We start from the raw sequence: 114,669 nt of genomic DNA on the forward strand, positions 1-114,669 counted from the left end.
CAAGCGCTGCAACAGGCGCACCGCTACGGAGTGGCGGATGGCCTTGCCCTCGCGCAGCTTCACCCACGTGTTGAGCCCGATACCGAAATGGTTCTGGATCACTTCCGGCTTCTGGCTCTTAAGGACGGACGCCATCTTGTGGACGACAGCGGGCTCGACTTGGGTGAGACGCGGCGTTGGCATGTTCCCTCACGGACTATGGTTTCTGCCGACACCATATTTTTTGCAGTGGCGAACAGGCATACGTCATTTGCCGCATCCCATTACTTGACATGTGTCATATTTTGACAAGCCCCTACGCAGTAGAGCCTGCGACAATCGGATACGTGACGAGCGAAGATCTGCGCACTATCCTGGAGCCAGTTCAAGTCGAGGGGAATGGTCATGGCCACGATATCTGGCACGCACGATTTCATCCGGTACAATGCAATTGCGCGCCTGTTTCATGCCGGCATTGCAGCATTGGTTCTGTTCAATATCCTGACCGGAATCTTGGGCGAGGCCATCGAAGATATCTGGCAGCCCTTCCCCGCACACAAGGCCACCGGCATCCTGATTCTGTTTCTGTCGCTCGCCCGCCTCGGCTGGCGCTTTACCTGGACCATGCCGGCATGGCCCGCAACGATGGGCAAGCTCCAACAGAACGTGGCGCGCCTGACGCACGGTGCACTTTACGTCCTGATGATCGTCGTGCCGCTCACGGGATGGATCTTTTCCTCGGCCGGCAAATATCCCCTTTCGATCTATGGCCTGTTTGATTGGCCGAAGCTTCCGGTTGCCAAGGGTTCTGCCCTCGCCGAAGCTGCGCATGAAGGGCACGAAGTTCTTGGGTTCCTGATGGCAGGCCTTGTGATTCTGCATATTGCGGCGGCGCTTCATCATCATTTTGTCATCAAGGACAATGTCTTGCGCCGCATGCTCTGAAGCGCAGACGTATTCTGACCGACAAAGCGAGGCAGAACACGTACTAGCCCCATCGAAACGTGCATGGGGGGCGACGGATTTCTGCCATGACTGACTTGGCTCACACTCCACGCTTGCCCTTGCGCCCAAGCCTCGCCTACCGTCCTGCTCGAGAGTGTGATGCAAGGCGATGCGACAGTCATCCTCCGCGGCAAGGTGGAGCGCGGCACGCTGTCCTGACAGGTCGGTACAACAGACGCTGGGCGCTCGCTGTCCTCAGCAGCGCGCATCTGGCGTCAATCAGGGTGGGACTTGTGCGATGAGCATCATGAAACAATCAGGCGCAAGCGAGATCGACGCAAAGATCATCGACGTGCTGCGCCACCGCGTCGGCAAGGATGAACGCGCTGCCAAGCCGCACGACTGGTACACCGCAACCGTCCTGACCCTTCGCGATGCCATCATCGACCAGTGGATGGATTCCACGCGCAAGACCTATGAGCAGGGCGGCAAGCGGGTCTACTACCTCAGCCTCGAATTCCTGATCGGCCGCCTGCTGCGCGATGCCCTGTCGAACATGGGCCTGACGCGGGAAATGGAAAAAGCCCTGCGCGATCACGGGTTCGACCTCTCGGCGCTCGAGAACCTCGAACCTGACGCAGCGCTCGGCAACGGCGGTCTCGGCCGTCTCGCCGCCTGCTTCATGGAGAGCCTCGCCAGCCTCGACATCCCTGCTTACGGCTACGGCATCCGCTACGTCAACGGCATGTTCCGCCAGCGGATCGACGATGGCTGGCAGGTCGAACTGCCGGAAACCTGGCTCAGCCACGGCAACCCGTGGGAATTCGACCGCCGCGAAAGCGCCTACATCATCGGCTTCGGTGGCGAAGTCGTTGCCAATGGCGATGCCGTCGAATGGCGCCCGGCTGAAAAGGTCGAAGCCAGCGCGGTCGACACGCCGGTCGTGGGCTGGCGCGGCAAGCGCGTCAACACCCTGCGCCTGTGGACCGCCCACGCGTTCGATCCGCTCCGCCTCGATGCCTTCAACGCTGGCGACCACTTCGGCGCCCTTGCCGAGCAGGTCCGCGCCGACAGCCTGGTTCGAGTGCTCTACCCGGCTGACTCCACCCCCGCCGGGCAGGAACTGCGCCTGCGCCAGGAGTACTTCTTCACCTCGGCCTCGATCCAGGACATCGTCCGCCGCCACGTGCAGTTCCACGGCGACATCCGCACCCTGCCGGAAAAGGCCGCGATCCAGCTCAACGACACGCACCCCGCAGTGGCCGTGGCCGAGCTGATGCGCCTGATGGTCGACGTCCACGGGCTCGAGTTCAGCGAAGCGTGGGAAGTTACCAAGGCCACCGTTGCCTACACCAACCACACGCTCCTGCCCGAAGCGCTCGAATCCTGGCCGCTGCCGCTGTTCGAACGCCTGCTGCCGCGCCACATGCAGATCGTCTACGCGATCAACAGCCGCGTCTTGCGGGAAGCGCGCAAGGCCGGGATGGACGATGCCGCCATCGCCGCCATCAGCCTGATCGATGAAGGCGGTGAGCGTCGCGTGCGCATGGCCAACCTCGCCTTCACCGGCGCGCACAGTGTCAATGGCGTGGCGGCGCTCCACACCGATCTGATGAAGACCACCGTCTTCTCCGATCTGCACAAGCTCTATCCCACCCGCATCAACAACAAGACCAACGGCGTCACCCCACGCCGCTGGCTGCAGCAGTGCAACCCGGGCCTCACCTCAGTCCTCAAGGACGCGATCGGCCCGGCCTTCCTTGACGATGCCGAAAAGCTTGCCGATCTCAACGCCCTGGCTGACGATGCCGCGCTTGGCGAGCGCATTGCCGAGGTCAAGCGCAGCAACAAGATTGCGCTGGCCAAGCACATCAAGGACCTGATGGGCGTCCGCCTGGATCCTGACGCCCTGTTCGACGTCCAGATCAAGCGCATCCACGAATACAAGCGCCAGCTGCTCAACCTGATCGAGACAGTCGCCCTCTACGACCAGATCCGCAGCCACCCCGAGCGCGACTGGGTGCCGCGCGTGAAGATCTTCGGCGGCAAGGCGGCTTCAAGCTATCACAACGCCAAGCTGATCATCAAACTGGCCAACGACATCGCCCGCCGTGTCAATTCCGATCCTTCGGTCGGCGGCTTGCTGAAGGTCGTGTTCGTGCCGAACTACAACGTCAGCCTCGCCGAGAAGATCATCCCGGCCGCCGATCTGTCCGAACAGATCTCCACCGCCGGCATGGAAGCGTCTGGCACCGGCAACATGAAGTTTGCGCTCAACGGTGCGCTGACCATCGGCACGCTCGATGGCGCGAACATCGAAATCAAGGACCGCGTTGGCGATCCCAACATCGAAATCTTCGGTCTCACCGCGCAGGAGGTCGAGGACCAGCGCGCCAATGGCTACAACCCGCGTGAAGTCATCGAAGCCTCGCGCGAGTTGCAGCAGGCCATCGCGGCGATCGCCACGGGCGTGTTTTCGCCCGACGATCCGCAGCGCTATGCCGGGCTGATGGGCGGCATCTACGATCACGACTGGTTCATGGTCGCCGCTGACTTCGACAGCTACCACGCCGCGCAGCGCAACATCGATCGCCGCTGGGAACAGCAGGCAGCCTGGCGCGCTTCGGCAATCCGCAACATTGCCAACGTAGGCTGGTTCTCGTCCGATCGCACGATCGGCGAATATGCCCGCGATATCTGGGGGGTCTGAAAGCCAGCATGAAGCCACCGGCGAGCGCCATCGATGCCCTGCTTGACGGGACGCACGCCGATCCTTTCTCGCTTCTCGGCATTCACGAAGGGCCTGAAGGCGCGTTCGCCCGCGCAGTCCTGCCCGGTGCCGAGGAAGCGGTGGCATGGTCGCTTGATGGCAAGAAGCTCGGCAAGCTGACGCGCGTTGACGGTCGCGGCCTGTTCGAAGGTAAGGTCAAGGGCCCGCGCCAGCCGGTGCGCTATGCCTGCAAGGCCGGCACCCACGAGTGGCTGGTGACCGATCCTTACTCGTTCGGCCCGGTCCTCGGGCCCCTCGACGACTTTCTGATTGCCGAGGGCACGCACCACCGCCTGTTCGACAAGCTTGGCGCACACCTGATCGAGCATGAGGGCGTCTCCGGCATCCACTTCGCGGTCTGGGCACCCAATGCGCAAGTCGTCAGCGTCGTCGGTGATTTCAACGATTGGGACGCGCGCCGCCACCCGATGCGCCGCCGCGTGGACATCGGCGTGTGGGAAGTGTTCATCCCAGACATCGGCGAACACCGTGCCTACAAGTACCACATCGTCGGCGCAGACGGAAAAGTCCTGCCGCTGAAAGCCGATCCTTTCGCGCAGGCCGCCGAATTTCGGCCCAGCACCGCCTCGATCACCGCACACCCGGTCAAGATGGACTGGGGCGATGCCGAACATCGCGCCCACTGGGCCAGCATCGATGCCCGCCGCCAGCCGATGTCGATCTACGAAGTCCACCCCGGCTCATGGCAGAAGCCGCATGACGAGGGCTTCTACACCTGGGACGAATTGGCCGACCGGCTGATCCCCTATGTCGCGGAAATGGGCTTCACCCACATTGAATTCCTGCCCGTCTCCGAACACCCCTACGATCCATCATGGGGGTATCAGACCACCGGCCTCTACGCTCCCAGCGCGCGCTTCGGCCCGCCCGAAGGCTTCGCGCGCTTCGTAGACGGCGCGCACCGCGCCGGCATCTCTGTCCTGATCGACTGGGTGCCCGCGCACTTCCCCACCGACGAACACGGCCTCGTCCGCTTCGACGGCACCGCGCTCTACGAACATGAAGATCCGCGCCTCGGCTTTCATCCTGACTGGAACACGCTGATCTACAACTTCGGCCGCCGCGAAGTGGTCAGCTTCCTGGTGAACAACGCGCTGTTCTGGGCCGAGCGCTACCACGTTGACGGGTTGCGCGTCGATGCCGTCGCCTCGATGCTCTACCGTGACTACTCACGCAAGGCGGGCGAATGGATCCCCAACGCCGAAGGCGGGCGCGAGAATTGGGAAGCGGTCGAATTCCTCAAGGCGATGAACCGCGCCGTCTATGCCAGCCACGCCGGCTTCCTGACGATTGCCGAGGAATCAACCTCATGGCCCGGCGTCAGCAAGCCAGCGTTCGACGAAGCCCCGCGCGAGCACCTCGGCTTCGGCTTCAAGTGGAACATGGGCTTCATGCACGATACGCTGCAGTACATGGCGCGTGACCCGATCCATCGGCAGTACCACCACAACGAGATCACCTTCGGACTGACCTACGCCTTCAGCGAGAACTTCGTCCTTCCGCTCAGCCATGACGAAGTCGTCCATGGCAAGGGTTCGCTCCTGAACAAGATGAGCGGCGACGACTGGCAGAAGTTCGCCAACCTGCGCGCCTACTATGGCATGATGTGGGGTTACCCCGGCAAGAAGCTGCTGTTCATGGGTCAGGAATTCGCCCAGCGTCGTGAATGGAGCGAGGCCCGCTCGCTTGACTGGGACCTGCTCGATGCCCCGGCCCACGAAGGCGTCCGCCGCTGGGTCCGCGATCTCAACCGGGTCTATACCACCCGCCCTGCCCTGCACGCGCGCGATTGCGAGCAGGAGGGCTTCGAATGGCTGGTCGTCGACGATGCTCAAGGGTCGGTCTTCGCCTGGTTGCGCAAGGCACCGGGAGCGAAACCGGTGGCCGTCATCAGCAACATGACGCCGCAGGTGCACGATCACTATCGCCTGCCGCTGCCGCATGACGGCGAATGGCGCGAAGTGCTCAACAGCGATGCGCAGGACTACGGTGGCAGCGGCATCGGCAATCTTGGCCAGGTAAACGCGGAAGGCGGGGCGGCTTTCGTGGTCCTGCCGCCGCTGGCCACGCTGATACTCGAATTTCAAGGATAAGAACGGAGATTAGGGGATGCGCGAAACTTACTCTCAGCCACTGGCCCGCGATGCGATGGCCTATGTCCTTGCCGGGGGCCGTGGCAGCCGCCTCAAGGAACTGACCGACAACCGCGCCAAACCCGCAGTCTACTTCGGCGGCAAGTCGCGCATCATCGACTTCGCGCTATCGAACGCGATCAACTCGGGCATCCGCCGCATCGGGGTCGCCACGCAGTACAAGGCGCATTCGCTGATCCGCCACATGCAGCGCGCGTGGAACTTCATGCGCCCGGAACGCAACGAGAGCTTCGACATTCTGCCCGCCTCGCAGCGCGTTTCGGAAGATCACTGGTACGAAGGCACCGCCGATGCGGTGTTCCAGAACATCGACATCATCGCTTCCTACGCGCCCAAATACATGGTCATCCTCGCTGGCGACCACATCTACAAGATGGACTACGAACTGATGCTCCGCCAGCACGTGGAAAGCGGTGCCGACGTCACCATCGGCTGCCTCGTCGTGCCGCGCATGGAAGCAACGGGCTTTGGCGTGATGGCGGTCGACAAGACTGACACCATCACCGATTTCATTGAAAAGCCTGCCGATCCTCCGGGCATTCCCGGCAACGAAGGCATGGCGCTGGCCTCGATGGGCATCTACGTTTTCGAGACGAAGTTCCTGTTCCAGATGCTGCAGGAAGACGCTGACGACCCGAATTCGAGCCGCGATTTCGGTAACGACATCATCCCCAAGATCGTGAAGAACGGCAAGGCCGTCGCCCACCGCTTTACCAATTCCTGCATCCGCGCGGCCGAGGAAATCGAGGAATACTGGCGCGATGTCGGCACGATCGACGCCTATTTCGAAGCCAATCTCGATCTCACCGACACCGTGCCCAAGCTCAACATGTACGATCGTGACTGGCCGATCTGGACCGACCAGATCATCGCCGCGCCGGCCAAGTTCGTGCATGACGAAGACGGCCGTCGGGGCATGGCGATCTCCTCGCTGATCAGCCAGGATTGCATCGTCTCGGGCGCCATCGCGAAACGCAGCCTGTTGTTTACAGGCGTAAAAATGGGCTCGTTCTCCTCATGCGAGGAAGCAGTGATCCTGCCCTATTGCAACATCGGCAGAGGCGCCCGGCTCAGCCGCGTGATCCTCGATTCCGGCGTGCGCATTCCAGAAGGCCTCGTCGTCGGCGAAGATCCGGAACTCGATGCCCGCCGCTTCCGCCGCTCCGAAAGCGGGGTGTGCCTTATCACCAAGCGGATGATCGACCGGCTGGCATGACGATCAGGGTCCTGTCCGTCGCCTCGGAAGCGGTGCCGCTGGTCAAGACCGGCGGCCTTGCTGATGTGGCGGGAGCGCTGCCTGCGGCGGTTGCGCCGCATGGCGTTGAAATGACGACATTTCTGCCCGGCTATCCGGCGGTGATGAAGGCGCTCTCCCGCCCCCGCGCGCTTCACGTCTGGGACAGCCTTTTGGGCGAAAGGGCGCGGCTGGTTAGCGGCAAGATCGACGGCCATCCCCTGTTAGTCCTTGATGCACCGGCGTTTTTCCAGCGCGAGGGCAATCCTTACGTCGACTCCTCAGGGCGTGACTGGGCGGACAACTGGCGGCGCTTCGCTGCGTTTGGGCGCGCAGCGGCGGACGTTGGCGGCGGCGCGGTCAGGGGACGGACGTTCGACCTGGTCCACGCGCATGACTGGCAGGCCGCCATGGCATTGGCATACCTGCGTTTTTCTCCGCCCGAAAGCGGCATGCGCGTGCCATCGGTGATGACCATTCACAACATGGCGTTCCAGGGACACTACGGCGCGGACGTGTTCCCGGCGCTCGGTCTGCCCCCGCATGCATGGGCGATGGACGGGGTCGAATACCACGGCGGCGTCGGCTTCCTCAAAGCCGGGCTTGAGGCCGCAAGCATGATCACCACGGTCAGCCCGACTTATGCGCGCGAGATCCGCACACCCCAATTTGGCATGGGATTGGAAGGACTTATAGCAAGTCGGGGCGACCGTGTGCGGGGCATCGTCAACGGCATCGACACCGCGCAATGGAACCCGGCAACCGATATCCAACTCTCGAAGGCATTCGGGCAACTCTCCATAGGCAAACGGGTAACTAACAAGCGCGCGCTGGAGGCAGAGTTCGGACTCGATGAGGGTGATGGCCCCCTCTTCGTCGTCATCACTCGCCTCACCTGGCAGAAGGGCATCGACGTCCTGTTGGAGTGCATCGACCACCTCGTCGGCATCGGCGGTCGGCTCGCCCTGCTCGGCTCGGGAGACAAGGCGATGGAGAACGCATTCCACGCCGCAGCGATGCGCCACCCCGGCAAGGTGGGCGTCCGCATCGGCTATGACGAGGGCCTTTCGCATCGGATGCAGGGAGGCGGCGATGCGATCCTCGTCCCCTCGCGCTTCGAGCCTTGCGGCCTCACGCAACTCTATGGCCTTGCCTATGGCTGCGTGCCGGTGGTGGCGCGGACCGGGGGGCTGGCGGACACCGTGATCGACGCAAATCTGGCGGCGGTGATGGGCGGCGTGGCGACGGGGGTGCAGTTCGACGGCGTCAGCTATGCCAGCCTTGCCGATGCGATCAGCCGTGCCGTAACGCTCTATTGGCAAGGCGATACCTGGCGTGCCATGCAGCGCGCCGGCATGAAGACCGACTTCTCGTGGAACCGCTCGGGCAAGGCCTATGCGGATCTCTACGCCGCCCTCATCGCGGAGGACCAATGACCCGTACCGTACCGTCGACGCCCTATTCCGGCCAGAAGCCCGGCACTTCCGGCCTGCGCAAGAAAGTCAAGGTTTTCCAGCAAGCTAACTACGCCGAGAACTTCATTCAGGCAGTGTTCGACGTGGTCGAGCGCGAGCCCGCCAGCACGCTGGTCCTTGGCGGCGACGGTCGCTTCCACAATCGCACGGTGATCCAGCAGGCGATCCGCATCGCCGCGGCCAACGGCTATGGCAAGGTGCTGGTCGGCCAAGGCGGCATCCTCTCCACCCCCGCCGCCTCGAACGTGATCCGCAAATACGGCGCGAGCGGTGGCCTGATCCTTTCGGCCAGCCACAATCCCGGCGGGCCGGACGAGGACTTCGGCATCAAGTACAACATCGCCAACGGCGGCCCAGCGCCCGAAGGCGTGACGGAGGCCATCTACGCCCGCACCCAGACGATCGACCGCTGGCTGACCGTCGATGCGCCCGATGTCGATCTCGACAGGCTTGGAACCACGCAAGTTGGTCGACTCACTGTCGAAGTGATCGACTCCGTGGCCGACTATGCCGAGCTGATGGAAGCGCTGTTCGATTTCGACGCCATCCGCGCCAACGTCGCCGCCGGTTTCACCATGGCGTTCGATGCAATGAGCGCGGTGACCGGCCCCTATGCCACCGAAATCCTCGAGAACCGCCTGGGTTTTGCCAAGGGCACGGTGCGCAATGGCGTGCCGCTCGAGGACTTCGGCGGGCACCACCCCGACCCCAACATGGTCCACGCGCATGAGCTGTTCGAGACGATGTTCAGCACTGACGCCCCGGACTTCGGCGCGGCATCGGACGGCGATGGCGACCGTAACCTGATCGTCGGACGGCATCGCTTCATCACGCCCTCGGACAGCCTTGCCATGCTGGCGGCGAACGCGCACCTGGCGCCAGGCTATGCTGCGGGCCTCAAGGGCATTGCCCGCTCGATGCCGACCAGCGCGGCTGCGGATCGCGTGGCCGAAGCGCTTGGCCTGCCCTGCTTCGAGACGCCGACCGGGTGGAAGTTCTTCGGCAACCTGCTCGATGCCGGTATGGCGACGATCTGCGGCGAGGAAAGCGCCGGGACCGGCAGCGATCACGTGCGGGAGAAGGACGGCCTGTGGGCCGTGCTGCTTTGGCTCAACATTCTCGCCGTCCGCAAGATCAGCGTCGACCAGCTGGCCCGCGAGCACTGGACCAAGTTCGGCCGCAACTATTACGCCCGCCACGATTACGAAGCGCTGCCGACCGACAAGGCGGATGCGCTGATGGCGGAACTGAAGGCTGCACTCGACCGCCTTCCCGGCCAGACCTTCGGATCGCTCGAAGTCGCCAAGGCCGACAACTTCTCTTACCTTGACCCTGTCGACGGTTCGACAAGCAGCAATCAAGGCGTCCGCGTGATGTTCGCGGGGGGCTCGCGCGTAGTCTTCCGCCTCTCCGGCACCGGCACCGAAGGCGCGACCTTGCGCGTCTATCTCGAACGCTATGAACCGGTCGGCGGCGATCTGGACCGCGAAACACCGGACATGCTGGCCGACCTGATCGCGGCCGCCGGTGCCATCGCCGGGATTGCGCGGCACACCGGACGGACCGCGCCAGACGTGGTGACGTGAAGCCGGGCGTCGAGATCACGGACGGCAAGACCCGCTTCACCGTCCGCTCGCCCCATGCCGAAGCTCTGACGCTTTGCCTGTTTGATGGCGACGCCGAACAGCACGTGGCGATGACGCGCGTGGGCGCGAACTGGACGGTCGAACTGCCCGGTGAATTGCGCGGCAGCCGCTATGGCTTCCGCGCTTCGGGAGAGTGGAATCCGGCGGCGGGACTATGGTTCGATCCGGCCAAGCTGCTGGTCGATCCTTACGCCATGGAGCTCGACCAGCCGTTCATTTTCGATGCCAGTTTGCCCGCTTACGGCGCGGATACGGCGGCGATTGTGCCCAAGGCGGTGGTTGGCCTTCACGAGCCTGTCTCCCCTGCCCCACCGCGGTTCCGGCACGGCGGCCTGATCTACGAACTCAACGTGCGCGGCTTTACCAAGCTGCATCCTGATGTGCCGGAGGCCCTGCGCGGCACCGTCGCCGCGCTCGCCCATCCGGCGGTTATCGCGCACCTCAAACGCCTCCACGTTTCCGCGGTGGAACTCATGCCGGTTGTCGCCTGGATCGACGAACGGCACCTGCCCCCTCTCGGCCTGAGCAATGCCTGGGGCTACAACCCGGTAGCGATGATGGCGCTGGACCCGCGCCTGTGCCCCGGCGGCGTTGCGGAACTGCGCGATACCGTGGCGGCACTGCGCGCCGCAGGGATCGGCGTGATCCTCGACATCGTGCTCAATCACAGCGGCGAATCCGATGTGCTGGGCCCGGTCCTGTCGCTACGCGGGCTGGACGACGCGGCCTATGCCAAAGCTCCTGACGGCAGCCTGATCAACGACACCGGCTGCGGCAACACGCTCGACTTCAGCAATGCCGCCGTGCGGCAACTGGCGCTCGATACGCTGCGGCACTTTGTCCGCCATTGCGGCGTCGACGGCTTCCGCTTTGACCTCGCCCCGATCCTTGCACGCAGCCCCGGCTTTGCGAGTGACGCACCGATCTTTGCCGAGATTGCAGCCGATCCGCTGTTGGCCGACCGGGTGATGATTGCCGAGCCTTGGGACGTCGGGCCGGGCGGGTATCAACTGGGGAATTTCCCGGCGGGCTGGCTCGAATGGAACGACAGGTATCGCGATGACGTGCGGCGGTTCTGGAAGGGCGATGCCGGCGTTGACGTGCTGGCTACGCGGATCGCCGGCTCGGCAGACCTTTTCGGGAAGGACTGCCGCTCGGTGAACTTCCTTGCCGCGCACGATGGCTTCACGCTGGCTGACACCCTCGCCTACGAGCACCGCCACAACGACGCCAACGGCGAGGACAATCGCGACGGACACGGCGAGAACTTCAGCTGGAACAACGGCGCCGAGGGCATGACCGAAGATCCGGAAGTCCTCGCCCGGCGCTCTGCCTTTGCCCGCGCCATGCTCGGCACGCTGTTCGTTTCCACCGGTACGATCATGCTGACTGCCGGGGACGAGTTCGGCCGCAGCCAGCACGGCAACAACAACGCCTATGCGCAGGACAATCCGATCACCTGGATCGACTGGGAACAACGGGACACCGATCTGGAGGCCTGTGCTTTCAGACTGGCAGCGTGGCGCGCGGCGCGGGTGGCGGAGTTCGCGCGCTTTGCGCAGGACGGCCAATGGCGCCGGCTGGACGGTGCTCCCATGCATCCGGGCGACTGGGAGTGGCCGCAGACGCCGGGTTTCTCGTGGGAATGCGGAGATTATGGCTTCCGTATCGACCGGACCGGGCCAGAAGCCGGTCCGGTCATCCGGTCAGGCACCGAGACGGCGCAGTGCGCGGTCGGGATGGAAGGAGCCTAGCGGCGCGCGCTGGCCACTTTCGAGAGCGACCGGCTTGGGCAGCATCTGGTTGAGCAGCAGGCGCCCGAAGGTCCATTCGCCGAGCCCGGATTCGGCATTGATATGGCCGGCCTCGCCCGCATCGGCAAAGCCGCTTCCCCAGGCGCGCGCCAGCTGCCGGGCCTGCCCGATCCCCATGTAGGGATCGTTGCGGCTTGCGACCAGGATGGACGGGAACGGCAGTTCGCCATGCGGGAACGGCGCGAAGCGGGTCAGGCGGCGGTCGATCGGGCGCACCTCGACATCGGGCGGAGCAACCAGAAGTGCGCCGAGCACCTTGCCGTCGGCGGGCTTTTCGAACTCTGCCCACCAGGCGACGGCGAGGCAGCCGAGACTGTGCGCAACAAGCACGACGGGCCGGTCCGACCGATGGACCGCGAGGTTGATCTTGTTGACCCAGGTATTGCGGTGCGGATCATGCCACAGGCCGAGGTCGACGCGGCGGCAATCGGGCAGATCCTGCTCCCACTGCGTCTGCCAATGGCCGGGGCCGCTGTTGCCAAGGCCCGGAACGGTAAGGATCAGCGGGTCCTGCCCCGCGGATAGCGAGCGTTGTTGAGTCATGGTGCTGTCTCCTGAAGCGGAAAGCCGGTCGACTCGGTCTACGTCCCGACAGCTTCAGAGATAACTCAACTATTTCGATAGACAAGTGGCCTGCGCCGGATTGCAGGCCGATTGCGTCAAGCCGTTGGCGGCGAATTCCACGCTCTCTCCCTTCGGAACGCGCCGGCAGTCTGGCCGGTCCGCGCCTTGAAGAAGCGGGCGAAGTATGCCGGATCGGCAAAGCCAAGGGCATAGGCAATCTGGGCGACGCTTGCGCCTGAGAAGGCAAGATTGCGACGGGCCTCGAGAATCAGGCGATCGTGCAAGATCTCGGCCGGGGCCTTGCCTGTGAGCAGGCGGGTGGCGCGGGTCAATGTCGAGGCCGTTGTGCCGAGCATGACGGCGTACTGCCCGACGGACAGGTGATCGCGATAGCGCTGTTCGACCAGGCTGCGGAAACGGGCGACGAGCGGTTCGTGGCCGTTTGCGCTGTGAGAGACTTGCTTGTGCGTGGCTGCCTGCGCCGCGCTGGCGAGCACTAGCGCGACCTGCGCCAGCACCGCCGGTCCCACGGCGTCACCCTGCCCGAGTTGCTGCGACAGGTCCGCGAGCAGCCAAGCGAGGCGTTCGATGGTTTGCGGCTGGGCGCGCAGCGATGCGGCAACGGCCGATCCGCCGATCTGCCGCAGGTCAGCCAGGAGGCCAACCAGACGCGGGTCGTTGGCGAGATCAGAGGCGAGCGACAGCACCCACCCTTCTGCCCCTGCATCGAACCGGAAGGCGTGAACGCAGGACGGCGGCACGATTACCTGCGCGGGCGCCTCCAACCGATGCGCAGACTCTTCGCCATAAAGCGTGACGCCGCCGGACTGAAGCAGCAGGAGTTGCAGCATTTGAGGATGCGCGTGCGGCTCGATTGTCCATTCATGCAGAGTGGCGCGATCCCGAATGCGTTCCAGGTGGACGAACTCCGACGGCACGGAAATCCCCTGTTCGCCGTAGAGCGTGTAGCGACTGAAGCTCTTTGCCTGCATAGATGACAGTGTTGCAGGTTGCGCGGAAAGTGCAAGAATTTGCGCGGAGGCAGCGTCGCCTGCCGCGCGGCGACCGGGCATCATCAGCGGCAAGAGAGGAGACTTGCCATGGCTACCGTCATCGAGCGGCCCGCGTTCCGCTTTGACCCATATTCCCCGGAAAACGATGCCGATCCGTTTCCGGCCTACAAGACGCTGCGCGACCAATATCCCTGCTTCTGGTCAGAGGAAGCGGGCAAGTGGGTGCTGTCGCGCTATTCCGACGTGCTCAATGCGCTGCAGGACTGGCGGACTTACTCATCGGCGCAGGGCAACCTCGTCGACGAATTTCCGGGCCGCGCCGGGTCAACGCTCGGCTCCAGCGATCCGCCGCGCCATCACCGGTTGCGGGCGCTGATCCAGTCGGCCGTCACCAAGCGGGCGCTGGAGCACATCGTCGAACCGGCGCGGGCGGCGGCTCGCGCGCACCTCGCCGAGATTGCGGACAAGCCGGTGTTCGACCTTGTCGGGGACTACACCTCGAAGCTGACGGTCGACCTGCTGTTCTATCTCTTCGCTCTGCCCGAGGAGAACGCCGATCTGGTGCGCCACAATGCGGTGCTGATGGTCCAGACCGACCCGGTGACCCGCCAGAAGAGCCCCGAACACCTTGCGGCGTTCCACTGGATGGCGGACTATGCGGAGAAGCTGGTGGCGGCGCGCAAGGCCAATCCGGGCGACGATCTGCTGTCGAACTTCATCACTGCCGAGATCGATGGCGAGAAGCTGCTCGACAAGGAAGTGCAGCTTACCGTCACGACGCTGATCATGGCCGGGATCGAGAGCCTTTCAGGCTTCATGGCCATGTTTGGGCTGAACCTTGCGGATTACCCGGAGGCGCGGCGGGCTCTGGTCACAGATCCGTCGCTGATCCCCGACGCGATCGAGGAATCGCTGCGGTTCAACACTTCGGCCCAGCGTTTCAAGCGGACGCTGACGCGGGACGTGGAACTGCATGGGCAGGTGATGAAAGCGGGCGACGCGGTGATCCTCGCCTATGGCTCGGCAAATCGCGACGAGCGGATGTTCGACAATCCCGATGTCTACGACATCACGCGCAGGGCCAAGCGCCATCTCGGGTTTGGCGGCGGCGTTCACGCCTGCCTCGGCGCGATGATCGGGCGGCTGGCGACGCAGATTGCCTATGAGGAGCTGTTGAAAGTCGTGCCAGAGTTCACCCGGGTGGACGCTGCGCTGGACTGGGTTTCGTCCTCGAACTTCCGCAGCCCGAAAGCGCTGCGCCTGACGAGGTCAATCTGAGTTAGCGAAGTGGCTCAGCAGGTGGCGGGTCATGCACGACTCGTCGCAAGGCTGGGCCACACCCCTTGCAGGTGTGACGCGCTGCATACAATTTGAGGCCCAATGGACGATAACCGGGGTCTCGGATAATGGTTCCTGATCGGCGCCAATTTTTGGGCGCCATGGTTGCAACGCTGGGCAGCATGGCCGTTTCGGGCCAGCCGGCGATGGCTGTAACTCCTTTGAAAGAGCCGGAAGTCTCGCCGTTCGCACGGCCGACGCCGCCCTTGCTGGTGCAACGTGCGATTGCCGCGCTGGATGCGCATGGCGCGCATATCCGCCATCGCGATCTCGTCGGGCTGGTCGATTTCGGCAAGGCCTCGCGCGAGGCGCGGTTTCATCTGGTCGACGTGGTGGGCGGCAAGGTTGTCTCCTCGCACCTCGTCTCTCATGGCAGCGGGTCCGATCCGGCCAACAGTGGCTGGGTGCAGCGGTTTTCCAACGCCTATGGTTCCAACGCGTCGAGCCCCGGCGCCTTTCTCACCGGCGTGACCTACTACGGCAAGCATGGCCGTTCACGCCGACTGATCGGGCTGGAGGACGCCAACAGTGCGGCGCTCGAGCGCGGCATCGTGATCCACGCAGCGAGCTATGTCAGCGAGGACATGGCCGAGACGCAAGGCCGCATCGGTCGGAGCCAGGGCTGCTTCGCGTTCTCGAACAGCGATATCGGCGGCGTGCTGGAGCGGCTGGGCGAAGGCCGCCTGCTTTACGCCGTCAAGTAAACGCGGCTCGCGCAGCTTCGGCCAGCGCGCTACCCTCGCCGACAAGATCAGGCCGTTCGCGCGCGGCTATGAGCCCGATGCTCCGCCGGAAATCGTAGTCTGCCAGCGGCACCGCCACGACTCCGTCACGCGCCAGCGATTGCGGCGCGGTTGTCACGCCCATGCCTGCCCGCACCATCTCGATGCAGCGATCGTCGTTGGACGAGCGCAGGAAGAACGGCGGACGCACGCCGCGTTGGGTGAACCAGCGACTGGTCTCGCCAAGGATTTCGCATGAGCGGCGCGCAATCATGGTTTCAGCCGCGACGTCGCTGGCATGGAGCAAGGTCGCACCGGCCAGCGGGTGACCTTCGGGAATGAGCAGGCGGTAACCCTCCTCCAGCAGCGCGACCGAGGGCCTGTCAGCGTCTTCAGGGCGCATCAGCGTGAGGACAGCATCCACCTGCCCCTCCCCCAGCTTGCGCCTGAGTTCAGCGTCGGTGCCTTCCGAAAGCACGAGCGGCTGCGGCCCTGCGAAACGGCGCGCCAGACCGGAAAGCATGGTCGTTGCGATCGAGGGCAGGACGCCAAGGCGCAACGGGCTGAGCGGGAGCGGCGCTTCGGCAAAGGCGGCTTCGGCGGCGCGAAACTCACGTTCGATCGCGCGGGCATGCGTCACGAGGCGCGTGCCAGCCTCGGTCAACCGCACTTGCCGCCGCTCGCGCAGGAAAAGCCGCGTGCCCGCCAGGCGTTCGAGTTCGGCGATCGCGGCCGAAAGGGTTGGCTGCGAGATTGCCAGCCGCTCGGCCGCACGAGTGAAATTGCCGGTCTCGACAACGGCCAGGAACTGGCGAAGATGCGCGCGCTTCATCATAGGAAAAACCTATCACAACCCGCGATGTAAATCAATTTTGAGCGATGGTTTGGCAATGGTATCCTGCGCCGCGACAAGTTTGCAGAGGATGCCCAAGATGCGCGCCACGCCCGATTTCGATTTCGGCTTGACCGAAAGCGCCCTGATGATCCGCGAGGCCGCGGGCCGCTTTGCCGACGAGCAGATCGCGCCGCTAGCCGCCGAGATCGACCGCAACGACCGCTTCCCGCGCGAACTGTGGGAGCCGATGGGTGCGCTGGGCTTGCACGGCATCACGGTGGAGGAAGAGTTCGGCGGACTGGGCCTTGGCTATCTCGATCACGTCATTGCTGTCGAAGAAGTAAGCCGGGCCTCGGGCTCGGTCGGGCTGTCCTATGGCGCGCATTCGAACCTCTGCGTCAACCAGATCCGCCGTTGGGGCAATGACGAGCAGAAGGCGAAGTACCTGCCCAAGCTGATCTCGGGCGAGCACGTCGGCAGCCTTGCCATGTCGGAAGCGGGCGCAGGGTCTGACGTCGTCTCGATGAAGCTGCGCGCGGAACCTGCCGCGGGCGGTTTCCGCCTCAATGGCACCAAGTTCTGGATCACAAACGGCACTTATGCCGATACGCTGGTGGTCTATGCCAAGACGTCACCCGAAGCGGGCAGCCGGGGCATCACCGCCTTCCTGATCGAGAAGGACATGCCCGGTTTCTCGATCGGGCAGAAGATCGACAAGATGGGCCTGCGCGGCTCGCCCACCTGCGAACTGGTGTTCGACGACTGCTTCGTGCCCGAAGAGAACGTGATGGGTCCGCTCCACGGCGGTGTCGGCGTGCTGATGAGCGGCCTTGATTACGAGCGGGTGGTACTGGCCGGTATGCAGATCGGCATCATGCAGGCCTGCCTCGACACGGTCATCCCCTATGTGCGCGAGCGCAAGCAGTTCGGCCAGCCGATCGGCACTTTCCAGCTGATGCAGGCCAAGGTCGCCGACATGTACGTCGCGATCCAGTCGGCCCGCGCCTATGTCTATGCCGTGGCCAAGGCCTGTGACGCCGGGCAGACCACGCGCTTCGACGCTGCCGGCGCGATCCTGCTGGCCAGCGAAAACGCCTTCCGCGTCTCGGGCGAGGCCGTGCAGGCGCTGGGCGGCGCGGGCTATACCAAGGACTGGCCGGTTGAGCGCTACCTGCGCGATGCCAAGTTGCTGGACATCGGCGCCGGAACCAATGAAATCCGCAGGATGCTGATCGGCCGCGAACTTATCGGAGCGCGCTGATCGGCGGAAGATAACGATCTTGCGGAGAGACTCATGCGCCTGAAAGCCGTCATTGCCTGTGCAGCCCTGGTCGGCCTTGCCAATCCGGCGCTTGCCCGGATGGAAAAGACGACCGTCCACAGCGTGGCGGTAGAGGGCAATCTCGAGGGCAATTCAGCCGACCGCACAGTCTACGTGTTCCTGCCGGACAGCTACGACAAGTCGAAGTCGCGGCGCTATCCGGTGGTGTACTTCCTCCACGGCTACAATTCGACCGCAGACCAGTATGTCGAGCGCAACGACTTCGATGCCGCGCTCAAGGCTTCGGGCACGGAAGCGATCATCGTCGTGCCCGACAGCATGACCAAGTGGGGCGGTTCGATGTATTCGAACTCGCCGACAGTGGGGAACTTCGAGGACTTCATCGCGCAAGACCTGGTGGCCTGGACTGACAAGCACTTCCGCACGATCCCCTCGCGCGACGCGCGCGGCCTTTCCGGTCATTCGATGGGCGTTTACGGCACGCTCAAGCTTGGCATGAAGCGCGCGGACGTGTTCGGCGCGCTCTATGCGATGAACCCCTGCTGCCAGATCCCGCGCCCCGCTTCGTCGGCCGATCCGAAATACGAAGGCTGGTCGGTCGATCAGGCGCTGACCGCGGACTGGATGAGCCGCGGCAACTTCGCGGTCGCCACGGCATGGTCCCCCAACCCGGCCAAGCCGCCGTTCTATGCCGATCTTGGCACCAGCGGAGGCAAGGTGAACGATCTGGTCATCGCCAAGTGGGCGGCCAATTCGCCCGTGGCCATGGCCTCGCAGTATCTCCCATCACTGCGCCGCATGAGCGGCATCGCCATCGACACCGGCGATACCGACTTCGTCCGCGCGGACGATGAACTGATCCACGAAACCCTGGCCCGGTTCGGCATTGCGCACGACTGGGAAATCTATGTGGGCGACCACGGCAACCGGGTGAAGGAGCGCTTCCGCACGCATGTGCTGCCGTTCTTCACCAAGCACCTGAAAGGCAGCACGCGTTGAGCGCACCGGTCCTCTCGAGCAACATCGACCTGAACTCCGAACAGGCGCAGGCCCGTGCGGCGCACAATCGCGCGCTGGCACGGGAACTGCGCGAGCGCGTTGCCAAGGCTGCGCTTGGCGGTGACGAACGCAGCCGCGAGCGCCATGTCTCGCGCGGCAAGCTGCTCCCGCGCGACCGCGTGGAGCGCCTGCTCGATCCGGGCTCACCGTTTCTCGAGATCGGCCAGCTGGCTGCGAACGGGATGTACGGCGACGAGGTGCCCGGCGCCGGGATCATTGCCGGGGTTGGACGCATATCCGGCCGCCAGTGCATGGTCTTTGCCAATGACGCCACGGTCAAGGGCGGCACCTATTTCCCGATGACGGTGAAGAAGCACCTGCGCGCGCAGGAGATTGCGCAGGAGAACCGCCTGCCGTGCATCTATCTGGTCGATAGTGGCGGAGCGAACCTGCCCAACCAGGCCGAGGTCTTCCCCGACCGCGACCACTTCGGCCGGTTCTTCTTCAATCAGGCGAACATGAGCGCGCGGGGCATTCCGCAGATCGCCAGCGTCATGGGATCATGCACCGCCGGTGGCGCCTACGTTCCCGCGATGTCGGACGAGACGGTGATCGTGCGCGAACAGGGTACGATCTTTCTGGCCGGGCCGCCGCTGGTCAAGGCCGCGACCGGCGAGGAGATTACCGCCGAGGCCTTGGGCGGCGGCGACCTGCACGCGCGCAAGTCGGGCGTGGTCGATCATCTGGCCGACAATGACGAACACGCGCTGACCATCGTGCGCGATATCGTCTCGCATATTGGCGCCGCAGGAGATGCGGGCGTTGCACGGCGTGAGCCGGTGCCGCCGAAGTACGATCCGGAAGAACTGTACTCGATCATCCCCGACGACGTGCGCGCGCCCTATGACGTGCACGAAGTGATCGCGCGGATCGTCGATGCATCCGAATTTCACGAATTCAAGGCGCTCTACGGCACCACGCTGGTCTGCGGCTTTGCCCATATCCATGGGCTGCCGGTAGCGATCCTTGCGAACAACGGCGTGCTGTTTTCCGAAAGCGCTCAGAAGGGCGCGCACTTCATCGAACTCGCCTGCCAGCGCCGCATTCCGCTGCTGTTCCTGCAGAACATCTCGGGTTTCATGGTCGGCGGCAAATACGAGGCCGAGGGCATCGCCAAACATGGCGCCAAGCTGGTCACCGCCGTGGCAACGGCGCAGGTGCCCAAGATCACCGTGCTGATCGGCGGCAGCTTCGGTGCGGGCAACTATGGCATGTGCGGCCGCGCTTATTCCCCGCGCTTCCTGTTCACCTGGCCCAACGCGCGCATCAGTGTGATGGGCGGCGAGCAGGCCGCCAGCGTGCTGGCAACGGTGCACCGCGACGCCGACAAGTGGTCGCCGGAAGAGGCGGAAGCGTTCAAGGCGCCGATCCGCCAGAAGTACGAGGACGAGGGCAATCCCTACTACGCCACAGCGCGGCTGTGGGATGATGGCGTGATCGATCCGGTGCAGACAAGGGATGTGCTGGGATTGGCGCTGGAAGCGTGCCTCGAAGCGCCGATTGCCGAAGCGCCGCGCTTTGGCGTGTTCCGGATGTGATGGAGGCGAAGGCTATGATCAAATCCCTCCTTATCGCCAATCGTGGCGAGATCGCCTGCCGGGTCATCCGCACCGCGCGCCGCATGGGCATTCGTACGGTTGCGGTCTATTCCGATGCCGATGCCAACGCGCTGCATGTGCGGCAGGCGGATGAGGCCGTGCACATCGGCCCCTCGCCTGCGCGCGAGAGCTATTTGGTGGGCGAGAAGATCATCGCAGCGGCGCTCGCGACCGGCGCCGAGGCGATCCATCCGGGCTATGGGTTCCTGTCGGAGAACGCCGGGTTCGCCCAGGCGGTGATCGATGCCGGGCTGGTGTGGGTCGGGCCGAAGCCTGCCTCGATCACGGCGATGGGCCTCAAGGATGCGGCCAAGGCGCGGATGATTGCGGCAGGCGTACCGGTGACGCCGGGCTATCTGGGCGAGGATCAATCGCCGGAGCGCTTGCAGGCCGAGGCCGATGCGATCGGCTATCCGGTGCTGATCAAGGCCGTGGCCGGTGGCGGCGGCAAGGGGATGCGGCGGGTGGAGAGTTCCGCCGATTTCGCCGAGGCCTTGGCGTCATGCCGTCGTGAGGCGGCGTCATCCTTTGGCGATGATCGCGTGCTGATCGAGAAGTACATTCTCTCTCCTCGCCACATCGAAGTGCAGGTCTTCGGCGATGCTCACGGCAATGTCGTCCACCTGTTCGAGCGCGATTGCTCGCTGCAGCGGCGGCATCAGAAGGTGATCGAGGAGGCCCCTGCCCCCGGCATGGACGAGGCGACACGCGAAGCAGTCTGCGGCGCTGCCGTCCGCGCGGCCAAGGCCGTGGATTACGAGGGCGCGGGCACGATCGAGTTCATCGCCGATGGCTCGGAAGGCCTGCGCGCCGACCGCATCTGGTTCATGGAAATGAACACCCGCCTGCAGGTCGAGCACCCGGTGACCGAAGAAATCACCGGCGTCGATCTGGTCGAATGGCAGCTGCGCGTTGCCTCGGGCGAGCCGCTTCCGAAGCGGCAGGACGAGTTGAGCATCAATGGCTGGGCCATGGAAGCGCGGTTGTATGCCGAAGACCCGGCAAAGGGGTTTTTGCCCGTCACTGGATCGCTAACGCGATTTGCGATCCCCGAAGAGGTCAGGCCGACACGGTGGCAGCACGAGTTGGGCACTGCAAAAATGGAAACTGCCGTGGACGTCCGCTTGCGGATCGAAACCGGGGTAACCCAAGGGGATACCATTTCCCCATGGTACGATCCGATGATTGCGAAACTCATCTGCCACGCACAGACAAGAGTAGAAGCAATCTCTGGCCTCACAAAAATGTGCTGGGACACGCAGGTTTGGCCGACAAGGACCAACGCAAGCTTTCTTGGCAGCTTGGTCGTGATGCCCGACTTCGTAAGGGGGAAAGTCGACACTGGCTTCATCGAACGCCATTTGGGCGACACCGCCAACTATGTTGTCCCGCCGCAGTGGCTGCTGAACATCGTGGCAGACAAGTTCGCTGAAACTGCTCAGCCATCGCGCTCCGCGCCGGTCGGCTTTCGCCTGAATGCGCCGACGATGAACGTGGTAAGTTTTGATGATCGTGCACAGAGGTATGATGGGAAGCTGGCGCAGAGGATCAGCTTCGACCAGTCGGCCTACCCCCTGATCCGTCAAGATGGCGACGCTATTCTTGCGACCATGCAAGGCGCGACATGGCGGTTTGTAGCGTCGCGTACCGAGGGCGGAGCCGGGGGCGGCGCCTCGGATGGTGCGATCATCGCCCCCATGCCGGGCAAGGTCATTTCGGTGGACGTCGCAGCCGGTGAGTCCGTCACCAAGGGACAGAAGCTCATGGTGCTTGAAGCCATGAAGATGGAGCATGCGCTGACTGCGCCGTTCGATGGCGTGGTCGAAGAGCTTAACGCCGTGGCCGGAGCGCAGGTTCAGGTCGAGGCACTGCTGGCGCAGATCAAGAAGGCAGAAGGCTGATGGCGGGCAAATACTTCGACGAATGGCGAATCAGCGACCGAATCGAGCACGAGATTCGCAGGACCGTGACCGAGACCGATAACCTGTTGTTTTCGACCATGACTCACAACCCACAGCCGCTGCACATCGATGTGGAGGCGGCCAAGGCCAGCGAGTTCGGCCAGATTCTCGTGAACGGTACTTTCACTTTCGCACTAATGGTTGGCCTGTCAGTCGGCGACACGACGCTCGGCACGCTTGTGGCAAATCTGGGGTACGACAAGCTGGTCATGCCGGCCCCGGTATTCATCGGCGATACGATGCGCGCAACCAGTGAAGTAGTTGATTTACGGGAAAGTAGATCGCGGCCGGATGCGGGCATCACCACGTTCAAGCATGAACTTTTGAACCAGCGCGGCGAGGTCGTCTGCCGCTGCCTGCGCTCCGCACTGCTCAAGAAACGGCCGTGATCTGCAGACCCATTTCGTCATTTTGGAGCCAATAATCATGGTAAATATCGATTTAATTAAGAACATTTCATTTCGGTAAACCGACTGCCCCCAAATCATGAACAAGGGCAGCGTCTTTCGGGACCGATGAAAACTGCCTGGAACAAACTTCGGGGGCATTCAGAAATGTTGGACGGAAAGAAGTGGCTTCTTGCCACGGGGATTGCTGCGGGCTTGATTCTGCCGACTGCAGCCATGGCCGGGACACGCGCCAGCCCGCCAATCGTACCAGTCGCTACACCCGGAAAGGGCAATCCGGAGCCGGGGCCGAAGAACGGCTTTCCGCCCAGCCCGGGCCTCCAGATCGCCAAGATCAAGGCCAATGACAACGCCGCCTTCAAGCGCAAGAGCGGCGGCACCTGAGCTTATTCGTCGCAGCGCCCCGTCAGTTCTGCTGAGGGGGCGTTGTCGCAGTTGGGCGCTGGGCCGGACAGCGGGTAAGCCGCTCGCGCAGAGCGTCCAGCACCCAAGCCCGCGCTGGCCCTATCGGACAATCGCGTCGCCACACCGCGTGAAAGCGGTATGCCATTCCCGGCGCCTCGGGCAAGGCCAGGCGTTTGAGCCGCCCGGTCGCAAGATCCGTCTCGATCAGGTGGCGCGGCATATTGCCCCAGCCGATCCCTTCGCGCAGCAGCGCGTGGCGGGCACCGAGGTCTCCCAGCCGCCATGTGCTGGCCGCGAACACCGAAAAGTCACGCCCCTGCGTTAGTTGCGAGCGATCTGTCAGCACCAGCTGGCGATGCTTGCGGGCCTCACCCGGCGGGATCACATCCAGCCGCGCCAGCGGATGATCGGGCGCGGCGACTGGGATCAGTTCGACCTCGCCAATCGCCTCGCGTTCGAGATCAGGGATCGCCACCAGTTCCGGCCCGGCAATGCCAAGCTCCGCGCGCCCGTCGACCACCATGGCCGCGATGGTCCCCAGTGCTTCGACGTAAAGGCGCAATTGCACCGTGGGGTAGAGCATCTGGAACTGGCGCAGCACTTCGGCAACAAGGTGCGTCGGGAACATCACGTCGATCGCCAGCCCCAGTTCCGCTTCCAGGCCCTGGTTGAAATTGCGAACCCCGGCGATCAGCGCATCGACATCATCGCTTACCGCGCGCGCCTGTGCGAGCATGGCTTTGCCAGCGGGCGTCAGCACCGGCTTCTTGGATCCCTCGCGATCGAACAGCGTCACGCCGAGCTGCGTCTCCAGGGTGACGATACCGTAGCTCACCACCGAGATCGCGCGCCCGAGCTTGCGCGCAGCGCCATTGAAGCTGCCCTCATCGACCACCGCGAGGAACAGGCGGAGCTGGTCGAGGGTTGGCTGGCCGACGTCCAAGAGATGGCCTTTCAAGAAATTCGAACATCCTGATTTAACTTATCGGGATATTCCGAATGACGTGCAAGGCCTATCTCCACCTCAACAGGACGGAACCCAAGCCGCCCGTTTGGAGAAATCGCCATGACCCAGACTACCAACACGACCGCTACGAAGGCTCACATCGAACTGCGCCCCTTCGCCTCGATCGGTGCAGCGAACCACGGCTGGCTCGACGCTCATCATCACTTCTCGTTCGGCGGATACCATGATCCGGCCCGCGTCCACTGGGGTGCGCTGCGCGTATGGAACGACGACCGCATCGCGCCAAAGAGCGGCTTCCCCACCCATCCGCACAGCGACATGGAGATCATCACTTACGTGACCAAGGGCGCGATCACCCATCGTGACAGCCTCGGCAACGAAGGCCGCACCGAAGCGGGCGACGTGCAGGTCATGTCGGCAGGCACGGGCATTGCCCACTCGGAATTCAACCTTGAGGACGAGGAAACCCGCCTGTTCCAGATCTGGATCATCCCGGATCGTCGCGGCCACGCCCCCAGCTGGGGTGCGCGCCCCTTCCCCAAGGACAGCCGTGAAGGCAAGTTCGTTCCGCTCGCCTCGGGCATTGCCGGAGACAGCGACGTACTGACGATCAACGCCAACGCCCGCGTCCTTGGCGCGACGGTCAAGGCCGGCGAAACGGTGCGCTACGACCTCACCGAAGATCGTCACGCCTACCTGGTTCCTGCCCGCGGCAAGATCCGCATCGGCGATGTCGAAGCCAATGCCCGCGATGGCGTGGCCATCACCGGCGTGACCGAGATCGTCATCACCGCTCTCGAGGATGCCGAGCTTGTGCTCGTCGACGCGGCCTGACCGTGACCGAACTGTTCCCTCACATTCCCCAATCACGACTGTTGCAAAGGACCGATCCCATGACCGCAATCGCAATAGAGACGCGCCGCGCCCCATCCGCCACTTCCGACCTGCTTGCGGCAACCGGCCGCGTCCTCCTCGCCGCGATCTTCGTGCTGAGCGGCGTTTCCAAGCTGGCCGACCCGACCGGGACCATCGCCTACATCACCAGCGCTGGCCTGCCCGCCCCGAGCCTTGCCTATGGCGTTGCCGTGGCCGTGGAACTGGTCGGCGGCCTGCTGCTGATCGCCGGCATCCGCACCCGTATCGTCGCTTCGGCCATCGCAGTGTTCAGCCTTGCCGCAGCGTTCGGCTTCCACGCCAACCTGGCTGACCAGAACCAGTTCATCCACTTCTTCAAGAACGTGGCGCTGGCCGGTGGTCTGCTTCAGGTGGCCGCATTCGGCTCGGGCCGGTTCGGTTTCGATCGCCGCTGATCCCTACCCCCCGCGAGCCGGAGTGCAGTTGCGCTCCGGCTCCACCATCTTATCTTCCGCTGACCTCTCCAAGGAGCATTTCATGACCCGTACCGCCTCCCCCCGCGTCCTGCCGATCATCGTCGACCGCTGGAGCCCGCGCGCATTCGATGGCTCGGCCGTGCCGCAATCTGATCTCGACGTGATCTTCGAAGCCGCAGGTCTTGCCGCCAGCGCCTACAACTACCAGCCGTGGCGCTTTGCCTTTGCCCATAAGGGCGATGCGAACTTCGACACGTTTCTTTCCGCGCTGGTCGAATTCAACCAGAGCTGGGCCAAGGACGCGGGCGTGCTGGTCTATGTCGTCTCCGATGAATTCATGCGCAGCGATCGCGGCGACAACCCGAACCATAGCCACAGCTTCGATGCCGGCGCTGCCTGGGCTAACGCCGCACTTCAGGCGCTCCACCTCGGCTACCATACCCACGGCATGACCGGGGTCGACTTCGCCAAGGCTGCCGAAGTGCTCAACCTGCCCGAAGGCTACCGCGTGGAAATGGCTTTCGTGATCGGCAAGCAGGGCGACAAGTCGCTGTTGCCCGACATGCTGCGCGAGCGCGAAGTGGTCAGCGACCGCAAGCCGGTCAGCGAAATCGCTTTCGCCGGACCGTTCAAGGACTAAGGACGTGTGGCGCCGCCCGGCCAAATTGGCTAGGGCGGCGCCATGCTTCGCATCAATGAACTGAAACTGCCTCTCGACCACGCCGCCGAAGACCTTCCGGCGGCGATTTGCGCGCGCCTGGACATCGCTCCCGCAGACCTCACGCGCTACCAGATCTTCCGCCGCGGCAACGATGCCCGCAAGAAGCACGCGATCCTGCTGACCTACGTGGTCGATTGCATCGTGGCGAACGAGGCCGAAGTGCTGGCCCGCTTTGCCGATGACCAGAACGTCAAGCCCACGCCCGACACCTCCTACAGGTTCCCGGTCATGGCCCCCGAGGGCTGGGACGGTGAACGGCCCGTGGTCATCGGCGCAGGGCCTTGCGGGTTGCTGGCTGCACTGATCCTCGCACAAATGGGATTGAAGCCCATCATCATCGAGCGCGGCAAGGCCGTGCGTGAGCGCACCAAGGACACCTGGGGCCTGTGGCGCCGATCCGTCCTCGAACCGGAATCGAACGTGCAGTTCGGCGAAGGCGGTGCCGGCACGTTTTCTGATGGCAAGCTCTACAGCCGCATCAAGGACCCGCGTCATCTCGGCCGCAAGGTGCTCGTGGAGTTCGTCAAGGCGGGCGCCCCCGACGATATCCTGACCGAAGCCCACCCGCACATCGGCACGTTCCGCCTCGTCACCATGGTGATGTCGATGCGCGAGACGATCGAGAGCCTTGGGGGCGAGTACCGCTTCCAGACGCGCGTCGAGGACTTCGAGATCGAGACCGCCGCCGATGGGACACGTCGGATTGCCGGCCTGCACCTGTCGGACGGCTCGTTCCTGCCCGCGCGCCATGTGATCATGGCAGTCGGCCACTCCGCGCGCGATACTTTCCAAGTGCTGTACGATCGCGGGGTCCACATCGAAGCCAAGCCGTTTGCCATCGGCGTGCGCATCGAACACCCGCAAAGCTGGATCGACACTGCACGCTATGGCCCCAGCGCCGGCAACAAGATCCTCGGTCCCGCGGCCTACTCGATCTCGCACAAGTGCAAGAACGGGCGCACGGTCTATTCCTTCTGCATGTGCCCGGGCGGGCGCGTCGTCGCCGCGACCAGCGAGGAAGGCCGCGTCGTCACCAACGGCATGAGCCAGTATTCGCGCGCCGAGTTCAACGCCAACTCGGGCATCGTCGTCGATATCGATCCGAGCAAGGACTACCCCGGCGGACCGATGGCGGGCATGGCCTTCCAGCGCCACTGGGAAAGCCTCGCCTTCGAGGCGGGCGGGCGCAACTACATGGCGCCGGGCCAGAAACTGGGCGATTTTCTGGCAGACCGCCCGTCCACCGAATTCGGCAGCGTGATCCCGAGCTACAAGCCCGGCGTCCACCTCACCGAACTCAAGAAGTGCCTGCCCGACTACGTGATCGAAGCCATCCGCGAAGCCCTGCCCGCCTTCGGTCGCATGGTCCCGGGCTATGACCACCCCGATGTGGTGATGACCGGGGTCGAGACACGCACCTCCTCGCCCGTCCGCATAACGCGCGGCAAGGATTGCCAGAGCCTCAACACACGCGGCCTCTACCCTGCCGGCGAAGGCGCAGGCTATGCCGGCGGCATCCTTTCGGCCGCGGTTGACGGGATCAAGGTGGCCGAGGCCCTCGCCACCGAACTCCTCGCGTGAGCGCCGCCGACTACGACGCGATCATCCTTGGCGCGGGCGCGGCGGGGCTGATGGCTGCGCTGACGGCAGGCCAGCGCGGGCGCCGCGTCCTGCTGGTCGATCACGCCGACGAGCCGGGCAAGAAGATCCTGATCTCGGGCGGCGGACGCTGCAACTTCACCAACATCCACACGGCGGCAGACCGTTACATCTCCGAAAATCCGCACTTCGCGCGCTCCGCCCTTGCGCGCTACACTCCTGCAGACTTCATCGCGCTGGTCCATCGCCACGGCATCGCCTGGCACGAGAAGACGCTTGGCCAATTGTTCTGTGACAGTTCTGCCCGGCAGATCGTGGACATGCTGATGTCCGAATGCCGCGATGGCGGCGTCATCTTCGCCTTCGGCCAGGGCGTGAGTGCGGTGGATCACGCCGACGGTCGTTACCGCGTGACGATCGATGGCCGCGAGTACCGGGCCGCCGCCTTGATCCTTGCAACCGGCGGCCTGTCCATACCCAAGATGGGCGCAACCGGCTTCGCATTCGAAATCGCGCGCAAGTTCGGCCTGCCGGTGGTGCAGACCCGCCCCGCCCTCGTGCCCTTCACCTTGGGTGAAGACGAAGCGCTGTTCCGCTCGCTCTCGGGCGTTTCGACCGATGTCGTCACGCACTGGGGCAAGACATCCTTCCGCGAGGCCGCGTTGTTCACGCACAAGGGCCTGTCGGGACCGGCCATGCTGCAGATTTCCTCGTACTGGCAGCACCGCACGCCGATCGCCGTCAACTTCCTGCCCGAAGAAGGCGCCGACTGGCTGATCGAGGAAAAGCGCCAGCGTCCCCGCGCGGCCTTCCGCTCCGCGCTCGCACGCCGGCTGCCGGAACGGCTTGCAGAAGCGCTTGGCAGTCGGCTCGGCCTGGAGGGCGAACTTTCCGCCATGCGCGACGCTGACTTGCGCAAGGCGCAGCAGCAACTTGCACGCTGGCCGTTCAATCCCAACGGCACCGAAGGCTATGCCAAGGCAGAAGTCACCGCCGGCGGCATTTCCACCCGCGCGCTGAACCAGAGAACCATGGCTGCAGTAAAAGCGCCTGGCCTTCACGCCATTGGCGAGGCCGTGGATGTGACCGGGTGGCTGGGGGGATACAATTTCCAGTGGGCCTGGGCCAGCGGCCGTGCGGCAGGCGAAGCCGTTTGAACGCCAAGCTTAACTCTCGATCAGGTCCAGATAAGCCACCACATCATTGTCGGTTGCGATGAACAGCCCTTCCTGAACTTCAACCGGCTGCTCGGCCGCGATGCGCAGCGCCTCGCTCAACGGCCCATAGAACAGCGTATCGGCCGAACCGCCCTCGGGCCCGTCTCCGAGATGGTAAAGGCGAACGCTTGCTTCATCGTGAGTGGTGCGCATGCAACTGCGATGCCATGGACTCGGTGTATTGTCATCCATCGGCTTGCTGAACCAGACGTACGGCCTGTCGCATTCATGGAAATTTAATCGGCCAATTCGTTGATCGGAAAGCGTTGTCAGGACAATGTGAGCGCGAGGTCAGGGCGTGTGCCGGTGCTTGAGCTCGAAGCAGCGGCGCATGCAGGGGAATACCATTTTTATGTTACAATCGAAGCGAGGCGTTTCATCGCCCGACGCCAGGCATAGTGCCCGCAATCGCTTCGCCATGCTGCGGGCGATTTGCACATGAACGCGCTGCGCCTGAAGCTGTGGGTGTCGTTGGTGTTCGTGCTGTTCATCGTCGCGGTGCCCGGTGTGATTGCCAACCATGCGGTGAAAGTCATCCGTGCGCAGCAGGCCAGGTCGGAAGCCTCGTCGCAATCGCTCAGCGCGTTCCAGCGGCTTGCCGTTCTGGGATACACCCTCCAGCAAGAGCGCTACACCGATCCGGCCGCTTTCGTACAGGACCGCGAACTCTACATCGATGGCGTCCGCTCCCACGTCACCAATGCGGAGCGTTACATCAACGCCGAGATCAAGATGATCAGCGAGACGCCGCTCAAGCGCAAGCAGCGCGCCTCGGAGATAGAAGAAGAAGTCCAGCAGCGGGAAACCCTGAAGAAGATCGGCGCCAGCCTCGAGCGTTCGCTGAGGGGCGATAAACCGGATACGGTCTGGGAAGACCTCGTCTTCGAAGCGATCAAGATCGAGGAGCGCGAGGCAAAGGAGTATCACCGCAGCTCGATCGAGACGTTCCAGGGCGTAATCGATACCCTGACGCTGACGGTAACGGTTGTGACCGTTTGCGGCCTGCTCGCCGTCTTCTGGGGGCAGCGCCAGCTGATCCGCCCGCTCGGAAACCTCCTGCAAGGCACGCGCGCCATGGCCGAAGGCGATTACAACCCGCGCGTGCCCATCGTCGGCACAACCGAATTCCGCGCAATCGCCGAGAGCTTCAACATCATGGCATCTCGTGTCGGTAAAAGCGCTGATACGCTTCGCAGGTCCAACGAGGAGCTTGAGCGGGCCGTTGCCCGGCGCACCAGCGAACTTGCCGCAACCAACCGTTCGCTTGAGCGCTCGAACCGGCTGCGTCAGCAGTTTCTGGCCGATGCCAGCCATGAACTGCGCACCCCCCTTTCCATCATGCGCAGCGAAGCCGAAATCACGCTGCGCAATACCTCGGCTCAATCGGTTGACCTGCGCAGCGCGCTGGATCGGGTGGTCCGCTTGTCAGAGCTCATGGCCGAAATGATCGAGGACATGCTGAACCTGGCGCGTGCAGAAGAGCCGATGCTGCACACCACCATCGAACCGGTCGACGCGGTTGCGGCAGTGACCGACAGCATCGCCGACTTCCACCGCGTCATCGAAGCAGACGGCGGGCAGATCGTGCTTCACGAGGGGCCCTCCAGCGTCATCGTCGAAGGCGACGAAGCACGCCTCAAGCAGGTGATCCGCATCGTCGTCGACAACGCGGTGTGCTATTCCACTCACGCCCCCAATGTCGAAGCATCGGTCGGCGTGGAAGAGGATCAGGCCGTCATAACCATCACCGACCACGGCGATGGCATTCCCGCCGAAGATCTGCCCTACCTGTTCCAGCGGTTCCGCAGGGGCAGCAGACGTAGCGGCAGCGGGCAAGGTCTTGGCCTGTCGATCGCCCGCTCGATCACCGAAGCCATGGGCGGAACAATCAGCCTGACCAGCCGGGTCAACGTCGGCACGGTCGTCACCATACGCCTCCCTCTAATGTCGTCCGATGTGCCGACAGATGGTGCAAGCTCATGAAACTGCTTCTCATTGAAGATGAGGTCGAACTCGCCGCAACGCTGCACCGCGGCCTTGCCCAGGAGGGCCACAAGGTGACGTTGGCAACCGACGGCACCACCGGTCTGGAATTGGCGACGAACCTTGCGTTCGACTTCATTCTTCTGGACGTGAACCTGCCGGATATGAGTGGTTTCGATCTGTGCTCGGCCCTGCGCGAAGCTGCCGTGGCAACACCCATCATCATGGTAACCGCCCGCGACGACGTGGCGGACCGCATCCGCGGTCTCAAGGGTGGGGCGGATGACTACTTGCCCAAGCCCTTCGCATTCGAGGAATTGCTGGCCCGGATGGATGCGGTCAAGCGCCGGATGGAGCGACACCATTTCAGTCCGATCCAGCCCGACGGCAGTCTTACCGTGGGCGATCTGCACTTTGACCCCCGGACAATGACCCTCACCCGCGCCGGGTCGCCGGTGCAGTTGACGGTCAAGGAGATGGGCGTGCTGCGGCTGCTGATGGAATCCCCCGGCACCGTCATTTCGCGAACCGAGATCCTGCGTGCGGTGTGGGGCATCGAGGACGATCCGCTGACGAATATCGTCGAAGTCTACCTCAGCCGCCTGCGCCGCAAGCTTCACGCGCTGGGCCCGCCCATCGTCGAAAACGTCCGCGGCTTCGGCTACCGCCTCACGGCCTGAAGGCTGCACCGCTCGAAGTGACGGTTACTGGAGTGTCGCGTCACAGCGCGACACGGCACGACATCGCGTGCTTGGAGTCAATGCCAGGCCAGCCGCACGATCAAACCCAACTTGCCAAGGCGCGCCACGTCTTGTGCGGCGCCACAAGTGCAGGCGACCGTCACTCATACCGGCAGGTTCCGAAACGCCTGTTCGGAGGACTGCCGCGCCTCTGGCAAGAGCCGCGACTATATATCTGATCTTGCGGGAAATGCCTGGTAGCGGAGGAGGGACTCGAACCCCCGACACGCGGATTATGATTCCGCTGCTCTAACCTGCTGAGCTACTCCGCCCCGTTGCGCGGAACCGAAGTCCGCTGGGCAGGTCGGGCCTCTAGCTGTGGCCGCCTGTCCGGTCAACCGGGTAAGCAGGATTTTTTACAGCTCCTGTGGCAGCCCTCGCCCGACCGGCGCAAACGTCGTTACGCCACGCCATTGCTGCCCGCCTGCCCACCAGCGCGCCGTGCCTGCCACGCCTTGACCAGCGGCACGAAGGGGAAAACCCACTGCTCGCGGATAGACAGCCGCCTGCGATCATCCTGCCCGACGATACTGGCCTCACCTTCCTTGTAGGTTCCGAAGATGCGATCGCACAGGATCAGCGAATTGCCATAGTTGCAGCGCGTATCCTCGTAAGGGACCGAGTGGTGCAGGCTGTGGTGGCGGATCGTGGTGAAGAACCAGGAATAGAACTTCGGCGGGTCCGATCGCACATTGGCGTGCGCAAAGGTCGAGATCACCCCCGTTGCGCCGAATGCGCCCAGCACCGCTGCCTGCGACACGTCGAACAGCACGACGATGCTCAGGCTGATCAGCACCAGCTCGATCGGGTTGCCCACCGCGCCCTTCATCGCGTTCAGTTGCGTGATGTGGTGGTGCGGCGCATGGGTCAGCCAGAACGGCGTCCAATTGTGCATCAGGCGATGCATCCAGTACTGGCCGAACTCATAGACGAACAGCACCAGCGCCACTTGCGCCAGGAACGGCATCTCCGCCGCCCAAGGCGTGGCGATCCCCGCTGCCTTCTTGAAGGCCATCAACGGCGCTTCGCCAACAAGCTGCGAAACCTCCGAAATCAGCGTCGCGTTCAACACCATATAGAACAGGTCGGTGAAGAACTCCTGGCGGTTCATCCGCCACCCGGCATGACGCTCTAACACCAGCTCGAGTCCCAGCACCCATGCCGTTACGAGCACTGTCATGATGATCGCGGTCCAGGTGCTTTCCACCCAGGCTTTCGGAGCAAGTCCCCAGAACGAAACGACAATCGCCAGCGTCACCGGCGGCAGCATATCGACTGCAAATTTCCTGATGTTCATGTTGCTTGCCCGCAAACCCCTGAACTGAACCCGTATACCAGACTTAGGCCCAACCCGCCAAACCGGGCGCTACGTCAATCGACGTATCCGCACTTTCGGCCGGGCAGGTATTACCAAAGCGGCTGATCGTAATACCAAGGACTCTCCGGTCCGGGGCAGCGATCAAGCTTACTCCACGAAGGGGAATGGCTGGTGCTACAGGCTTTTGCGACGCAGATCGGTGCCAATCTTGGAAAGGTCGGCAAGACCGCGCTGATCGCAGCGACCTTGGCGCTGGCCTCCTGCTCCGGCGGTGAAAAGGTCGCTGAAAAGCGCACCGAATTCAGCATCGGCTGGTCGATCTACGCCGGCTGGATGCCCTGGCCCTATGCCCAGCAGGCCGGCATCGTGAAGAAGTGGGCCGACAAGTATCACATCAAGATCAACGTGGTGCAGGTGAACGACTACGTCGAGTCCGTGAACCAGTACACCGCCGGCAAGTTCGACGGCGTCACTGTCGCCAACATGGACGCCCTCACCATCCCCGCCGCAGGTGGCAAGGACACCAGCGCCATCATCGTCGGCGATTATTCCAACGGCAATGACGGCATCCTGCTCAAGGGCGCAAACTCGCTGGCCGCGATCAAGGGCCGCCAGGTCTACCTCGCCGAGCTCTCGGTCTCGCACTACCTGCTCGCCCGCGCGCTCGGCAACAACGGCATGGCGCTGACCGACGTCAAGACGATCAACACTTCCGACGCCGATATCGTCGCCGCCTTCGCCTCGCCCGATGCCACAGCTGCGGTCGCATGGAACCCGCAACTCTCGGTCATGGCCGCACAACCCGGCGTGTCGAAGGTCTTTACCTCGGCCGATATCCCCGGCGAAATCCTCGATCTCCTCGTCGTCGATACCGCCACGCTCAAGGCCAACCCCGATCTCGGCAAGGCCCTCGCCGGCATCTGGTACGATACGATGAAGGTGATGACCGCGCAGAACGAGCAGGGCAAGCAGGCCCGCGCCGCAATGGCCAAGCTCGCCGGGACCACGCCCGAAGTCTTCGAGGCGCAACTCAAGACCACGTTCCTCTACGCTCAGGCCAAGGACGCGGTCGCCGCCACGCAGGACGCAAAGCTCATCGAGACCATGACCCGCGTGCGCGATTTCAGCTTTTCCAAGGGCCTGTTCCCCGGAGCCTCCTCGGCCGATGCGGTCGGCATGGCCTTCCCCGGCGGCAAGACGCTCGGCGATCCCGCCCGCGTCACCCTGCGCTTCGACGACAGCTTCATGAAGCTCGCCGCCGACGGAAAGCTCTGATCTCCTCGATACTTCGGGACACTTCCTCATGCGCTGGGTAAACCGCGAACCGGACCGCAAACAGCGCCTCGCGCTCGGTGCCGTGCCGATCCTGCTGCTGGTCATCGTCTACCTGTTCGCCGCCTATTCGCGCCACGCGGTGAACCCGGCAGACAAGATCCTGCCCCTGCCCTCCGGCATGGCGACGGCGCTCTGGGCGCAGATGACCAAGGCAGACGTGCTTTCCGGAACAGTGGTGTTCTGGGCCGACACCCTCGCCAGCCTCCAGCGCCTCGGCCTTGGCCTTGCCATCGCCACGCTGATGGCGCTGCTGGTCGGCCTCGTCCTCGGTGCCCTGCCCCCGGTCCGCGCCACTTTCGGACCGCTCGTCACGGGCATCGCCGTGATCCCGCCCATCGCTCTCCTGCCGATCCTGTTCGTCGCGCTCGGCCTGGGTGAGACCGCCAAGGTCGCCCTGATCGTCATCGGCATCGCGCCCGTGATGATCCGTGACGTTGCCGGCCATGTCGGCACCCTGCCCCGCGAAATGCTGGCCAAGGCGCAGACGCTGGGCGCGGGAAGCTGGCAGATCCTCATCCGCGTCGCCCTGCCGCAGGCCATGCCGCGCCTGATCCTCGCGCTGCGCCTCGCGCTGGGCCCGGCATGGGTGTTCCTGATCTCGGCAGAGGCCATCGCGTCCGATGTCGGCCTCGGCTACCGCATCTTCCTCGTCCGCCGCTATCTCGCGATGGACGTGATCATCCCCTATGTCGCGTGGATCGCTCTGCTCGCCATCGCCATGGACTGGGGCCTCAGGACCTTGAGCCAGAAGGCGTTCCCCTGGGCTCACGGAGCAAGCCATTGAGCGCGCTCCTCTCCCTGCGCAACGTCTGGGTCGAATATGGCGACCGCGTGGTGCTCGAAAAAGTCGATCTCGATGTCGACGAAGGCTCGTTCGTCTCGGTCGTCGGCCCCTCGGGCGCGGGCAAGAGCACCTTCCTGCGCGTCGTCCTCGGCCAGGAAGTGCCGACCTCGGGCACGATCACCCTCGACGGAAAACCCTTGGCGCGCGAATGCGGCCCCGATCGCGGCGTGGTGTTTCAGCGTTACTCGGTCTTCCCGCACCTCACCGTGCTGCAGAACGTGATGTTCGGCCTCGAATGCACCAAGGCCCCGCTGCTCGCGCGTCTCTTCGGCGAGGCAAAGAAGCGCGCCGCCGAAGAAGCAACCGCCATGCTCCAGGCAGTGGGCCTTGGGGACAGCCTGAACCTCTACCCCAGCCAGATGTCGGGCGGCATGCAGCAACGCTTGGCAATCGCGCAGGCCCTGATAATGCGCCCGCGCATCCTTCTGCTTGACGAGCCGTTCGGCGCGCTCGATCCGGGCATCCGGGCCGACATGCACGTGCTGATCCGCCAGCTCTGGCAGGACTTCGGCCTGACCATCATCATGGTCACGCACGACATCAAGGAAGCCTTCTCGCTCGGCACCCGCGTCCTCGCCCTCGACAAGCGCCGCCACGATCCCCACGCCCCCCACCGCTTCGGCGCGACGGCGGTCTACGATCTCACCCTGCGCAAGGACGCACCAGCGCTTGAGCCGGAACCGGAAGCGGCGTGATGTCCAGCGAACCCGCCAGCCTCGCCCGCCTCAGCATGAGCCTGCCTGCGGACCTGTTCCGCAAGCTCGACATGATGGTCGAGGAACGCCAGCTCCCCTCGCGCTCTCAGCTGATCGCCGAACTGATCCGCCACGCCCTCGCCGCGCACGAGGCACTGACCCGCCCCGACGAGATTCTCGCGGGCACGATCACCCTTGTCTATCGCGGTGACCGGGGCCGGGTGCGCCAGCAGCTCGCGGGCACGCAGGCCGATTTCCAGACCGAAGTGATCTCCACCCAGCACGTCTTCCTCAAGGACGACCAGTCGCTGGAAGTCCTGCTGGTGCAAGGCCCCGCCGCCCGGCTCAAGGGTTTGGCGGATGCCCTGCGCCGCGTGCGCGGGGTCCAGCAGCTCCAGCTCGTCACCACCACCGCCCTGCTGCCGCCTCTGTCCGAGGCTGGCCCCGGATCGAAGAAAGGAGCCGCCGCATGACCGCCGCGCCCACCTCAACGCTCGCGAATCCCAACGCCGCCCGCGACCATGCCCGCTCCATGGCGGGAACGGTCGTCGAAGCCATGCCAATTCTCCCGCCTGTCGCCAGCGACCTGCCGGCAGGGATCAGCGCCGATGACCTGCTCTGGGAAGAAACCGTCGCCCCCGGCGGCTACGCCACCCGCCGCCTTGCCCGTGGCACCCGGTTGCGGCTGATCGACGTGAAGGGCGATGCCTGCGCCTCGTTGAACCTGTTCAACGCCGAAATGCCGACCGAGCGCCTGAACTTCGCCGATACGGTCAAGGTGCAGTGGAACGCCTACCTCGGCACCGGCAAGCTCCTGCTGTCCGACATGGGCCGCGTGCTGATGAGCATAGAGGCCGATGACGCAGGCACGCACGATTGCTTCTCAGGCACCTCGAACGCCGCCACGAACCTCGCCAAGTACGGCGAAGGCCGCAACAGCGGCGCCTATCCCAACGGACGCGACCGCTTCCTTCTGGGCGCGGCCAAGCACGGCCTCGGTCGCCGCGATGTCCACCCCTGCGTCACCCTGTTCAAGGGCACCCGCATCGAGGACGACGGCACGATCACCCCGCTCGTCGGACCCTATGCGCCGGGCCGCAGCGTGGTCCTGCGCGCCGAGATGGACGTGATCGTGGTTGTCACCAACGTCCCCCATGTCCTTGATTCAAGGCCGGAATACTCGGTTACCCCGCTGCGCCTCACCGCCTGGCGCGGGTCAGTCACCGCCGAGGCTGACCCCATTCGCAACGCGACGCCGGAGGGCCAGCGCGCCTTCCTCAACGTCGAAGACTATTACCGCCGCTGAAAAGGACAGGCCTGATGACCGATCCCCATATCTCCGGCCTTTCCGGCACGATCGTCCACGACGAGATCGTCCCCGCCCGCGCGCCCTGGGCGCACCACGTCAAGCAGGGCGAGACGCTGCGCATCGTCGATCTCGAAGGCAACCAAGCGGTCGACTTCCTGATCTACAGCGCCGCCGACGATTCCGAACGCTACAGCGCGCAGGATACCGTCGCCGCACAGGGCAACCTGTTCCTGCGCGAAGGCACAGTGCTGCTTTCCAACGAAGGCCGACCGCTGATGACCATCACCGGCAGCGCGGTCGAATACCACGACACGATCGGTGGCGCATGTTCTTGTGAATCCAACACCTTGCGCTACGGACATCACACCAAGTCGCAACATGCCTGCGTCGAAAACTTCCTTGAGGCCAACCTGTGGGAAGGCCGTGGCAAGCGCGACATCGTCTCCAACATCAACTTCTTCATGAACGTGCCGGTCGAGGCCGATGGCGCTCTGGGCATCGTCGACGGCATCTCCGCCCCCGGTCTCACCGTCGACCTTCGCGCAGAGATGGATGTGATCGTCGTCGTCTCCAACTGCCCGCAGATCAACAACCCCTGCAACGCCTTCAATCCCACCCCTGTCCGCATGATCGTCGCCGCATGACCGCCCCCATTGCCTTTGACACGGTCCTTATCGCCAATCGCGGCGCCATCGCCACGCGCATCATCCGCACCTTGCGCAAGATGAGCCTGCGCTCGGTCGCGGTCTATTCCGAGGCGGACGAAGCCTCCCTCCACGTCGCGCAGGCTGACGAAGCCGTGTGCATCGGCGGGGCGCGTCCGTCCGAAAGCTACCTCAACATCGCCGCGATCATCGATGCGGCCAAACGCACCGGCGCAGGCGCGATCCATCCGGGCTACGGCTTCCTTTCCGAAAACACCGAATTCGCCGCCGCCTGCGCCGAAGCGGGCATCGTCTTCATCGGCCCCACGCCCGACAACATCCGCACCTTCGGCCTCAAGCACAGCGCGCGCGAACTCGCCGCCGCCCATGGCGTGCCGCTTGCGCCGGGCAGCGACCTGCTGACCAGCGAGGACGAAGCCCTCGCCGCCGCCGAGGCCATCGGCTTGCCCGTAATGCTCAAGGCCACCGCAGGCGGCGGCGGGATCGGCATGCGCGTGTGCGAGACCGCTGACGACATCCGCGAAGGGTTCGCCGCCGTCGCCCGCCTCGGCCAGAGCAACTTCGGCGATGCCGGAGTCTTCCTCGAACGCTTCGTCCGCCGCGCCCGCCACGTCGAAGTGCAGATCTTCGGCGACGGCGAAGGCCGCGTCGTCGCCCTGGGCGAGCGCGACTGCTCGTTGCAGCGCCGCAACCAGAAGGTGGTCGAGGAAGCCCCCGCCCCGATCCTCCCCGAACCTGTCCGCCAGGCGCTCTACGCCGCAGCCATCCGCCTCGGCGAAGCCGCGCGCTATCGCTCTGCCGGAACCGTAGAATTTCTCTACGATTCCGAGCGCAAGGAATTCTTTTTCCTGGAAATGAACACCCGACTGCAGGTCGAACACGGCGTGACCGAGATGGTCATGGGCGTCGATCTGGTGGAATGGATGATCCGGGGCGCCGCCGGTGATTACAGCTTCCTCGACACTGCGCCGACCACCCCCAACGGCCATTCGGTGCAGATCCGCCTCTACGCCGAAGACCCGGCACTCGATTACCGCCCCACCTCGGGCACGCTGACCTGCGTCGAATTTCCCGCCGACATCCGCGCCGAAACCTGGGTCATGGCCGGCAGCGAAGTCAGCGCCTGGTACGATCCCATGCTCGCCAAGCTGATCGTCCACGCGCCGACCCGCGAGGCAGCGGTAACCGCGATGCAGGAGGCACTGGCCAAGTCCCGCGTCGACGGCATCGAGACCAACCTGCGCTGGCTGCGAAGCGTCGTCGCGGCCCCTGCCTTTACTTCAGGTGAAGTCTCAACACGTGCGCTGGAAGACGTTGTTTTCATGCCGCAATCCATCCGCGTGCTAAGCGGTGGCACCGCAACCACCGTTCAGGACTGGCCCGGCCGCCAGCACCTCTGGGCGGTCGGCGTGCCGCCGTCCGGCCCGATGGACGACCAGTCCTTCCGCCTCGGCAACCGCCTGCTCGGCAATCCCGAAGGCACCGCCGGACTGGAAATGACCGTCACCGGCCCCACCCTGCAGTTCGCAGCCGATGCCACCCTGTGCCTCACCGGCGCAGACTTCGGCGCAACTCTCGAAGGCAAACCGGTAACTCGAGGGCAACTCTTCGAGGCAAAGGCAGGGCAGACGCTGGTCATCGGCAGAGCAAAGGGCGGCGGCATGCGCGGCTACCTGCTCGTCGCAGGTGGCTTCGACATCGCCCCCTACCTCGGCAGCCGCAGCACCTTCGAACTGGGCCAGTTCGGCGGCCACGCCGCACGCCGCCTCGTCGCAGGCGATGTGCTCCACCTCGCCAACGAACCGACCGGCGAACCGCTCAGCCCCCCAGCCCTGCCCACGCTCCCGAGCGACTGGTGCGTGCGCGTGCTCTATGGCCCACACGGCGCGCCGGACTTCTTCACCGAGACCGACATCGACATGGTGGTCACCGCTGAATGGCAGGTCCACTACAACTCCAACCGCACCGGCGTGCGCCTTGTCGGCCCCAAGCCCGAATGGGCGCGGCGCGATGGCGGCGAGGCGGGTCTGCACCCCTCCAACATTCACGACAACGCCTATGCCATTGGCGCGGTGGACTTTACCGGCGACATGCCGATCATCCTCGGCCCCGACGGCCCCTCGCTGGGCGGCTTCGTCTGCCCGTTCGTGGTGATCGCGGCGGATCGCTGGAAGATCGGCCAGCTCGTCCCCGGAGACCGCGTCCGCTTCGTACCCGTCACCATGGACGAGGCCAGTGCCGCCGACCGTGCGCAGCAGGAATACCTCGCCACCGGCACCAGGCCCGCCTCCAGCCGCCCCTGCGATGCCGCCACGCAGACGCCGATCCTTGGCACGATACCCGAAGCCCCGGGCCGCCCCGGCGTTGTGTACCGCCAGCAGGGTGATCGCAACATCCTTGTCGAATACGGCCCGCTGGTGCTCGATCTCGAACTGCGCATCCGCGTCCACGCGCTGATGACCGAGCTTGAGCGCATGGCCCTACCCGGCGTGATCGACGTAGTGCCCGGCATCCGCTCGCTCCAGCTGCACTTCGATGGGCGCAATCTGACGCAAGCCGAGGCGCTCGCCGCGCTCACGGCGGCAGAAGAACGCCTCGGCGATCTCGAGGACTTTGCCATCCCATCGCGCATCGTCCACCTGCCGCTGAGCTGGCGCGACCCCGCCACCATCGAGACCATCGAGAAGTACATGAGCGCGGTGCGCGACGATGCGCCATGGTGCCCGGACAACATCGAATTCATCCGCCGCATCAATGGCTTGCCAGACGTTTCTGCGGTCGAGAACCTGATCTTCGAGGCGAGTTACCTCGTCATGGGCCTCGGCGATGTCTATCTCGGCGCGCCGGTTGCCACCCCGGTCGATCCACGCCACCGCCTCGTCACCACCAAGTACAACCCGGCGCGCACCTGGACGCCGCCGAACGTCGTCGGCATCGGCGGGGCATACATGTGCATCTACGGCATGGAAGGCCCCGGTGGCTACCAGCTGTTCGGCCGCACCGTGCAGGTCTGGAACACGCATCGTCAGACGGCAGATTTCATCGAGGGCAAGCCCTGGCTCCTGCGCTTCTTCGACCAGATCCGCTTCTACCCGGTCAGCGCCGAAGAGCTGGCCGAATGGCGCCGTGATTTCCCCAGCGGCAAGCGCGCGCTGAGGATCGAACCCTCCGAATTCCGCCTGTCCGACTACCGCAAGTTCCTGGCCGACAACGCCGAGGACATCGCCGCCTTTGAAGCCCGCCGCCAGTCCGCATTCGATGCCGAACGCGCCGAATGGCAACGCCGTGGCGAATTCGACCGCGTCAGCGCCCTCACCGAAAGCGAAGCCTCGGCGGAGGACGCGGTGGACGTGCCCGAAGGCGCAGACCTGATCGAAGCCCCGTTCGGCGGCAGCGTGTGGAAGCTGCTGGTCCAACCCGGCGACACCGTGGCGGCGGGCGAGACGATCGCCGTGATCGAGGCAATGAAGATGGAATGTCCGGTCGAAAGCCCCGGCGCGGGCACGGTCGCCGCGCTCTACATCAAGGAACGCCAGCCGCTACAGCCCGGCACACCCATGCTCGCCCTGCGGAGGAGCGCATGACCACGCTCGACCGCCGCAGCGCCGCCGCCATCGCCGCCAGCGTCAATTCCGGCGCCACCTCAGCCGTCAGCGTGATCGAGGAAACCCTCGCCCGCATCGCCGCCTACGACGCAATCCAGCCGCAAGTCTGGATCAGCCGCGCCACGGCGGAGGACCTGCTCGCTCAGGCCCGCGCCATCGATGCCCGCGTGGCCGCAGGCGAAGTCCTGCCGCTGGCCGGCGTGCCCTATGCCGCGAAGGACAACATTGACGTCACGGGCCTCCAGACCACCGCCGCCTGCCCCGCATTTGCCTATGCGCCAGCCGAAGACGCCACGGTCATCGTCCGGCTCAAGGCCGCAGGCGCGATCTGCATCGGCAAGACCAACCTCGATCAGTTCGCCACCGGCCTCGTCGGCACGCGCAGCCCCTATGGCATTCCGCGCAATGCCTATAACCGCGATTACGTCAGCGGCGGTTCCAGTTCCGGTTCGGCCATCGCGGTTGCCACAGGACTCGTGCCCATCGCGCTCGGCACCGATACCGCAGGTTCCGGCCGCGTGCCCGCGGCGTTCAACCACCTGATCGGATTCAAGCCGACCAAGGGCCGCTGGAGCACCAAGGGACTCGTCCCCGCCTGTCGTTCGATAGACTGCATCACCGTTTTCGCTTCCGACACCATCGACGCTCGCCTGGTCGACCACACGCTGGCCGGATTCGACGCGGGCGATCCATGGTCGCGCCAACTTCCCGAAACTGCGCTCAACCCCAAGCGCATCGGCGTCCCCCGCCGCGATCAGCGCGCGTTCTTTGGCGACGGTGAGTCCGAATTCTTCTACGATCAGGCCCTCGCCACCCTCGCGCAGAGCGCCGAAGTCGTCGAGATCGACATCGCCCCGCTGCTCGAAGCCGCGCAACTGCTCTATGGCGGACCATGGGTGGCCGAACGCACCGCCGCCATTGCCACATTGCTCCGTGACACCCCCGAGGCCGTCGACCCCACCGTGCGCACCGTCGTCGAAGCCGGGTGGGACAAGACCGCCGTGGAGCTTTGGAACGGCGTGTACCGCATGGCCGAACTGAAGCGCCATGCTGACCAGTTGTGGGAAAGCGTCGACATGCTCGCCTTCCCCACCACCGGCACCACCTATCGCGTCGCCGAGCTGGCGGTTGCGCCGGTCGCGCTCAACAGCAACCTCGGCTTCTACACCAATTTCGTGAACCTGCTCGACATGGCCGCCGTGGCGGTACCCGCAGGCACCCGCCACAATGGCACCGGCTTCGGCATCACGCTGATAGGCACTGCCGCCACTGACCGCGCCCTGCTCGATGCTGCCGACCGGTGGCTCGAAGCCGCGAACCTCACTCCCCCACCCCCGCTCGACCTGGAGGGCAAGATGCAGACCGTGAAACTGGCCGTCGTTGGCGCACACCTCGAAGGCATGCCGCTGCACTGGCAACTGACCTCGCGCGATGCGAAGTTCGTCGGCGCGTTCGAGACCGCGCCCACCTACAAGCTCTACGCCATCGCCAACAGCGTGCCACCCAAGCCCGCGCTGGTGTTCGATGAAGGCGGGGCGGCAATCAAGCTTGAGGTCTATGAGCTCGGCGTGGCCGAATTCGGCAGCTTCACCGTCGAAGTCCCGCCCCCGCTCGCCATCGGCACGGTCACGCTGGCCGACGGCAGCAGCGTCAAGGGCTTCGTCGCGGAACCGCGCGCGCTGGCCGGAGCCGAGAACATTACGCACCTTGGCGGATGGCGCGCTTACATCGCCTCGCGTAGCTGAGTTTTTGAAGACGCAACCGTCGTAAGACCACCCCCAACCCCTCCCGCATGCGGGAGGGGAGCGAGACTTATCGAACGAAGTGAGATTAGTCGCAGCGGGGTGGGCTTCCGCAGCTGTCAGTTAGGAAATCGATGCTCCGCAAACTACTTCTCGCCGCCGCCGCTCTCGCCCCGACTATCGCCCACGCGCAGGTCGAACAGGCACAGACAGTCCCCGGTTTCGCCGATTTCCTCGCTGTCGATGGCGACGCGGTCTGGGCGACCAATCGCGGCAAGGTCGAGAAGTGGTCGCGCACCGGGAAACTTGCGGAAGTGGCGATCGCCCGCCCCTGCGGCGCGATGACCGTGGCCTTCGGCTCGCTGTGGGTGGCCAATTGCGCCGATGGCTCGCTGGTGCGGATCGATCTCGAAACGGCGAAGATCACCGCCACGATCCCCACCGGCATTGCCAACCAGAAGCAGGGCGAACTGATCGTCGCCAATGGCGCAGGCGCGATTTGGCTGGCAAGCAAGCCCGAAGGCGCCGTTGCCCGCGTCGATCCAAAGACCAACACTGTCGTGGCCTCCATCCCGGTGGACGCCGACACCTGGTACGTCACCTACGGCTATGACGCCGTCTGGGCAGTGAGCGCCACCAGGCAGACGCTGCAGAAGATCGATCCCGCCTCCAACACCGTCGTCGCCCGCGCCGCGCTCGGCACGATGCCGGGCTTCCTTGCCGCTGGCGAAGGTGGCGTATGGGTGCAGGAACAGGGCGACGGCACGCTTGTCCGCGCCGATCCGGCCACGGGACAGGTCGTCGGGCGGGTCAAGGTCGGCGCGAACCTCAAGTGGGGCGACATCGACACCGGCGGCGGCATGGTCTGGCTGCGCACCACTGACGATCAGGTCTGGGCGGCGATCGACCCGGTGACCATGACCGTCGCGCAGCGTGGCGGCAAGCCTGCCGGAAGCGGTGCGCTGCGTTACACGCCCAAGGGCATATGGACCTCGGCGCACGATGTGCACACGCTGTCATGGTGGCCTGCAAACGGATTGGCGGCAGCGCCCACCCCCTGATCTGTCGCCCCTGCCCCAAGTTCACTAACCTATCTTGTGACATCTCGGCCAGCAGCGTCCTACTTCGCCATAACTGCCGCTTTTTCAATGGCTCAGCATTGTGCAGGGATTGCCACGAGGGCAAACTCGGGCAAGATGGATGCGCGCAGCCATCCTGCTGCGCCTGCACATGCCGAAAGGGCAATGGGGGATGCATCCGGGTCGCCAGAAGGGCGAAGCGCACCTGTTTGGCCGTTGGCCGTTCTCGCTCTGCCACGTCTTCATGGGCCAGCCGGTCCATGGCGTGCTGTCGGCGTTCGGCCTGATTGCGCTTGCTCTTGTGGTTCGCATCGCCATGGGCACGCCGCCGCCTGCGCCGCTCCTGCCTTTCTATCCATCCATTGTCATCGCGACGTTTCTTGGCGGCCGCCTGCCGGGGTACACGGCGGCGTTCCTCGCGTGGTTGTGTGCCGGTTACCTATTCCTCGATCCCGGCGCTGATCTCGAAATGCAGCCGGGCGCGCCGCTCGCCATGCTGGTTTACATCCCCAGCACCATAATCGTCCTCGAAGTCGTGCACTCGCTCTGCACCGGCGCGATGAACCTCATCGCGGCCAAAGCGGCGCTTGAACGCGAAGGTCGCGATCAGGCACAACAGAAGGCCCATCTGCTGGGCGTGATCGACGAGTTGCAGGCGATCTATGACGAGGCCCCTGTCGGCGTGGGCCTGCTTGATGGGGATCTCAAGTTCGCCCGCATCAACACGGCGCTGGCTGAGATGAACGGCTTTTCGGCCGAGGAGCATCTCGGAAAGAGCGTCTGGGACCTTCTCCCCGACCTGCGCTCCTCGGCCGAACCGCTGCTGCGCAAGGTCCTGGAAAGCGGCGAAGTGCTGCGCGGGGTCGAGATCACCGGCGAAACCCCGGCGCAGCCTGGCGTGAAGCGCACCTGGTCGGAAGTGTTCTACCCTGTCCACGGCGCGGACGGCTTCCGGCGGGGCGTCGGTATCTTCTGCGTCGAGATCACCGATCTGAAGCAGGCGCGCGAACGGGAAGACCTGCTCACGCGCGAAGTCGATCACCGCGCGAAGAATCTGCTCGCGGTGGTCCAGTCGATCGTCCAGATGATGAAGGCGCAGGGCACTGTCAGCGATTTCAAGGAAGCCCTGATGGGGCGCATCGCCGCCATCAGCCGCGCCCACAGCCACCTTTCGGAGAACCGCTGGAACGGCGTGAGGTTGCAGGCCCTGATCGAAGACGAACTGACCCCTTACGGGATCGACTTCGCGCTCGGGGACGAAACCTCTAACCTCATTCTCACGTCGGCCACCGCCCAGGCGCTCGGCATGGTTCTGCACGAGCTGGCGACCAATTCGGCAAAGTACGGCGCGCTTTCAACGCATGGCAGCGTTGAGGTTACCTGCACCAGCACGTCCAGAGATGACGCGGCACTGGTGCTGACGTGGGCCGAAACGGGTGGTCCACCCGTCTCGGAACCGTCCGTACGCGGTTTCGGAACGCGCCTGATAGAGCGGTCCGTCACCCACGGTATCGGAGGGGAACTGGATTACCAGTTCCGCCCCGAAGGCGTATTCTGCGCCATCAGCATTCCGCGCACGGCACTGCGATAGGGTCAGATCATGCGCGGCGTGGTCGCGTTGTGGCCACCATTGCGTTGCAGCACTTCGGAAACCTGACGGCTGTCGGCAAAGTCGTCCTGCACCGTAACCACCACAGCGCCGTCCTTCATGCGGTCATTGTAGTAGGTCGCGTCATCGTCGCTGATGCCGTGCTTGGTCAGCACTTCGTTGAGCGAGCCGCCGATGGCACCCAGCGCCGCACCGATGCCGATTGCTTCAGGCACGGCCGAAGCGGCAATCGCACCTGCCGCAGCCAGCGGGCCGACGCCGGGGATAGCCAGTGCCGCCACGCCCAGCCCGGCGCCCAGCGCGCCACCGCCAAGAATGCCGCGCAACACGTTGCGGTGATGCTCGTCGGTCACTTCGCCATCACCAGAGCGGATCGTGGTCGTGCCACCGTGGTGGGCGATCACGGACATCTGGGTGTCACGTACTCCAAGCCCGCGCAGATCGCTTACGGCGCGTTCGGCTTCGGCGTGGGTGTCGAAAATGGCGGATGCCGGCATATCAATCTCTCCTGAGGCGTTGAGCGGAGAGAAGCCCTGTGCCCGGCCGCTGTTCCGCCCCGAAGGACGAACCGACCGGCCCATGCGACGGCAGAGCCCGCTGGCGGGGCTCTGCCAACATGGATCAATGGTTGGAGATATGCGTGCCGAGATGCTTGCCCGCGAGGTATCCGAAGGTCAGCCCCGGTCCGAGCGTACCGCCCGCGCCGCCATAGACCTCGCCGAGCACCGCCGCCATGGCATTGCCAGCGGCATAAAGCCCCGGGATCGGGTTGCCGCTCCAGTCCACCACCTGCGCGTCGGCATTGGTCTTCGGGCCACCGGCCGTGCCCAGAGCGCCCGCTTCCATCTTCACCGCATAGTACGGTGCCTGATCGATCATGCCCAGCGTGCGGTACGGCGGGTCGAACGCCATGTCGCCCCACATGTAGAAGTTGTCGTAAGTGGTGTCGCCGCGGTTGAAGTCATCGTCATGGCCGTTGCGGACCATCTGGTTGAAGCGGGCAACTTCCGCTTCAAGACCAGCCGGATCGATGCCGGCCTTTTCCGCCAGTTCCGCCAGCGTCGCTGCCTCGATGGCATAACCCGGCGTCGGTGAGCCCGGCAGCGAGTTGAACAGCGGGTACTTGTCGCGATAGCGCTGGTCGATGATCAGCCAGTACGGCAGGTTCGCGTATTCGTGGGTGCCGCCTTCGAAGGCATGGAGCGACTTGCCCAGCGCGTTGTAGTTCGCCGCCTCGTTGACAAAGCGCTTGCCCTTGCGATTGACGAGGATCGCGCCGGGACGCGCGCGCTCGTCCGAACCCAGCATGTAATTGGGCTTGGCATTGCGGTGCTGCGGCTTGAACTCCAGTGCGCTCTGCATCCAGAAGGCATTCTGCATGTTGCCAAGCTGCGCCCCGGCCTCGATCGCCATGAGCAGGCCGTCGCCTTCGTTCTCGGGCACGCTCACCGGGCCGGTCAGTGGTCCGCGGATGAAGGCCTTGACCAGGGTCTCGTTCCACTCGAACCCGCCCGTGGCGATGACCACGCCGCGCCGCGCCCGCACGCGGAAGTCCTTGCCATTCGCGTCCTCGGCCACCACGCCGATCACCCGCTCACCGTCCTTGACCAGCTTGCGCGCACGCTTCTCGAACTCGACCGGGATGTTGCGCTCGATCACGCCGAGGAACAGCGAGCCGACCAGCGCCTGCCCCAGCCCGCGATAGTCACCAGCCTCGCGCTCGGCCATCGTGGCTTCGTCGAGCGTGCCGCGCGTCGCCTCGATCAGGCTGCCGCGCAAGGGATAAGCCATCTTGCTCGGATTGACGCGCGCCGCCCACTTGCCCAGCCGGGCAAAGCTGAACGCCTCGTTGTCGAGCGAGCGACCGCCATCGGGCTTGGCCCCGGGCGAATAGGGCTGATAGTCCGGAAAGTCGGAGAACGAGGCCATGCGCACCGGCGTATTGTCTTCAAGGAAGCGCAGCATTTCCGGCCCGCCCTGCATGAACGCCCACAGCGTTTCAGGATCGAGCGCGCCCGGCGCCAGGCTGTCGAGATAGGCGACAACGTCCTCGTCGGACTCCTCGATCCCCGCCGCCAGCTGATGATGGTTGCCCGGAATCCACAGCATCCCGCCGGACATTGCGGTGGTGCCACCGACCATGCCAGAACGTTCGAGGATCACCACTTCCTTCGCGCCGTGATCATGGGCTGCGATGGCGGCCGTCAACGCCGCACCGCCTGATCCCAGTACGACCACATCCGCTTCGAGGTCCCACGTCATCTCACCGCCACTCATCTGATTTTTCTCCGGAAAAATTCTTCTGGTGTTGAGTGCAACTTCAGCGGCCCTGCCGCCCCTCGATCCAGTCATTCAGCACTTCATGGAAGAACCGGATGCGTGTCTCCTGATCCGAGAGGTAGGCGTCGGTGTACCCGCGCGAGTGCATCCCCGCCTGCATCGCCTCGGCCAGTTCCATGTCCTGATAGACGATCTGCCCGGCCAGTTCCGGCACCCCTCGCCCGCCGTCGAACACGCGGTGTTCGCACTCGGCCACTTCGCGCAGCGGCTTCATCCCCGCCATGATCGACTGAACCTCGGTCTGACCTTCCACCGGGAAAGCCATGCACCACAGGTCGAAGTAGCACTTCTCCGGATCGGTCGCGTGCGGTTCGCTGCGGAACAGGATCAGGTTGTCGGGCAGGAAGCTGATCGTCACGTTGGGGAACATCACCGTGTGCGGGCTGTCGGTGATTTCCTCGTCGTCCATGTGCTCGTAGTGGAGATAGCCCTTCTCGCGCCACAGCTTCTGCTTGGCCGCCTTGAGATCAAGCCAGCCCTGCATCGCGAAGTCCTCATAGGTCGCGTAAGCCGCGGGATCGATGTCCCACTTGGCCAGCTCGGCCTCGAACATCGCATTGCCGCCGCCCTCGGGCCGGTCCGACAGCGAGGGCCGCATCGGTTGCACCGTCCGGCCATGGCCCTTCGGCCACATCTCGTGCCTTGCAGAGTCCACGTCCTGATCGATCCACGGCGGCACTTGCGGGTGCGCAGTGCGGGTGTGGTAGCTTTCCGAGAAGTTGTCGGTGACGAACTTCCAGTTGGCGTTGATCTCGATCCGGTACCACGCCACCCGCACGGCCTTGTCCATCGGGTAGTTCTTGTACAACTCGGGCATCGGCTCGAGAAAGTCCATCAACGAAGGACTGTCGTCCGACATCGAATACCACACGAACCCGCCCCAGCTGTCGCAGCGCAGCTCCTTCAGCTTCAGCTTGCCGCAGGGGTTGCCCGCCTTGAAATCGACATCGGCGTCCTGCGCGTGTTCCAGCACCCCATCGATGCCCCACTTCCAGCCGTGATAGGGGCAGTGAAACGCCTCGACCGAGCTGGAATCGTGGACCATGCGCATGCCGCGATGGCCGCAGGAATTGTAGAACGCGCGGACCGAGCCATCCTCCTGGCGGACCGCGATGACCGATTCCTTCATGAAGTTGTGGACGAGGAAATCGCCCGCCTCGGGAATGTCGGCAGTGCGCCCGGCAATATGCCAGATGCGCGTCCACATGTGGTCCCATTCATCTCGCGCGAATTCGGGCGAGTAATAGCGGTCACCGGTGATCGCATCGCCGCGCAGGTGCGAAGGATCGCGCCCGTCCATCGGCAAGGGAACATATCCGCGAAGGCCCATCATGCGTTCTCCCTCACGCCGCCCAGTGGGCATGGACCGGGTCCTGCGGCCCGAAGCAGCCCCGGATCGTCAGCGCCTCGTAGAAGCCATCGCGCTGCATCGTCGATTCATGCGAATGGCTCCAGTCGGCCACGAAGGTCCGGCTCTGGATCAGCCAGCGCCCGCCTGTCTTCACATAGCGGTCGATATAGCGCCCGCCGGTCAGCACTTCGGTGCCTGCCTGCACCATTTGCGCGATCACGTAATGCTCGCCCACCGCTTCATCGCCGCGCACCTCGACCCATTCGTTGGCCACCGAATGGAAGCACATCTCCAGATTGCCGGAGACGAACGCGGTGATCTCACGGGCAAAGTCCTTGCCCGATCCGTTGACCACGCCCGAAATCACCGTGGAATCCTCGGTGAAGATCGAGGCGAGCAATTCCGCGTCGGCCCGGTCCACCCCGCGCGCATAGGCCATGCACAAATCGTGGATCTCGGCGCGGGCGAGCGCTGCATCCAGCGCGGCTTCCTTGTTCGGTGACGTGGACATCGTTGTATTCCTTGCACTTGCGGCGTGGAAGGCGAGCAGCGCCCGGCCTGGATCGGCGGCACCCTTGCCGCCTGCGGGGACGAAGTGATCAAAGCCCGTCGGCGGATCGGCGCGCACGGCGCTGTTGGGGCGGTTCACATTGCCGTCGAGCACATAGGTCCGATGGCTCAGCCGCCACTCCCCGTCGCGACACTCGTGCCGGTCAAGGTAGCGCCCCAGCACGAACCGCTGCAGTTCCGCCTCCTCGACATAGGCAATCACATAGGATTCCGAAGTCGCCCGCTCGCCATCGACCCTGATCCAGCAGTTGGACGTGCGATGCAGCGTCGGCAGCGCCCCCTTCTGCGCCCCGGCCAGGATCTCCACCAGCGTCGCGGCAGGCCCGGCATAGAACCCGTAATCCACCGTCGCATCGGCATGATAGGCCGAACCCAGCAGGTTCGCATCCGCCCGGTCGACGCCCCGACTGTGATTGGCCAGCGCATTGAGAATGCCATGGCGCGCGATCAGATCGTCGGCAGTCAACACCGTCCCGGCACTCCACTCTCCCAGCCCTTTGAAAACAGGACCTTGCTTTGAGCCGCCAGAAAATCAGGCAGCCTTGCCGGTTTCATCGCAGAGGGGAACGGCCAATGCCTACTGGCGCTTTTGGCAGGATGGGACGGAGCGGGATCAGATCCTCGGCTAATCCTCCCCTTTTTCACAAAGTGCAAAAGGGGAGGTGGCAGCGCGAAGCGCTGACGGAGGGGTAAACTGGCGGAGGAGTAAAATCGCTTCCCGCCCCTCCGTCATTCGCTAATGTGAATGCCACCTCCCCATTTGTGCTCCGCAAAAACGGGGAGGATCAGCGGCAGCTTCTGGGCAATCTGATCCATAAACGGTCCAAAAAGACGCGACGCCGTTGCAGACATCGAACACTTCGGCGAAAACGTCTCCAGGTGACCTAGGTGGCTGACATGAGAAAGATTGTAAGGCGTGACTATCTCGCATTGGCAGCACCAGCTTTATTGCTGGTTTTCGTCGCTATCCTAAAGGGGCTAGATGAGGCAGTGGGCCTAGCGATTGTCATTGTGCCATTCGTCATTTGGCTGTGGGTGCGCCAGATCCGAAAATATCCTGAGGACACTTGGCGACCACGCATCTGAGAAGGTCTGTTTCCCACCCCAAACCAGCCCTTCACCCCTCAACAGCGATTACGCAAAACCCGTCGTCCCGGACTTGATCCGGGACTTGGCATCTCTTGCCTCCGCACGCCCGCTCAAATCGCAAGCGCGCCTCCCGCGTTACCAAAGCCACCCCTCACCCGATCATCATCAAGCTCGCATTCCCGCCCGCCGCGGTCGTGTTGATCGAGGTCGATACCTCCTCCAGCAACCAGTCGCAATTCCACGCCAGCGGCGCGCCCGTATCGGCCGCGTGGACGGTGACGATCGGCCCGTCCAGCGCCGCCACCTCGGCCAGCACCGCCCGCACCCACTCCGTCCCGCCTTCGACCAGCGCGACCGAATAACCCTCGCCCCCGGCAGCAAAACGCCGCGCCACGCTCTCCGGCAACCCATCCGGCAGGGCCATCCCCTGCACCACGCCGCGATTGCCGGTGGCAAGCACCGCCGCCATCTGCTCGATCAGCCCGCCCCGCGTCTCCGGCACCAGCAGCACCACCCCGCGCGGATGCAGCGCATAGAGATTGCGCTCGCCCACCGGCCCCGCCAGCTCCAGCTCCGCGCCCAGCGCGGAGGCTTGGGCATAGCGCCGCGCCTTGCGCGCAAGCTCGGCCTCGCCCTGCGCGTCGAGCCAGTCGGCAAGGTCCTGCGCTGCGCCCGGCACGCGCCCCCCGCGCCCGGCAAACACCGGCGCGCGCCGCACCAGCCGCCCCAGATAGAGCGGCCCACCCGCCTTCGGTCCCGTCCCCGATAGCCCGCGCCCGCCGAACGGCTGCACGCCGACAATCGCGCCGATCACGTTGCGGTTGATGTAGATGTTGCCGACACGGATGCGCGCGGTGACGTTCGCCACCGTCTCGTCCAGACGCGTGTGCAACCCGAAAGTCAGGCCATAGCCACTGGCGTTGATCTCGTCGATCAGCCGGTTGAGCCCCTCGCGCCGGAAGCGCAGCACGTGCAGCACCGGCCCGAACACCTCGCGCCCAAGGTCCGCCATGGAGCCGATCTCGATCACCGTCGGCGCCACGAAGGTTCCAGCCGCGCATTCCTCCGGCAGCGCCATCTGGCTCACCTCGTGCCCCCGCGCCCGCATCGCCTCGACATGCCGCTCGATATTGGCCTTGGCCTCCGCCGTAATCACCGGCCCGACATCGACATTCAGCGCGTCGGTCCGCCCGATCCGCAGCTCCTGAAGCGCCCCCTTGAGCATGGCGAGCGTGCGGTCCGCCACTTCCTCCTGCAGGCACAGCACCCGCAGCGCCGAACACCTCTGCCCCGCGCTGTCGAAGGCCGAGGCGATCACGTCGGCCACCACCTGCTCGGCCAGCGCCGAACTGTCGACCACCATCGCGTTTTGCCCGCCGGTCTCGGCAATCAGCGGGATCGGCCTGCCGTTTGCGGTGAGCCTGCCCGCCAGTTGCCGCTGGATCAGCCGCGCCACCTCGGTCGATCCGGTGAACATCACCCCCGCCGTCTGCTCCGCGCCCACCAGCGCCGCGCCGATCGCGCCATCGCCGCAGACCAGTTGCAGCGCATCCTCCGGCACCCCCGCCTCGTGCAGCAGGCGCACCGCCTCGGCGGCGATCAGCGGCGTCTCCTCAGCCGGCTTGGCCAGCACCGTGTTACCCGCCACCAGCGCCGCCGCGACTTGTCCGGTGAAGATCGCCAGCGGGAAGTTCCACGGACTGATGCACACCACCGGCCCGAGCGGCACTTGCGCCGCCCCGAACGTCGCCCTTGCCTGCGCCGCATAATAGCGCAGGAAATCAATCGCCTCGCGCACTTCGGCAATGGCATTGGGCAAGGACTTGCCCGCCTCGCGCATGATCAGGCCAAGCAGCACCGGCATCCGCGCCTGCATCGCGTTCGCCGCCCGCTCCAGCCGCACCGCCCGGCTCGCCACCGGCTCATCCGCCCAGCGCGAAGCTGCCGCGCGTGCCACTGCGGCAGCGGCCTGCTCCGGCGAGACTTCGGCCACATGCCCCACCACGTCGCGGTGATCCGCCGGGTTGAGTACCGCCCGCCCCTCGCCCACCCCCGCACGCCAATCCGCCGCAGCACTGGCCTGCAACTGAACCGTCAGCCCTTCCAGCACCGCCTCGGAGGCCAGATCCAGCCCCGCCGAATTGCGTCGGTCGGCATAGAGATCGCACGGCAGCGCAATCCCGTCATGCCGCGCCCCCGGCTGCGGCATCGCCCGCACCACCTCCACCGGATCGGCCACCAGATCCGCCACCGGCACCGCCGGATCGCCAATCCGGTTCACGAAACTGCTGTTCGCTCCGTTCTCCAGCAATCGCCGCACAAGGTAGGCCAGCAGCGTCTCATGCGTCCCCACCGGAGCATAGATGCGGCACGGCCGGTCGAGCTTGTCAGCGCCAACCACCTGCCGGTAAAGCGGCTCGCCCATGCCGTGCAGGCACTGGAACTCGTAGTCCTCAGGCCGATAATCCGGCCCGGCAAGGTGGTAGATCGTCGCCAGCGTCTGCGCATTATGCGTGGCAAACTGCGGGAACACCGCATCGGGCGCCGCCAGCAGCTTGCGCGCGCAGGCTATATAGGCAACGTCGGTATGGACCTTGCGGGTATAGACCGGAAAGTCTTGCAGCCCCTCCACTTGCGCGCGCTTTATCTCGGCGTCCCAATACGCGCCCTTGACCAGCCGCACCATCATCCGCCGCCCGGCCCGCCGCGCCAGATCGACGATCCAGTCGATCACCATCGGGCAACGCTTGCCATAGGCCTGGATCACGAAGCCCAGCCCCTGCCAGCCCGCCAGCTCGGGATCGGTCGCGAGGCTCTCCAGCAGGTCGAGCGAAAGCTCCAGCCGGTCGGCCTCCTCGGCATCGATGTTCAGCCCGATGTCATAACCCATGCACAGCTTGGCCAGCGCCTTCACCCGCGGCAGCAGCTCGTCCATCACGCGGCTCGCCTGCGCCCGCGAATAGCGCGGATGCAGCGCCGAAAGCTTGATCGAGATCCCCGGACCTTCCACGATCCCGCGCCCTGCCGAAGCCGCGCCGATCACATGGATCGCCTTCTCGTAATCGGCATAATAGCGCGCCGCGTCCGCCGCCGTCGTCGCCGCCTCGCCCAGCATGTCGTAGCTGTAGCGGAAGCCCTTGGCCTCCAGTTCGCGCGCACGGCCAACCGCTTGCTCGATGGTCTCGCCAGTCACGAACTGCTCGCCCATCATGCGCATGGCAAGGTCCACGCCGCGCCGGATCACCGGCTCCCCGGCCCGCGCCACCAGCCGCGTCAGCGCCGCGCCAAGGCCCCGATCGTCTACGCTGCTGACCAGCTTGCCGGTCACCGCAAGCCCCCACGATGCCGCGTTGACGAACAGCGAGCGTCCGCCGCCGAGATGCGCGCTCCAGTCGCCATCGGCAATCTTGTCACGGATCAACGCATCGCGTGTCGCCGTATCGGGAATGCGCAGCAGCGCCTCAGCGAGGCACATCAGCGCCACGCCCTCCTCGCTGGAGAGCGAATATTCCTGCACCAGCCCTTCCACGCCCGTCCCGCGATGCTCGCTGCGCAAAGCCGTCACCAGCTCGCTCGCCGTCGCGCGAATGTCCGCGCGCATGTCGCCGGGCAGCGTCGCCGCGCGCAGCAAGGGCGCAAGCGCCTCGGCCTCGTCGATCCGCGCGGCAGCGGTGATCGCGCGGCGCAGCGGCGTGACAGGACGGACAGGCGGGGCGAACGAGGCGAATGGCGTGATCATGCGCATTGACATACCACGAGCCTTGGCGGCAATCTGACCGAACAAGGTTCATATCCGAGCCTGATTACCTTTTATTCTGGTCAATCGAGAACGAAAATGCACAAATCCGGCCTGACTCCGGTCGATCTGGACGATTACGATCGTAAGATCCTCAAGGTCCTGCAGGCCGACGGTCGCATTCCCGTCACCGCGCTTGCCGAAAAGGTCGGCCTGTCCAAGACCCCCTGCCAGGTCCGCCTCAAGCGGCTGGTCGAAGGCGGCGTAATCCGCGGCTTCGCCGCCCAGGTCGATTACGCGCGCCTCGGAATGGACCACATCGCATTCGCCGAAGTGAAACTGTCCGACACCCGCGACAAGGCCCTCGCCGAATTCAACGCCGGCGTCCTGCGCATCCCCGAGATCGAGGAATGCCACATGATCGCCAGCAGCTTCGACTACCTCCTGAAAGTCCGCACCCCCGACATCCGCCGCTATCGCACGGTGCTGGGTGAAAAGATCTCCAGCCTGCCCCACGTGGCAAGCACATCGACCTTCGTGGCGATGGAGACGGTGAAGGAGTAAAGTGGGAGTGGAACCGATATCCTGTTAATTTAGAACCGAATTGCGGCGGCACTTTACTTGGTGCCCAAACCCTTTCGTCGCCCCGGGCTTGACCCGGGGGCCCGCTTTTCTTCTTGCGCTCCCTCGTAACCAAGAAGCGGGATCCCGGGCCAAGCCCACGATGACGGTGAAGGGTGGCGTTGAAGGACCTTGACAAAACAAACCATATAGGTTATACGCCCCGCCCACAGGTCAGGAGAGGGCACAAGGCCAACCCGCTCCTCTCCCTTCGGACGCTGAGGCACCGCCAAGGCTTCCGGCGCGATCGGTGCGGCAGGTGCGCGCGGGTTCAACGAGGGGCGTAAAGCCCAAGACCCACCGGGCAAACCTTCGTCGTTACCCAAGGACAGACAGGACAACCCAGGGCTGATAGCACGGCGCCGAACCCTGAGCGACGCTGCGGATGCGGAACCCGCCTGACTTGCGTGACAGTGTCTGCGCAAACGACAGGTTCTTTTCACACAGCCGCTTGCCAGAAGCCAAGGCAGCCCGCGAGCCGCTGCTGACGCTTCGTCCTCTCACACATGTCCGCCATCAGGCTGAGCCGACAAGGGGTTCGGAACCGCCCCCCGGCCACTCGCAACCGGTCCCGCGCCCTCCCCGCTGCGTGCCGCAACGGCACCGCACCGGTCGCGCGATCTGTGCTTCCCCCCGGCGTTACCGTCCGCATTCGCCAGCGGATGATCGGCCATATCGCAAATCCCCGCTCATCCTGAGCCTGTCACCCCCTTGCCAAGACCCCACCCTGCCGCCAATCAGCGCCGATGCGCATCGCCTTGTTCGAACCCGAAATCGCCGGAAACGTCGGCGCCGTCATGCGGACTGGCGCCTGTCTTGGCGCCGAAATTCAACTGATCGAGCCGCTCGGCTTCCAATGGGACGACAAGCGCGTGCGCCGCGCCGCGATGGACTACATCGATCACGTGCGCGTCGTCCGCCACCCCGGCTTCACCGCCTTCCGCGAGGCGACCGGCCCCGGCCGCCTCGTCCTCTTCACCACCAAGAGCAGCGCCTCGATCTACGACTTCACTTTCGCGCCCAGCGACATCCTGCTGTTCGGCAAGGAAAGCGCCGGCGTGCCCGCAGAAATCTCCGACGTTGCCGATGCCCGCGTGCGCATCCCGATGCGGCCAGAGGTCCGCTCGATGAACCTCGCCACATCCGCCTCGATCGCCGTGGCCGAGGCCCTGCGCCAGACCGGCGGCCTTCCTTAAAAGCTCAGCGAAAGCGCGAAAGGCTCGCCCTCGGCCAGCCCCTCCGCCTTGCGCACCGCCGCCTTGATCGGCACCATCCACCCTTGCGCCTTCGCAGGGAACGCCGAAGTCCGCCACTCGGTCTCGCCGACCCGCGCCACGACCTTGACCGAACCCCAGCCCGAACGCCGTCCGCTTTCCAGCCGCTGCATCAGCGCGGTCGCCGAAAGCGCCTCGCCCACTGCACCATCGATACTGGCAAAGAACCAGTCGCCGCCGTTGGCACCCCCTGCCCAGCGCCACAGGGTTACAGTCAGAGCATGGTCTTCACCGGTCATTTGCGACGCCGCACCGGCACCTTGAGATTGCAGATGTCCACCCCGCCAGCCGGCTGGACATAGAACGCCTCGCGATGGTTGGCGCTCGCCTCGGCATAACTGCGGAAAGAAGCGCTTTCGGTTGAAAGGAACTCGTAGACCGGCATATCCACCACCTCGCTCGCCGGATGGACCGACAGGATCGGCGTCCGCTCGGCCGGATCGGCATAGACGCCCATCGGCGCCGGGCCGCGCGGCAGCGAGGACAGGAACTGCATCCCCTCGATCACCCGCCCGACCACGGCAAGGTTGCGATCCAGCTGGCGCGGCGCATGCCCGATCACGGCGTAAAGCTCGGCCCCGGTGCCGGTATCGGGCGGCATGTCACGCGCCACGCCGATGCTGCCATAGCAGTGCACCGGCCACGCACTCGGCCCCGCCTGCGATGCCGCCACCGGCCAGCCGCGATAGAAAAAGGTCTCGTCGGCGTAAGGATCGGAATCCTTCACCTTCGCCCCCTTGCGCGCCAGCGCATGCCACGCCGCATGCGTGCCTTCGATTGTCGCCAGCCAGCTATCGAGCTCTTCATGAGTCGTGCTGCGCTCAGGCCCTTCGGGCCTCACGACATAGCGCTCCTGCGGCACCTGCTCGATGTCCGCAGGCAGCGGCTTGGCCTTCGCCTTGTCCTCCCCATCGGCATCACCCCACTGCGACACCCAGTTGTCCTGCACGCGATAGACCGTCAGCCCATCCCACCAATGCGCTGCTGCGAGCATACGGACATTGCCCACCCAGCCTTGCGAGAACGGCTCGGGCATCAGCTGGATCACCACGCGCCGGGGCTTGCCCTTGGCATCGGGTGCAAGGTCCATCACCAGCAGGTCATCGGGCGAAATCGCCTGCCAATCCGCCGCCGGGGAAGCCGCTACGACCTCCCCCGGAGACAGCGCGACGGCAGGCTTGGGAGCGGCGGGCGAAGCCGCAGCGGCGGCCAGTGCAAGAAGAAGCGACATAACTTCATCATTGCAGGAAGCCACGCCTTGCGAAAGCGATCTTGTGCGGCTAGGGGGCGCCTTCCAGAGCAAGATGCGGAGCGGTGGCCGAGTGGTCGAAGGCGCTCGCCTGGAAAGTGAGTATACGTCAAAAGCGTATCGAGGGTTCGAATCCCTCCCGCTCCGCCACTTCACCTTGCCAAGACGTGCCATCCCATGCCAAAAACCCCAATGAAACCGGGCGTTCTGTCTCATTGAGACGTGCGAGGTGTGCCACCGCGTGCCACCATTGCACCGCCCATTTGGAGGTAAGTGTGGGGGTAGCGGGTCCAGCCGGCCTTCTCGTCGATCATGAACGAGCGCTCGAAGCTGGCGGGAATCGAAGGCGACTGGCAGGTTATCGACCTCATGCTGGCCCACGCTCCCGAGAACAAGGTCGAGAGCGCCTGCAACCGGGCCGAGTTCCTGCCGCGCAGGCGAGAGCTTGCACGCGAATGGACTGACTTGTTGCTTGAAGGCATGATGCCTGCCCGGACCCTTGCGTCTGCTCTATACGGAAAAGCGGCGGGAAGCGACCAGATGTCGTCGTTGAAGTTGGGGCAGATGAACGTCAGGTCTAGCCGGAAGCGGTCAGGTGTTTGTGTGATGCGGGGCAGCAGTGAGGGCTGCCACCCCGCTGCCACCCCTCAGGCTGGCTGGTACTCGGTGGCTTTCTCCTTGCGCACGGTGCGGCTGTTACGGCCGTCGATGCCGACCGGCACTTCACCAGCTATGGTCGCGCGGCGCAGGGTGCGGCGCTGCAGGCCGAAGTCTGCGACGGCGCGGTGCTGGGTCGACTGGTTGTCCCAGAAGGCCACGTCGCCCGGCTGCCAGCGCCAGCGAACGACATTTTCCGGGCGCGTGATGTGATCCTGCAGGATCTGGAACAGGCGCTGTGAATCGGCCTGGTTCAAACCGACGAACTGCTTGACGAAATGGCCCAGCAGCAAGCTGCGCTGGCCTGACACGGGGTGGACGCGAACCACCGGGTGCTCGGTTTCATAGACGGTCGAGGCAAACACCTTGCGGTTGAAAGCCGAGCGGGCAGCCTCTGCCTCGTCATTCTTCGGCGCGTTCGAGAGCACCGCCGCGTAGTCATATAGGTTGGTGTGAACGGCCCACAGGTTGTTCACCAGTTGGCGCAGCGCTTCCGGCAGGCTTTCATAGGCCGTTTCGCCATTGGCCCAGACGGTATCGCCGCCCGCTTCAGGGATGGTGATCGCGCGCAGGATCGAGCCCTTGGGATAGGCATCGACGAAGGTCACGTCGGTGTGCCAGCTTGAGGCGGCATAGCCTTCCTTGCTGTCGAGTTCGAGCAGGTAGCGCGAACCTTCGGCAACGGGCACGGTTGGGTGTGCGACCGGATCTCCGAACAGCGAGGCGAAGCCTTCGTGGCGCGCGTCATCCAGTTCCTTCTGGCCGCGGAAGAACACGACCTTGTGGCGCACAACTGCATCCTTGATCGCCTGCACGGTCGAGGCATCAAGATCGCCCGAGAGCGTCACGCCCCGGATTTCCGCCCCGATCGTCCCGGTGATCGGGACGATCTCGAGCGGGGAGTTCGGGTCCTTGGCGTTGGCATAAGTGGTGATGGCATTCATGTCGGTTACTCCTGCGTGAGGTTGGGCTTGGGGGTGTTATTCGGCCGGCTGGAGCGCGGGGTCGGCTGCGGTGTCCAGGCGATGGCGAATGGCGTTGTGCTGTTCGGCATCGAGCGCGAAGCCCGAGATGACGGCAGCAGAAACGGCGTGGGCGAATGCTGGGCCGATCGAGAAGACCAGCAGCAATCCATTCAGCGCTTGTGGGTTATTGGTGGCGACCTTCGGGTCGAAGCCGAACCAGGCGATCAGCGGCAAGGCAATCCCGGCAGCAAGCGCTCCGCCGATCTTGTCGGCCAGGGCAAACACCGAGTAGTAAAGCCCTGCGCGTTCCTCACCGGTTTCGGCCCGCTGCTTGTCGGCTACGTCGGCGACCATCGAACGTAGCATGATGTTGCCCGATCCCTGCGTCAGTCCCTGGGCAAAGGCGAGCGCGAGGACCAGCCAGAACCGATCAGGCGTGGTCAGCACCAAAGCGAGATTGATCAGCGCCTGCAGCACCTCGGCGAGGATGGCGGCCCGGCGCTTGCCCAAGGCTACACCGATGCGTTGCCAGATCGGCGCGGCGAGCATCCCGAAGGCGTATTGGAACAGGAACAGCCCCGCACCCCATTCAGGCCTGCCAAGGTAGAATGTCACATAGAACAGCAGCAGCGTCGTCCGGATGCCTTGCCCTGCGCGCACGGCGGCGTCCGAGGCGAGGACGCGCAGCAGCAGCGGGTTGCCGAACACCGCGCGCGCTGCGGCAAGTGGTGACAGGGGCGCTGCCAGCACCGGCGGCGCACTGTCATCGCGGTTCGAGAGCGTCAGCCACAGCGCGGGGATGGCCGCAGCCAGCACGAGCGAGCCGAACAGCGTCAGTTGCAACTGACCATCACCGGGCCGCAGATGCTGCGCCAGTGCGGCCAATGCCAGCGCGCCTACCAGCGCGATCGACTGCCACAGCGTGAAGGTCGAGGCCGCGCGGGTCCGGTCGTTGTAGCCCGTGGCAATCTCCCCGCTCCACGCCAGCAGCGGCGTCGAGAGGAACGCAAGGCCGATGTAGTAGGCGGCCAGGGCAGCAACCAACCAACCGAGACCGAGATTGGCTGGCGGAAAGAACAGCATCGCGCTGCCGACGACGAACAACGATCCCCCGCCTGCTACCCATGGTCGCCGCCTGCCGAAGCGGCTCTGCGTGCGGTCGCTCAGCGCACCAACCACGGGGTCGAGCGCGCAGTTGACAAGTTGGCCGGCGAGGTAAAGCGTCCCGACAAGCGTCAGCGGCACGCCGTAGTCACGCGCCAGGATGGCCGGCAGCCAGGCTGCAACTGGCTGGGCAGCCGCGGTGACCGGCACGTAGATCGCAGCAAGGCGGTGGTAGTTGGCAGGGGACTGTGTTGTCATGCGCGGGGCCTCACAGTCGCGTCCGCAACGTCACACCGTAAGTGCGCGGCTCGCCCACCTGGGCGGTAACCACACCGGTGTTGGCGGCGGAGAGGTTGAGGAAGTAGTCCTTGTCGAACAGGTTGCGCGCCCAGACCGAGAGGTCCCACAGGCCGTCGTCGGTCTTCAGCCCGATGCGCGCATTGGCGATGCCGAAGCCCGGCACCTGCGCCCATGCGGAGTTGGTGGCGGAGGTGTTGAAGCTCGACCGGTGGGCATAGTCGGCATGGGCGTATAAGCTGAGTTCACGCCCGCCGAGTTCGCCCAGCGGCGCGTTGCCATCGGCTCCGATCGACCATGCGAACTTCGGCACGCCTGACAGCGGCTTGCCGGAAAGGTCCTGGATGCCGCCGAGGTTGAGGTTCTCCACCGCCTGTGGCGCGTTGGCATATTCGACGTACTTGGCGTCGGTGTAGCTGGCCGATGCCGTGAACGAGAGGTTGTCGTTGGCCTGGAAGGCCAGATCACCCTCGACGCCCCGCGACCGCACTTTGGGGATGTTGGCGATGTATTGCCGGACGTTGACGGTGTTGGGCACCTGCTCGGTGATCGCGGTCTGGTAGTCGCGGATCTCGGTCCAGAAGGCGGCGGCGTTGAACGTGGCACGACGGTCCAGGAACTGCGACTTGAAGCCCAGCTCGAAGGCATCGACCTTTTCCGGCGCAACTTCAGGCTGGATACCTGCAGGCAGCGCGGTGAGGTTCAGGCCGCCCGACTTGTTCCCCCGCGAATAGCTGCCGTAGATGCTGGCATCGGCTGCAACCTTCCAGTTGAGCGTGACGAGGCCAGAGAGGCTGTTGTCGCTGAACTTCGTGGCAAAGCTGGTAACCGGATTGAACTGCGTGCGGATCGCGTTGATCGCCGTGACCTGCGCCGGAGTGAAGCCCGAAAGGTCGGCTCCATCGACCCAGAACTGGCTAAACGCGCCTTCCTTCTTCTCGTATGTCCAGCGCAGGCCGGTGGTCAGCGTCAAGGCATCGGACAAGTGCCAGTCGGTTTGCCCGAACAGCGCGAAGGTGCGGGTCTCGGGTGTCGAAGTGGAATTGGCCTCGAAGCCGTTGAGCGCGGCATTGGCAATGGTCTGGTTGGCGGCGGGCAGGTTCCATAGGGCCGCTGCCGAGCCATAGCGGGTCGCACCATAGCCTTTGACCGTTTGCCAGAAGTAGTAGGCACCGATCACGTAATCGACGGTGCGATTGCCCTTCGAAGCAAGGCGCAGCTCCTGGCTGAACTGGCGCTGGCGATTGGCCTGCTGGGCCTTGGTGGTAATCGGCAAAGAGGTGCTGTCGCCATCGTTGGCCGGGTTCCAGTCCCACCAGCGGTAAGCGGTAATCGAAGTCAGCGCGGCGCCGCCCAAGTCCCAGTTGACCTCGCCCGAAACGCCATAGCCTTCCATGTTCGACTGGTAGTGGCTGTCGGCCTCTCCGATGCGATCGAAGGGCCTGAAGGCAGGCAGCGTGTAGCCGGGGAAGCGCGCCGCGCGCTGGGCGAAGTTGTTGGGTATCGTTGCGCCATCAAGATAGGTGGTGTGCAGGTCCGCGAAGACTGACAGGACGTGGTCCTGCTCCTGTTTGGCGTAGTCGCCGATGATCCGCACTTCGAAGTCCGGGTCGGGCGTGAACAGCAACTGGCCGCGAATGCTTTCGTTGCGGTAGTTCTGGGCGCGGGTCCTGGTGGTCTTGTTGAACAGGAAGCCATCATTGCCGCTGATCGCGCCGGAGACGCGCACCGCCAGCAGATCGGGCGCGATGCCCGCCGAAGCCGAGGCGCGGATCTGGCGGAAGCCGTAGTTGCCGATGCTCGCCTCGCCCGAGAACTCAGGTTCGAAGCTCGGCTTGCGCGAAGTGATGTTGATGACGCCGGATGTGGTGTTCTTGCCGAACAGCGTGCCCTGCGGCCCGCGCAGCACCTCGATGCTCTGCAGGTCAACCAGATCGAACTGCGAAAGGCCGACGCGGCCGTAGTAGACGTTGTCGATGTAGAAACCGACGCCGTTCTCCAACCCGTCATTGGTCAGCGCGACGTTCGAGCCGAGCCCGCGAATGTTGATGTTCGTGTTGCGCGGGTTGAAGCTGAACACCTGCAGGCTCGGCACCTGCTGCTGGATCTGGCCAAGCGTGAAGTCGCCCCGCTTTTCCAGCGCATCGCTGGTGATGACGCTGATTGCTACGGGCACGTCCTGGACATCCTCGTCGCGACGGCGTGATGCGGTGACGACGATGGCTTCACCGGCCTCCTCGGCCGCCGCTGCTGGCGCCTCGACGTCGGCGGGCCGCTCGGCGGCGAAAGCCGGAGCCGTGCCGATAAGGGAACCAAGCGCCACGCCAGCGAGGATCAACTGGCGCTGCTTGAGACGAAAAACTCTGTTCATTCTATTACTTCCCTGAACCAAATCGTGCCGCCGCTTCGGTGCGGCGATTGAAGGTGGCGGGAACGGGCACGGCTTCGCGTGCAGTGTCGCCGGAGGCGACGCCGCAAAGGGCAACGATCGACTGTTGCAGGGACGCGGGATACCGGGCCAGTTCCGCAAGGTCGGAGCTGGTTAGCGGTCGCATGACGCATTCCTCCGGGCGACGGCCCAAGCAGGCCGCGCCGAACTGGCGTTATGTTGGAAGGCCGGACGAAAGCGCACGGCGCCCGATCAGGGCGTCAGGTCCGTCATCGTGTCCGGTGGTTTGCGCGCCCTAGGCGCGCATCATCGGCTTGTGCATCGTATCACCTCTTCGTTGGAGGGGAACACGATGCCTGGCGCCGTCGCCCCAGCATCGCGCGCTTTAGCGGTTGTTTACGCGGAGCAAGCTGCTTCCCATCAAATGCCGCGGATCAGGACCCTTGTAGTGCAGGCCGACCTGATCGTCGAAAGCCCTGCGGGTTAATCTCTACTTATCCAGTTGAGTCGCTCTGGTCAACAGCGTGGGGGGCCTTTCAACGCAAAAGGAAAACTACCCGACAGACAAGATCAATTGTCTATTTTTCCGATAGACATTTATGGGACCAGCAATAGGATCATGCTGCCTTACGCGACCACGCGCGGGTCCATCTGCCATCAGCGACCACGGACCGCACCATGACCCTGACCTTCAATTTGACCCGCCGCGCCACCCTTCGCGGAGCCGCAGCGACCGCAGCTCTTGCGGCCACCCCGGCGATTGCCCGCCAGCGCGCAAGGCGGCCGAATATCCTCTACATCATGGCCGACGACCTCGGTTATGCCGATCTGTCCTGCTACGGCCGCCGCGATTTCGAGACCCCGGTGCTTGACAAGCTGGCGGCGCAGGGTCTGCGCTTTACCAATGCCTATGCCAACAGCGCAGTCTGCACCGCCACGCGCGTCGGGCTCATCACCGGCCGCTATCAGTATCGCCTGCCCGTGGGTCTGGAGGAGCCACTCGCCAACCGCCCCAGCATCGGCCTGCCGCCGACGCATCCGACACTGCCGTCGCTACTCGCCAAGGCGGGCTATCGCACCTCGCTGATCGGCAAGTGGCACCTCGGGAGCCTGCCCGACTTCGACCCGCTCAAGAGTGGCTACCACAAGTTCTGGGGCATCCGCAGCGGCGGGGTTGACTACTACACCCACGCCACCAGCAACGGTCAGCTCGACCTGTGGGACGGACCAACGCCTGTCGAAAAGGCCGGTTACCTGACCGATCTGCTGGCCGACCGTGCAATAGCGGAAATCCATGAAGCCTCGGCGGCAACGTCCCCTTGGTTCATGTCGCTCCACTTCACTGCGCCGCACTGGCCGTGGGAAGGGCCTGACGACGCCAGCGAATCTGCTCGCATTGCCGCGCTCAAGGACCCCAAGGCCCTGTTCCACTTCGATGGCGGCAGCGCCACGATATATGCCGCCATGGTCCGACGTCTCGATTATCAGATCGGCCGGGTGCTTGAGGCCCTCAAGGCCAGCGGGGCCGATCAGGACACCATCGTCGTCTTTACCAGCGACAACGGCGGCGAACGCTTTTCAGACACTTGGCCCTTTACAGGGCGCAAGACCGAACTCCTCGAAGGTGGCCTGAGAATACCAGCCATTGTGCGCTGGCCGGGCGTCACCAGAGCCGGGGCGACCAGCGATGCGCAAATCATATCGATGGATTGGTTGCCTACGTTTCTGGCCGCAGCGGGCACGGCCCCGGATCAGGCATTCCCAAGCGATGGGAACGACATTGCATCGGCCATTGCAGGGCGCGAACTGCCGCAACGCACGTTGTTCTGGCGCTACAAGAAACACAACCAGCGCGCTGCGCGAAACGGCAATCTCAAGTACCTCAAGATCGGCGAGAACGAGTTCCTTTTCGATACGCAGGCCGATCCGCTGGAGCGCGCCAATCTGAAAAACCTTCGTTCGTCAGAATTCAACGAACTGAGGGCGGCTTGGGAAGCATGGAACGCCACCATGCTTCCACTCGATCCACAATCCTACACCCACGGCTTTGGCGCAGACGAACTGGCGGATCACTTCAACTCGGATGGTTGAACCGCCGACCTGCTGATCCAAGCCGCAGGCTCTCGTCAGGCGGCAAGCCCCAGAACAAGCCCGCCCCTCAGGCGCGGGGAATTCTCCATGCGTTCGATCCACGGCGCAAAGGTGAAAATCCACAGGAAGCAAGGAGCGAATGTGACCCACGTGGTCAGCAAAGCACACAGCAGCCCGGCCACCAGCGGTGAAAACGGTTCAGGCGCGCGGAATGCGGCAAGATAGCCCGCAAACTGTTTGGCCATGATAAGCGGGCCGGGCGTCGTTTCGGCAAGGCCAAGGCCATCGGCCATTTCGCTCGCGCTAAACCAGCCATAATGCTGCACCGATTCCTGCGCCATGTAGGCCAGCACGGCGTAGGCCCCGCCGAATGTGACCACAGCCAGTTGCGAGAAGAACCGGTCGTTCGGTTCTGCGCGGCCCAACGTCTCGTTTCGCCAATAACTGCCAATGGCGTGTGGAGCGGCTTGATACGCGTTGCCACTTTGCGAGCAATTGTACGGTTCAGCTCCGCGGCATGATTATGGCAGTAACAAGCGTCTGAAACATCGGAGTTCCATTTTGAAACCCGAGCGTCTCGCGACGTGGATCATGGCGCTGATGGCGCCTCATTGTTGTCGGCCATGATTTTGGACACGACAATGCGATAGCGCGCTGTGGCAGTAGCTCGATTGAGGCCTTCTGCCATGAAGGTTAGTGTCACGTGCTCTTGGTTTTGCCCATTATCGGAGATTTTGTGTTCGACGATAATGTTGATCTGATCGCTACTCTTGATCGCCAAGTCGACCATAGACTTCGCGACACGGTCAAGAAATCGGTCGTTCGCGAGACCGGCCGAAGCGGATGAGGCGCGGGGCGCGGGATGCCTCGAACCTCTTCCCCGGCGTAAGTCACTGGCCTGGAGATTGATCGAAAAGCCGCATGCTTTGGCTATCTCGTCGATGCGCCGCCTCGTCTCAGCCCTCACGCCAGGCTTGCCGGCCAGCGAGCGCGAGACCGCAGAGGGGGCGACGCCAGCCAACCTCGCGATGTCGACGATTGTCTTGACACCATGCGGTTGGGGGTCGTCTAACATTACCTTACCAAAGCCGCCTATCACAATGCGCGGAAGCGGATGGCCTGGCCGCCACCAGAGGCCAGAGAAAGCGTGAGAACACTTTTGGCGGTGACGATCTTTCGCTTCAAAAGGATGCGCTCAGGGGCTGTACGCCAATCCGCTCCCGGCCCGTCGGCATAGATCTGCGCTTCATAGCGCTTGCCTCGCTCGAGGAAGTCCAGTGAAACCGTAAGATTACGCGCGGTGACGTTTGTCAGGGCTCCGAGGAACCAGTCCTTTCCGGATCGCGCCTGCCTGGCGGTGACCACATACTCGCCGATTTGCCCCGCCAAAGTCCGGCTTTGCTCCCAGTCGGTGGGCACATCGCGAATGAACTGGAATGCGGGATTGCCCTCGTAGTTTTCGGGCAGGTCTACCGCCATTTGCACAGGCGAGTAGATCACCACGAAGAGGGCAAGCTGCTGTGCCAGTGTCGAGGGTACGCGATTGTTGGGGCGCTTGTCCCTGTAATCGAAGTTGAAGACGCCGGGCGTGTAGTCGAAGGGACCTGACAGCATTCGCGTGAACGGAACGATAGCGAGGTGATCAGGCGAGTTGCCGGTATCCGGGCTGCCGCCATTGTACTCCTGCCCGCGCGCGCCTTCGCGGCTCATCAGATTGGGCCAGGTCCGGCGCAGGCCAGTGTCCTTGACCGGCTCGTGCGGGAAAACCGCGATGTGGTGCCTTGCCGCTGCCTCGACGACCTGCTGGAAATTCTCGACCGCATACTGCCCATCGGGCCATTCGACCATGTCGTGCCGCGTACCGACATAGCCAAGCTTGATCGCCTTTATGCCGTACCGATCGTAGTAGTTGAGCGCTGGTTCCAGCTGGCGCAGGTAGTCCTGCACCTGGGCTCCCGTCTCGTGATGACCGACGATTTCCACGCCCCGTGCTTTGGCGTGAGCGGCGACCGCGTCCATGTCAAAGTCCGCTGCAGCTTCGTTCTGGATGAAGTGTGAGTGCCCATTCAGCCACCATTGCGGCGCATCCCAGCCCTTGTTCCACCCTTCGAACAGCACACCCGGAATGCCATGAGTGGCTGCCCAGTCGATGTATTGCAGTGCGCGTGCGGTGGTCGCGCCATGGTCAGGGCCGGGTTCCCATGTGTACTTGCCGATGTGCATGCCCCAGAATATGCCGATGTACTTCATCGGCTTGGCCCAGGATGCATCCCCCAGCCGGTTCGGCTCGTTGAGGTTGAGGATCAGAGTGGAGTCGGCAAGCTTCGCGGCACTGTCTGCGACAAGCACTGCGCGCCATGGCGTGACGAGACCGCCATGGCCGCGAACGAGATCGCCGTTCGACCATGGCGACAGATCGGCCTTGAGGGTCTTTGTATTGTCCGCAACCAGCCGCAGGTTCATCGACGCGTAATCGACCAGAGCAGCCTCATGCACCGCCATGGCAACGCCGTCGCCTTCCAGTGTGAGGGGCGTCTGGACGGCGGGCAAGGCGGACAGTGCCGAGCGCGAATACTCGTACTCGGAGAACTTCTCGCGATAGGCTGGAATCCACCAGGCCCGGTAGTTTTGCGCGAATGCGAACTGGGTGACTTCATCGCTGATGACAAAGCGGTCTGACGTTTCGCCAGGGAGGACATAACGGAAGCCGAACCCGTCGTCGAAGACCCGAAACTCGATGCGCAACTGGCGTCCGTCCGGCGCCTCTACGGTCGCGATCAGGCCGTTGCTCTGGTCCCTTACAACGCGGCGCTCGCCCCACGGTTGCTCCCAGGTAGCATTGGTCGCCGTGCGTGTGGTTTCGGACAGGACCAGGCCTGATACCAGCGGCTCCCGGTCCTTGAAGCGGAAACCCAGCAGGGACCGGTCTATGATCGGCTTGCCCTTGTAGCTCGCGCGATAGACCGCCTCACCCTTGTCGACAGCGAAATCCACCTCCAGGCGCCCATCGGGCGAGCGCACCTCAAGCCATTCCTGCGCGCGCACCGCAGGCGCGAAAAAGAATGCCGTGGCAGCAAGCGCTGCCACGGCGAGGTGGGAGGTGAATTGACGGGTGAAAGTCAGGAGTACCATCGTCGTCAGAACTGGAAGGTCACGCCTGCGCGCACCCGGCGGCCGAAGATCGGGCGGCCTTGGAACGCGGTCTCGTTGACGCCATTGATGACGCCTGCACGCGGATTGCCTTCAGTCAGGCCGACCGTGTCGAACAGGTTGGTCACGATGACTTCGGCCGAGAGGTTGTCGGCAATGTTCCAGCGACCACCAAGGCTGACCTCGGTGAAGGCCGGCAGATCGATCCGGTTGGAAACGTCGGCAAAGCGCTTACCGGTGTGCATGATGTTGCTGTAGATATCGACCTTGCCGTCGAGCAGGTGGAGGACGGGGCGGATCGAGAAGGTCATGGCCGGCTGGCGCACGATGCGGTTGCCGCTGAAGTCGAACGGACCGTTGCCGTCGACGCCGCTGAACCCGGTGTACTTGATCGACTGCAGGTTGCCCGAGAAGTTGACCTCGAACATCTCGACCGGACGCAGCGCCAGTTCGAGTTCGACACCGTATGAGCGCGCAGCGGCAGTGGCCGTCTGCGGAGCGCCTGCGACGATGTTGTTGAACGAGATGTTCGGGAAGTTGTTGTAGAACACCGTCACAAAGGCCGAGACCGGGCGCGAGGAGTACTTGAGGCCTGCCTCGACCAGATCGATGCGGTCCTCCACCGGATTGCAGCAGTTGAACCACTGCGAGAATTCCGGCGTGACGCGGAAGCTGCGGCTGTAGCGGGCAAAGGCGGCAAGGTCGGGGTTGAACGTGTAGTTCAGGCCCGCCGAAAACGCCCATTCGCCGGTCTTGAACTTGTACGGCGTGATCGCACCGCTGAGTACCGTGACGGCATCATCGAGCACCGTGCTCGGATCGCCCAGATTGACGGTCTTGCTCTGGGCAATCGTGCCCTTCTTGCTGACGTGGTGGTAGCGTGCGCCGAAGTCGAGGCGCAGAGCCGAGCTAACGTCGAACGAGTCCGTAAGGTACAGCGCGTTTATCGTCACGTCGTCGCGGAAGTCCTGCAGGTTGCTGTGCAGGCCGACGATGCCGTTGCGGGTAAGGCCGATGGTCTTGTTGCCAGCCGCATCAAGGCCGAACACGTCAATCGAGCGGGGCTGGTTGGCAGCCTCGGTCAGCACGTTGTTCCAGTTCCACTGCTGGCGCTGCGTGAACTGGCTGTGATAGTATCCAATGGTCAGCGTGTTGCTGCCCGTCTTGGCGGTGAAACTGAGGTCGCCGACGAGGTTGTCGACATCGACATAGGTCGAGAAGATGTTCTGGACCAGCGTCAGGCCATTGGCGATGTTGGCCGTGGGGATCGCGGCCCCGGTGTTTGCATTGAAATAGCCTGCGCGAACGGTGGCTGGATTTGCGGCTTGCAGGCGGCTCAGCGAGCTGTCGAGGAATGCCTGCGCGCCAGCCACCTGATCGCTGAACAGCGCGTTGAAGTCGACCACGCCGCCGGTGTAGCGCCCCTTGGCGCTGACGCTCAGCCAGTCGTTGAACTTGTTGTCCAAGGTGACGGTGAACGTATCGGTGTTGGTGTGGACGCCGTTGCCAAGGTCGATCGAGGTCGTTCCCGTGCCATAGAGGTCGGGCACAGCAATATTGCGGAACGCCGGGGACACCACAGTGCCATCGCCCGCATCGAGACCGGGCAGGCCCTTGCTCTTGCTGGCGAGCGGAATGCCGGTGTAGAAGATGTTGCGATCGTTGAGCTTGCGATAGCCGACGTAGATTTCGCCATCGTCGAGCAGATAGGTGAGGCCGGCGCGGAACTGGCCGCCGCGGTTCCCGGTGAAGCCCGGATCGCGCATGCCGTTGTTCGAGCGATAGAAGCCACCGACGTTGAAGCGCAGCTTGTCGTTGATCGGGCCAGTCAGGCTGAAGTCGCCGCGATAGTGATCGTAGTCGCCCCACTCCAGCTTGGCGAGGCCCTGGAGGTCTGCCGTACCCTTCTTGGTGATGACGTTAAGCACGCCGCCAGGTGCGTTCGAAGCCGTGATCGAAGCAGAACCGCCACGCACGATCTGGGCGCTCTGGATGGTCTGGTCCACCCGATAGAAGATGTCTGCGTTGGTGAAGGCGCCGGCGCCTTCTTCCCACACGGGAAGGCCGTCTTCAAGGACGGGCACGTAGCGGAAATTGTCGTTGGGAAGGCCGCGCGAATAGACGTTGTTGCCGATTTCGCCGCCCGAGGACTCAGCAAAGATACCCGGCGCCGTGGCATAGACTTCCGAAATGCTGACTGGCGCACGCTGCTGCAGCTCGGCCGACGACAGCGTGGTGATCGCGTAAGACGTTTCCATCTTCTTGCGGCCCGAGCTGGCACCAGTGACGATGATCTCGGCAAGGCCGAGGTTGTCGTCAGCCGCAGTCGCTTCGTCCGTGGCCGCAGGCTGTGCAGTCTGGGCGTGGGCAGGTGCGGCCATCGCAACGAGTGCGACAGTGGAGAGCGCGGCGATACGCGTCGAAACCTTCATGACATCCCCCTTGAAAAGGTGCTTGCAGACGACTCATTGGTGGCCGTCTGGCCGACGCTCTTTTCCCGCAAAACAACAATCGATTGCAATGAATTTGTGCAATAACATCCAGAGTTGCAGTCCATCCAACCGCTCCATGGATGATAATGAACTGATTTAGCTTGGTTTAACTGCCATCGCCCAGAGCCGTATGGCTGGAAGTTGCATAACTTTTTCGATTCCTGGCGCGAAGGATTGCAGTCACGCGCCACACGATCCACGAATGATCAGCTCTGTTGGCAATCGCTCGGATACGGCGCGGTGGCCGTCCATCATGCGCAGCACTTTGGACACCAGCATGTTGCCAGCCTTGATCACGTCCTGCCGCACGGTGCTCAACTGCGGGCTGGAGAACGAGGCAACGTCGATATCATCATAGCCGATCAGGGCGACATCTTCGGGCACACGCAGGCCGTGCCGCTTGAGCGCCTGCAAAGCGCCGAGCGCAACAATGTCCGAGGCAGCAACGATCGAATCGAAAGCTACCCCGCGCTCGACGAGATTGTCGACGGCATCAGCACCCTCATAGCGGCTCGAGAACGGAGTCTGGACGATTGCAGGATCAAAAGGAATGCCCTCGGCGGTCAAGGCAGCCTTGTAGCCCTCGAGCCTCTGGGCGATCTGAGACAGTGCCGTCCGCGCCTCGGCGATCGGCGGCATGGATCCGAAGAACGCAATACGCTTCCGACCGGTCCGGATAAGGTGGCGCGTCGCGCGGAAGCCACCATCAAAGTTGTCGGTGCCCACCGAACAGTAGCGCTGCCCTTCGGTTTCCACGCCCCAAACCACGATCGGACGATTGGCCGCCCCGAAACGATTGAGCGCATCATGAAACTGCGACTGCCCGAAGAAGATGAACCCGCGATAATGGGAGGTGTCGATGAACTCGCTCAAAGTCCGATCGTCATGCGGAGTTTGCCAACTGATCGAGAAATCGCGACGCCTTTCTCTTAGCGCAGCGCCGATGCCGCCGAGCAGCGACAACTCGAACGGATTGCCGAGCTGTCCGCCATGCCCGGTGGCAACAGGCAGGACGACGCAGACCTGTTCTGGCAGGTTCCCCTTGCCGGACTTGCCCTTCGGCCCCCGCCTGGGTGCGGAGTAGCCCAGCCGTGCCGCCGTCTGGACCACCAGTTCGCGTGTCTCCTCACTGATTGCAGTGTTCCCTGCAATCGCCCGCGACACCGTGGCGGTCGAGAGGCCGAGCTCCTCGGCAATGTGTTTCAGGGTAAACTTGCCTCCGGCGCCATCTTCCATGCAACTCTCCTTGGACCGAGCCATCGGAGATGAATTTGCGCAAAATATTGCACAGTTTGCAAACTATATTGCAGATCGCCGTGCCCCGGTCGCCGCGATGACGGCGGCGAGACAGCAGAAAGCCCCGGCGATCAGCAACGTGCCTGACGGGTTGCCCGCTGGAAACATCCGGACCACCGCGCCCATGCCCAGGCCCATCACCAGCTGCGGCACTACAATGAACACGTTCATCAGGCCGATCGCGCCGCCTGCCTCTCCCTGCCGGGCGATACGGCTCGCCATGACGAAGGGCGCGCTGAGCATCGAGGCATAGGCTATGCCGATCAGGCCAGCGCAGACCAGCAGCAACAAGGGGGTTCCCGCCAGCGCCACACCTGCAAAGCCGAAGGAACCGGCCAGAAGGTTAGTGGAATGGACGCGAGACACGCCGAACCTCTCGAAGAGGCGGGGCAAGATGAAGGCGAAGAGCCCCGCCACGCCATTGTATGTCGCGAACATGACACCGACCCAGTCCGCGCCGTCGCCATAACGCGGATCTTCTACCGACATGGCAGCGAAAGCGCCCTGTGCTACGACAGGCGTTGCGTAGACCCACAGCAGATAGAGCGCAGCCCAGGCAAAAAACTGCATGGCCGCGATCCGGCGATAGGCAAGAAGATTGACCAGCCAGTCTGCCGAAGTCCGTCCGGCCTCGCGCTCGTCCACCTGTTGATCCGTCAAACAGATGCCGAAGCGCGCGTAGTCTTCCTTCAAGTATTCGCGCACCTTGAGGACCGTGCCGACAACCGAGATCGCCAGGCATGTCGCCGCCGCAAGGAACGCCAGCCGCACCGAGACCGGCGTGGCACCTTCGGCAACGACATTGGGCATTCCAGCGACGCTGAGGGCCTTTGGCACCAGGGCACCAAGGAACGCACCAACACCGATGAAGACGGTCTGCATGGCAAAGCCCCTGCCGTGCTGCTGCTCGGGCAAAGTGTCGCCAACCAGCGCTCGGTAGGGTGCATTAAGGGCGTTCATCGAGATTTCGAGCAGCCAGATCATTGCGATTGCCCAGACCAGGCTCGGCGCGAACGCAATCCCTGTGAGCGCAGCAGTCGCGATGGCTCCCGAACCGAGCATCCATGGCCGACGGCGCCCGAACCGCGTCCAGCTCCTGTCACTCAGGCGGCCGATCACCGGTTGAACCAGCAGCCCTGATACTGGCCCTGCGAGCCACAGTAGTGCCAGATCTTCGACGCCGGCCCCAAAGCCCTGATAAACGCGGCTGAGGCTGGCGCTCTCTATCCCGAACGTGATCTGCAACCCAAGATAGCCCGCGCTCAGACCAATGATACGGCTCTGCGTGACTGGCGGCAATGCACCCTTCATTGTTCAGATCCCTGCCATCCTCTGAACTAGGGTCGCGCGAACAGCAGTGTGTCGGCAATACCAGGGGCAGCGAAAGTCACAGCTTTCGGCACGCACTTCTAGAAACTCCGATGCAGAGCAGATCGACCCCGGCGTCCAACTCGAATGGCAGGCGCCTCACTTGGGGTGAGGAGCCACCAAGTCAAATTTCGGTGTTCTCAACAAGCGCCTTTGCTGATTGAGATAAAAGCGGAGAAGCTGGAAAGCCTGATCCACAAGGTTTTCGCCGCCGCGCAGCTCGATCTGACCATACCTGATCGGCTCGGTCACATGGTCAAACCGCGCGAGTGGTTTGTCGTGCCGCTGCAAGTTATCAACGAAGCTGTCGAAAGAATCAGAGACAGAACTATAACCGAGTTCCGCTATCATGCCGTCGAAGGCCGTCTGATACGTGCGTAGCGCTAGGACAGCGCGGAGCTGAAAAAGCTCGGATTGAAAAAATATTTGGCCACCTGGGGGTAACATTGGGGGTATCGCTTCCGGCGAATAATCAATGAGCGGCGGATTTCTTAGGTTTTCTCGGCAAGTTTCGGTGGCCTTCCGCTCTGCCACTTACTGCATTTCAGCAGACTTTCACGAACCGAGATGAACGCCAGAAGTACCCGGGTTTCTTGGTTACACAGCATTCCGAGTGCGCTGATGTATCTTCATCAGCACGTTCCAGCGCAAGAGAGACGAGCCGGGTGTCGGCAATGCGCTCGACATCACATCCACCTCGCCGCTTGAACTGTCGGTTGTTGTCTCCGGCCATGACCGCGCGGAATTTGTCCACGCTGCCGTGAAGGTGTCATCTGCTGGTGATGATCCGCAACGCATCTTCCAGCGAACGGAGAAACAACTGCACGTGCTCATCCTGGCAAACAAGCGGAGGGCGCACCTTGAGCACATCTTCGTTAGCCCCGGTGGTGCTGATGAGAACGCCGTTGTCACGCATGGCGTTTACGACGTCGAGCGCCATGGCGCGACGTTCGGCGGGAAGGCTTGCGCCCATGCCGATGTCTATGCCGAAGAACAGCCCCGCGTTGCGAATGCCAAGAATGCCGCCTGTCCGGCTGGCAATCTGCTCGAGACCCTTTCGCAGGGTTTCACTGACCGTGAGGACGTTATCGAGGATGCGATCGCGCTGAAGAATTGTCAGGACTGCATCAGCCGTAGCAATGCCCACGGTGTTGCCAGCGAACGTATTCGAATAGCGCGCCGTGACACCGAACGTCTCGACCGGTCCGCGACGCCCGACAACCGCACCAATCGGGAAGCCGTTGCCCATCGGCTTGCCCAGGGTCACCAGGTCGGGGACAATGTCGTGGCGAGCGAATCCCCAGAAGTGGGCACCTGTTCGACCAAACCCGGGCTGCACCTCGTCAGCGATTACGAGGCCCCCTGCCTCCCGAACCGCCGCGACGGCGCCGTTGAGGAAACCCGGAGGGTCGATCCAGACCCCGTCGCTTGAAAAGATGCTGTCGAACATGAAGGCGGCGATGCCGATGCCGCGACGGCGCAGATCGTGAATCGCAGCGCGTACTTCAGCTTCGAAGAAATCATTCGCCTGCTCGTCGGGAATTCCACTCGGCCCAGGCAGGTTGACGATCCGCACCGAGGGGCTCAGGTTTACTGCATCACCAAGGTTCGGTGATACTGCTGCAACGGCGGCGCTGGTGCCGTGATAGGCGTAGGCAGAAACGATGACGCCCTCATTGCCGGTGGCGAGGCGCGCAATCCGCAGCGCCAGATCGTTGGATTCACTGCCAGTGCAAGTGAATATCACGCGATCAAGCTCTGCCGGGAACGTATCGACGAGTCGCTCCGCATATTCCACGACACGCGGTTCGAGATAGCGGGTGTTTGCACTGAGGCGCGCAGCTTGCGCCGCCATCGCAGCGTTAACTTCGGCATTGCAGTGGCCCAAAGAGGGCACGTTGTTGTAGAAATCGAGATAGGGCTTGCCGTCAGGATCGTAGAGCCACATCCCCTCCCCGCGAACAAAGTGTACAGGTTTGCGGTACTGGAGCCGGTAAGATGCGCCCAGTACAGCGTCGCGCCGCGCGATTAGTGCTGCCTCCCGTTCGCGAAGTGAAACCTCGCCGGGGCGATAGCGGTTGGGCATCAGGTCGGTCGACATGGCGTGATTTCCGTTCGAAGATGCGAGTTGAGGTGAGGCTCGCTTCAGGCGGCCTGGTTCATCGCACTGCGCACTGCCCTCTCTCCGGCATCAGCATCGAGCGCCGACAGGATCGCAAGGCCGGTCTGCGCGCGCAGTACGTTTTTCCTGATGTAACTGGCCTCATCCGGAAAGAGATCGGCCCGCCAATGATTGATCAGGATGAGCGCGCTCTGTCGCGCCCGCATCAACCCTACGAGCAGGCGCGCTTCAAGGGATGTCAATGGTTGCACAGCGTGAAAGCCGGCAATCATCGCCGCCGCTCCACCCAATGGCTTGCCAGGATCGGTGACGAAGTGACTGGCAGCGATCGCCAGATCCTGAATGCGCGGATTCAAGCTCCCGTCACCGAAATCGATGAACGCAATCTCGCCGTCTGTCAGGAACATGTTGTGCGGGCTGGGATCGTTGTGCGTGATCTGCCAATCCAGTTCACCGATGCGTGGTTCTACATGGGTCAGGTAGTCTGACAGAGCCGCCTTTACCTGGTCCGCCATGTAACCGGCAGGAAGGTAAGGCAGCAGCTGCTCCAGCCAGGGCCAAGTCCCGATCTGCCAGAGCACAGGTCGATCAGGCGCAGGCGCCTCCACGCCGCGCAACGATTGCCCCAGCCGAGCCAGTGTAGCACCGACCTGCGCCAGCAACTGTTCCGTCGATTCAAGCGCGTGCAGCGGCGTGCCCCCGATCCGGGTTTGCAAGTAACCGTTGACCGCTCCATCGGCAAACAGGCCCTTGCCGTCGATGGTCTCGAGAACGCGCGGAACCTGCACGTCCGAAACGTCCTCGAGCTGGCGCAGCACAGTACTCTGGAAACGGAAGCTGTTCCGTGCCTCGGGCCGATCCGAAAGCTTAAGGATCAACTGCTGGCCAGTCGCCACTTCGATAGCAAGGGTGCGCTCGAACTCCGAGGCAAGCAGAATGGCCGAACCCTTCAGCCCGTAGTGGCGCTCCAGCAACTTGGGCGGGAGTTCGGCCGCAGGCTCGTAGGGCGACAGGGCAAGCAGCGCTGCCGCGGCGCGATACTCGGCCTCGCTCTTTGCCCTGTTGCGTGTTTCAACCGGAGGAGTGATCCCAGCCATTTGCCCGGTGCCTTTCAGAACCCGAAGACCGCAGGCAGCTTGGAAACGTCGGAAATCTCGGTGTACTCGTAGAAAGGGTTGGCTGGTTCGTGGCCGCGATTGACCCAAACCTTGCTCTTGATGCCGATATCGTAGGCCGACATCAGGTCGTGGCGGAACGAGGAAGACACGTGCGTGATTTCCTCCGGTCCGCAGCCAAGCACGTCGAACATGTGTTCGAATGCGCGCAGGTGGGGCTTGTAGGCCCCGGCTTCCTCGGCAGTGATAACCGCATGAAACGGCGCACCAAGACGCGCGACATTTGACGAAATCTGCGACACCATCGAGTTTGTGAGAATGACCAGCGGGATGTGCTGCGCCAACCGTGCGAGGCCCTCGGGAACATCCGGGTGCGGTCCCCAGGTCGGAATCCGGCTGTAGATCAGTTCCGCATCTTCGGGCTTGAACGGAACACCTTTGCGGCGACAGGCGCGTGCAAGGGCATTGTGGACGACGTCGGCATAGGGCTTCCAGTCCTGCGAGACTTCGTCGATGCGATAAGCCTGGAAGTTGCGAATGAATTCGACCATGCGGGGCTCGTCGAGCATATCGCCGTAAAGCTCCCGCGCGACGTCGGCCATCTGGAAATTGATGAGAGTGCCGTGACAATCGAAAGTCACGTACTTCGGGCGAAACAGGGCCATTTGCAAACCTCCGCGATTTCTCTGCGCAACGTCTACGGGCCGGAAAGCGGAAGGATGTGCTGAACTTTGGAATTCGACTGTCAAGATGAATCAGCCGAATCTTGAAATTCGTCAGATAAGGCTGTGCGCCTGTTCCGACGCTTATGCGGGCAAGGTCACGCTTCTTCGGGCGGGTCCGGCTCGAACAGTTCCCTGAGGGGCAGGATATCGCGATCTATGGGGGATCCGAGCACTATGTAGCTCGATATCCGGCCAACTCCGGAATTACCCGAAGACAGCCGCTCTAGGACCTGGCTATAACGCGCGATGCTACGTGCGACGACACGCAACAGATAGTCATGCCCCCCGGTCACGTGATGGCATTCCATCACTTCGGGAATCTCGCGAGCGCGATCCAGGAACCTCTCGAAGTTGGCCCTGCGGTGGTTGGTCAGCGTCACTTCCGTGAATACGACAACATGTTCGCCAAGCTTGGCGAGCGCCAGCCGGGCACCATAAGAGCGAATCAGTCCAATGCTCTCCAACCGCTTTACGCGTTGCAGACAGGGACTGGCCGTCAGGCCGACGACGTCAGCGAGCGCGAGGTTTGTGGCCCGGCCATTATGCTGCAGATGCGTGAGGATCCTGAAGTCGGTCGCATCGAGCATATCCATTTTGTCCCATCCCTCCGTTTCGGCAGTGTGGATCAGCGCTTGGGCTTGTTCACACTACCGAGTTGCATCGGAATTTTCGCGCGTTGCGATCTGCTCATCGCCCGGGATCTGCTGACTGAGCAGCTGTTTGAAGCACAAGCATCGACGAATTGCAGATGAATGTTCTCGTCAGGTGGTCGAAGTGGTCGACCGTTTCCGGCCTTCGCGTGCTCAGCGTGCCCTGAGGACCTTCTCCACCTCGTCGCATATCTGCTGAACGGAGAATGGCTTGGCGAGAAAGTGCATGTTCGGGATATCGATCTCGCGGCGAAGCTGCTCCTCGGCATAGCCCGACATGAAGAGGAACGGCAGGTCTGGACGCAGGGCCCGAATCTCACGGGCCATGGCCGGGCCGTCCATCGTCGGCATGACCACGTCGGACACGACAAGATCGAACTGGCCCCGGCCGATCGCCTCAAGCCCTTCCTCGCCATCGGCCGCCGTGGTCACCTCATAGCCCTGGCGGACGAGCGCGCGTTCGGCAACGGCACGAACGGTGTCTTCATCTTCGACCAGCAGGATCCGGCCGCCGCCTGACCATTCCCGCTTCGGTTCAGGGCTTGCCAACTGGCGCGCGGGCGCTTCGCTGGCATCGGGTACATGGACCGGAAGATAGATGCTGAAGCGGGTGAACTTGCCCACCTCGCTTTCGGCAAAGATGAAACCGCCGGACTGCTTCACGATGCCGTAGACGGTGGAAAGGCCAAGGCCGGTGCCCTTGCCTTTCTCCTTGGTGGTGAAGAACGGCTCGAAGATCTTGCCGATCTGCGACGGCTTGATGCCGTGACCATTATCTTCGACGATCAGCGCAGTGTAATCCCCCAGCGGCAGGATCTCGCTCTTCATGGCGCGGACGTCAGCCGCCGTCACCCGCCGAGTCATCAGCTTGACCACGCCGCCACCCTTGGCGCCCGTGGCGGCAAGCTTGTCGTTGATGGCATCACGCGCGTTGACGGCGAGGTTCAGCAGCACCTGTTCAAGCTGCGTTGGGTCGGCACGAACAAAGCCGAGGTCGCGATCGTGCACGACTTCGAGCGTGATCTTCTCGCCGATCAACCGTTTGAGGAGAGCGGAAACCTCGGCCACGACGTCGGGCAGTTGCAGCACCTGCGGCCGCAAAGTCTGCTGGCGCGAGAACGCAAGAAGCTGGCGCGTGAGCGATGCTGCGCGGTTCGAGTTGGCCTTGATCTGCTGGATATCGTCGTAATCGCTGTCGCCAGGCGTGTGGCGCATCAGCATCAGATCGCAGTAGCCGATGATCGCAGTCAGCACGTTGTTGAAATCGTGCGCCACGCCCCCGGCAAGCTGGCCGACGGCCTGCATCTTCGTCGCCTGGGCAATCTCCCGCTTGAGCCGGGTCTCTTCCGAGGAATCCTTGAGGCTGAGCAAGACGGCCCCTTCCCCAAGCCCGCGCACGCCGGCAAGGCTGAGCGAGACCGGCTCATCCGGTGCGGCGCGCAACCGCACGGCAACGTCGCCCGCGGTCGCCTGCCCTTGCGCATAACGGCGCACGGCATCGACCAGCGCGCCCTTGTCTTCCCTGATGACAAGGTCGGACGGGTAAGGCGGCGGGATCGTGTCGTCGTGTCCGGCCGCGCGCAGGAATGCGGCGTTGGCAAAGAGGAAGCGCCCGTCACGGTCGGTCATCGCCAGGCCGAGCGGCAGGCGCGCAAGCAGCGCTTCGATCTGCGGCAGGCCCGCCGTGACATCGCCGATGCCCTGCCCGAAGCCGCCATTGTCAATCAGCAGGAACAGCGAAGTCGTGCGCGATGGATCGGTATTGGCGACGCCATCGGGATCCGCCACCGGCACGTGGACCAACTTGACCGGCGTGCCCTTGCCGCCCTCGCGGGCGTAGTAGATCCGGTCGCTTTCGTCGCTGGCGAGGAACGAGACGAAATCGGCACCCGCCATCTGGGCACTGACCGAGCCGGTCGCGCGCTGGGCAAAGGCCGCGTTTGCGGCAAGGATCACGCCCTCGGGCGAGACCACCGCCGCCTGCAACCCTTCGCGGGCGAGCGCGCGGCCAACCTTGCCGGCGATGTGCGCCGCCATGTCTGCCACGAGATCCGGGGTCACAACCGGGGCGAAGCGCCAGACGAGGTAGTCCTCGCCGCGCCCCACGCGCACAACTTCCGCCGTCCAGGTGCCTTGGCTCGAAGCAACGCCATCGGCCTTTGCCGAGCCATCTCGCCACGCAGCGCGCGTCGCCGCTTCGAGCAGCTCGACCGAGCCGCGCTCTACCGGAAGACGTGGCGGTGCCGCGGAGATTCCGAACCAGGCGCCCATCAGGCCATTCGCACAGACCAGCCGCCCGGCTCTGTCAGTAATGGCAATGCCCACGTCGTCGCGCGCAATCGCGGCATTGGTGACCGTCCAGTCCGGCACGGCGAAATCCTGCGGTGCAGCGTCCTGGGTCGGGCGAATGGCAACGCGCAAGGCTGCGCCGATGACTGTGATTCCTCCGACAAACCCGGCGGCGAGCAGGGGCTGTCCGGATATACCCCAGAGCGCTCCGGCGCTTGCCGCCACTGCACCTGCAAGCGTAAGCCAATCGCGCAAGGGCACGGTCGGCGTGACCACAGCCGCCCCTTCGCTGGCCACGTTTGCCATCAGTCGGGAAAGTCCCGCGCGGCCGCCCGCATGTTGCGCACCTTGCGCTTGTGCGCGGTCCACCAGCGCCAGCTGAACGCTGCGAAGACATAGCCGATCAGGGCCGAGACAATGGAGATCAGGAAGAGCCCGATGACCAGCGAGGGCGCGGCATCGGACCCAAGCCAGACAAGCCATTCGCTCAAGCCCGCCCCCTTCGTCACCATGGCCTGCACGGTCGAGAAGTCCGCGTGGAACCCGAAGCTGTTGCCCACGGCAATCGCGCCCGGAAGGAACACGAACAGCGTCGTCGGCGGGATCGAGATGAAGGTCATCAGCACGGCGAGCGGGATGTTGCCCCGGCACGGCACGCACATCAAGGCCGCACCGATGATCTGGATGCCGGGGATCAGCGCGAAGATGCCGATGAACAGGCCTGCGGCCACGCCACGGGGCACCGAACGGCGCGTGAAGCGCCACAGTTCATGGCGGGCGGCAAGCGGGCGCGCGAAGCGGTTCTGCTCCATCTGCTCGCGCGTCGGCATGTTGGCCCGCGCCCAGTTGACGATCCGCTCGAACATTGCGCGCCTGTTGTACCCGTTTCCCGTCTGCCCCGCCACGGGCCGATTCTTGCGCTCTAGACCGTATTTCCTTGCCGGTCGGTGAAGTGGATCACCCGGATCGACCTATCCGTGGTCCTTCATGATCCGCGCCTTGTCACGCTTCCAGTCGCGATCCTTCATGGTGGCGCGCTTGTCCGCCACGTTCTTTCCCTTGCACAGCGCCAGTTCGACCTTGGCGCGGCCACGGCTGTTGAAGTAGATCGACAGCGGGACCAGCGTCATGCCCTTGCGCTCGACCGCACCTGTAAACTTGGCGATCTGCCGCTCTTTCAGCAGCAGCTTGCGCGGGCGCTTGGGCACGTGGTTGAAGCGGTTGCCGTGGCTGAATTCGGGCACATTGGAGTTGACCAGCCAGACCTCGCCGCCCTTCACCTCGGCATAGCTTTCGGCGATCGAGCCTTCGCCGAAGCGCAGCGATTTAACCTCGGTCCCGGTCAGGCAGATGCCCGCCTCGTACTTCTCCTCGATGAAGTATTCGAAGCGGGCGCGCCGATTCTCGGCGACCACTTTGGTTTTATCGAATTCGGGATGTACGGGGCGTGCCATGATGCTGCTGCATGTAGGCGCTGGCCCGACAAAGCGGAAGGGGAACTTCGCACTTTGTCGGGCAGCGGTTTTCCGGACGCGACGCGTCAGATCAGGCCGGCATGCTCCAGCGCTGCGTCGACCGCCTTGCGCGCCGCTTCGTTGCACGGGACCATCGGCAGGCGCAGCTCGTCCGAGATGTCCGGGAAGAGGCGGCTGAGCGCGTACTTGACCGGGCCCGGCGAGGCGTCCTCGAACATCGCGTAGTGCAACGGATAGAGCTTGTCGTTCAGCTCGCGCGCCTTCTCCAGGTCGTTGGCGGCGCAAGCGGCCTGGAACTCGGCACAAAGCTTGGGCGCGACGTTCGCGGTGACCGAGATGCAGCCGACGGCGCCGGCGGCATTGGCGGGCAACGCCAGTTCATCGTCGCCCGAAAGCTGGCAGAAGTGCTGGCCGATGCCCATGCGGTGATCGGTGACGCGCGACAGGTCGCCGCTGGCGTCCTTGATGCCGACGATCTTGTCCGGATAGCGCTTGGCCAGTTCGCAGACCGTTTCCGGCAGGATGTCGGTCACCGTCCGGCCGGGCACGTTGTAAAGCACGATCGGCAGGTCGTTGTGCTCGGCAAGGTAGCTGAAGTGGGCGATGATGCCCGCCTGGCTCGGCCGGTTGTAGTAAGGCGCGACGCAGAGCGCGGCCTGCGCGCCGCACTTCTTCGAGAAGTTCATGTGCAGCAGGGCGTTCATCGTGTCGTTGCTGCCGCATCCGGCGATCACCGGCACGCGGCCCGCCGCCTGTTCGACGCAGACTTCGATGACGCGGTGATGCTCGGCGTTCGACAGGGTCGAGGCCTCGCCGGTGGTGCCGCAAGGGACCAGCGCCGACGATCCGTTCTCGATCTGCCAGTCGACGAGGCGACGAAACGCTTTCTCGTCAAACGCTCCATCGCGAAATGGAGTCACTAGGGCCGGAATCGAGCCGGAAAACATGGACAATACCCCTCGGTTTACCCCATGATGCGGTTCGGTTCATCGTGATCCGAACCCACAGGGGCGCTGTTCAGCGCGTGATAAGGAGCCGCTCCATAGTATGTCCGGCATGGACGTGAAAGCCTTGATGTTGCGCTGGGGGTTTGCCGGGGTTCTGCTCCAGACGGTCGTCGCCTCGAGCGCAGTGCACGCAAGCGGCGCTGACGGTGCCGATGGATCCGACTGGGACCGCGCCCGTGCCAACCTGACGGCCAGCCAGGGCGGGCCGATGATGGCAGCGGTGGAGCGGTGGAAGCTGCTGACCAGTTCCAACCGCTTCGGCTTTTCCGAATATTCCAGCTTCATCCTGTCCTATCCCGGCTTTCCGGACGAGGAGAAGCTGCGCCGCTATGCCGAGCTTTCACTGGAGCGCGATTTTGCCGAGCCTTCGCGGCTGGTCGCCTATTTCAGCCAGAAACCACCGCTGACCAACCTTGGCTGCGCGCAATATGCACTGGCGCTGACGCAACTGGGCCGGCCCGAAGCGCGGGAAGTTGCACGGGCGGCCTGGCGCGGCGGGGCGATGACCGATGCTGCCGAAACCGCGCTGCTGGCGGCATGGGGCACGAGCTTCACTCCTGACGATCACGATGCGCGGATGGATGCGCTGCTGTGGTCCGGCGCCACCGATCAAGCGGCACGGCAGATCGTCTGGGTCAGCCCGGCGCGCAAGGCGATAGATGCGGCGCGGCTTGCTGCGATGCAGGGTGGCGATCCCTATGGTTTGCTGGCTGGTGTGCCGGCGCAACAGTTCAACGCCGATCCGGGCTTCATCTTCCAGCGAGCGCGGCAGTTGCGCAAGTCCGGTCAGGGCGCGGCGGCGCGCGATCTGCTGGCCAATCGCCCCTTGCTGGCACGGCAGCCGCTGGACCGCGACAAGTGGGTCGAGGAGCTGCTGGTAAATGCGCGCGGCGCGGCAACATCGGGCGATGCGCGCGCGGCCATGCGCATCGCCGCGGGGATCGACGATGCCTTTGCGCCCGGCGAGGATGTCAGCCAGCTGAACTATGGGCTGCGTGACGACTACACCTCTTTGATGTGGCTTGGCGGCACGCAGGGGTACTTCAACACCGGCGATTATGCCGGGGCGGCACCGCTGTTCTGGCGCTATGGCGCGGCAGCACGGACGCCGGGGACCCGCTCGAAGGGCTTCTACTGGGCCGGAAAGGCGGCGGCGCGTGCTGGTCAGCAGGCCGAGGCGCGGCGCTATTTCGAGATGGCGGCGCAATATGGCGACCAGTTCTATGGCTTGCTGGCGCTGGAGCGGCTGGGCCGTCCGGTGCCGCAATACGCCAAGGATTCGGACGTACAGGTTTCCGCGGACCAGCGCAGCCGGTTCTACAGCCAGCCACTGACGCTCGCCGTGCGCGAGGTCGCCCGCAATGGTGACTGGAAGACGACGGTGCGCTTCTTCAAGGAAGTGGCCGAGCAGCAGCAGACCGAAGCACAGCACATGATGGTGGCGAACCTGGCGCGCGAACTGGGTCGGCGCGATCTGGGAGTGATCGTCGGCCAAGCGGCGGCAGCCCGCGGCTACCTCGATTTCCAGCACATCGCCTTCCCGCTGATCCCGGTGCCGCCGGGCTATGAAAGCAAATGGACCGGCATCCACGCGATCAGCCGCCAGGAAAGCCAGTTCGCGCAGAACGCGGTCAGCCACGCCGGCGCGCGAGGGCTGATGCAGCTGATGCCGGGGACGGCCAACGAGCAGGCGGGCAAGCTTGGACTTTCCTACAACGCCTCGTCGCTGACGCAGGATGCCGGGTACAACATCCAGTTGGGGTCAGGCTATTTCCAGCGGATGCTCGACTATTATCGCGGGTCATGGCCGCTGGCGGTGGCGGCTTACAATGCTGGCCCCGGCAACGTGAACAAGTTCCTGCGCGCCAACGGCGATCCGCGCAATGGCGGGATCGACTGGGTGGAATGGATCGAGAAAATCCCCCTCTCCGAAACCCGCAACTACGTCCAGCGCGTGCTGGAAAACGCAGTGGTCTACGAGGCGATGAACCCGCAGTACGCCAGCTATCGCGGGAGCAATCCGATGAGCTACTTTATTGGGAAGCGGGAGCCGGGGTGATCAGTTCTGGCGGCATAGATTCGACGTGGTCTGCCTGACATAAACCAGCCGAGCGCCATCCGATGCATAGACTTCAAAGCGTCCGGAATAATCGCGGGGATGCCTAACGCGATTTCGATTCTTCCCTTCTTCAGGCAGAAGTGCCCAGAAATAGCCGATGCCCATTGTTTGTTCGAAACGGTAGTGCCCGTCGGCTTGCGGTTTAAGCTTTAACGCTGGCCTGACGCTTAGCTGATAGCTCGTTTTTGACTGTTGCGGCTCGTAGCTCAATCTCGGCGCCGAAGCTTGCATAATGCGAATTGTCGACAGACCTATCTCGAGCGCCGGAGCGCCGGGCGCAGCATAGCAACCAACGACCATGCCGGGTTGCAAATTTTCTCTTTTTGCAAAGAACGCAATAAAGATCATCGGTACGGTTACGGCCCCGATGGTAATTGCAAGAACAGTGCTGCGAACGCGGAGGGGGACGCCAGAGAGGAGACTTGATGCCATCGCTCAAAACATACACCCGCTTGAAACCGTAACAACCGCGAACCTCGCTGCAAGGGCAACAGAGCCCGGGATGACGGGTTAGTGTTGAGGCCGCCGTTCTCGATCCTCCCTGTTCTTGCGAAGCACAAACGGCGAGGTGTCAGCGGCGCAGCCGGTGACGGAGGGATTCCTAGCCTTCCCCTCCACCACCCGCTGCGCGGGCGGTCCCCCTTGTATCTTGAAAATGGTGCATGATGCGATTGCGGGAGGCTCCGCTAGCGGAGCCTCCCGCCCGTTCGCGAGCCCGTGTCCCCCTTGGTCGTAGCAGCCCGCTGGGGAGCTTGGGCCCGGACGGATCTTCATCAACCCGAACGGTTGCACGGGGCGTTGACCCCGCACACGCAAGGATGGGAACGGAGATATGGCACAGCACGATCAATTTGTCGGTATCGATGTCAGCAAGGCGCGGCTTGATGTCTGTCTGTGGCCGCAGAATGAGGCCTGCGCTTTTGCCAACGACCGGGATGGCTTGCGAGCCTTGATCCGGTGGCTTCGCCGCGTCAGACCCCACGCAGTCGGCTTCGAGGCTTCGGGTGGTTATGAACGCGCTCTGCTGACGGCTCTATGCGAGGCAGACCTGCCCGCTCGACGCGTCAACCCGATGCGCGTGCGCCAGTTCGCCCGCGCTGCCGGGATTCTGGCCAAGAACGACAGGATCGATGCTGCAGCGATCGCGCATTTCTGCGCTGCGCTGCCCCAGCGCGAGGTGGTCCACGATCCTGCCCGCGCCATGCTCGGCGAACTCGTCACGGCACGCCGCCAGCTGTGCGAGGAGCGCACCCGCTGCGCCAACCAGGCCGAGCAGACTGCCAGCGCGCTGCTCAGGCGGATCGCTGCACAGCGGATCAAACGGCTGTCAGCCGAGATCGCGCTGGTTGAAGCAGAGATCGCACGCCTGATCGCGGATCACCCCGAACTTGCCGAGCGCAACGCAATCATGCGCTCGGTGCCAGGCGTCGGGCCGACAACCGCGGCAACGCTCCTCGCGTTCATGCCGGAACTCGGTGCAATGAGCGCCCGACAGGCCGCATCGCTCGTCGGCGTCGCGCCTTTCGATTGCGAAAGCGGGGCCTTCAGGGGCAAGCGACGCATCGCCGGAGGGCGCAAACCTCCCCGCGATGCACTCTATATGGCCGCCCTCGTCGCAAGTCGGCGCAACACCACAATGGCCGTCGCATACCACAATCTGAAAAACGCCGGAAAACCAGCAAAAGTCGCCCTCGTTGCGATCATGCGAAAACTCATCACAGCTCTCAACGCCATGATCCGAAACAAACAGAAATGGGCTGCCACATAGACGGTTGCTCCCCATTTGTCCTGCGGAAAAACGGGGAGGATTTGTTGTCTCTGTTTTCGTCCTCGCCCACAAGCGGGGCATGAAACCTGACGGCCACCCCATCACTCCCGCCGGATTTGCGGCCCTGCGCGCGCGCTATGATCATCTCCTTGGCACCGAACGCCCCGCCATCGTCGAGATCGTCAGCTGGGCCGCCGGCAATGGCGACCGGTCGGAGAATGGCGATTATCTCTATGGGCGCAAGCGGATGCGGGAGATCGATCGGGAGCTGGCGTTTCTGGCGCGGCGGATGAAGGCGGCGCGGGTGGTTGATCCTCGCGCACAGGAGGATCGGTCGCGCGTGCTTTTCGGGGCGAGTGTCGAGATTGCCGACGAGGACGACAACCGCAAGGTGCTGACACTGGTTGGCGATGACGAGCAGGATGCCTCGAAGGGGCTGATCGGGTGGAGCGCGCCGATTGCCAAGGCGCTGCGCGGGGCGCGGGTGGGGGATTTGCGCGTGGTCCGGCTGCCTTCGGGCGAGAAGGAGTGGGAAATCATGAGCGTTTCCTATCCCGACGCCTGAGGCTATGAGACTGCCCATGAAACGGGGTCGCTTCTACATCATGCGCCACGGCGAGACGGTCTATAATGCGACGCGTCGGCTGCAGGCCAACCACATCCATACGCCACTGACGCGGCAGGGCTTCGAGCAGGCGGTGGCGATGGGCTGCGCGCTGAGGGCCGAACTGGGCGAGCGGCCGCAGGTGACGTTGCACATCTCCGACACTGGTCGCGCCTTGCAGACGGCGGCGTTGATCGCCGAGGAACTGGGACTGGACTGGTTCGCCGGGCGGAGGACCATGGATCTGAAAGAGATCGACATGGGATCGTGGTGCGGCCGGTCCTACAGCGATGTCGAGGACGAGGTCGGCCCGATCGTGATCGAGGACCACCTGCTGCGCCCTGCCCCCGATGGCGAGGACTATCCGATGATCGCAGGCCGGCTCAACCGCTGGCTCGATGGACTGGCGGACGAGAGCGGCGATCACATCGTGGTGATGCACGGCATCTCGAGCCGCGTGCTGCGCGGGATCATGGCGGGCCATCCGGTGCATCCCGTCCACGGCGCGCCGATCGCGCCGTCGCTGGTGCAAGGTTCGATCGCGCTGGTCGAGAACGGCGAGGAGCGCGTGCTTTACGGTTCGGAACGCGGGATCGAGCACGCCTGATGGGCGATGTCGTGAACCTGCGCAGCGTGCGCAAGGCCAAGGCGCGGGCCTCTCGCGAAGTGGAGGCGCAAGCGAACCGCGCGAAGTTCGGGCGGACCAAGGGTGACAAGCTGCGCGAGGCGCAGGACGCCGAGCGGGCCGCAAAGCTCCTCGACGGCGCGAAACGGGAGGAGCCGTGAGGCGGCTGCTGGTTCTGGCGGCGCTGGTGATTGGCGGGACCGCGGTGGCGCGTGACAGCCTTGGCGTGTTCGGCACCTGGGGCGCGTTCCGCGATCCGGGCGTGCCGCGCTGCTATGCGATTGCCATGGCCGAGAAGGTCAACGGCCGCGAGCAGGCGTTCCAGCCTTACATGACTGTCGGCTTCTGGCCCAAGCGCGGCATTCGCGGGGCCGTACACATTCGGTTGGCACGGCGGCTCGCGCCAGGTTCGTCTGTCAACGTCTCGTTCCCGGAAGCGAACTTCACTTTGCAGGCAGGTCAGGCCGATGCATGGCCCATGGACCAGCGCGCCAATGCCGGGATCATCGCCGCGATGCGCAGCGCGCCGCGCGTGGTGGTGACGGCGCAAGGCGCGGACGGGAAGCGCTTTCGCGATGTCTACCCGCTCAATGGCGCGGCCTCGGCCCTGGACGCCGCAGCACTGGGATGCGCGGGATAGGAAAAGGGCGAGCCGTGCGGCCCGCCCTTCCCTTTGCTTCTCAACGTGACGCTTAGAAGCGGACGCCGACGCCAGCCATCACCGAGTGACGGTCAGTATCGATGTTGAAGCGGCTCGAATCCGGCGTGTTGCCGTTGAAGTCGAATTCGCCTTCGCTGTAGTTCGAATACTTGTACTCGAGCTTCACGAACGAGTTGGTGCCAAGCTTCTGCTCGACGCCCGCACCGACGCGGTAACCATCGGTGTCGAGACGCTGGCGCAGGTTGGTGGTGCCGTCAGTGCCCTGCAGGTTGAAGCGGGCGTTGCTGTAGCCACCCTTGACGTAGACCATCGTGCTCGGGCTCATCGCGTAGCCGAGGCGGGCACCGAAGTAGTACTGGCGACCGGCATCAACGCGGCCGAGGTTGAACACGGTCGGCTGGCTGTTGTTGTAATCGCGGCTGGCGCTGCTGTCGGTGATTTCGGCTTCCGCACCGGCAACAAGGTTGGTGCCAAGCGGAATGTCGTAACCGATCGCACCGCCGTATTCGACGCCGTCGATCGACTGCTTGATGTCGCGGGTGGTGTCGATGTCCTCGCTGCTGCCCGAGCGGATGTGGTCATACCCGACAAGGGCTTCGGCGTGGAAGCCGCTGAACGCCTCGGCAGGGGTAGCGTCCTGCGCGTACGCAGGGGCGGCGGCGATGGCAGTGCCGGCGGCGAGGATTGCGCAGATCTTCTTCATGTCTCACTCCATTCGAAACTTCCTGCCGGTTCTGTTGTCGATTGCGACCCGACAGTGACCGGTGGAATGAGCGGAACTGCATCCGGTTTCCTGAACCTCACACAACAGGAAACCGTGACATTTCAGCCACATAAATTTCGATGATTTGAGCCTCACAGGCGATGAAATGCCGGAACGGGGGCGCACGCAAGGCGTTCGCGCGAGCCTCGTTTGCGCCTGACGCCACGAATCACTATATGCGCGCGATGCAGAGCCAGATCGATCCCAGCCCTTCGCTTCCCGCCAACATGCCCATCGCCGGGCACGTTGATCCAGTTCCCGTGCCGCGCGAGGTGACGCCGCGCGAGGATGGCCGGGTGGACCTGATCGGCTTGCCCAAGAAGCAGATCGCCTCCCTGTTCGAGGCTGCCGGCCTGGATGCCAAGGCGGCAAAGCTGCGCGCGAAGCAGGTGTTCCACTGGCTGTATCATCGCGGCGTGACAGACTTCGACGCGATGACCGACATCGCCAAGACCATGCGCCCGTGGTTGGCCGAACGCTTCGTTATCGGTCGCCCGGACATCGTCGAGGCGCAGGTTTCGACCGACGGCACGCGCAAGTGGCTGCTGCGGACGGCGGACAAGCACGATTTCGAAATGGTGTTCATCCCCGACGCCGATCGCGGCACGCTGTGCGTTTCGAGCCAGGTCGGCTGCACGCTCAACTGCCGCTTCTGCCACACCGGCACGATGCGCCTGGTGCGCAACCTGACGCCGGGCGAAATCGTCGGCCAAGTCATGCTCGCGCGCGATGCGCTGGGCGAATGGCCCAAGGCTGGTGGCACGATGGCCGGGCTGGATTTCGACGATGAAGACGAGGAAGCGGCCAGCGCCTACACCCCCGATGGCCGCCTGCTTACGAACATCGTGATGATGGGCATGGGCGAGCCGCTCTACAACTTCGACAATGTGCGCGATGCGCTCAAGCTGGTGATGGACGGCGATGGCCTTGCGCTGTCCAAGCGCCGCATCACGCTTTCGACGAGCGGCGTCGTGCCGATGATGGAGCGCTGCGGCGAGGAGATCGGGGTAAACCTCGCGGTCTCTCTCCACGCGGTGACGAAGGATGTGCGCGACGAGATCGTGCCCATCAACCGCAAGTACGGCATCGACGAGTTGCTGCAGGCCTGCTCCGATTATCCCGGCGCTTCGAACGCCCGCCGCATCACGTTCGAATACGTGATGCTCAAGGACAAGAACGACAGCGACGATGACGCACGCGAACTGGTGCGTCTGATTCGCCAGTACAAGCTGCCGGCCAAGGTCAACCTGATCCCGTTCAATCCCTGGCCCGGTGCGCCCTATGAGTGCTCCAGCCCGGAGCGGATCAAGAGCTTTGCCAACATCGTGTTCGAAGCCGGGATCAGCGCGCCGGTGCGCACCCCGCGCGGGCGGGATATCGACGCAGCGTGCGGCCAGCTGAAGACGGCGGCGGAGAAGAAGAGCCGCGCCGAGCTTGACCGTCTTGCTGAAGAGAAGATGGCAGCGCTGGGCTGACCGGTCAGCCGACCTTGCGTTGAACCACCGGCTCGGGCTCGCTCCTGACCGGTGGAATGCCGGCCACGGCTGCGATGCGTCCGCCCTCGTCGAGCCTGAGCGGCATGGAGAATTCCACGCCCATGCGATCATCGCTTGACCAGCGGCAAGTTGCCGTGACCGCGTGGTTTTCAGCCAGCAGCACCCGGAAGATAGTTCCCGGAGGCACGTTCCACAAACCTTCGATCAGCGCGCCGGTCTGGCTGATATTGCGGACCATCGCGTTGTAGCGATGGCCGCCGTGATCGAGCACGACCTTGCGCAGCATCGACTGGCGGGCGGCACGCGCGGATCGTGGCCCTTGCGCGATAGCCATGAGGCCGGTTGAAAGGCGGGCAGCGGCGTTCATCGCCGACAGCGGCCTCTCGTAGATATAACCCTGGACGTGGCTGCAACCCAGCATGCGGACGAGGTCCAGCTCGTCCAGCGTCTCGACGCCTTCGGCCGTCGTTTCCATGCCGAGCGCCTCGGCAAGGCTGACGATCGAGGCGATGATTGCGCCATTGCGGCTGCCCGGTTGGGTCGCACCGCGAACGAAGCTCTGGTCGATCTTGATCTTGTCGAACGGCGCCGATCGCAAGTAGCCGAGCGAGGAATAGCCCGTGCCGAAATCGTCCAGTGCCAGGCGCACGCCAATGGCCTTCAACGACTTGAACATCTGGTCGGTGCCCTCGTCGTCGTTGAGGAACACGCTCTCGGTGATTTCCAGTTCAAGGCGTTCTGCTGCCACCTGCGAGCTCGCCAGCGCGTTGGTGACGATCACCGGAAGCGACGGATTGGCGAACTGCAGTGGCGAGACGTTTACAGCGACGCGCACGTTCTCGGGCCAGCGCGCAAGATCCTGACAGGCAGTGCGCAGGGCCCACTCGCCGATCGGCGCGATCAGGCCGGTATCTTCCGCTATGGGTATGAACCGGCTCGGGCTGATCCAGCCATGCTCGGGATGGTTCCAGCGCAGCAGCGCCTCGAAACCGGTGATCTTTTCGGTCGCGGTCTGCACGACGGGCTGGTAGTAAAGTTCGAGGCCGCCGTTCGAGACCGCATCGCGCAGGTCTTCCTCCATCTGGCGGCGCTCTTCAGCATCGCTGTGCAGGTCCGGCGCATAGAAGTGGAACCGGCCGCGCCCGCCATCCTTGGCGGCATAGAGCGCCAGATCGGCATTGCGGATCAGTGCCTCGCTGGTCACGCCATCGTCCGGGGCCAGCGCAATGCCGACAGACGCGCCGATCATCACGCGACTGCCCTCGATCGAATAGGGCTGCGACAGGCTCTCGATGATGCGATGCGCCAGATGGCCGAGTTGCTCACGCTCGATCTTGCCAGGCAGGATGACCTGAAATTCATCGCCACCAAGGCGACCGACGCGGCCCATCTTGCCGACAACCCGCTCCAGACGCTGCGCCACCTGCTTGAGCAGCGCATCGCCGGCAGGATGGCCGAGCGTATCGTTCACCTGCTTGAAGCGATCAAGGTCGAGCAGGAAAACCGTGCAGGCCCGTTGATGCATTTGCGGAGCGAGGAGGATCTTCTCCAGCGTCTGCGACATGCGGAAGCGGTTGGACAGGCCTGTCAGCGAATCGAAATGCGCAAGCCGCGAAGCATGCTCCTGCGAGCGGCGCTTCTCGGTAAGGTCCGTGCCCGAGCCGCGGAAACCGGTGAAGTTGTTGAACGTGTCGTAAGTCGGCCGGCCGGTAATCGACCACCAGCGCTCCTCTTCCGCTGTCGCTGCCCGCACCGCAAGTTCACCGAAGCTGGATCGCGCAGAGAGGTGGAAGGCCAGCGTTCGCTCGCCTTCGCCCGATTGCTCGGACAGGTTGAACAGCTCGGCAAAGGGACGCCCGATCAGATCGTCGACCTTGCGACCGAGAATCTCGGCAACAGGCGTGGACAGATATGTCAGCTGGCCACGGCGATCGGTTTCCCAGAACCAGCCCTGCCCCGTCTCCTCATAGTCGGAAAGGATTTCCTGCGCGCGGGTGGATGCGCGCTGGTCGTTTTCCTGCTTCTCGCGGAGCAACAGGTCGATCTTGCGCTGGCGCAAGTAGGCCGCCACGGAAATTGCCACGCCGACGAGCAGGGAGAAATACCCGCCGAACGTGCTTGCAACGCAGGTTACGCCCGACCACACGGAGATCTGCGCGGCCAGCACGCCGACCAGACGTCCCGAAAGGACCACTGTCGCCAGCAGCGAGACCGTTGCCACGGCGACAAGGCAGTAGAACCATTCGATCTGGCCGGAAGCGCCCCAGACGCCCATCGCAGAGCCAAAAAGGAACATCGGCAAGGCTACCGCTGCGCCCATCAGCGCCATCCGCGGCCCGGTCTCCATCTGGTTCTGCGCTTCATGGCGCACCGCGAGCTTCGACAAATGCGTGGCAATCGCGGCGACCACGGCCAGAAGCGCCGCCAGCGGGTTCGGAATTACGAGGTTAAAGCAGGCAACCAGCAGCGGAAGCGCCAGCATGACATAGGCCATTTGCGGCCATTCCGGTGCAATCAGCCGATTGGACGAATCGCTGCCAAACAGAAAACTGGCCCCCGCTTCGGGCGCGGCCGGCGCGGCGGTGCGTTCCCGCCGACGCGTACGCGCGAAGTCGCGCGTGGCAGTTTGCCTGTTTGATTGAGTTGCAGTGTCTCCCGGCATGACCCGTGTTTGCACGACCGTGCTTTGAGAAAGCGTTAAGCGATCCGTATTCGTGTACTTTTGCTGCGAGTGCGAAGGTGCTAGTCAGCGTCTGGAGCGTGGGGACAAAGTGAACAGTACACCGAAACAGTCAAAGATCGGCGTTGCCGGTCGTCGCCTCAACATCGCGCGCTGGCACGAAGGGGCCGGCAGGGGCCGACATCGCCCGCTGCTCATGCTTAACGGCATCGGCATGAACCTCGAACTGCTTGCTCCGGTCGCCCGGGCCCTGCCAGAGCGCGAGGTGATCTGCTTCGACATGCCGGGCATCGGCGGCTCTCCCGATCCGGTCCTGCCCTATACGATTCCGAGCATGGCGCTGACCACGGCGTCGCTGCTCGATCTCCTGGGCATCGAACAGGTTGATATCCTCGGGATCAGTTGGGGCGGCGCGCTGACCCAGCAGTTCGCCTTCCAGCACCGCGCCCGGACCGGCCGGATCGTTCTTGCGGCAACGGCATCAGGCGGCGCGACAATGGTGCCCGGCAACAGCTCCATGCTCGCCCACCTGTCCGATCCGCGCGAGTACACGGTCGAGCGGACGCTGCGCCGGAACCTCGCCTCGATCTACAATGGTGGCGGCAGCGGAAAGGTCTCGCTCAATGCGGCCAAGGCGCCCTCGCCGCTCGGTTTCTCATACCAGATGATGGCGTTTGCCGCCTGGAGCAGCGTGCCGTTCCTGCCGCTTCTGTCCATGCCGGTGATGGTCATGGCGGACGAGGAGGACCAGCTGGTCCCACCCTCGAATGCCCATTTCCTCCACAACGCGATCCCGCACAGCCGGATCGAGATGTTCCACGGTGGTGGTCACCTGTTCATGCTCTCCCAGCGCGACCGCTTCATCGAAAAGCTGCGCGCCTTCCTTGACGAGGATATCCACCACAGCTGATCGTGTACTTCGCTGGCCCGCTTTCCTTTTGCTGTCTTGACGATAGCATCGGCCAAAGACTCGAAAGGCTGAGGAGAGGCCATGCGGCATATCGCGATCGTCGGTTCGGGACCGGCCGGGTACTACACCGCGGAAGCCGCGCAAAAGCAGTGGGGCGATGACGTCCTCATCGACATTTTCGACATGCAGCCCGTGCCTTACGGTCTCATTCGCTTCGGGGTGGCCCCCGATCACCAGTCGATCAAGGGCGTAACTCGGCGCTACGAACAGACCGCCCTTGCCGACAACGTCCGCTTCGTCGGCAACGTCAAGGTCGGCCAGGACGTCTCGATTGCGGAACTGCAGGGCCTGTATGACGCGGTCGTGCTCGCCACCGGCGCTCCGCGTGACAAGGACATCGGCGTTCCGGGCGACCATCTGAAAAACGTATTCGGCAGCGCGGCCTTCGTCGGATGGTACAATGGCCACCCCGAATTCGCCGCGCTCGACCCCGACCTGTCCGGCCACACCGCGGTGGTCATCGGCATGGGCAACGTGGCGCTCGACGTGACGCGCATTCTTTCCAAGACGCGCGAGGAGTTTGCCGGAAGCGACATCGTGGCGCATGCGCTCGAAGGGCTGATGGCATCGAAGATCAAGCGCATCGTCATTCTCGGACGGCGCGGACCTCACCAGATCATGATGACGCCCAAGGAACTGGGCGAGCTTGGCCACCTTTCCCGCACTGCGCCGTGGGTCGACCCGCGCGACTTGCCCGAGGAAGTGGAGGACGCGCTGCTCGAACCGGGCATCCGCAAGTCCGTGACACATCTGCGCTCGTTCGCGGCGATCCCGGAAAGCCACCGCGCCGACCTGCCGCTGGAGGTGGAGTTCGATTTCTTCGCCTCGCCCCGGGGCCTTATCGGCGAAGGCAAGGTGCGGGCGATTTCCGTCGAGCGGACCCGTATCGAGGCGGGCCGCGCGGTGGGTACGGGCGAGTTCTACGAGATACCGGCAAACCTCGTGATCTCGTGCATTGGCTATCAGACCTCGCCGATCGAGGGCGTGCCATTCGACGATCGCGCCGGCCGCTTTGCCAATGACGAAGGGCGCATCCTCCCCGGCCTCTATTGCGTGGGGTGGGCGCGGCGCGGGCCTTCGGGCACGATCGGCACCAACCGTCCGGATGGCTTCGGCGTGGTTGAAATGATCGCCGAGGACTTTCCGCAAGGCCAGCGCAAGACCGGGCGCGTGGGCTTCGATGCCCTGGCAGTCGCGCGCAAGCTGGACGTGGTCAGTTTCGATGACTGGAAGAAGATCGAGGAAGCCGAGACGTCCCGCGCACGGGAGGATGCCCCGCGCGAGAAGTTCGTCGACGTCGAAGAGATGATCAGGGCCAGCGGCCACGATTGATGCAACGCCTTGCCCGCACGGTTGACCCTCGGGCAAACCTCTGACTTAATCGCCCGGTTAACGCGACGGGCCGCCGGATCGAGTCGGCCTGCGCGGGGAGAAGGAGCCAGCTAATGCCAGCCTATGACCTGATCATCCGCAATGGAACGATCGTCGACGGAACCGGTGCGCCGCGCTTTACCGGCGACGTGGCCGTCAAGAATGGCCTCATTGCTGCCGTCGGCACCGTACGCGGCGATGCCGCCGAGGAGATCGACGCCACCGGCCGCGTCGTGGCACCGGGCTGGGTCGATGTGCACACGCACTATGACGGCCAGGCAACGTGGGACGCGGAAATGGCGCCTTCCTCGTGGCATGGCGTGACGACGGTCGTGATGGGCAACTGCGGCGTCGGCTTCGCACCCGCAGCGCCTGACCGGCACGACTGGCTGATCGGCCTGATGGAAGGCGTAGAGGACATTCCCGGCACCGCGCTTGCCGAAGGCATGACGTGGGACTGGGAGACTTTCCCCGAGTACCTCGACGCGCTGGAAAAGATGCCGCGCGCGGTCGATATCGGCACCCACGTGCCGCACGGGGCAGTACGCGCCTACGTGCTGGGTGACCGCGAGAAACCGGGTGCGATCCCGACCGAGGATGACATCCGCAAGATGGCAGAAATCGTCGAGGAAGGCGTGCGTGCCGGTGCCCTTGGCTTTTCGACGAGCCGCACGGTGATCCACAAGTCGGTCGACGGCGAAGTGGTCCCCGGCACCACCGCGACGGCCGAGGAACTGATCGAGATCGGCCGGGCGATGGGCCGCGTCGGACATGGCGTGTTCGAAATGGCGTCCGACATGCGACGCGAGTGGAACGAATTCGGCTGGATGGGTGCCCTGAGCCGTGAAACGGGCCTTCCCGTCACTTATGCGGCGCTGCAGTCAATCGCCAAGGAAATGCCGCTCGAGGAACAGATCGCGGAAATGCGCCGGGAGAATGCGCAAGGGGCGAACATTGTCGCCCAGATTGCGTTGCGCGGAAATGGCGTGATCATGGCCTGGCAGGGCACGATCCATCCCTTCCGCTTCCGCCCCAGCTACGCCGCAATCGCCGATCTACCGTGGGATCAGCAACTCGCCCAACTCAAGGACCCGGCTTTCCGCGGAAAGGTCCTGTCCGAGGCGAACGAGTACCCGGAAAGCGACATCATCGGCCTGCTGATGATGATATCCGAAGGCTGGCACAACCAGTTCATCATGGACGACGGCTTCGATTACGAGCCTCAAGCCGAGGCCAGCATCCTGCACAGGGCAAGGCAGGCCGGCGTCGAGCCTGCTGCTTATGCTTACGACCGGCTGATGGAAAGCGACGGGACCGGTTTCATCTACCTGCCGATCCTCAACTACGCTGATGGAAACCTCGACTTTCTGGAGGCACTGCAAGCTTCAGAGGATACCGTGAACTCCCTTTCCGATGGCGGCGCGCATTGCGGAACGATCTGCGACGCGGCAAGCCCGACGTTCATGCTGCAGCATTGGGTGCGTGATCGCCAGCGTGGCGGCAGGATCAGCCTGGAACATGCCGTCAAGCGCCAGTGCCACGATACTGCAAGGCTTTACGGGCTTGACGATCGCGGCGTGCTTGCACCGGGATATCTGGCCGACATCAACATCATCGACTTCGACAACGTCAAGTTGCTCAAGCCCTGGCTGGCGTTCGATCTGCCTGCCGGGGGCAAGCGCCTGCTCCAGAAGGCGGAAGGGTATGACTATACCATCAAGGGCGGCAAGGTGACCTTCCGCAATGGAGAATGGACCGGGGCGACGCCGGGCGTGCTCATCCGCGGCCCTCAGCGCGCCGACCTCCTGGAAGCGGCAGAATGACGCAAGCTGGCCCGCCCCTCGGTGCGGGGGCGGGCCAGCCGGATTTCATGCACATTCAGGCAGCGTTGCGGAACGAGGCATTGGCTGAATGGCCGAAGTTGCCCTCAAGCCTGAATTGCGAAACCAGAGAAGACAGGCGGTTGGCCTCGCCCGCCAGACTTCGAGCCGCTGCCGTGGCTTGCTCGACCATCGCTGCGTTCTGCTGGGTCATGGTGTCCATTTCCCGCACGGTCTCGCGAACCTGGCCAATGCTGCCCGCCTGATCCTGCGCCATCGCGGCGATGCTGCTGGCAAGCTGGGCGACGTGGCCGACCTGCTCCACGATCAGGGCGAATGTATCGCCGGTCTGCCCCACGAGGCTTACACCCCGCTCCACCTGGGTCGAACTGGCTGTGATCAGGTGCTTGATATCGCGCGCTGCGTCCGCAGTCCGCTGCGCCAGCGCGCGAACCTCTGTCGCCACCACTGCGAATCCCCGGCCGGCATCTCCTGCACGGGCCGCCTCTACGCCCGCGTTCAGCGCAAGCAGGTTTGTTTGGAACGCGATGCCATCGATGACCGAGATGATCTTGCCGATTTCCTGCGCCGAATTGTGAATATCGTTCATGGCCTGAACCGCTTCGCTGACGACTTCGCCGCCCCGCATCGCCTCACCATGCGCTTGCTGGACCGAATCGTGCATGTGCGCCGCATCGCCTGCCGTGGTATTGACGGTCGAAGCCAGCGCGGTAACCGCTGCCGACGCTTCTTCCAGGCTTGCCGCCTGCTGCTCGGTACGGCGCGCCAGATCGTCGGAAGCCTGGCGGATCTGCTTGGCCCCGACGTCGACTGAGCCGGATGTATCGGCCACGTTGCGCAAGACGCCTGACACCTGAACCCGCATGCCGTCGAGATGCTTCTGCAGTTCCGCAAACGCGGTCGGCAAATCCGGCACCGGAGTGGCAAAATCACCTTCGGCCATGGCGCGCAGGGTTGCGCTCACTTCGTCGATCACCGCAACGCGCGCTGCTTCTTCGGCCTTGAAATATGTCGAAAGCGCCACCTCCATGTCCAGCAGCGCCATCTTGATCATGGAACCGACAGACTTGGCCAATTGCCGACGACGGAAGATTGCCGTGAAGCCCGCGAACATCTTGTTGACGATGTTCTCAAGCACGGAGGCATAGGCCCCGATGTACCAACCCGGCTCCAGTCCGATCCGGGCGTGCACGTTACCGATCCGCTCGGCGCTGTCGAAGTAGGTCTTGTCGACAGAACCGCCAAACATCCCGGCCCAGTGGTCGATCTGCTTGTCGCGAGCGTGGTTCATCGCGGCGCGCGAACCGAAGAAGCGAGACGTCTCCGGAGTCGCCGAGATCTGGTCGTAAAGGTTGTCCAGAGCAGGCGGGGCATGCTTGCGCAGCGCCGATGCGATTTCCGGAAAGCGCGCCAGATCATCGCTGCCGATATTGAAGAAGGCCAGCTTCTTGGCCACTGCCTGCGGATCGTAGGAACTCGACATGCTCGGTACTCCTGTATGAGACCGAACATGTCATCCGCCGCTTCAAATACGGTAATTGGTCCAAGAGTGGCGCTACTTAAGGAGCAGGAACGCCCAAATTAACCTAGTTTCAGCAAACGCAGGGCGCTTTGCCCAGCCGCTTGCTGGCGGACTATCAGACGCGCATCGGCATCAGCACGTAGAGTGCCGGCGACTTCTCATCGCGGCGGATGAGCGTTGGCGCACCAGCATCGGCAAGGTGCAGTTCGACCGTGTCGCCGTCGATCTGGCTGAGGATGTCCTTGAGATAGTTGGCATTGAAGCCGATCTCGAAGCCAGTGGCAGCGTAGCTGGCCGGAAGCTCTTCGGCGGCGGTGCCATTGTCCGGGCTGGTGACCGAGAGCGTCACGCGATCGTTCTCCAGCGCCATCTTCACGGCGCGGGTCTTTTCAGTGGCGATGGTTGCCACGCGATCGACGCCTTCGAAGAACGAGCGCGGATCGAGCTTGAGCAGCTTGTCGTTGCCCGTCGGGATCACGCGGCTGTAATCCGGGAAGGTGCCATCAATCAGCTTGCTGGTGAGCACCACGCCGTTTTCACCGCCGAGGGTGAAACGCACCTTGCTGGCCGAAAGGTCGATCAGCACGGCCGAATCGAGCACTTCTTCCAGCAGCTTGCGCAGTTCGCCCACGCATTTGCGCGGCACGATCACATCCGGCATGCCCTCGGCGCCTTCGGGGCGCGCGATGGTGAAGCGGGCAAGGCGGTGGCCATCGGTGGCGGCGGCCTTGAGAACGGGCTGCGCATCGTCCGAAACGTGCAGGAAGATGCCGTTGAGGTAATAGCGAGTCTCTTCGGTCGAGATCGCGAAGCGGGTGCGGTCGATCAGTTCGGCCAGCGTGCGCGCCGGAACCTCGAAGCTGGTGGGCAGGTCACCCTCGACGATCACCGGGAAATCATCGCGCGGCAGCGTCGGCAGCTGGAAGCGGCTGCGGCCCGCCTTGACGATCATGCGATTGTCGGACGTTTCGAGGCTGACCTGCGAGCCATCCTGAAGCTTGCGCGCAATATCGAACAGCAGGTGCGCCGAGACAGTGATCGCGCCCGGGCTTTCGACCGAGACGGCGGCCATGGTCTCGACGATCTGTAGATCGAGGTCGGTCGCCATGAGGCGGACCGTGCTGTCGGGCGCAGCCTCGATCAGCACGTTGGACAGGATCGGAATCGTGTTCCGGCGCTCGACCACCGACTGGACGTGGGACAGGCAGCGCAGGAGCGTCGCGCGTTCGATCGTCGCCTTCATTCTCGTCTCGATCCCCCCGGGAGCGGCCGGACGGCCCTGCCCCGTGAATATGGCTGAACCGGGGAATCACGCTCCCCGGCGTTTGGTTCGGACTATCTGTCTTAACGCAGAGGCGGGACTCGGCAAGCACCGGCCCCGCCCTTGTCCCCTAAGTTGGGGATAAAACCGCCAGAATCAGCCTGTGGCGGGGCTCAGGAGAGCATTACGACATCATCGCCATGCCGCCGTTGACGTGCAGCGTCTGGCCGGTGACATAGCCCGCCTCCTTCGAGGCGAGATAGGCGACGGCGGCGCCAATGTCCGAACCTTCGCCCATCCGGCCCATCGGGATGCGCGCGTTGAGCGCGTCCTTCTGGCCATCGGGCAGGACGTCGGTCATCGCCGTGCGGATGAAACCGGGCGCAACGCAGTTCACGGTGACGCCGCGGCTTGCCAGTTCCTGACCCAGCGACTTCGACATGCCGACAAGGCCGGCCTTGGCCGCTGCATAATTGACCTGGCCGGGATTGCCCGTTGCACCGACAACGCTGGTGATGGTGACGATGCGGCCAAAGCGCGCCTTCATCATCGGCTTGGTCGCCGCGCGCATCAGGCGGAACGCGGCTTCGAGGTTGACGCGGATCACCGCATCCCATTCCTCGTCCTTCATCCGCATGGCGAGGTTGTCGCGCGTGATGCCGGCGTTGTTGACCAGGATGTCGAGCTTGCCCAGCGTGTCCATCGCCGCCGGAACGAGATGCTCGACCTGCTCGGTGTTCGACAGGTCGCAGGTAATCTCGACGTGATCGTGACCGTATGTGTCGTTCAGCTCCTCGCGGAAGGCGCGCAGCTTGGCGGGACTGGTGCCCGACAGAGCGATGCGGGCGCCCTGCCTGGCCAGCGCATGGCAGATCGATGAGCCGATGCCCCCGGCAGCGCCGGTGACGAGCGCGGTCATGCCGCTGAGGTCGAAAAGACGGTTTTCCATGGGCTCAGAGCTCCTTGAGGATGGCTTCGATGTCGGCCATGCCGATGACGCTGGTGACGGAGACGTCGGCGACGGAGCGGTTGATCATGGGTCCAAGGACCTTGCCGCCGAGTTCGACGAACTGCTCGGCGCCGGCATCTTTCATCGCGATCGCGCTTTCGCGCCAACGGACACGGCCGGTGACCTGCTCGACCAGCAGGCGCTTCACTTCGGCGGGGTCGGTCACGACTGCGGCGGTGACGTTGGCGAACAGCGCGACGCGCAGCGCGGACGGCGGCGTCTTTTCAAATGCTTCGGCCATGGCATCGGCGGCAGGCTGCATCAGCGGGCAGTGGAATGGCGCCGAGACGGGCAGCAGCACGCCGCGCTTGATGCCGTGATCCTTGACCATCGCCACCGCGCGCTCGATCGCGGCCTTGTGACCGGAAAGCACGACCTGCGTCGGGTCGTTGTCGTTGGCGACAGTACAGACTTCGCCCTCGGCAGCAGCTTCGGCAAGAGCGGTGGCTTTCTCAATGTCGGCACCAAGCAATGCGCACATCGCGCCCTGCCCGACCGGCACCGCAGCCTGCATCGACTGGCCGCGCAGCTTCAGCAGGCGGGCCGTGTCGGCAAGGCTGAACGCGCCCGCCGCGCAAAGCGCAGTATATTCGCCAAGGCTGTGCCCGGCCATGAAATCGGCCTTCTCGGCCAGGGTGATGCCGCCTTCCTTTTCCAGCACGCGCAGCACGGCCATGGCATTTGCCATGATCGCAGGCTGCGCATTCTCGGTGAGGGTGAGGACATCCTCCGGCCCTTCCTTCATGATCTGGAAGAGCTTCTGGCCGAGCGCGTCGTCAACTTCCTCGAACACTTCGCGGGCAGCAGCGCTGGCCTCGGCAAGCTCAAGGCCCATGCCGACCTTCTGGCTGCCCTGCCCCGGAAAAACGAATGATCGCATCGAAGTCTCCTAAGTCCTGCCGGTCTGCCTTGCAGCCTTTTCGTGGTGGCGCGCCCTATTGCCGCGATCTGTATCAGGCAAGCCCGAAGGGCACGATCTTGTTGTCAACGTCATGCCCGATATCCGCCGCCCCCAGATAAGCGATGCCGGTCTTCGCGCACCAATGGTGGACCATCTCTTCTACCGCCCATCCGAAAGGCCGGTCATTCTCCGGCACCTGGCTGATCCGGCCAAGGCGAAGGCCAGCGATTCCTGCAAGCGCCAGGCAATTCGTCACGTGAAAGAGCAGCCGGTCGACCGCGTAGTGGTACTCGGCCACCTCTTCCACCATCACGACATGATTGCGCAGGTCCGGCAGAAGCGGCGTGCCGCACAGCATGGCAAGCGTCATCAGGTTGAACGCGACGGCAGGTTGGCCATCGGCCAACGATGGCTCGACCCCTGCCGGATCGCCCTGCAGCCAGGACAGCGTCCTGCGCACCGCAACCTCGCCGCCTTCGCGCCGCAGATCGACCGGCATCGGCGCATGGACGCTCTGGCCGATTCCGGCACGGAAGAGCGATGCCAGCAAGGTCCCGCCATCGGAATAGCCGAGGTATTGCTTGTCGTAAGCCGGAGCTTCCAGCAACGGCAGGGCATCCATGGCGATCCGATTGGCGCCGTACCCCCCCCGCACGAACCACACCGCGTCGAAAGCAGGGTCGTTGGCACAGGCTACGAAGGCCTCAAGGCGCACCTCGTCAGGGCCGGCAAAATGCCCTTCGCTGGCAAAACACTGATCGTGAAACACCAGATCCAGCCCCGGAAACTCGGCATGTGCCAAGGCCATGACCCGCGCAGCGTCTTCGCGCGTGAACGGCGTGGATGGGGCGCAGATGGCGATGCGTCTGGTCACCCCCCATCCCTAGCCCGTTTCACGGCTGCGGTAAAAGCGGCAATCGAACGGTTGTCACCGGCGCTGCAGACGCATACCGCAGCAGCATGACGATCGCCTCCGATGCCTCCACCAACCTGACTGCGCGTGACTGGTTCTTCTGCGGAATTGGCGGCTCAGGGATGCTGCCTCTCGCGCTGATCCTGCGAGGCATGGGCGCGCGCGTCGCCGGATCGGACCGTAGCCGCGACCAGGGACGCACGCCTGAAAAATTCGCCTGGCTGGAAAGCCTTGGCATCGACCTGTTTGCGCAGGACGGCTCGGGCATGGTGTCGGCAAGGCAGGTACTGGTCGCCTCGGCAGCGGTCGAGGACACCGTACCCGAAGTGGTCCGCGCGAAAGAGCTGGGCTGTGAGCGGATGTCACGCGCGCAACTTCTTTCAGCGCTGTTCAATGCGGCACCGCAGAGCATCGCCGTGGGCGGGACGAGCGGCAAGTCAACCGTCACGGGCATGATTGGCTGGATCATGACCGCAGCCGAACGCGACCCGACAATCATGAATGGCGCAGTGATGAAGAACTTCGTCGCCCCGGACGCGCCGTTTGCTTCGGCGCGGGTCGGCACAGGCGGCGTCTTCGTTTCGGAAGTGGACGAGAGCGATGGCTCGATCGCACTCTATAACCCCACGATTGCAGTGCTCAACAACGTCAGTCTCGATCACAAGAGCCTGGAAGAACTGCGCGAGCTGTTTGGCGCCTTCCTGGCACGCGCCGCGATATCGGTAGTCAACGCCGATGATCCCGAGAGCCTCGCCCTGCTGGATCGCGGCCGCCAGACCTTGACCTTCGGCTTTGCGGCCAGCGCGGATATCTCGGTTGAAGCTGGCTCCATCATCGAGCAGCCCACTTCCATTGCTGCCGGCATCCTCGATAGAGCCACCGGCGAGACATGGCCGATTGCGCTGCGGATTCCCGGGCGGCACAATCTTGCCAATGCCCTTGCCGCGTTGGCAGCAGCCAAGGCCGCGGGCGTGCCGCTCGGAGAAGCGGTTGGCCACCTCACCACCTTCTCCGGCCTTGCCCGCCGTTTCGATATTGTCGGCACCTCACCTTCCGGGATTACCGTGATCGACGACTTCGGTCATAATCCCGAGAAGGTTGCGGCAACACTTGCCACGCTGAAAGCCCATCCAGGCCGGGTGATCGCGTTCTTCCAACCGCACGGATATGGCCCCTTGCGCCAGATGGGGCATGAACTGGCAGAGGTTCTTGCCACGCGCCTGTCCTCGGGCGACGTGTCGATCCTGTGCGATCCGGTCTATTTCGGCGGTACGGTCGACCGTTCGGTCGGCTCCGAGCGGATCGTCGCCCTGATCCGCGAACATGGCGGCCAGGCCGAATACATTCCCTTGCGCGACGACTGCGCGGCACGGATCACCGCCCTCGCCCGTCCGGGTGATCGGGTGGTGATCATGGGCGCGCGCGACGACACGCTTTCCAGCTTTGCCCACGAAATCCTGACGCGATTGACGTGACTTGGATATGGCGGACGCGGCTGCAGCACCACGTCCGCCCCCTCGATGCGACCCGAGGGCAAAATCAGTCGAAGCGCTTTTCCAGCAGCACGAGGTGCGGGTCACCATCAATGCCAAGAGGACGGAAGCCGCGTTCGCGTTCAAGCTCGATTGCTGCATGGTTGTCGCGGTCCTCGATCGAGATCACGCGCTTGAGCCCACGCTTGCGCGCTTCCTGCCCGAGCAGATCAAGCATCGCCCAACCGATGCCTCGGCCGCGGAAATCGCTGCGGATCGAAACGGCGATCTCGCCGGTCTCCATCGCGGCATCGCAAGCAAGCATGGCAGAAGCGACCAGCACCCCGGTTTCATGCTCGAAAGCCAGAAAGCTTTCCGTGCGCCAGTGATCGCAATGAGTCAGCGGAGCGAGCTGCTCGTGCCCCACATGCCGGCTTGCCGCCAGAAAGCGGAAGCGGCGGTCATCGTCGCTGACTGCGGCGAAGAATGCCTCAAGCGCTTGCTCATCCTCGGCGAAGGCTGCTCGCACGTCGAGCCGGGTGCCATCGCGGGTCTCATACGGGCGGACCGGAGCAAGGTCGGCGAGGGTCGTGGCGGTCATGGTATGATCTCCTTGGGTGTGCCGAAGCGTTGCGTCCGGGATTACCATCGTTCGCCGCGCCAACCTTGATTCAGCGCAACGGGGCGAGGCTTGCCGCTTGCAAACAACGCAGAGCCACTTGCGCTGCTGCGCACCTCCTGCGGGGAAACACCTAGCGCCCTGAATCCCCACCGCTTCCGGCCGTCCTTCTGCATGTGGTTAACGCAAGAGGAGGTTCGCTCATGTGGCTGGAAACTGGTTCTGACGAGTATGACGCACAGCGCCGTGCATCGCGCGTCGGCATCGAGCTTCCCGTGCGGTGCAAGCACGGGACAAAACGGTCAACGGTTATGCTTAAGGATCTCAATCCATACGGTGCGCGCATCGAGGGATTGGACAAGCTGCGGATCGATGAGCCAATCTACCTCATGCTGCCCGGACTGCAGCCCAAGCTCGCGTTCGTGGTGTGGAGCCGGGACCGCGTGTCAGGTCTCGAATTCGAACATCGGCTTCACGATGCGGTGTTCGAACGGCTCGTCAGCGAATTTGCCATTCGACACTATCGCGAGGGTCATCCGCCCAAGCCGGCGCCGATACGCTTTGCCGCGTGATGCCATGTGGGATCAGTGCTTGCCGCGGGCCTTGCCAATGGTATGCACGACAAAGGCGACGATCGCACCCAGCACCACGCCGACAAGGGCAGAAAGTACGGCGTAGGTAAGCCAGCCGAGCACTCCGCCCAGTGCGCCCGTTGCCTGTTCCACCCAGTGCTGCGCCTCATGCGCCAAGTGTGCCGGCCCCGGGACGCCCAGCACCTCCAGCCCATGGAGGATGATGCCGCCGCCAACCCAGAGCATGGCCGCCGTGCCGACCGTGGCCAGCACTGCCAGCAACACCGGCATCGCCCGCAGAAGAAATCCGCCGATGGCCTTGGCCGCGGACGAGGTCCGCTTCACAAGATGCAGTCCGATATCGTCCATCTTCACGATGAAGCCGACGGTGCCATAGACCGCGATGGTGATGACCACGCCGACGAGTGCGAGAATCAGCGCCTGCTGTACGATGCCCTGATCGGCCACTTCGGCCAGGGCGATCGCCATGATCTCGGCCGACAGGATCAGGTCGGTCCGCACTGCGCCGGAAACGCGCTCGTTCTCGAATGATGCGGCGTCGGCGGGCTGATCCTCAAGGGTTTCGCCATGCTTCTCGCCGCCCAGCTTCTCCAGGAGCTTCTCGGCACCCTCAAAGCAGAGGAACAGACCCCCGGCCATCAGCAAGGGCGTGATCGCCCACGGCAGGAACGCGCTCAAGAGCAATGCTGCGGGCAGCAGGATCACCAGCTTGTTGAACAGGCTGCCCTTGGCAATCCGCGCGATGACCGGCAGTTCACGATCCGGGGTAAACTCGGTCACGTACGAAGGCGTGACGGCTGCGTCGTCGATCACCACCCCCGCAGCCTTCGTGCCAGCCTTTGCGGCAGCCGCGCTCACATCGTCAAGCGAGGCAGCAGCGGCACGGGCGATGACGGACACGTCGTCAAGCAGGGCGACAAGGCCGGTAGGCATTCTGGTTGGGATCCTTGCAGAGGCGGAAATTCGAAAGTTCGATGTGCGGGAACGACGAGACGAGTGCAAGGGTCCCGTTCAGCGCAATTTTGTCAGGTTCTCTCTCGCGAGCCGGGCACAGCGACCTGGATAAAGCGCGGCTTGCCTTTCGGCTCGGTAGCAGCGCCAGCGGCTTGTAGCGTAGACGGCGGCACCCGATGACGCGTGCACAGGCCGCCAGCACCATCGCTCGTCAAGGGCTGTTCGAATTCGACGCCGATCACCGCCTCCTCGGAACGCACCACCATCGAGACGACCAGTTGCCCCCCGCCCAGATCGACGACAAGGCTGGTCCCCACAGGCACGCCCAGCAACCCGTCGATCCGTGCGCCGGTCCGTGAAAGGTCGCGCATGACGGCCTCGTAGCGGTGGTCCTCGTGGATCACCGTCACACGGCGGAATACCGACCTTCTCTCCGGACGGTGCCGCCTGGGACCGTTGGGTTCAAGCTTCAGATCGCCGCTCTCGAGCCTGCTCTCCACTTCGGCCAGGGGCATGGCGCGGGCAAAGAGATGCCCCTGCACAAGCTTCGCCCCGCGCTTCTTCACCACGTCGAGCTGGTCGAACGCCTCGACGCCTTCAACCGTCGTCTCCATGCCCAGCGCCTCGGCCAGACCGATGATCGCCGAGATGATCTTGGCGCTGTTGTTGTCCTTGGCCGCGCAGGTCTCGACAAAGCTGCGGTCGATCTTGAGCTTGTCGAACGGAGCCGAACGCAGATAGCTGAGCGAGGAGTACCCCGTGCCGAAATCGTCCAGCGCCAGACGCACGCCCAGGCCTTTCAGCGAAGCGAAAACTTCGTCGACAGCTTCACTGTCCCGCATGAACACGGTCTCGGTCAGTTCGAGCTCCAGCCGTTCCGGATCGATCCCGCTTGTCGCCACTGCAGATGCCACTGCATTGACGAAGCCGGACACGGCAAATTGCACGGCCGAGACATTGACGGACACGCGCACGTTGTCGGGCCATTTCGCAGCATCGGAGCAGGCATGCCGCAAGGCCCATTCGCCCAGGGGAACGATCAGGTTGCTCTCTTCGGCGATCGGAATGAACACCGAGGGCGCGATCGCTCCCCGCTCGGGGTGATTCCAGCGCATCAGCGCCTCGAATCCCACCACGTAGTTGTCGGCAATCCGGACGACAGGCTGGTAATGCAATTCCAGTTCACCGCGCCCCAGTGCTTCGCGCAGATCTTCGGTAAGGATCGTGCGCTCCTGCGCCTCGTCCTTGAGCTCGGCCGAAAAGAAGCGGAATTGCCCGCGACCGCCGTTCTTGGCGGCATAGAGGGCAAGGTCAGCCGATGCCACCAGCGTTTCGCGGTCATCGCCATCGTAGGGAGCCACGGCAACGCCGACCGAAGTGCCGATGACCGCTCGCTTGCCATCAATGGCATAGGGCTGCGAAATCATCTGGATCAGTTTGGAGGCGATCTCGCCCAGACGGCCACGATCTTCGATATCCGGGAGGATGACCTGGAACTCGTCGCCACCCAAGCGGCCGATATCGCCACGATCCCCGACGACCTTGCGCAAGCGATCGGCCACCTGGCGCAGCAGTTCGTCCCCGGCGGGATGCCCCATCGTATCGTTGACGTGCTTGAACTTGTCGAGATCGAGCATCAGCAGGCTGCAACACCGACCGGAGGCGCGGTAGGCCGCCAGAATGGCATCCAGCCTGCGCGTCATGCGATGCCGATTGAAGAGGCCTGTCAGCGAGTCGAACTCGGCGGCGCGTTCATCCTCTCGCTGTCGCGCATATTCCTGCGTCACGTCACGGGCAAAGCCCACGTAACCGGTGAACGTGCCCTCCGGCGTGTACCTTGGCTGTCCCGACAAGGACCACCAGCGCTGGTCATCCCGGCGGACGGCAAAGCGCACGATGACATCGGATATCCGGCTGTGGGCAGAAAACTGGAAGGCCAGCGAACGCGACGGCTGGCCTGCAGCCGCGCTGCTGTCGGTTTCGACCACGCTCGTAAACGGGCGCCCGATATTAGACTGGGCGTGGTCGAGAATCGTCTGCGTGATATAACGCAACCGGCCCTCGCCGTCCGTGGCCCAGAGCCAGCCGAGACCGCTCTCTTCGAACCCGTCGAGAACCGCAAGCCGGACCGCTGAATCGACGTGATCGGAAGCTGGCGAGTTGACAGGGGTCTTCGCCGAAGAGCTGTCTGCACTTGCAGAAGTCCCCTGCCTTCCCAGCCCCCTGAATATGCCTCTCACCATCAGACAGTTTCGTTCAAGCAAAAGTTGCAGGATTTTCAGCGTGTCAGACTAGACGGTGGTGGTTACTTTCACCCTAACGCCCGCCGTCAGTCCAAGATGCCACGGATGGGAATGCCTATCTCGCTTAGACGGGCGTGAGCCGCTAAAGCGCGACAATGTCCTCGCCCGCGAAACGCCTGCACCATCTCGATGCCGCCCGCGCCTTGCTGCTGCTGCTGGGCCTGCCGTTTCACGTTGCCACCAAGGCAATCTTCGAGAGCACGCCGCCCGCAGTGGACTTTCAGCAGTCGCTGCTGATCGGTGGTTGGGCGTCTCTCACCCATGTGTTCCGCATGTTCGCGTTCTTCATGCTGGCCGGGTACTTTGCCGGCATGATCCGCGAGCGGAAAGGAACGAAGGCGTGGCTGGCGGAGCGGACCCGGCGGCTTGGCCTGCCATTCGCGGCGAGCCTTCTCACTCTCGGCGCTCTGCAGTTCCACCTGCAGGACCTGCTGCTGCACAAGTCATCGCCGACGTTTCTCGGCCTGCCCCTGGCGATCGATCATCTGTGGTTTCTGGTCGTGCTGCTGGGCTTCTGCGCCACATACGCCGCCGTATCGATGCAGCGCTTGCGGCCCGGCTCCGGCGTCCAGCGCGCCATGCTGCTCGAAGGCCCCGGAGGGCTGATACTACTGGCTTCCCTCGCGCTGTGGGGCCTGTTGCGTTACGCACTCGAACAGGTCCCGCCCATCCCGAACGCACCGAGCGAAACCCTGCTTTGGCAGCAATACGTGTTCCACGCGGCGGGTTTCGCGCTTGGCGTGCTGGCGTGGCACGGCCAGCTTGGCGAGAGGATCTTTGCGCTGCGCAGCCGCTGGATCATCCCCGGCATCGTGGTTCTGCTGGTGCCTTACGTCCCGCTTGATCCGCTTATCCGACCCGCGCTCGGCAAGGAAATCTACCCCAATCTCGCAGGGACGCTGACCCTGCGCGCGCTCGAACTGCCGCTGGCCTATCTCATGTCGCTGGCTCTGTTCCGCCTGCTGGCCTGGGCGGTGAGAGGGCCGAGCAAGGTCGTCACCTTCTTCGTCGACGGTGCGCTGGCGATCTATCTCTTCCACCTTGTCTGGGCGATGATCGTCCTGCCGCAGGCACGGGCGTTGCCCCTGCCCGCCGAAGCGCAATGGCTGGTCAGCGCAGCCGCCGTCCTGCTGCTGGCGGTGTTGAGCTACCTCGCCGTCCGCACCACCAACCTGACCTCGATCCTGTTCTGTGGCGCGCCATTGAAGCAAGCCGCCTCTGCTGCCGCGCCGGTTTCACCCGCGCGCTCCTGATGAGCATCGCAGGCACGCTTTACCTTTGCGTGCGGCCTCGCTCCATCACCGCACGGCGGCGAGCCTCGACTTCACCCGCCTCAACCTTCCCATTCATCGCACGGGAGACCTGGCCTTCAAGCGCCAGTGCCTCACCGAGGGGCAAGGCATAGCCGTCGTCGATCAGGGCCTTGTAAGCCATGGTCATACGCGGCTCGATGCTCGCCATGTCCTGCGCCAGCGCAATGCAGGTTGCGAGAAGGTCTGCCGCCGGAACCACCCGGTTGACCAGCCCCCATGCGCAGGCCTGCTCGGCCCCGATGAAGTTGCCCGTCAGCGAAAGCTCCTTGGCTCGCGATATGCCGATCATGCGCGAAAGCTTCTGCGACAGGCCCCACCCCGGCATGATGCCAATGCGCGCATGGGTATCGGCAAAGCGCGCGTTCTCGCTGGCAATCAGCACGTCACATGCCAGCGCCAGTTCGAAGCCGCCGGTGATGGCCACGCCGTTGATCGCGCCGATCACCGGCTTGCGGCAGTGCTCCACCGCCTTGACCGGATTGCGCTCGGCTTCCCCGGCGTTGGCATCGCCCAGCTTGGAGGTGTCGGACCCCAGCTCCTTGAGATCGAGCCCGGCAGTGAATGCACGCTCCCCCGCTCCCGTCAGCACGACCGCGCGGATGCTATCGTCGGCATCGATATCCCGCATCACCTGCGCCAGTTCGGCGCGCAGAGCCGAAGACAACGCGTTCATCGCTTCCGCGCGGTTGAGCGTGACCACGGCCACGCCATCATGGCGTTCGACTTTGACGAGCATCCTGCATCTCCTTTAAGCGGTCGATTAAAGGCATGTCGTGGGCCCTTGGCAAGCCACTGCAACCCAAGTTCAGGCTTGCTTTCCACGCCAGAATCGCTATGCGCCGCCCCTTCGCGGGATGTCCCGTGAAACCGAAGAAAGCCGGAGGGGCCCCGCAATCCCGCGGACAAGCCAGCGATCGGTTAGTTAGATAAGGAAGCACAAAGCATGCCGCTTTACGAGCATGTCTTTCTCGCGCGCCAGGATCTGAGCCAGGCTCAGGTCGATACGCTCGCGGCCGCCGCCACCGAAATCGTCGAGAGCAACAACGGCAAGGTCACCAAGACCGAGACCTGGGGTCTCCGTTCGCTGGCATACAAGATCCAGAAGAACCGCAAGGCGCACTTCGTCCTGCTGAACATCGAAGCTTCGGGCGACGTGATCGCCGAGCTCGAGCGTCAGACGCAGATCAACGAAGACGTGATCCGCTACATGACCGTCCGCGTTGACGAACATGAAGCTGGCCCGTCGGTCATGATGCGCAAGAACGATCGCGAGCGCAGCCGTCGCCGCGAACGCGAAGGGGAATAAGACATGGCTCGTCCGTTTTTCCGTCGCCGCAAGAGCTGCCCGTTCTCGGGCAAGAACGCGCCGAAGATCGACTACAAGGACGTGCGCCTGCTGCAGGGCTTCATGTCCGAGCGTGGCAAGATCGTTCCGTCGCGCATCACCGCCGTTTCGGCGAAGAAGCAGCGTGAGCTGAGCCAGGCGATCAAGCGCGCCCGGCACATCGGCCTCCTGCCCTACATCGTGAAGTAAGGAGCGCCCAACATGCAGATCATCCTGCTCGAGCGCATCGAGAAGCTGGGTTCGATCGGTGACGAAGTCACCGTGAAGGACGGCTACGCCCGCAACTTCCTTCTTCCCAACAAGAAGGCACTGCGCGCCAACGAAGCCAATCGCAAGGTCTTCGAAGCTAACCGCGCCCGCATCGAAGCCGAAAACGCCGCCCGCCGCGAAGATGCCCGGAATGAATCGGGCAACGTCGAAGGCAAGGAAGTCGTGCTCATCCGCGCTGCTTCGAACGCTGGCCAGCTTTACGGCTCGGTCTCGGTTCGCGACATCGCCGACGCTCTGGTCGAACAGGGCGCCAAGGTCAGCAAGGCCATGATCGTGCTCGAACGCCCGATCAAGACCCTCGGCGTCTACGACGTCAAGGTCTCGCTGCACCCGGAAGTCTCGGTGAACGTCAAGGTCAACGTCGCGCGTTCGCCCGACGAAGCCGAACTGCAGTCGAAGGGCGTCAACGTCATCGACGCAATGTTCGACAACGAGAGCGGCGGCTTCACCGAAGCCTACGATCCGAACGCAGAACCGGGCGAAATCCCGGCCGAACTGCTGGAAGGCGGCGAGGAAGCGACCGAAGCCTGAGGCTTCATCGCTTTTGCAACAGAATTGGGGGCGTCCTTCGGGGCGCCCCTTTTTCTATGGCCTCACTTCACGGGTTCAAGCCGCAGGAAGCGCGCGGCGTTGTTGTAGAGAATGTCGCGCTTCTGCTCGGGGCTGAGATAGTCCGCGTTCTGGATCAGCCCGATCGAGTAGGCCATCAGTCCCGGCCAGGCGAGCTGGTCCGTGCCGTACATCACGCGATCGCCAAAGCCGGCATCGACCAGCCGCTCGATATAGCGGTTCACATCCTTGCGGGGATAGCTCCAGATCAGGCCGGCGATATCGACATAGACATGGCTGTTGGCCTGCAGCAGCGTCAGCATGTTGTCGATCATCGGATAGCCTGCGTGCATCACCTGCACCCGCAGCTTCGGATGCCGCGCCAGCAGCTCTTCCAGCAACAGCGGGTTACCCATCGATCCGCGATACGTCGGCATGGCAATGTTGGCCCGGCCCGAACCGCCCGTCCCCATGTGGATCGCCACCGGAATGTCCAGCTTCTCGGCCAGCGCGAAATATTGATCGACGCGCATGTCCGAAGGCGAGATCCCTTCATACTGCAGGCCGATCTCGCCCATGACCTTGAAGCCGTCCTTGGTGAAGGCAACTTCCAACGTCTTGAGCTGCTTGGCCGCATCGCCGCCTTCAACCCGCCCGAACGCTGTGCCCGGAATGACGCGCGACGGTGCCGCCGCCTGCCACTTCTTCACCGCCTCGACATCGCCGAACACCACGCCGCGCACGTTCAGCCGCTCCATCTCGGCCAGCACGGCCTTCATGTATTCGCCCTTCGGCGCCGGATAGAGCTTGGGCGAGCACTCCTCGCTGGACCAGCCGAACGGTGCTTCCGGCCCGTTCTTCGGATCGGAGGCTTCGAAGCGGGCCTGGTTCGGGCACACAGGCGTCGCCCATGGCGCGTCGGCCATGGCGTGCATATGAACGTCGATGATCGGTGCCACGGCAGCAGTAGTGTTCTGGGCCGAGGCAGAGCCCGCTCCCATCAGCGCGATTATCGCAAGCGAACTCAGTCCAAGGCGCATCTTCGTGGCTCTCCCAGTAATGTATGACAGCGTTATCAGTCGAACCCGGTCAACGCGCAAGAGCTGTTTGGTTTGGCCATCCAGGAAGCATGGCGGTGTCTTTGCAGGGACACGCAGCCGCGCTAGACAAGTGGGGATGGAAACAACTGAAACGATCGTCGCCGAACTTTCCCGCGTCTACGACAAGGCCGTCGCCACCCTCCGGGCCGATATAGCGAATTACGCCAACCACGGCACCCTGCCCCCTGCCGAGCGGCGGACCGACGGCAGCTACTGCTACCCGGAACTGCACGTCCGCCTCAACG

Annotated in this window: 97 protein-coding genes, 2 tRNA genes and 2 pseudogenes (2 of these 101 running past the window's edge); 55 read left to right on the plus strand and 46 right to left on the minus strand. The window is 63.8% G+C overall.

The genetic code is table 11. The features are described 5' to 3' along the window. Positions 1 to 183 carry the 5' portion of a hypothetical protein gene (locus ACZ1JY_RS04910; protein ID WP_118073567.1) on the minus strand. The gene continues 21 nt to the left of window position 1, outside the view, so 183 of the gene's 204 nt are visible here — the first part of the coding sequence; its start codon is at positions 181 to 183; its stop codon lies off the left edge, out of view. Positions 184 to 384: 201 nt separating this feature from the next. Here ACZ1JY_RS04910 and ACZ1JY_RS04915 point away from each other — a divergent pair, with 201 nt between their 5' ends. The 7 genes from ACZ1JY_RS04915 to glgX all read left to right on the plus strand — a co-directional run bounded on the left by ACZ1JY_RS04915 (position 385) and on the right by glgX (position 11,977). Further along, the gene (locus tag ACZ1JY_RS04915; protein ID WP_118074718.1) at positions 385 to 924 is read left to right on the plus strand and encodes a cytochrome b; all 540 of its coding nucleotides are present in this window, start codon (positions 385 to 387) and stop codon (positions 922 to 924) included. Positions 925 to 1,222: 298 nt separating this feature from the next. Next, the gene (locus ACZ1JY_RS04920; protein ID WP_465130557.1) at positions 1,223 to 3,634 is read left to right on the plus strand and encodes a glycogen/starch/alpha-glucan phosphorylase; all 2,412 of its coding nucleotides are present in this window, start codon (positions 1,223 to 1,225) and stop codon (positions 3,632 to 3,634) included. Positions 3,635 to 3,642: 8 nt separating this feature from the next. Continuing rightward, positions 3,643 to 5,808: a 1,4-alpha-glucan branching protein GlgB gene (glgB, locus tag ACZ1JY_RS04925; RefSeq protein WP_465130558.1), complete on the plus strand. Its 2,166-nt coding sequence runs from the start codon at positions 3,643 to 3,645 to the stop codon at positions 5,806 to 5,808. A 16-nt stretch (positions 5,809 to 5,824) separates the two neighbouring features. Beyond that, positions 5,825 to 7,084, plus strand: coding sequence for a glucose-1-phosphate adenylyltransferase (gene glgC / locus ACZ1JY_RS04930; protein WP_118073564.1), 1,260 nt, complete (start codon positions 5,825 to 5,827; stop codon positions 7,082 to 7,084). Beyond that, on the plus strand, positions 7,081 to 8,538 hold the full coding sequence (gene glgA, locus ACZ1JY_RS04935; RefSeq protein WP_465130559.1) for a glycogen synthase GlgA: 1,458 nt from the start codon (positions 7,081 to 7,083) through the stop codon (positions 8,536 to 8,538). The genes glgC and glgA overlap by 4 nt, the downstream gene beginning before the upstream one ends. Continuing rightward, entirely contained in the window at positions 8,535 to 10,163 is a 1,629-nt protein-coding gene (locus tag ACZ1JY_RS04940; RefSeq protein ID WP_465130560.1) for an alpha-D-glucose phosphate-specific phosphoglucomutase, read from the plus strand. The genes glgA and ACZ1JY_RS04940 overlap by 4 nt, the downstream gene beginning before the upstream one ends. Then, positions 10,160 to 11,977: a glycogen debranching protein GlgX gene (gene glgX / locus ACZ1JY_RS04945; RefSeq protein ID WP_465130561.1), complete on the plus strand. Its 1,818-nt coding sequence runs from the start codon at positions 10,160 to 10,162 to the stop codon at positions 11,975 to 11,977. Before ACZ1JY_RS04940 ends, glgX begins: the two co-directional genes overlap by 4 nt. Here the strand turns inward: glgX and ACZ1JY_RS04950 are convergent. Further along, positions 11,930 to 12,580: an RBBP9/YdeN family alpha/beta hydrolase gene (locus tag ACZ1JY_RS04950; protein ID WP_465130562.1), complete on the minus strand. Its 651-nt coding sequence runs from the start codon at positions 12,578 to 12,580 to the stop codon at positions 11,930 to 11,932. The two genes, glgX and ACZ1JY_RS04950, sit on opposite strands and share 48 nt — an antisense overlap. 116 nt (positions 12,581 to 12,696) lie before the next feature. Continuing rightward, complete coding sequence (locus ACZ1JY_RS04955) at positions 12,697 to 13,593, minus strand: helix-turn-helix domain-containing protein (RefSeq protein ID WP_465130563.1); 897 nt, start codon at positions 13,591 to 13,593, stop codon at positions 12,697 to 12,699. A gap of 108 nt (positions 13,594 to 13,701) precedes the next feature. On the opposite strand from ACZ1JY_RS04955, the gene ACZ1JY_RS04960 reads away from it, so the two are divergent. Beyond that, on the plus strand, positions 13,702 to 14,892 hold the full coding sequence (locus ACZ1JY_RS04960; RefSeq protein WP_465130564.1) for a cytochrome P450: 1,191 nt from the start codon (positions 13,702 to 13,704) through the stop codon (positions 14,890 to 14,892). A 161-nt stretch (positions 14,893 to 15,053) separates the two neighbouring features. After that, positions 15,054 to 15,656 carry a murein L,D-transpeptidase catalytic domain family protein gene (locus ACZ1JY_RS04965; RefSeq protein WP_465130565.1) on the plus strand — a complete coding sequence of 201 codons (603 nt, stop codon included), beginning with the start codon at positions 15,054 to 15,056 and terminating at the stop codon, positions 15,654 to 15,656. On the opposite strand, the gene ACZ1JY_RS04970 is transcribed toward ACZ1JY_RS04965, so the two are convergent. Further along, entirely contained in the window at positions 15,649 to 16,506 is an 858-nt protein-coding gene (locus tag ACZ1JY_RS04970) for a LysR family transcriptional regulator (protein ID WP_465130566.1), read from the minus strand. The two genes, ACZ1JY_RS04965 and ACZ1JY_RS04970, sit on opposite strands and share 8 nt — an antisense overlap. Before the next feature lie 100 nt (positions 16,507 to 16,606). Here ACZ1JY_RS04970 and ACZ1JY_RS04975 point away from each other — a divergent pair, with 100 nt between their 5' ends. From ACZ1JY_RS04975 to ACZ1JY_RS05005, 7 genes and pseudogenes are all read left to right on the plus strand, one after another. Next, positions 16,607 to 17,770: an isovaleryl-CoA dehydrogenase gene (locus tag ACZ1JY_RS04975; RefSeq protein WP_465130873.1), complete on the plus strand. Its 1,164-nt coding sequence runs from the start codon at positions 16,607 to 16,609 to the stop codon at positions 17,768 to 17,770. A 33-nt stretch (positions 17,771 to 17,803) separates the two neighbouring features. Beyond that, complete coding sequence (locus ACZ1JY_RS04980) at positions 17,804 to 18,790, plus strand: alpha/beta hydrolase (RefSeq protein WP_465130567.1); 987 nt, start codon at positions 17,804 to 17,806, stop codon at positions 18,788 to 18,790. Next, on the plus strand, positions 18,787 to 20,388 hold the full coding sequence (locus ACZ1JY_RS04985; RefSeq protein WP_465130568.1) for a carboxyl transferase domain-containing protein: 1,602 nt from the start codon (positions 18,787 to 18,789) through the stop codon (positions 20,386 to 20,388). The genes ACZ1JY_RS04980 and ACZ1JY_RS04985 overlap by 4 nt, the downstream gene beginning before the upstream one ends. Positions 20,389 to 20,402: 14 nt before the next feature. Continuing rightward, positions 20,403 to 21,819, plus strand: a pseudogene (locus ACZ1JY_RS04990) (acetyl-CoA carboxylase biotin carboxylase subunit); the annotation flags it as partial. 326 nt (positions 21,820 to 22,145) lie between these two features. Continuing rightward, positions 22,146 to 22,349, plus strand: coding sequence for a biotin/lipoyl-containing protein (locus tag ACZ1JY_RS04995; RefSeq protein ID WP_465130874.1), 204 nt, complete (start codon positions 22,146 to 22,148; stop codon positions 22,347 to 22,349). Further along, positions 22,349 to 22,798, plus strand: a complete 450-nt coding sequence (locus tag ACZ1JY_RS05000; RefSeq protein WP_465130569.1) for a MaoC family dehydratase — start codon at positions 22,349 to 22,351, stop codon at positions 22,796 to 22,798. The genes ACZ1JY_RS04995 and ACZ1JY_RS05000 overlap by 1 nt, the downstream gene beginning before the upstream one ends. Positions 22,799 to 23,032: 234 nt before the next feature. Beyond that, positions 23,033 to 23,200 (plus strand): hypothetical protein, encoded by a 168-nt coding sequence (locus ACZ1JY_RS05005; RefSeq protein WP_162896002.1) that lies wholly within the window; start codon positions 23,033 to 23,035, stop codon positions 23,198 to 23,200. Between the two features lie 22 nt (positions 23,201 to 23,222). Here the strand turns inward: ACZ1JY_RS05005 and ACZ1JY_RS05010 are convergent, their stop codons facing one another. After that, positions 23,223 to 24,179, minus strand: coding sequence for a LysR family transcriptional regulator (locus tag ACZ1JY_RS05010; protein ID WP_240946764.1), 957 nt, complete (start codon positions 24,177 to 24,179; stop codon positions 23,223 to 23,225). Between the two features lie 108 nt (positions 24,180 to 24,287). On the opposite strand from ACZ1JY_RS05010, the gene ACZ1JY_RS05015 reads away from it, so the two are divergent. The 5 genes from ACZ1JY_RS05015 to ACZ1JY_RS05035 all read left to right on the plus strand — a co-directional run bounded on the left by ACZ1JY_RS05015 (position 24,288) and on the right by ACZ1JY_RS05035 (position 28,996). Then, a complete protein-coding gene (locus ACZ1JY_RS05015; RefSeq protein ID WP_168904650.1) occupies positions 24,288 to 25,022 on the plus strand; it encodes a pirin family protein in 735 nt (244 codons plus the stop codon). A 59-nt stretch (positions 25,023 to 25,081) separates the two neighbouring features. Continuing rightward, on the plus strand, positions 25,082 to 25,498 hold the full coding sequence (locus tag ACZ1JY_RS05020) for a DoxX family protein (protein ID WP_465130570.1): 417 nt from the start codon (positions 25,082 to 25,084) through the stop codon (positions 25,496 to 25,498). An 82-nt stretch (positions 25,499 to 25,580) separates the two neighbouring features. After that, entirely contained in the window at positions 25,581 to 26,159 is a 579-nt protein-coding gene (locus ACZ1JY_RS05025; protein WP_465130571.1) for a nitroreductase family protein, read from the plus strand. A 42-nt stretch (positions 26,160 to 26,201) separates the two neighbouring features. Beyond that, positions 26,202 to 27,821, plus strand: a complete 1,620-nt coding sequence (locus ACZ1JY_RS05030; RefSeq protein ID WP_465130572.1) for an NAD(P)/FAD-dependent oxidoreductase — start codon at positions 26,202 to 26,204, stop codon at positions 27,819 to 27,821. Next, complete coding sequence (locus ACZ1JY_RS05035; protein ID WP_465130573.1) at positions 27,818 to 28,996, plus strand: BaiN/RdsA family NAD(P)/FAD-dependent oxidoreductase; 1,179 nt, start codon at positions 27,818 to 27,820, stop codon at positions 28,994 to 28,996. Before ACZ1JY_RS05030 ends, ACZ1JY_RS05035 begins: the two co-directional genes overlap by 4 nt. A 9-nt stretch (positions 28,997 to 29,005) precedes the next feature. On the opposite strand, the gene ACZ1JY_RS05040 is transcribed toward ACZ1JY_RS05035, so the two are convergent. Then, a complete protein-coding gene (locus tag ACZ1JY_RS05040; protein WP_118073547.1) occupies positions 29,006 to 29,209 on the minus strand; it encodes a hypothetical protein in 204 nt (67 codons plus the stop codon). 285 nt (positions 29,210 to 29,494) lie between these two features. Between ACZ1JY_RS05040 and ACZ1JY_RS05045 the strand changes: the two genes are divergently transcribed. Together ACZ1JY_RS05045 and ACZ1JY_RS05050 are read left to right on the plus strand one after the other, a co-directional pair. After that, positions 29,495 to 31,039 carry a sensor histidine kinase gene (locus tag ACZ1JY_RS05045; protein ID WP_465130574.1) on the plus strand — a complete coding sequence of 515 codons (1,545 nt, stop codon included), beginning with the start codon at positions 29,495 to 29,497 and terminating at the stop codon, positions 31,037 to 31,039. After that, positions 31,036 to 31,719, plus strand: a complete 684-nt coding sequence (locus ACZ1JY_RS05050; protein WP_465130575.1) for a response regulator transcription factor — start codon at positions 31,036 to 31,038, stop codon at positions 31,717 to 31,719. The genes ACZ1JY_RS05045 and ACZ1JY_RS05050 overlap by 4 nt, the downstream gene beginning before the upstream one ends. A gap of 255 nt (positions 31,720 to 31,974) precedes the next feature. On the opposite strand, the gene ACZ1JY_RS05055 is transcribed toward ACZ1JY_RS05050, so the two are convergent. Together ACZ1JY_RS05055 and ACZ1JY_RS05060 are read right to left on the minus strand one after the other, a co-directional pair. Continuing rightward, positions 31,975 to 32,051, minus strand: a tRNA-Met gene (locus ACZ1JY_RS05055). 128 nt (positions 32,052 to 32,179) lie between these two features. After that, entirely contained in the window at positions 32,180 to 33,076 is an 897-nt protein-coding gene (locus tag ACZ1JY_RS05060; protein ID WP_465130576.1) for a sterol desaturase family protein, read from the minus strand. Between the two features lie 216 nt (positions 33,077 to 33,292). Here ACZ1JY_RS05060 and ACZ1JY_RS05065 point away from each other — a divergent pair, with 216 nt between their 5' ends. The 10 genes from ACZ1JY_RS05065 to ACZ1JY_RS05110 all read left to right on the plus strand — a co-directional run bounded on the left by ACZ1JY_RS05065 (position 33,293) and on the right by ACZ1JY_RS05110 (position 45,962). Beyond that, a complete protein-coding gene (locus ACZ1JY_RS05065) occupies positions 33,293 to 34,372 on the plus strand; it encodes a putative urea ABC transporter substrate-binding protein (protein ID WP_465130875.1) in 1,080 nt (359 codons plus the stop codon). A 28-nt stretch (positions 34,373 to 34,400) separates the two neighbouring features. Further along, positions 34,401 to 35,216, plus strand: a complete 816-nt coding sequence (locus tag ACZ1JY_RS05070) for an ABC transporter permease (protein WP_118073543.1) — start codon at positions 34,401 to 34,403, stop codon at positions 35,214 to 35,216. After that, the gene (locus tag ACZ1JY_RS05075) at positions 35,213 to 35,971 is read left to right on the plus strand and encodes an ABC transporter ATP-binding protein (protein ID WP_118073542.1); all 759 of its coding nucleotides are present in this window, start codon (positions 35,213 to 35,215) and stop codon (positions 35,969 to 35,971) included. The genes ACZ1JY_RS05070 and ACZ1JY_RS05075 overlap by 4 nt, the downstream gene beginning before the upstream one ends. After that, on the plus strand, positions 35,971 to 36,444 hold the full coding sequence (locus ACZ1JY_RS05080) for a CopG family ribbon-helix-helix protein (protein ID WP_062347447.1): 474 nt from the start codon (positions 35,971 to 35,973) through the stop codon (positions 36,442 to 36,444). The genes ACZ1JY_RS05075 and ACZ1JY_RS05080 overlap by 1 nt, the downstream gene beginning before the upstream one ends. Further along, positions 36,441 to 37,277 carry an urea amidolyase associated protein UAAP1 gene (locus tag ACZ1JY_RS05085; protein ID WP_465130577.1) on the plus strand — a complete coding sequence of 279 codons (837 nt, stop codon included), beginning with the start codon at positions 36,441 to 36,443 and terminating at the stop codon, positions 37,275 to 37,277. Before ACZ1JY_RS05080 ends, ACZ1JY_RS05085 begins: the two co-directional genes overlap by 4 nt. An 11-nt stretch (positions 37,278 to 37,288) precedes the next feature. Then, entirely contained in the window at positions 37,289 to 37,924 is a 636-nt protein-coding gene (locus ACZ1JY_RS05090; protein ID WP_205525298.1) for an urea amidolyase associated protein UAAP2, read from the plus strand. Between the two features lie 8 nt (positions 37,925 to 37,932). Then, on the plus strand, positions 37,933 to 41,529 hold the full coding sequence (gene uca / locus ACZ1JY_RS05095) for an urea carboxylase (RefSeq protein ID WP_465130876.1): 3,597 nt from the start codon (positions 37,933 to 37,935) through the stop codon (positions 41,527 to 41,529). Continuing rightward, on the plus strand, positions 41,526 to 43,295 hold the full coding sequence (gene atzF / locus ACZ1JY_RS05100) for an allophanate hydrolase (RefSeq protein ID WP_465130578.1): 1,770 nt from the start codon (positions 41,526 to 41,528) through the stop codon (positions 43,293 to 43,295). The genes uca and atzF overlap by 4 nt, the downstream gene beginning before the upstream one ends. Positions 43,296 to 43,426: 131 nt before the next feature. Further along, entirely contained in the window at positions 43,427 to 44,353 is a 927-nt protein-coding gene (locus ACZ1JY_RS05105) for a Vgb family protein (protein ID WP_118073539.1), read from the plus strand. Between the two features lie 139 nt (positions 44,354 to 44,492). Further along, complete coding sequence (locus ACZ1JY_RS05110; protein WP_465130579.1) at positions 44,493 to 45,962, plus strand: HWE histidine kinase domain-containing protein; 1,470 nt, start codon at positions 44,493 to 44,495, stop codon at positions 45,960 to 45,962. A gap of 2 nt (positions 45,963 to 45,964) precedes the next feature. Here the strand turns inward: ACZ1JY_RS05110 and ACZ1JY_RS05115 are convergent, their stop codons facing one another. The 5 genes from ACZ1JY_RS05115 to putA all read right to left on the minus strand — a co-directional run bounded on the left by ACZ1JY_RS05115 (position 45,965) and on the right by putA (position 55,075). Continuing rightward, a complete protein-coding gene (locus ACZ1JY_RS05115; RefSeq protein ID WP_465130580.1) occupies positions 45,965 to 46,477 on the minus strand; it encodes a hypothetical protein in 513 nt (170 codons plus the stop codon). A gap of 124 nt (positions 46,478 to 46,601) precedes the next feature. Beyond that, complete coding sequence (locus ACZ1JY_RS05120; protein WP_465130581.1) at positions 46,602 to 48,257, minus strand: FAD-binding protein; 1,656 nt, start codon at positions 48,255 to 48,257, stop codon at positions 46,602 to 46,604. A gap of 43 nt (positions 48,258 to 48,300) precedes the next feature. Beyond that, a complete protein-coding gene (locus ACZ1JY_RS05125; RefSeq protein ID WP_465130582.1) occupies positions 48,301 to 49,650 on the minus strand; it encodes an aromatic ring-hydroxylating oxygenase subunit alpha in 1,350 nt (449 codons plus the stop codon). A gap of 13 nt (positions 49,651 to 49,663) precedes the next feature. Further along, positions 49,664 to 50,710: a nuclear transport factor 2 family protein gene (locus tag ACZ1JY_RS05130; RefSeq protein WP_465130583.1), complete on the minus strand. Its 1,047-nt coding sequence runs from the start codon at positions 50,708 to 50,710 to the stop codon at positions 49,664 to 49,666. A 771-nt stretch (positions 50,711 to 51,481) separates the two neighbouring features. Further along, positions 51,482 to 55,075 (minus strand): trifunctional transcriptional regulator/proline dehydrogenase/L-glutamate gamma-semialdehyde dehydrogenase, encoded by a 3,594-nt coding sequence (gene putA, locus ACZ1JY_RS05135; protein WP_465130584.1) that lies wholly within the window; start codon positions 55,073 to 55,075, stop codon positions 51,482 to 51,484. A 90-nt stretch (positions 55,076 to 55,165) separates the two neighbouring features. On the opposite strand from putA, the gene ACZ1JY_RS05140 reads away from it, so the two are divergent. Both ACZ1JY_RS05140 and ACZ1JY_RS05145 read left to right on the plus strand, forming a co-directional pair. Beyond that, positions 55,166 to 55,630, plus strand: a complete 465-nt coding sequence (locus ACZ1JY_RS05140) for an Lrp/AsnC family transcriptional regulator (protein WP_465130585.1) — start codon at positions 55,166 to 55,168, stop codon at positions 55,628 to 55,630. An 803-nt stretch (positions 55,631 to 56,433) separates the two neighbouring features. Then, positions 56,434 to 56,883, plus strand: coding sequence for a tRNA (cytidine(34)-2'-O)-methyltransferase (locus tag ACZ1JY_RS05145; protein WP_465130586.1), 450 nt, complete (start codon positions 56,434 to 56,436; stop codon positions 56,881 to 56,883). Here the strand turns inward: ACZ1JY_RS05145 and ACZ1JY_RS05150 are convergent. Both ACZ1JY_RS05150 and ACZ1JY_RS05155 read right to left on the minus strand, forming a co-directional pair. After that, the gene (locus ACZ1JY_RS05150; protein ID WP_465130587.1) at positions 56,880 to 57,200 is read right to left on the minus strand and encodes a DUF1905 domain-containing protein; all 321 of its coding nucleotides are present in this window, start codon (positions 57,198 to 57,200) and stop codon (positions 56,880 to 56,882) included. The genes ACZ1JY_RS05145 and ACZ1JY_RS05150 overlap by 4 nt on opposite strands. Beyond that, entirely contained in the window at positions 57,197 to 58,192 is a 996-nt protein-coding gene (locus ACZ1JY_RS05155) for a peptidylprolyl isomerase (RefSeq protein ID WP_465130588.1), read from the minus strand. The genes ACZ1JY_RS05150 and ACZ1JY_RS05155 overlap by 4 nt, the downstream gene beginning before the upstream one ends. Before the next feature lie 77 nt (positions 58,193 to 58,269). On the opposite strand from ACZ1JY_RS05155, the gene ACZ1JY_RS05160 reads away from it, so the two are divergent. Further along, positions 58,270 to 58,360 (plus strand) — tRNA-Ser (locus ACZ1JY_RS05160). Between the two features lie 62 nt (positions 58,361 to 58,422). On the opposite strand, the gene ACZ1JY_RS05165 is transcribed toward ACZ1JY_RS05160, so the two are convergent. The 4 genes from ACZ1JY_RS05165 to ACZ1JY_RS05180 form a co-directional block, all read right to left on the minus strand. Beyond that, the gene (locus ACZ1JY_RS05165; protein WP_162896000.1) at positions 58,423 to 58,581 is read right to left on the minus strand and encodes a hypothetical protein; all 159 of its coding nucleotides are present in this window, start codon (positions 58,579 to 58,581) and stop codon (positions 58,423 to 58,425) included. Between the two features lie 276 nt (positions 58,582 to 58,857). Further along, positions 58,858 to 59,811, minus strand: a complete 954-nt coding sequence (locus ACZ1JY_RS05170) for a TauD/TfdA dioxygenase family protein (RefSeq protein ID WP_465130589.1) — start codon at positions 59,809 to 59,811, stop codon at positions 58,858 to 58,860. 36 nt (positions 59,812 to 59,847) lie between these two features. After that, positions 59,848 to 61,194 carry an MFS transporter gene (locus tag ACZ1JY_RS05175; RefSeq protein ID WP_465130590.1) on the minus strand — a complete coding sequence of 449 codons (1,347 nt, stop codon included), beginning with the start codon at positions 61,192 to 61,194 and terminating at the stop codon, positions 59,848 to 59,850. Between the two features lie 10 nt (positions 61,195 to 61,204). Further along, positions 61,205 to 63,604, minus strand: a complete 2,400-nt coding sequence (locus ACZ1JY_RS05180; protein ID WP_465130591.1) for a TonB-dependent receptor — start codon at positions 63,602 to 63,604, stop codon at positions 61,205 to 61,207. Between the two features lie 696 nt (positions 63,605 to 64,300). On the opposite strand from ACZ1JY_RS05180, the gene ACZ1JY_RS05185 reads away from it, so the two are divergent. Further along, positions 64,301 to 65,713: a sulfatase family protein gene (locus ACZ1JY_RS05185; RefSeq protein ID WP_465130592.1), complete on the plus strand. Its 1,413-nt coding sequence runs from the start codon at positions 64,301 to 64,303 to the stop codon at positions 65,711 to 65,713. A gap of 38 nt (positions 65,714 to 65,751) precedes the next feature. Here the strand turns inward: ACZ1JY_RS05185 and ACZ1JY_RS05190 are convergent. The 6 genes and pseudogenes from ACZ1JY_RS05190 to ACZ1JY_RS05215 form a co-directional block, all read right to left on the minus strand. Then, a pseudogene (locus ACZ1JY_RS05190) lies at positions 65,752 to 66,111 on the minus strand (chromate transporter); the annotation flags it as partial. A 191-nt stretch (positions 66,112 to 66,302) separates the two neighbouring features. Continuing rightward, positions 66,303 to 66,788 carry a LacI family DNA-binding transcriptional regulator gene (locus ACZ1JY_RS05195; RefSeq protein ID WP_465130593.1) on the minus strand — a complete coding sequence of 162 codons (486 nt, stop codon included), beginning with the start codon at positions 66,786 to 66,788 and terminating at the stop codon, positions 66,303 to 66,305. Positions 66,789 to 66,808: 20 nt separating this feature from the next. After that, on the minus strand, positions 66,809 to 68,845 hold the full coding sequence (locus ACZ1JY_RS05200) for a glycoside hydrolase family 97 protein (protein WP_465130594.1): 2,037 nt from the start codon (positions 68,843 to 68,845) through the stop codon (positions 66,809 to 66,811). Between the two features lie 5 nt (positions 68,846 to 68,850). Next, the gene (locus ACZ1JY_RS05205) at positions 68,851 to 71,295 is read right to left on the minus strand and encodes a TonB-dependent siderophore receptor (protein ID WP_465130595.1); all 2,445 of its coding nucleotides are present in this window, start codon (positions 71,293 to 71,295) and stop codon (positions 68,851 to 68,853) included. Positions 71,296 to 71,535: 240 nt separating this feature from the next. Beyond that, positions 71,536 to 72,591, minus strand: a complete 1,056-nt coding sequence (locus ACZ1JY_RS05210) for a LacI family DNA-binding transcriptional regulator (RefSeq protein WP_162895999.1) — start codon at positions 72,589 to 72,591, stop codon at positions 71,536 to 71,538. 63 nt (positions 72,592 to 72,654) lie between these two features. Further along, the gene (locus ACZ1JY_RS05215) at positions 72,655 to 73,962 is read right to left on the minus strand and encodes an MFS transporter (protein WP_465130596.1); all 1,308 of its coding nucleotides are present in this window, start codon (positions 73,960 to 73,962) and stop codon (positions 72,655 to 72,657) included. A gap of 144 nt (positions 73,963 to 74,106) precedes the next feature. Between ACZ1JY_RS05215 and ACZ1JY_RS05220 the strand changes: the two genes are divergently transcribed. Then, the gene (locus tag ACZ1JY_RS05220; RefSeq protein WP_118073518.1) at positions 74,107 to 74,400 is read left to right on the plus strand and encodes a GIY-YIG nuclease family protein; all 294 of its coding nucleotides are present in this window, start codon (positions 74,107 to 74,109) and stop codon (positions 74,398 to 74,400) included. A gap of 388 nt (positions 74,401 to 74,788) precedes the next feature. On the opposite strand, the gene ACZ1JY_RS05225 is transcribed toward ACZ1JY_RS05220, so the two are convergent. The 8 genes from ACZ1JY_RS05225 to dapA all read right to left on the minus strand — a co-directional run bounded on the left by ACZ1JY_RS05225 (position 74,789) and on the right by dapA (position 83,342). Beyond that, positions 74,789 to 76,120: an aspartate aminotransferase family protein gene (locus ACZ1JY_RS05225; protein ID WP_465130597.1), complete on the minus strand. Its 1,332-nt coding sequence runs from the start codon at positions 76,118 to 76,120 to the stop codon at positions 74,789 to 74,791. 44 nt (positions 76,121 to 76,164) lie between these two features. Continuing rightward, on the minus strand, positions 76,165 to 77,238 hold the full coding sequence (locus tag ACZ1JY_RS05230; RefSeq protein WP_465130598.1) for a phosphotransferase: 1,074 nt from the start codon (positions 77,236 to 77,238) through the stop codon (positions 76,165 to 76,167). Positions 77,239 to 77,252: 14 nt separating this feature from the next. Beyond that, positions 77,253 to 77,921, minus strand: a complete 669-nt coding sequence (locus tag ACZ1JY_RS05235) for a haloacid dehalogenase type II (protein WP_465130599.1) — start codon at positions 77,919 to 77,921, stop codon at positions 77,253 to 77,255. Positions 77,922 to 78,076: 155 nt separating this feature from the next. Beyond that, positions 78,077 to 78,574, minus strand: coding sequence for an Lrp/AsnC family transcriptional regulator (locus ACZ1JY_RS05240; protein ID WP_465130600.1), 498 nt, complete (start codon positions 78,572 to 78,574; stop codon positions 78,077 to 78,079). A gap of 210 nt (positions 78,575 to 78,784) precedes the next feature. Continuing rightward, entirely contained in the window at positions 78,785 to 81,226 is a 2,442-nt protein-coding gene (locus ACZ1JY_RS05245) for a response regulator (protein ID WP_465130601.1), read from the minus strand. After that, positions 81,226 to 81,786, minus strand: coding sequence for a DUF2062 domain-containing protein (locus tag ACZ1JY_RS05250; protein WP_465130602.1), 561 nt, complete (start codon positions 81,784 to 81,786; stop codon positions 81,226 to 81,228). The genes ACZ1JY_RS05245 and ACZ1JY_RS05250 overlap by 1 nt, the downstream gene beginning before the upstream one ends. A gap of 105 nt (positions 81,787 to 81,891) precedes the next feature. Further along, on the minus strand, positions 81,892 to 82,374 hold the full coding sequence (gene smpB, locus ACZ1JY_RS05255) for an SsrA-binding protein SmpB (protein ID WP_118073514.1): 483 nt from the start codon (positions 82,372 to 82,374) through the stop codon (positions 81,892 to 81,894). Between the two features lie 86 nt (positions 82,375 to 82,460). After that, positions 82,461 to 83,342: a 4-hydroxy-tetrahydrodipicolinate synthase gene (gene dapA, locus ACZ1JY_RS05260; protein WP_168903780.1), complete on the minus strand. Its 882-nt coding sequence runs from the start codon at positions 83,340 to 83,342 to the stop codon at positions 82,461 to 82,463. 100 nt (positions 83,343 to 83,442) lie between these two features. On the opposite strand from dapA, the gene ACZ1JY_RS05265 reads away from it, so the two are divergent. After that, a complete protein-coding gene (locus tag ACZ1JY_RS05265) occupies positions 83,443 to 85,461 on the plus strand; it encodes a lytic transglycosylase domain-containing protein (RefSeq protein WP_465130603.1) in 2,019 nt (672 codons plus the stop codon). Here ACZ1JY_RS05265 and ACZ1JY_RS05270 read toward each other — a convergent pair whose 3' ends face one another. Next, positions 85,462 to 85,869, minus strand: coding sequence for a hypothetical protein (locus ACZ1JY_RS05270; protein WP_168903778.1), 408 nt, complete (start codon positions 85,867 to 85,869; stop codon positions 85,462 to 85,464). 484 nt (positions 85,870 to 86,353) lie between these two features. On the opposite strand from ACZ1JY_RS05270, the gene ACZ1JY_RS05275 reads away from it, so the two are divergent. From ACZ1JY_RS05275 to ACZ1JY_RS05295, 5 genes are all read left to right on the plus strand, one after another. Then, positions 86,354 to 87,289 carry an IS110 family RNA-guided transposase gene (locus ACZ1JY_RS05275; RefSeq protein WP_465129402.1) on the plus strand — a complete coding sequence of 312 codons (936 nt, stop codon included), beginning with the start codon at positions 86,354 to 86,356 and terminating at the stop codon, positions 87,287 to 87,289. 79 nt (positions 87,290 to 87,368) lie between these two features. Beyond that, a complete protein-coding gene (gene greB / locus ACZ1JY_RS05280; protein WP_465130604.1) occupies positions 87,369 to 87,854 on the plus strand; it encodes a transcription elongation factor GreB in 486 nt (161 codons plus the stop codon). Between the two features lie 16 nt (positions 87,855 to 87,870). Beyond that, positions 87,871 to 88,500 carry a phosphoglycerate mutase family protein gene (locus ACZ1JY_RS05285; RefSeq protein ID WP_465130605.1) on the plus strand — a complete coding sequence of 210 codons (630 nt, stop codon included), beginning with the start codon at positions 87,871 to 87,873 and terminating at the stop codon, positions 88,498 to 88,500. Further along, a complete protein-coding gene (locus ACZ1JY_RS05290) occupies positions 88,500 to 88,679 on the plus strand; it encodes a DUF4169 family protein (RefSeq protein ID WP_118073510.1) in 180 nt (59 codons plus the stop codon). The genes ACZ1JY_RS05285 and ACZ1JY_RS05290 overlap by 1 nt, the downstream gene beginning before the upstream one ends. Next, positions 88,676 to 89,158, plus strand: coding sequence for a hypothetical protein (locus ACZ1JY_RS05295; protein WP_465130606.1), 483 nt, complete (start codon positions 88,676 to 88,678; stop codon positions 89,156 to 89,158). Before ACZ1JY_RS05290 ends, ACZ1JY_RS05295 begins: the two co-directional genes overlap by 4 nt. A 52-nt stretch (positions 89,159 to 89,210) precedes the next feature. Here ACZ1JY_RS05295 and ACZ1JY_RS05300 read toward each other — a convergent pair whose 3' ends face one another. Further along, positions 89,211 to 89,882, minus strand: a complete 672-nt coding sequence (locus tag ACZ1JY_RS05300; protein ID WP_118073508.1) for an outer membrane protein — start codon at positions 89,880 to 89,882, stop codon at positions 89,211 to 89,213. A gap of 245 nt (positions 89,883 to 90,127) precedes the next feature. Between ACZ1JY_RS05300 and rlmN the strand changes: the two genes are divergently transcribed. Next, complete coding sequence (rlmN, locus tag ACZ1JY_RS05305) at positions 90,128 to 91,417, plus strand: dual-specificity RNA methyltransferase RlmN (protein ID WP_465130607.1); 1,290 nt, start codon at positions 90,128 to 90,130, stop codon at positions 91,415 to 91,417. A 4-nt stretch (positions 91,418 to 91,421) separates the two neighbouring features. On the opposite strand, the gene ACZ1JY_RS05310 is transcribed toward rlmN, so the two are convergent. After that, positions 91,422 to 93,932: an EAL domain-containing protein gene (locus ACZ1JY_RS05310; protein ID WP_240946640.1), complete on the minus strand. Its 2,511-nt coding sequence runs from the start codon at positions 93,930 to 93,932 to the stop codon at positions 91,422 to 91,424. A gap of 277 nt (positions 93,933 to 94,209) precedes the next feature. Between ACZ1JY_RS05310 and ACZ1JY_RS05315 the strand changes: the two genes are divergently transcribed. From ACZ1JY_RS05315 to ACZ1JY_RS05325, 3 genes are all read left to right on the plus strand, one after another. After that, positions 94,210 to 95,028, plus strand: a complete 819-nt coding sequence (locus ACZ1JY_RS05315; protein WP_465130608.1) for an alpha/beta fold hydrolase — start codon at positions 94,210 to 94,212, stop codon at positions 95,026 to 95,028. Positions 95,029 to 95,109: 81 nt separating this feature from the next. Continuing rightward, on the plus strand, positions 95,110 to 96,420 hold the full coding sequence (locus ACZ1JY_RS05320; protein ID WP_465130609.1) for an FAD-dependent oxidoreductase: 1,311 nt from the start codon (positions 95,110 to 95,112) through the stop codon (positions 96,418 to 96,420). Positions 96,421 to 96,533: 113 nt separating this feature from the next. Continuing rightward, a complete protein-coding gene (locus ACZ1JY_RS05325; RefSeq protein ID WP_465130610.1) occupies positions 96,534 to 98,282 on the plus strand; it encodes an N-acyl-D-amino-acid deacylase family protein in 1,749 nt (582 codons plus the stop codon). Positions 98,283 to 98,337: 55 nt separating this feature from the next. On the opposite strand, the gene ACZ1JY_RS05330 is transcribed toward ACZ1JY_RS05325, so the two are convergent. The 5 genes from ACZ1JY_RS05330 to ACZ1JY_RS05350 form a co-directional block, all read right to left on the minus strand. After that, entirely contained in the window at positions 98,338 to 99,783 is a 1,446-nt protein-coding gene (locus tag ACZ1JY_RS05330) for a globin-coupled sensor protein (protein ID WP_118073504.1), read from the minus strand. A 154-nt stretch (positions 99,784 to 99,937) separates the two neighbouring features. After that, positions 99,938 to 101,065 (minus strand): DNA polymerase III subunit beta, encoded by a 1,128-nt coding sequence (gene dnaN, locus ACZ1JY_RS05335; RefSeq protein ID WP_118073503.1) that lies wholly within the window; start codon positions 101,063 to 101,065, stop codon positions 99,938 to 99,940. Positions 101,066 to 101,267: 202 nt separating this feature from the next. Next, positions 101,268 to 102,032 carry a 3-oxoacyl-[acyl-carrier-protein] reductase gene (gene fabG, locus ACZ1JY_RS05340; protein ID WP_465130611.1) on the minus strand — a complete coding sequence of 255 codons (765 nt, stop codon included), beginning with the start codon at positions 102,030 to 102,032 and terminating at the stop codon, positions 101,268 to 101,270. Positions 102,033 to 102,036: 4 nt separating this feature from the next. Further along, positions 102,037 to 102,972 (minus strand): ACP S-malonyltransferase, encoded by a 936-nt coding sequence (gene fabD, locus ACZ1JY_RS05345; RefSeq protein WP_465130612.1) that lies wholly within the window; start codon positions 102,970 to 102,972, stop codon positions 102,037 to 102,039. Between the two features lie 73 nt (positions 102,973 to 103,045). After that, entirely contained in the window at positions 103,046 to 103,801 is a 756-nt protein-coding gene (locus tag ACZ1JY_RS05350; protein ID WP_465130877.1) for an LD-carboxypeptidase, read from the minus strand. A gap of 152 nt (positions 103,802 to 103,953) precedes the next feature. Here ACZ1JY_RS05350 and ACZ1JY_RS05355 point away from each other — a divergent pair, with 152 nt between their 5' ends. Then, positions 103,954 to 105,381, plus strand: coding sequence for a glutamate ligase domain-containing protein (locus ACZ1JY_RS05355; protein ID WP_465130613.1), 1,428 nt, complete (start codon positions 103,954 to 103,956; stop codon positions 105,379 to 105,381). 64 nt (positions 105,382 to 105,445) lie between these two features. Here ACZ1JY_RS05355 and ACZ1JY_RS05360 read toward each other — a convergent pair whose 3' ends face one another. Then, positions 105,446 to 105,979 (minus strand): GNAT family N-acetyltransferase, encoded by a 534-nt coding sequence (locus ACZ1JY_RS05360; protein WP_118073500.1) that lies wholly within the window; start codon positions 105,977 to 105,979, stop codon positions 105,446 to 105,448. A gap of 221 nt (positions 105,980 to 106,200) precedes the next feature. On the opposite strand from ACZ1JY_RS05360, the gene ACZ1JY_RS05365 reads away from it, so the two are divergent. Beyond that, positions 106,201 to 106,569 (plus strand): hypothetical protein, encoded by a 369-nt coding sequence (locus ACZ1JY_RS05365; RefSeq protein ID WP_240344544.1) that lies wholly within the window; start codon positions 106,201 to 106,203, stop codon positions 106,567 to 106,569. Between the two features lie 12 nt (positions 106,570 to 106,581). Here ACZ1JY_RS05365 and ACZ1JY_RS05370 read toward each other — a convergent pair whose 3' ends face one another. Together ACZ1JY_RS05370 and ACZ1JY_RS05375 are read right to left on the minus strand one after the other, a co-directional pair. Then, positions 106,582 to 107,523 (minus strand): DUF808 domain-containing protein, encoded by a 942-nt coding sequence (locus ACZ1JY_RS05370; RefSeq protein WP_465130614.1) that lies wholly within the window; start codon positions 107,521 to 107,523, stop codon positions 106,582 to 106,584. Between the two features lie 92 nt (positions 107,524 to 107,615). Further along, positions 107,616 to 109,598 (minus strand): EAL domain-containing protein, encoded by a 1,983-nt coding sequence (locus ACZ1JY_RS05375; protein ID WP_465130615.1) that lies wholly within the window; start codon positions 109,596 to 109,598, stop codon positions 107,616 to 107,618. A 344-nt stretch (positions 109,599 to 109,942) separates the two neighbouring features. Here ACZ1JY_RS05375 and ACZ1JY_RS05380 point away from each other — a divergent pair, with 344 nt between their 5' ends. Continuing rightward, a complete protein-coding gene (locus ACZ1JY_RS05380) occupies positions 109,943 to 111,100 on the plus strand; it encodes an acyltransferase family protein (protein ID WP_465130616.1) in 1,158 nt (385 codons plus the stop codon). Between the two features lie 19 nt (positions 111,101 to 111,119). On the opposite strand, the gene ACZ1JY_RS05385 is transcribed toward ACZ1JY_RS05380, so the two are convergent. Continuing rightward, positions 111,120 to 111,896 carry an enoyl-CoA hydratase gene (locus ACZ1JY_RS05385; protein ID WP_465130617.1) on the minus strand — a complete coding sequence of 259 codons (777 nt, stop codon included), beginning with the start codon at positions 111,894 to 111,896 and terminating at the stop codon, positions 111,120 to 111,122. Positions 111,897 to 112,103: 207 nt separating this feature from the next. Here ACZ1JY_RS05385 and rpsF point away from each other — a divergent pair, with 207 nt between their 5' ends. Genes rpsF through rplI form a run of 3 tightly spaced genes read left to right on the plus strand, consistent with a single transcriptional unit; the run spans position 112,104 to position 113,306 of the window. Next, entirely contained in the window at positions 112,104 to 112,466 is a 363-nt protein-coding gene (gene rpsF, locus ACZ1JY_RS05390; protein WP_039334770.1) for a 30S ribosomal protein S6, read from the plus strand. Positions 112,467 to 112,469: 3 nt separating this feature from the next. Next, entirely contained in the window at positions 112,470 to 112,694 is a 225-nt protein-coding gene (gene rpsR, locus ACZ1JY_RS05395; protein ID WP_011445073.1) for a 30S ribosomal protein S18, read from the plus strand. Positions 112,695 to 112,706: 12 nt separating this feature from the next. Continuing rightward, positions 112,707 to 113,306 (plus strand): 50S ribosomal protein L9, encoded by a 600-nt coding sequence (gene rplI / locus ACZ1JY_RS05400; protein ID WP_465130618.1) that lies wholly within the window; start codon positions 112,707 to 112,709, stop codon positions 113,304 to 113,306. Positions 113,307 to 113,368: 62 nt separating this feature from the next. Here rplI and ACZ1JY_RS05405 read toward each other — a convergent pair whose 3' ends face one another. Continuing rightward, a complete protein-coding gene (locus ACZ1JY_RS05405; protein WP_465130619.1) occupies positions 113,369 to 114,325 on the minus strand; it encodes an amidohydrolase family protein in 957 nt (318 codons plus the stop codon). Positions 114,326 to 114,494: 169 nt separating this feature from the next. On the opposite strand from ACZ1JY_RS05405, the gene ACZ1JY_RS05410 reads away from it, so the two are divergent. Continuing rightward, a protein-coding gene (locus ACZ1JY_RS05410) for an AMP nucleosidase (RefSeq protein ID WP_465130620.1) crosses the window boundary here: on the plus strand, positions 114,495 to 114,669 show its 5' portion. Its footprint extends 1,268 nt past the window's final position; the window shows 175 of its 1,443 coding nt (coding positions 1–175); it begins with the start codon at positions 114,495 to 114,497; the stop codon falls past the right edge of the window.

Source organism: Novosphingobium sp. BL-A-41-Hi4B-X5A (assembly GCF_055521705.1).

Coding starts and splice junctions, on each gene's coding strand:
- ACZ1JY_RS04915 (WP_118074718.1), top strand. CDS start 385: ATGGCCACGATATCTGGCACGCACGATTTCATCCGGTACAATGCAATT.
- ACZ1JY_RS04920 (WP_465130557.1), top strand. CDS start 1,223: ATGAGCATCATGAAACAATCAGGCGCAAGCGAGATCGACGCAAAGATC.
- glgB (WP_465130558.1), top strand. CDS start 3,643: ATGAAGCCACCGGCGAGCGCCATCGATGCCCTGCTTGACGGGACGCAC.
- glgC (WP_118073564.1), top strand. CDS start 5,825: ATGCGCGAAACTTACTCTCAGCCACTGGCCCGCGATGCGATGGCCTAT.
- glgA (WP_465130559.1), top strand. CDS start 7,081: ATGACGATCAGGGTCCTGTCCGTCGCCTCGGAAGCGGTGCCGCTGGTC.
- ACZ1JY_RS04940 (WP_465130560.1), top strand. CDS start 8,535: ATGACCCGTACCGTACCGTCGACGCCCTATTCCGGCCAGAAGCCCGGC.
- ACZ1JY_RS04950 (WP_465130562.1), bottom strand. CDS start 12,580: ATGACTCAACAACGCTCGCTATCCGCGGGGCAGGACCCGCTGATCCTT.
- ACZ1JY_RS04955 (WP_465130563.1), bottom strand. CDS start 13,593: ATGCAGGCAAAGAGCTTCAGTCGCTACACGCTCTACGGCGAACAGGGG.
- ACZ1JY_RS04960 (WP_465130564.1), top strand. CDS start 13,702: ATGGCTACCGTCATCGAGCGGCCCGCGTTCCGCTTTGACCCATATTCC.
- ACZ1JY_RS04965 (WP_465130565.1), top strand. CDS start 15,054: ATGGTTGCAACGCTGGGCAGCATGGCCGTTTCGGGCCAGCCGGCGATG.
- ACZ1JY_RS04970 (WP_465130566.1), bottom strand. CDS start 16,506: ATGAAGCGCGCGCATCTTCGCCAGTTCCTGGCCGTTGTCGAGACCGGC.
- ACZ1JY_RS04975 (WP_465130873.1), top strand. CDS start 16,607: ATGCGCGCCACGCCCGATTTCGATTTCGGCTTGACCGAAAGCGCCCTG.
- ACZ1JY_RS04980 (WP_465130567.1), top strand. CDS start 17,804: ATGCGCCTGAAAGCCGTCATTGCCTGTGCAGCCCTGGTCGGCCTTGCC.
- ACZ1JY_RS04995 (WP_465130874.1), top strand. CDS start 22,146: ATGCCGGGCAAGGTCATTTCGGTGGACGTCGCAGCCGGTGAGTCCGTC.
- ACZ1JY_RS05000 (WP_465130569.1), top strand. CDS start 22,349: ATGGCGGGCAAATACTTCGACGAATGGCGAATCAGCGACCGAATCGAG.
- ACZ1JY_RS05005 (WP_162896002.1), top strand. CDS start 23,033: ATGGCCGGGACACGCGCCAGCCCGCCAATCGTACCAGTCGCTACACCC.
- ACZ1JY_RS05015 (WP_168904650.1), top strand. CDS start 24,288: ATGACCCAGACTACCAACACGACCGCTACGAAGGCTCACATCGAACTG.
- ACZ1JY_RS05020 (WP_465130570.1), top strand. CDS start 25,082: ATGACCGCAATCGCAATAGAGACGCGCCGCGCCCCATCCGCCACTTCC.
- ACZ1JY_RS05025 (WP_465130571.1), top strand. CDS start 25,581: ATGACCCGTACCGCCTCCCCCCGCGTCCTGCCGATCATCGTCGACCGC.
- ACZ1JY_RS05030 (WP_465130572.1), top strand. CDS start 26,202: ATGCTTCGCATCAATGAACTGAAACTGCCTCTCGACCACGCCGCCGAA.
- ACZ1JY_RS05040 (WP_118073547.1), bottom strand. CDS start 29,209: ATGCGCACCACTCACGATGAAGCAAGCGTTCGCCTTTACCATCTCGGA.
- ACZ1JY_RS05045 (WP_465130574.1), top strand. CDS start 29,495: ATGAACGCGCTGCGCCTGAAGCTGTGGGTGTCGTTGGTGTTCGTGCTG.
- ACZ1JY_RS05050 (WP_465130575.1), top strand. CDS start 31,036: ATGAAACTGCTTCTCATTGAAGATGAGGTCGAACTCGCCGCAACGCTG.
- ACZ1JY_RS05060 (WP_465130576.1), bottom strand. CDS start 33,076: ATGAACATCAGGAAATTTGCAGTCGATATGCTGCCGCCGGTGACGCTG.
- ACZ1JY_RS05070 (WP_118073543.1), top strand. CDS start 34,401: ATGCGCTGGGTAAACCGCGAACCGGACCGCAAACAGCGCCTCGCGCTC.
- ACZ1JY_RS05080 (WP_062347447.1), top strand. CDS start 35,971: ATGTCCAGCGAACCCGCCAGCCTCGCCCGCCTCAGCATGAGCCTGCCT.
- ACZ1JY_RS05085 (WP_465130577.1), top strand. CDS start 36,441: ATGACCGCCGCGCCCACCTCAACGCTCGCGAATCCCAACGCCGCCCGC.
- atzF (WP_465130578.1), top strand. CDS start 41,526: ATGACCACGCTCGACCGCCGCAGCGCCGCCGCCATCGCCGCCAGCGTC.
- ACZ1JY_RS05105 (WP_118073539.1), top strand. CDS start 43,427: ATGCTCCGCAAACTACTTCTCGCCGCCGCCGCTCTCGCCCCGACTATC.
- ACZ1JY_RS05110 (WP_465130579.1), top strand. CDS start 44,493: ATGCGCGCAGCCATCCTGCTGCGCCTGCACATGCCGAAAGGGCAATGG.
- ACZ1JY_RS05115 (WP_465130580.1), bottom strand. CDS start 46,477: ATGCCGGCATCCGCCATTTTCGACACCCACGCCGAAGCCGAACGCGCC.
- ACZ1JY_RS05120 (WP_465130581.1), bottom strand. CDS start 48,257: ATGAGTGGCGGTGAGATGACGTGGGACCTCGAAGCGGATGTGGTCGTA.
- ACZ1JY_RS05125 (WP_465130582.1), bottom strand. CDS start 49,650: ATGGGCCTTCGCGGATATGTTCCCTTGCCGATGGACGGGCGCGATCCT.
- putA (WP_465130584.1), bottom strand. CDS start 55,075: ATGCGCATGATCACGCCATTCGCCTCGTTCGCCCCGCCTGTCCGTCCT.
- ACZ1JY_RS05140 (WP_465130585.1), top strand. CDS start 55,166: ATGCACAAATCCGGCCTGACTCCGGTCGATCTGGACGATTACGATCGT.
- ACZ1JY_RS05145 (WP_465130586.1), top strand. CDS start 56,434: ATGCGCATCGCCTTGTTCGAACCCGAAATCGCCGGAAACGTCGGCGCC.
- ACZ1JY_RS05150 (WP_465130587.1), bottom strand. CDS start 57,200: ATGACCGGTGAAGACCATGCTCTGACTGTAACCCTGTGGCGCTGGGCA.
- ACZ1JY_RS05155 (WP_465130588.1), bottom strand. CDS start 58,192: ATGTCGCTTCTTCTTGCACTGGCCGCCGCTGCGGCTTCGCCCGCCGCT.
- ACZ1JY_RS05165 (WP_162896000.1), bottom strand. CDS start 58,581: ATGAGGTCGATAACCTGCCAGTCGCCTTCGATTCCCGCCAGCTTCGAG.
- ACZ1JY_RS05170 (WP_465130589.1), bottom strand. CDS start 59,811: ATGAATGCCATCACCACTTATGCCAACGCCAAGGACCCGAACTCCCCG.
- ACZ1JY_RS05175 (WP_465130590.1), bottom strand. CDS start 61,194: ATGACAACACAGTCCCCTGCCAACTACCACCGCCTTGCTGCGATCTAC.
- ACZ1JY_RS05180 (WP_465130591.1), bottom strand. CDS start 63,604: ATGAACAGAGTTTTTCGTCTCAAGCAGCGCCAGTTGATCCTCGCTGGC.
- ACZ1JY_RS05185 (WP_465130592.1), top strand. CDS start 64,301: ATGACCCTGACCTTCAATTTGACCCGCCGCGCCACCCTTCGCGGAGCC.
- ACZ1JY_RS05195 (WP_465130593.1), bottom strand. CDS start 66,788: ATGTTAGACGACCCCCAACCGCATGGTGTCAAGACAATCGTCGACATC.
- ACZ1JY_RS05200 (WP_465130594.1), bottom strand. CDS start 68,845: ATGGTACTCCTGACTTTCACCCGTCAATTCACCTCCCACCTCGCCGTG.
- ACZ1JY_RS05205 (WP_465130595.1), bottom strand. CDS start 71,295: ATGAAGGTTTCGACGCGTATCGCCGCGCTCTCCACTGTCGCACTCGTT.
- ACZ1JY_RS05210 (WP_162895999.1), bottom strand. CDS start 72,591: ATGGAAGATGGCGCCGGAGGCAAGTTTACCCTGAAACACATTGCCGAG.
- ACZ1JY_RS05215 (WP_465130596.1), bottom strand. CDS start 73,962: ATGAAGGGTGCATTGCCGCCAGTCACGCAGAGCCGTATCATTGGTCTG.
- ACZ1JY_RS05220 (WP_118073518.1), top strand. CDS start 74,107: ATGGCAGGCGCCTCACTTGGGGTGAGGAGCCACCAAGTCAAATTTCGG.
- ACZ1JY_RS05225 (WP_465130597.1), bottom strand. CDS start 76,120: ATGTCGACCGACCTGATGCCCAACCGCTATCGCCCCGGCGAGGTTTCA.
- ACZ1JY_RS05230 (WP_465130598.1), bottom strand. CDS start 77,238: ATGGCTGGGATCACTCCTCCGGTTGAAACACGCAACAGGGCAAAGAGC.
- ACZ1JY_RS05235 (WP_465130599.1), bottom strand. CDS start 77,921: ATGGCCCTGTTTCGCCCGAAGTACGTGACTTTCGATTGTCACGGCACT.
- ACZ1JY_RS05240 (WP_465130600.1), bottom strand. CDS start 78,574: ATGGATATGCTCGATGCGACCGACTTCAGGATCCTCACGCATCTGCAG.
- ACZ1JY_RS05245 (WP_465130601.1), bottom strand. CDS start 81,226: ATGGCAAACGTGGCCAGCGAAGGGGCGGCTGTGGTCACGCCGACCGTG.
- ACZ1JY_RS05250 (WP_465130602.1), bottom strand. CDS start 81,786: ATGTTCGAGCGGATCGTCAACTGGGCGCGGGCCAACATGCCGACGCGC.
- smpB (WP_118073514.1), bottom strand. CDS start 82,374: ATGGCACGCCCCGTACATCCCGAATTCGATAAAACCAAAGTGGTCGCC.
- dapA (WP_168903780.1), bottom strand. CDS start 83,342: ATGTTTTCCGGCTCGATTCCGGCCCTAGTGACTCCATTTCGCGATGGA.
- ACZ1JY_RS05265 (WP_465130603.1), top strand. CDS start 83,443: ATGTCCGGCATGGACGTGAAAGCCTTGATGTTGCGCTGGGGGTTTGCC.
- ACZ1JY_RS05270 (WP_168903778.1), bottom strand. CDS start 85,869: ATGATCTTTATTGCGTTCTTTGCAAAAAGAGAAAATTTGCAACCCGGC.
- ACZ1JY_RS05275 (WP_465129402.1), top strand. CDS start 86,354: ATGGCACAGCACGATCAATTTGTCGGTATCGATGTCAGCAAGGCGCGG.
- greB (WP_465130604.1), top strand. CDS start 87,369: ATGAAACCTGACGGCCACCCCATCACTCCCGCCGGATTTGCGGCCCTG.
- ACZ1JY_RS05285 (WP_465130605.1), top strand. CDS start 87,871: ATGAAACGGGGTCGCTTCTACATCATGCGCCACGGCGAGACGGTCTAT.
- ACZ1JY_RS05290 (WP_118073510.1), top strand. CDS start 88,500: ATGGGCGATGTCGTGAACCTGCGCAGCGTGCGCAAGGCCAAGGCGCGG.
- ACZ1JY_RS05300 (WP_118073508.1), bottom strand. CDS start 89,882: ATGAAGAAGATCTGCGCAATCCTCGCCGCCGGCACTGCCATCGCCGCC.
- rlmN (WP_465130607.1), top strand. CDS start 90,128: ATGCAGAGCCAGATCGATCCCAGCCCTTCGCTTCCCGCCAACATGCCC.
- ACZ1JY_RS05310 (WP_240946640.1), bottom strand. CDS start 93,932: ATGGCCTATGTCATGCTGGCGCTTCCGCTGCTGGTTGCCTGCTTTAAC.
- ACZ1JY_RS05320 (WP_465130609.1), top strand. CDS start 95,110: ATGCGGCATATCGCGATCGTCGGTTCGGGACCGGCCGGGTACTACACC.
- ACZ1JY_RS05325 (WP_465130610.1), top strand. CDS start 96,534: ATGCCAGCCTATGACCTGATCATCCGCAATGGAACGATCGTCGACGGA.
- ACZ1JY_RS05330 (WP_118073504.1), bottom strand. CDS start 99,783: ATGTCGAGTTCCTACGATCCGCAGGCAGTGGCCAAGAAGCTGGCCTTC.
- dnaN (WP_118073503.1), bottom strand. CDS start 101,065: ATGAAGGCGACGATCGAACGCGCGACGCTCCTGCGCTGCCTGTCCCAC.
- fabG (WP_465130611.1), bottom strand. CDS start 102,032: ATGGAAAACCGTCTTTTCGACCTCAGCGGCATGACCGCGCTCGTCACC.
- fabD (WP_465130612.1), bottom strand. CDS start 102,972: ATGCGATCATTCGTTTTTCCGGGGCAGGGCAGCCAGAAGGTCGGCATG.
- ACZ1JY_RS05350 (WP_465130877.1), bottom strand. CDS start 103,801: ATGGCCTTGGCACATGCCGAGTTTCCGGGGCTGGATCTGGTGTTTCAC.
- ACZ1JY_RS05355 (WP_465130613.1), top strand. CDS start 103,954: ATGACGATCGCCTCCGATGCCTCCACCAACCTGACTGCGCGTGACTGG.
- ACZ1JY_RS05360 (WP_118073500.1), bottom strand. CDS start 105,979: ATGACCGCCACGACCCTCGCCGACCTTGCTCCGGTCCGCCCGTATGAG.
- ACZ1JY_RS05365 (WP_240344544.1), top strand. CDS start 106,201: ATGTGGCTGGAAACTGGTTCTGACGAGTATGACGCACAGCGCCGTGCA.
- ACZ1JY_RS05370 (WP_465130614.1), bottom strand. CDS start 107,523: ATGCCTACCGGCCTTGTCGCCCTGCTTGACGACGTGTCCGTCATCGCC.
- ACZ1JY_RS05380 (WP_465130616.1), top strand. CDS start 109,943: ATGTCCTCGCCCGCGAAACGCCTGCACCATCTCGATGCCGCCCGCGCC.
- ACZ1JY_RS05385 (WP_465130617.1), bottom strand. CDS start 111,896: ATGCTCGTCAAAGTCGAACGCCATGATGGCGTGGCCGTGGTCACGCTC.
- rpsF (WP_039334770.1), top strand. CDS start 112,104: ATGCCGCTTTACGAGCATGTCTTTCTCGCGCGCCAGGATCTGAGCCAG.
- rpsR (WP_011445073.1), top strand. CDS start 112,470: ATGGCTCGTCCGTTTTTCCGTCGCCGCAAGAGCTGCCCGTTCTCGGGC.
- rplI (WP_465130618.1), top strand. CDS start 112,707: ATGCAGATCATCCTGCTCGAGCGCATCGAGAAGCTGGGTTCGATCGGT.
- ACZ1JY_RS05405 (WP_465130619.1), bottom strand. CDS start 114,325: ATGGGAGCGGGCTCTGCCTCGGCCCAGAACACTACTGCTGCCGTGGCA.